The 88,569-nt window shown below is 57.1% G+C and carries 68 protein-coding genes and 1 pseudogene (1 of these 69 running past the window's edge); 33 read left to right on the top strand and 36 right to left on the bottom strand.

Annotated elements, in window-relative coordinates; translation table 11 throughout:
- The 4 genes and pseudogenes from ACRZ9U_RS15685 to ACRZ9U_RS15670 form a co-directional block, all read right to left on the bottom strand.
- Positions 1-154: pseudogene (locus tag ACRZ9U_RS15685) on the bottom strand (glutamine synthetase); the annotation flags it as partial.
- Positions 151-900 (bottom strand): N-formylglutamate amidohydrolase, encoded by a 750-nt coding sequence (locus ACRZ9U_RS15680; protein WP_170408819.1) that lies wholly within the window; start codon positions 898-900, stop codon positions 151-153. The pseudogene ACRZ9U_RS15685 and the gene ACRZ9U_RS15680, both read right to left, overlap by 4 nt.
- Positions 897-2,597: a Na/Pi cotransporter family protein gene (locus ACRZ9U_RS15675; RefSeq protein ID WP_170408818.1), complete on the bottom strand. Its 1,701-nt coding sequence runs from the start codon at positions 2,595-2,597 to the stop codon at positions 897-899. Before ACRZ9U_RS15675 ends, ACRZ9U_RS15680 begins: the two co-directional genes overlap by 4 nt.
- 4 nt (positions 2,598-2,601) lie before the next feature.
- Positions 2,602-3,405, bottom strand: coding sequence for an inositol monophosphatase family protein (locus tag ACRZ9U_RS15670; protein ID WP_170408817.1), 804 nt, complete (start codon positions 3,403-3,405; stop codon positions 2,602-2,604).
- A gap of 374 nt (positions 3,406-3,779) precedes the next feature.
- On the opposite strand from ACRZ9U_RS15670, the gene ACRZ9U_RS15665 reads away from it, so the two are divergent.
- The gene (locus ACRZ9U_RS15665) at positions 3,780-5,309 is read left to right on the top strand and encodes a sulfatase-like hydrolase/transferase (RefSeq protein ID WP_170408816.1); all 1,530 of its coding nucleotides are present in this window, start codon (positions 3,780-3,782) and stop codon (positions 5,307-5,309) included.
- A 23-nt stretch (positions 5,310-5,332) separates the two neighbouring features.
- Here the strand turns inward: ACRZ9U_RS15665 and ACRZ9U_RS15660 are convergent, their stop codons facing one another.
- The 6 genes from ACRZ9U_RS15660 to ACRZ9U_RS15635 form a co-directional block, all read right to left on the bottom strand.
- Entirely contained in the window at positions 5,333-8,692 is a 3,360-nt protein-coding gene (locus tag ACRZ9U_RS15660) for a Tc toxin subunit A-related protein (protein ID WP_170408815.1), read from the bottom strand.
- A gap of 19 nt (positions 8,693-8,711) precedes the next feature.
- Positions 8,712-15,659: a neuraminidase-like domain-containing protein gene (locus ACRZ9U_RS15655; protein ID WP_480902327.1), complete on the bottom strand. Its 6,948-nt coding sequence runs from the start codon at positions 15,657-15,659 to the stop codon at positions 8,712-8,714.
- A gap of 28 nt (positions 15,660-15,687) precedes the next feature.
- Positions 15,688-23,655 carry a SpvB/TcaC N-terminal domain-containing protein gene (locus ACRZ9U_RS15650; RefSeq protein ID WP_170408813.1) on the bottom strand — a complete coding sequence of 2,656 codons (7,968 nt, stop codon included), beginning with the start codon at positions 23,653-23,655 and terminating at the stop codon, positions 15,688-15,690.
- Between the two features lie 299 nt (positions 23,656-23,954).
- Positions 23,955-24,542 (bottom strand): Smr/MutS family protein, encoded by a 588-nt coding sequence (locus ACRZ9U_RS15645; protein ID WP_170408812.1) that lies wholly within the window; start codon positions 24,540-24,542, stop codon positions 23,955-23,957.
- Entirely contained in the window at positions 24,542-25,582 is a 1,041-nt protein-coding gene (gene mltA / locus ACRZ9U_RS15640; protein ID WP_170408811.1) for a murein transglycosylase A, read from the bottom strand. The genes ACRZ9U_RS15645 and mltA overlap by 1 nt, the downstream gene beginning before the upstream one ends.
- On the bottom strand, positions 25,579-26,238 hold the full coding sequence (locus tag ACRZ9U_RS15635; RefSeq protein WP_170399461.1) for a Tim44/TimA family putative adaptor protein: 660 nt from the start codon (positions 26,236-26,238) through the stop codon (positions 25,579-25,581). The genes mltA and ACRZ9U_RS15635 overlap by 4 nt, the downstream gene beginning before the upstream one ends.
- A gap of 108 nt (positions 26,239-26,346) precedes the next feature.
- On the opposite strand from ACRZ9U_RS15635, the gene ACRZ9U_RS15630 reads away from it, so the two are divergent.
- Together ACRZ9U_RS15630 and secB are read left to right on the top strand one after the other, a co-directional pair.
- Positions 26,347-26,847 (top strand): FxsA family protein, encoded by a 501-nt coding sequence (locus tag ACRZ9U_RS15630; RefSeq protein WP_170408810.1) that lies wholly within the window; start codon positions 26,347-26,349, stop codon positions 26,845-26,847.
- A gap of 54 nt (positions 26,848-26,901) precedes the next feature.
- Entirely contained in the window at positions 26,902-27,405 is a 504-nt protein-coding gene (gene secB / locus ACRZ9U_RS15625; RefSeq protein WP_170408809.1) for a protein-export chaperone SecB, read from the top strand.
- Between the two features lie 25 nt (positions 27,406-27,430).
- Here secB and dnaQ read toward each other — a convergent pair whose 3' ends face one another.
- From dnaQ to ACRZ9U_RS15605, 4 genes are read right to left on the bottom strand one after another with little or no spacing between them, the layout of a single operon-like run.
- Positions 27,431-28,153: a DNA polymerase III subunit epsilon gene (gene dnaQ, locus ACRZ9U_RS15620; RefSeq protein ID WP_170408808.1), complete on the bottom strand. Its 723-nt coding sequence runs from the start codon at positions 28,151-28,153 to the stop codon at positions 27,431-27,433.
- On the bottom strand, positions 28,146-28,739 hold the full coding sequence (coaE, locus tag ACRZ9U_RS15615) for a dephospho-CoA kinase (protein WP_170408807.1): 594 nt from the start codon (positions 28,737-28,739) through the stop codon (positions 28,146-28,148). The genes dnaQ and coaE overlap by 8 nt, the downstream gene beginning before the upstream one ends.
- Positions 28,736-29,569, bottom strand: coding sequence for a shikimate dehydrogenase (locus tag ACRZ9U_RS15610; RefSeq protein ID WP_480902322.1), 834 nt, complete (start codon positions 29,567-29,569; stop codon positions 28,736-28,738). Before ACRZ9U_RS15610 ends, coaE begins: the two co-directional genes overlap by 4 nt.
- Entirely contained in the window at positions 29,566-30,165 is a 600-nt protein-coding gene (locus tag ACRZ9U_RS15605; protein WP_170408806.1) for a nucleoside triphosphate pyrophosphatase, read from the bottom strand. Before ACRZ9U_RS15605 ends, ACRZ9U_RS15610 begins: the two co-directional genes overlap by 4 nt.
- Before the next feature lie 403 nt (positions 30,166-30,568).
- Here ACRZ9U_RS15605 and hemJ point away from each other — a divergent pair, with 403 nt between their 5' ends.
- The 7 genes from hemJ (at position 30,569) to ACRZ9U_RS15570 (ending at position 37,945) form a co-directional block, all read left to right on the top strand.
- Positions 30,569-31,018, top strand: coding sequence for a protoporphyrinogen oxidase HemJ (gene hemJ, locus ACRZ9U_RS15600; protein WP_170408805.1), 450 nt, complete (start codon positions 30,569-30,571; stop codon positions 31,016-31,018).
- Positions 31,019-31,144: 126 nt separating this feature from the next.
- A complete protein-coding gene (gene rho / locus ACRZ9U_RS15595; RefSeq protein WP_170399438.1) occupies positions 31,145-32,416 on the top strand; it encodes a transcription termination factor Rho in 1,272 nt (423 codons plus the stop codon).
- 31 nt (positions 32,417-32,447) lie between these two features.
- On the top strand, positions 32,448-33,734 hold the full coding sequence (gene mnmE / locus ACRZ9U_RS15590) for a tRNA uridine-5-carboxymethylaminomethyl(34) synthesis GTPase MnmE (protein ID WP_170408804.1): 1,287 nt from the start codon (positions 32,448-32,450) through the stop codon (positions 33,732-33,734).
- A gap of 12 nt (positions 33,735-33,746) precedes the next feature.
- Positions 33,747-35,615, top strand: coding sequence for a tRNA uridine-5-carboxymethylaminomethyl(34) synthesis enzyme MnmG (gene mnmG, locus ACRZ9U_RS15585; protein WP_170408803.1), 1,869 nt, complete (start codon positions 33,747-33,749; stop codon positions 35,613-35,615).
- Positions 35,612-36,235, top strand: coding sequence for a 16S rRNA (guanine(527)-N(7))-methyltransferase RsmG (rsmG, locus tag ACRZ9U_RS15580; RefSeq protein WP_170408802.1), 624 nt, complete (start codon positions 35,612-35,614; stop codon positions 36,233-36,235). The genes mnmG and rsmG overlap by 4 nt, the downstream gene beginning before the upstream one ends.
- Positions 36,228-37,031, top strand: coding sequence for an AAA family ATPase (locus tag ACRZ9U_RS15575; RefSeq protein WP_170408801.1), 804 nt, complete (start codon positions 36,228-36,230; stop codon positions 37,029-37,031). The genes rsmG and ACRZ9U_RS15575 overlap by 8 nt, the downstream gene beginning before the upstream one ends.
- Positions 37,032-37,051: 20 nt before the next feature.
- Positions 37,052-37,945 carry a ParB/RepB/Spo0J family partition protein gene (locus ACRZ9U_RS15570; RefSeq protein WP_480902317.1) on the top strand — a complete coding sequence of 298 codons (894 nt, stop codon included), beginning with the start codon at positions 37,052-37,054 and terminating at the stop codon, positions 37,943-37,945.
- Here the strand turns inward: ACRZ9U_RS15570 and ACRZ9U_RS15565 are convergent.
- Genes ACRZ9U_RS15565 through rph form a run of 4 tightly spaced genes read right to left on the bottom strand, consistent with a single transcriptional unit; the run spans position 37,935 to position 40,760 of the window.
- Positions 37,935-38,288: a YbaN family protein gene (locus tag ACRZ9U_RS15565; RefSeq protein ID WP_170408799.1), complete on the bottom strand. Its 354-nt coding sequence runs from the start codon at positions 38,286-38,288 to the stop codon at positions 37,935-37,937. The genes ACRZ9U_RS15570 and ACRZ9U_RS15565 overlap by 11 nt on opposite strands.
- Before the next feature lie 3 nt (positions 38,289-38,291).
- On the bottom strand, positions 38,292-39,446 hold the full coding sequence (gene hemW, locus ACRZ9U_RS15560) for a radical SAM family heme chaperone HemW (protein WP_170408798.1): 1,155 nt from the start codon (positions 39,444-39,446) through the stop codon (positions 38,292-38,294).
- Positions 39,436-40,050, bottom strand: coding sequence for an RdgB/HAM1 family non-canonical purine NTP pyrophosphatase (gene rdgB / locus ACRZ9U_RS15555; RefSeq protein WP_170408797.1), 615 nt, complete (start codon positions 40,048-40,050; stop codon positions 39,436-39,438). The genes hemW and rdgB overlap by 11 nt, the downstream gene beginning before the upstream one ends.
- Entirely contained in the window at positions 40,047-40,760 is a 714-nt protein-coding gene (gene rph / locus ACRZ9U_RS15550) for a ribonuclease PH (RefSeq protein WP_170408796.1), read from the bottom strand. The genes rdgB and rph overlap by 4 nt, the downstream gene beginning before the upstream one ends.
- 112 nt (positions 40,761-40,872) lie before the next feature.
- Here rph and hrcA point away from each other — a divergent pair, with 112 nt between their 5' ends.
- Positions 40,873-41,937, top strand: coding sequence for a heat-inducible transcriptional repressor HrcA (gene hrcA / locus ACRZ9U_RS15545; RefSeq protein WP_170399408.1), 1,065 nt, complete (start codon positions 40,873-40,875; stop codon positions 41,935-41,937).
- Positions 41,938-41,947: 10 nt separating this feature from the next.
- Entirely contained in the window at positions 41,948-42,511 is a 564-nt protein-coding gene (locus tag ACRZ9U_RS15540) for a nucleotide exchange factor GrpE (protein WP_170399405.1), read from the top strand.
- A 31-nt stretch (positions 42,512-42,542) separates the two neighbouring features.
- On the opposite strand, the gene mutS is transcribed toward ACRZ9U_RS15540, so the two are convergent.
- A complete protein-coding gene (gene mutS / locus ACRZ9U_RS15535) occupies positions 42,543-45,155 on the bottom strand; it encodes a DNA mismatch repair protein MutS (RefSeq protein WP_170408825.1) in 2,613 nt (870 codons plus the stop codon).
- Positions 45,156-45,316: 161 nt separating this feature from the next.
- On the opposite strand from mutS, the gene ACRZ9U_RS15530 reads away from it, so the two are divergent.
- Both ACRZ9U_RS15530 and ACRZ9U_RS15525 read left to right on the top strand, forming a co-directional pair.
- Positions 45,317-47,572: an NADP-dependent malic enzyme gene (locus ACRZ9U_RS15530; RefSeq protein ID WP_170408795.1), complete on the top strand. Its 2,256-nt coding sequence runs from the start codon at positions 45,317-45,319 to the stop codon at positions 47,570-47,572.
- A 3-nt stretch (positions 47,573-47,575) separates the two neighbouring features.
- Positions 47,576-48,448, top strand: coding sequence for a ribokinase (locus ACRZ9U_RS15525; protein ID WP_170408794.1), 873 nt, complete (start codon positions 47,576-47,578; stop codon positions 48,446-48,448).
- On the opposite strand, the gene msrA is transcribed toward ACRZ9U_RS15525, so the two are convergent.
- The 3 genes from msrA to ACRZ9U_RS15510 all read right to left on the bottom strand — a co-directional run bounded on the left by msrA (position 48,445) and on the right by ACRZ9U_RS15510 (position 50,851).
- Entirely contained in the window at positions 48,445-49,116 is a 672-nt protein-coding gene (msrA, locus tag ACRZ9U_RS15520; RefSeq protein WP_170399396.1) for a peptide-methionine (S)-S-oxide reductase MsrA, read from the bottom strand. The genes ACRZ9U_RS15525 and msrA overlap by 4 nt on opposite strands.
- A 91-nt stretch (positions 49,117-49,207) precedes the next feature.
- A complete protein-coding gene (locus ACRZ9U_RS15515) occupies positions 49,208-49,489 on the bottom strand; it encodes an SCP2 sterol-binding domain-containing protein (protein WP_170408793.1) in 282 nt (93 codons plus the stop codon).
- 135 nt (positions 49,490-49,624) lie between these two features.
- The gene (locus tag ACRZ9U_RS15510) at positions 49,625-50,851 is read right to left on the bottom strand and encodes an argininosuccinate synthase (protein ID WP_170408792.1); all 1,227 of its coding nucleotides are present in this window, start codon (positions 50,849-50,851) and stop codon (positions 49,625-49,627) included.
- Between the two features lie 139 nt (positions 50,852-50,990).
- Between ACRZ9U_RS15510 and ACRZ9U_RS15505 the strand changes: the two genes are divergently transcribed.
- The gene (locus ACRZ9U_RS15505) at positions 50,991-51,758 is read left to right on the top strand and encodes a hypothetical protein (RefSeq protein ID WP_170408791.1); all 768 of its coding nucleotides are present in this window, start codon (positions 50,991-50,993) and stop codon (positions 51,756-51,758) included.
- A gap of 57 nt (positions 51,759-51,815) precedes the next feature.
- Positions 51,816-53,042 (top strand): threonine ammonia-lyase IlvA, encoded by a 1,227-nt coding sequence (gene ilvA, locus ACRZ9U_RS15500; RefSeq protein ID WP_170408790.1) that lies wholly within the window; start codon positions 51,816-51,818, stop codon positions 53,040-53,042.
- Here ilvA and ACRZ9U_RS15495 read toward each other — a convergent pair.
- Positions 53,039-53,389: an Hpt domain-containing protein gene (locus ACRZ9U_RS15495; protein ID WP_480902311.1), complete on the bottom strand. Its 351-nt coding sequence runs from the start codon at positions 53,387-53,389 to the stop codon at positions 53,039-53,041. The genes ilvA and ACRZ9U_RS15495 overlap by 4 nt on opposite strands.
- 121 nt (positions 53,390-53,510) lie before the next feature.
- Between ACRZ9U_RS15495 and ACRZ9U_RS15490 the strand changes: the two genes are divergently transcribed.
- Entirely contained in the window at positions 53,511-54,785 is a 1,275-nt protein-coding gene (locus ACRZ9U_RS15490) for a SpoIIE family protein phosphatase (RefSeq protein WP_170399510.1), read from the top strand.
- On the opposite strand, the gene ACRZ9U_RS15485 is transcribed toward ACRZ9U_RS15490, so the two are convergent.
- Positions 54,782-55,225 carry an NUDIX hydrolase gene (locus ACRZ9U_RS15485; RefSeq protein ID WP_170399359.1) on the bottom strand — a complete coding sequence of 148 codons (444 nt, stop codon included), beginning with the start codon at positions 55,223-55,225 and terminating at the stop codon, positions 54,782-54,784. The genes ACRZ9U_RS15490 and ACRZ9U_RS15485 overlap by 4 nt on opposite strands.
- 76 nt (positions 55,226-55,301) lie before the next feature.
- Between ACRZ9U_RS15485 and hslO the strand changes: the two genes are divergently transcribed.
- The 8 genes from hslO (at position 55,302) to ACRZ9U_RS15445 (ending at position 64,542) form a co-directional block, all read left to right on the top strand.
- Positions 55,302-56,288: an Hsp33 family molecular chaperone HslO gene (hslO, locus tag ACRZ9U_RS15480; protein WP_170408789.1), complete on the top strand. Its 987-nt coding sequence runs from the start codon at positions 55,302-55,304 to the stop codon at positions 56,286-56,288.
- A complete protein-coding gene (locus ACRZ9U_RS15475; RefSeq protein WP_170408788.1) occupies positions 56,278-56,877 on the top strand; it encodes a CoA pyrophosphatase in 600 nt (199 codons plus the stop codon). The genes hslO and ACRZ9U_RS15475 overlap by 11 nt, the downstream gene beginning before the upstream one ends.
- Positions 56,874-58,028, top strand: a complete 1,155-nt coding sequence (locus ACRZ9U_RS15470) for a CCA tRNA nucleotidyltransferase (protein ID WP_170408787.1) — start codon at positions 56,874-56,876, stop codon at positions 58,026-58,028. The genes ACRZ9U_RS15475 and ACRZ9U_RS15470 overlap by 4 nt, the downstream gene beginning before the upstream one ends.
- 194 nt (positions 58,029-58,222) lie before the next feature.
- On the top strand, positions 58,223-60,061 hold the full coding sequence (locus ACRZ9U_RS15465; protein ID WP_170408786.1) for an ABC transporter ATP-binding protein: 1,839 nt from the start codon (positions 58,223-58,225) through the stop codon (positions 60,059-60,061).
- Positions 60,058-61,890, top strand: coding sequence for an ABC transporter ATP-binding protein (locus tag ACRZ9U_RS15460; protein ID WP_170408785.1), 1,833 nt, complete (start codon positions 60,058-60,060; stop codon positions 61,888-61,890). Before ACRZ9U_RS15465 ends, ACRZ9U_RS15460 begins: the two co-directional genes overlap by 4 nt.
- A 39-nt stretch (positions 61,891-61,929) precedes the next feature.
- A complete protein-coding gene (locus ACRZ9U_RS15455) occupies positions 61,930-63,153 on the top strand; it encodes a class I SAM-dependent RNA methyltransferase (protein ID WP_170408784.1) in 1,224 nt (407 codons plus the stop codon).
- 22 nt (positions 63,154-63,175) lie between these two features.
- Positions 63,176-63,961 carry an ion transporter gene (locus ACRZ9U_RS15450; protein WP_170408783.1) on the top strand — a complete coding sequence of 262 codons (786 nt, stop codon included), beginning with the start codon at positions 63,176-63,178 and terminating at the stop codon, positions 63,959-63,961.
- A 62-nt stretch (positions 63,962-64,023) separates the two neighbouring features.
- Positions 64,024-64,542, top strand: coding sequence for a L,D-transpeptidase family protein (locus ACRZ9U_RS15445; RefSeq protein ID WP_170408782.1), 519 nt, complete (start codon positions 64,024-64,026; stop codon positions 64,540-64,542).
- Positions 64,543-64,549: 7 nt separating this feature from the next.
- On the opposite strand, the gene ACRZ9U_RS15440 is transcribed toward ACRZ9U_RS15445, so the two are convergent.
- From ACRZ9U_RS15440 to cysQ, 7 genes are all read right to left on the bottom strand, one after another.
- Positions 64,550-65,983: a sulfotransferase family protein gene (locus ACRZ9U_RS15440; protein ID WP_170408781.1), complete on the bottom strand. Its 1,434-nt coding sequence runs from the start codon at positions 65,981-65,983 to the stop codon at positions 64,550-64,552.
- Positions 65,984-65,989: 6 nt separating this feature from the next.
- Entirely contained in the window at positions 65,990-67,690 is a 1,701-nt protein-coding gene (locus tag ACRZ9U_RS15435) for a DUF5927 domain-containing protein (protein WP_170408780.1), read from the bottom strand.
- Positions 67,687-68,673 (bottom strand): glycosyltransferase family 2 protein, encoded by a 987-nt coding sequence (locus tag ACRZ9U_RS15430; RefSeq protein ID WP_170408823.1) that lies wholly within the window; start codon positions 68,671-68,673, stop codon positions 67,687-67,689. Before ACRZ9U_RS15430 ends, ACRZ9U_RS15435 begins: the two co-directional genes overlap by 4 nt.
- A gap of 146 nt (positions 68,674-68,819) precedes the next feature.
- Entirely contained in the window at positions 68,820-69,866 is a 1,047-nt protein-coding gene (locus tag ACRZ9U_RS15425) for a glycosyltransferase family 2 protein (RefSeq protein WP_170408779.1), read from the bottom strand.
- Complete coding sequence (gene galE / locus ACRZ9U_RS15420) at positions 69,863-70,846, bottom strand: UDP-glucose 4-epimerase GalE (protein ID WP_170408778.1); 984 nt, start codon at positions 70,844-70,846, stop codon at positions 69,863-69,865. Before galE ends, ACRZ9U_RS15425 begins: the two co-directional genes overlap by 4 nt.
- Positions 70,843-71,643, bottom strand: a complete 801-nt coding sequence (locus tag ACRZ9U_RS15415; RefSeq protein ID WP_170408777.1) for a 3-deoxy-manno-octulosonate cytidylyltransferase family protein — start codon at positions 71,641-71,643, stop codon at positions 70,843-70,845. The genes galE and ACRZ9U_RS15415 overlap by 4 nt, the downstream gene beginning before the upstream one ends.
- Positions 71,643-72,440 carry a 3'(2'),5'-bisphosphate nucleotidase CysQ gene (gene cysQ / locus ACRZ9U_RS15410; protein WP_170408776.1) on the bottom strand — a complete coding sequence of 266 codons (798 nt, stop codon included), beginning with the start codon at positions 72,438-72,440 and terminating at the stop codon, positions 71,643-71,645. Before cysQ ends, ACRZ9U_RS15415 begins: the two co-directional genes overlap by 1 nt.
- A gap of 122 nt (positions 72,441-72,562) precedes the next feature.
- On the opposite strand from cysQ, the gene ACRZ9U_RS15405 reads away from it, so the two are divergent.
- Positions 72,563-73,390 carry an ABC-2 transporter permease gene (locus ACRZ9U_RS15405; protein ID WP_170408775.1) on the top strand — a complete coding sequence of 276 codons (828 nt, stop codon included), beginning with the start codon at positions 72,563-72,565 and terminating at the stop codon, positions 73,388-73,390.
- Between the two features lie 54 nt (positions 73,391-73,444).
- On the opposite strand, the gene ACRZ9U_RS15400 is transcribed toward ACRZ9U_RS15405, so the two are convergent.
- Positions 73,445-74,047, bottom strand: coding sequence for an alpha-ketoglutarate-dependent dioxygenase AlkB (locus ACRZ9U_RS15400; RefSeq protein WP_170408774.1), 603 nt, complete (start codon positions 74,045-74,047; stop codon positions 73,445-73,447).
- Positions 74,048-74,260: 213 nt separating this feature from the next.
- Between ACRZ9U_RS15400 and dnaK the strand changes: the two genes are divergently transcribed.
- The 3 genes from dnaK to radC all read left to right on the top strand — a co-directional run bounded on the left by dnaK (position 74,261) and on the right by radC (position 78,306).
- Complete coding sequence (gene dnaK / locus ACRZ9U_RS15395) at positions 74,261-76,168, top strand: molecular chaperone DnaK (RefSeq protein WP_170408773.1); 1,908 nt, start codon at positions 74,261-74,263, stop codon at positions 76,166-76,168.
- A gap of 74 nt (positions 76,169-76,242) precedes the next feature.
- Positions 76,243-77,394: a molecular chaperone DnaJ gene (dnaJ, locus tag ACRZ9U_RS15390; RefSeq protein ID WP_170408772.1), complete on the top strand. Its 1,152-nt coding sequence runs from the start codon at positions 76,243-76,245 to the stop codon at positions 77,392-77,394.
- A gap of 156 nt (positions 77,395-77,550) precedes the next feature.
- Positions 77,551-78,306 carry a RadC family protein gene (radC, locus tag ACRZ9U_RS15385; protein ID WP_170408771.1) on the top strand — a complete coding sequence of 252 codons (756 nt, stop codon included), beginning with the start codon at positions 77,551-77,553 and terminating at the stop codon, positions 78,304-78,306.
- A 3-nt stretch (positions 78,307-78,309) separates the two neighbouring features.
- On the opposite strand, the gene ACRZ9U_RS15380 is transcribed toward radC, so the two are convergent.
- The 3 genes from ACRZ9U_RS15380 to secA form a co-directional block, all read right to left on the bottom strand.
- Positions 78,310-79,866, bottom strand: a complete 1,557-nt coding sequence (locus tag ACRZ9U_RS15380) for a phosphate ABC transporter substrate-binding/OmpA family protein (protein WP_480902301.1) — start codon at positions 79,864-79,866, stop codon at positions 78,310-78,312.
- Positions 79,867-79,891: 25 nt separating this feature from the next.
- Entirely contained in the window at positions 79,892-80,809 is a 918-nt protein-coding gene (locus ACRZ9U_RS15375; RefSeq protein WP_480902298.1) for a hypothetical protein, read from the bottom strand.
- 100 nt (positions 80,810-80,909) lie between these two features.
- Positions 80,910-83,627 (bottom strand): preprotein translocase subunit SecA, encoded by a 2,718-nt coding sequence (secA, locus tag ACRZ9U_RS15370; protein ID WP_170408769.1) that lies wholly within the window; start codon positions 83,625-83,627, stop codon positions 80,910-80,912.
- Between the two features lie 176 nt (positions 83,628-83,803).
- On the opposite strand from secA, the gene ACRZ9U_RS15365 reads away from it, so the two are divergent.
- The 3 genes from ACRZ9U_RS15365 to mutT are packed head-to-tail and all read left to right on the top strand — an operon-like array spanning position 83,804 to position 86,278.
- A complete protein-coding gene (locus tag ACRZ9U_RS15365) occupies positions 83,804-84,652 on the top strand; it encodes a peptidylprolyl isomerase (protein WP_170399297.1) in 849 nt (282 codons plus the stop codon).
- Positions 84,653-84,656: 4 nt separating this feature from the next.
- Positions 84,657-85,883: a bifunctional glutamate N-acetyltransferase/amino-acid acetyltransferase ArgJ gene (gene argJ / locus ACRZ9U_RS15360; RefSeq protein WP_170408768.1), complete on the top strand. Its 1,227-nt coding sequence runs from the start codon at positions 84,657-84,659 to the stop codon at positions 85,881-85,883.
- A complete protein-coding gene (gene mutT, locus ACRZ9U_RS15355) occupies positions 85,880-86,278 on the top strand; it encodes an 8-oxo-dGTP diphosphatase MutT (RefSeq protein ID WP_170334201.1) in 399 nt (132 codons plus the stop codon). Before argJ ends, mutT begins: the two co-directional genes overlap by 4 nt.
- A gap of 15 nt (positions 86,279-86,293) precedes the next feature.
- Here mutT and ACRZ9U_RS15350 read toward each other — a convergent pair whose 3' ends face one another.
- Positions 86,294-86,803: an LCCL domain-containing protein gene (locus tag ACRZ9U_RS15350; RefSeq protein ID WP_170399288.1), complete on the bottom strand. Its 510-nt coding sequence runs from the start codon at positions 86,801-86,803 to the stop codon at positions 86,294-86,296.
- Positions 86,804-86,992: 189 nt separating this feature from the next.
- Here ACRZ9U_RS15350 and ACRZ9U_RS15345 point away from each other — a divergent pair, with 189 nt between their 5' ends.
- Positions 86,993-88,569, top strand: the 5' portion of a protein-coding gene (locus tag ACRZ9U_RS15345; protein ID WP_170408821.1) for an AMP-binding protein. Its footprint extends 367 nt past the window's final position; the window shows 1,577 of its 1,944 coding nt (coding positions 1-1,577); it begins with the start codon at positions 86,993-86,995; its stop codon lies off the right edge, out of view.

The raw sequence follows: 88,569 nt of genomic DNA, 5'->3' as shown, positions 1-88,569 counted from the left end.
GCGTCTCTTCCCACGCCCCCGCAACAAAATGACCCGCATGAAACCGCTTGCCCATCAAACGGCCCTGCATGTCAACCAGACAAACCAATACGGTGTCGATTTCCCCGGCAGAAATCTGCGCCTTAAGATGCTCGAATGTCAGTGTCGCGCTCACGATGCGCCCTCCCTGATCGTGATATCGTTCAGCGCCGGTTCAAGCAGCGCCAGTATGTCCCGGGACATGTTGGCAACCTGTACTTCATTGCCCAAAAGATCATTGCGTACTTCGATCATCACATTGGCCAGCCCCCGGCTCAGCGCATGAAGACGGAGCGAATGCGTTACACCGTCAGCGGGGCCATAGGGCTGATTACGTTCCGTGCGGCGATGCGGGATCTGATCCATGTGATCCAGCATGGCATCGACCAGACGACTGTCCTCGTCATGGAGAAGTCCAAGTTCAACCGCGCGCGGCTTACCAAAATAGACTGGCGTGAAGGAGTGAATAGTCACAACGACTGTATCCGGACCGCGCGCATCCAGAACCTGTGCAACAGCCTGACAGAACGGGGCATACACTGCCTGGGTACGTGCATCGCGTTGCGATTGATCGAGGCCCACATTGCCCGGCACTTCGATCAGTTCTGATTTCTCGGGCATTGCGCTTGCCGCCTCGGGCGGACGGTTGCAATCATAGACCAATCGCGAGACGGTCGAGGCCACGACCGGAGCATCAAGCGCTGTCGACAGCGCCCGTGTCAGCGCCATTGCGCCCGGATCCCAAGCGGCATGGCTGACGCGCGCGGATGCGGACAATCCCAAATCATCAAACTCTGCCGGAATGCGGTTGCTTGCATGTTCACACAGCAGAACCACACGCCCAATGCCCGTCTCGTTCAGGATTTCGACTGATCCCGTCACCCTTTGACCTCAGTATCAGCGTCCTGCTCCATCTGTGGGAATTCTTCGATCAGGCGGGTTTCAAGCAACTGCCCGTTGCGATATAGGATCGGATAGGCGACGGCCGCGATGTGACTGTTGAATTCGCGAAAGGCGCGCAGCGTTTCGAGGTGGATGTCGCTGGTTTCAAAGCTTTCTGCGCTGCCATGTTGCAAGCGTTTAAGGTGGCGTTTGCGACTGTCACGCTCGGCCCGCTTGATTTCGGTTTTTTCCAGGCTCAGCAGACGCGCGCTTTCCAGATCGTCCGAGATCAGCACGTTCGAGGCCAGTTTCAGGTTGGCCACAATCCCCTCGTGCATTTCGACCAGCTCTGACCAACCTTCTTTCGAGAACGCGGCCCCCTTTTTGCGCATGTCATCCGCCAATGCCGTCAGGCGTTTGGCCACCACGTCGCCCGCGGTTTCCAGGCGAATGGCATATTCCATTAGGTCCCGCGCAATCTTGGCATTTTCCTTGCCGAACGCATCAGCGGGGATAGCCGCCACATATTGCCGGATACCAGAAAGGCAATCGTTCACATCAGTATCCATGTCCCGAATGGCCCGGATCTGCTCCTTGTCGCCGCTGCGATAAAGCTCCAGCGCAGGCCGGAACATCGAGCCAACCATGTCGCTCATCCGCAGAAGCTCGCGTTTGAGGTTAGACAGGGCCTGATTGGGTCTGCTGAGGGAGTCGAGATCAAGTGCGCTGATCGGTTGCCCGGGCTGCGCGCTGCTTTCAGGACTTTTCGGATCGGGCAGCAGTTTTTCGAATGGCGCGCGCAGCATGCCGCAGAACGGCAGGGCCAGAACCAGAAGCGAGGCGTTGAAAATCAGATGTGCATTCACCAGCATCTGCCCGCCTTGCAGATCGCCCAATACTCCGGTTCGCAGCGCCAGGTTGGCAGCAAACAGCGAGACAATTGACCAACTGCCCCGCAGCGCCAGATTAGCGAAGGGAATGCGCCTTGCAGACAGGGCCATGCCGCGTGTCAGCCAAACCGGGATGAAGGCGGACCCGAAATTAGCACCCAACACCAGCGAGAGCCCGGCGGCAAACGGGATCGCCCCGATTTGCACCAGGGTCACACACATCAAGATCGCAGCGACCGAAGAATGCATGACAAAGGCCAGCGCTCCACCGACCAGGAACGCTGTGATGTAATCACGCGCAAGATACTCGGCGATGGCGGGTAGAAAGGCGCTGTCACGGATCGGGTCCATCGCCTCGCGCAGAAAACGCAGTGAGATCAGGATGAATGCGACACCCATCAGAATACGGCCCAACTGGCGCGGTTTCTTGGCCTCTGTCTTGACGAACAGATAGCCGCCGACCGCAAGCAGTAGCGGCACCAACCAATCCAGTTTGAAGGACAGAACCTGAATGATCAGCGCCGAGCCGAGATCGCCACCCAGAACCATCGCGAGCCCGGTCGGAAAGGCCAACATCCCGCCCGCCGCAAATCCGGAGGTCAGCAATGCAACCGCGGCCGAGCTTTGCAAGACGACGGCCATTGTAAGCCCTACCATCGAGGCCTGCGCATAGCTGCGCTGCCCCGTCATCACCCGCTGAAACGATGCACCATAGCTACGCTCGATGCCCGTGCGCACCATGCGCACAGCGTAGAGCAGCAGCATCGTTGCACCAGCCAGACTTATGAGGAAACTGACAATCGCCATTCCGTTATCCGTTCACCAGATCAAGCAGCTCGGAATGCAGTTGCGGCGTGGCCGCCGATATGACTCGGCCGTCGGAGTTCAGACCTAGCGGCTTACCCTCCCAATCGCTCATGATCCCGCCCGCAGCTTCAACTACGGCGGAAACCGGCAGATAGTCATAAGGCTGCAGATCATAATCGATGACCGCATCAACATGGCCCATCGCAAGCAGTGCATGCGGGTAGCAGTCATAGGCAAAGCGTCGGGTCTGTCCCGAATTCATCAACCGATCAAACAGGGCCGGATGATCCCGGTAAATCTTGTCGCCTTCGTTGACGAAAAAAACTGCGTCGCTCAATTGGCGTGTAACGCTGACCGAGACAGGCTTGCCATTCAGTGTGGCCCCTTGACCTTTCATGCCGATCAGAAATTCGTTCAGGGCAGGCATGCCGATGACCCCCAATCGGGGAACACCATTCGTGAGATATCCCAACAGGAACCCAAACAACGGATGCCCCGACAGGAATGACCGGGTGCCGTCAATGGGATCTACAATCCAGACATTCTGCCGATCCTGACCTTCGAACCCCTGCTCTTCGCCAAAGATACCGTCATCTGGAAAGTTCTCAGCCAAATATTGTCGCACAACGGCCTCGACACCCTTGTCCGCCTGTGTGACCGGGCTTTCGTCCGCCTTGAACTCAACCCCCAAACGTCCCCGAAAGTACCCGCGCGCAGCCTGCGCGGCGATATTGGCGATTTCGGCGGCGTGAATCGCGATATCTGACGTACCTTCGGGCGTTGCAACGGTATTTGGTGGGGTTAGCATCTGTTTTTGTCCCTCATTGCAATGCCTTAAGCAGTATTCAGAGACGCCGTCATGGTACAGGTAAACTGGATGACTAACGGATCGCCATTGCACATGGGTGTTCCGGTTGTATCGTCACTCTGCGATGCTGCATTACGCAACATCTTTTAAGCATCAACGTCACAAAACCCCACACAGCACAGCAACATTAACCCACAAAAAACAACTTATTCAACCAAATTATTCCGTTTTTGGTTGATTAGCGGTTTCGTTTGTGGATTTTGAGCGGTGGGTATCGCCATTCCGAGGCAAAGCAGGCAATACCGCCGCGTAGTTTTGGCAGGAATACACGCGCAGGGCCAAGGATTCGGTTCAGCGATCAGGAGCACCGGGATATGACAGACAAACACAACGTCCTGTTTATCATTACCGACCAGATGCGGGCGGATTGTTTGTTTGGGGCATTGGAGGCCCATGTTGACCTGCCTCACATGCGCGCGTTGATGGAGGACAGTGTTTCTTTCACGCGGCACTTTTCCGTTACCAACCCCTGCGGGCCATCGCGCGCCTCATTGCTGACCGGGCAATACGCGATGAACCACCGGTCGGTACGAAACGGCACGCCCCTGCGCCACGATGCACCGACCATCGCCAGCGAGATGCGCAAGGCAGGGTATCTGCCGATGCTGTTTGGATATACCGACACATCACAGGACCCGCGCGTGTTTGATGCAAAAGACCCGGCGCTCAGGTCATATGAATTCCACATGGCCGGTTTTCAGGAAATGCTGGAAATGCGGTTGGAGATGTCATTCCCATGGCGTTCTCATCTGAAAAACCGTGGATATGAGTTCGAAAACTATATTGACGTGTTCAAACCGGTCGCACCCGATGGCGGCCAGCCTGCACTGAATGACCCGGCCTTCTACGCAGCCGAGGATAGCGATACCGCCTTTCTAACCGATCGGTTTCTGGAAACCATGCCGGCGTATGCGGATGATGACAGGGGATGGTTTGCACATCTGACCTACATTCGCCCGCATCCACCGCTGGTAGCCCCGGCACCATATAACCGAATGTATGACCCTGCCTCGCTACCATTGCCATCGCGACTGCTAACCGCCGAGGCCGAAGAGGCGTTGCATCCGTTTTTCGCTCCGGCACGGGCCAACAGCACGGTTGCCGGGTTTGTTGAAGGTTTCCCGGACCTTGAACCGACGGACGAGGTAGTGCAGACGCTGCGTTCGATCTATCTGGGTCTTGCCACGGAGGTAGATCATCATATCGGCCGCGTGGTTTCGTTTTTGAAAGAAACCGGGCAGTACGACAACACAATGCTGGTGGTCACCGCAGATCATGGCGAGATGCTGGGGGATCGGCACAGTTGGGGTAAGATGTCGGTTTATGATGCGGCCTATCATACACCCTTGATCGTGCGCATGCCCGATGGAGCCCGTGGTAAACGGGTCGAGGCACCCACGGAATCGATTGATATCGTTCCGACGATTCTCGAATGGATCGGGCAGACAATACCGGATTCCATGAATGGGCATTCGCTGTTGCCCTTCCTTCAGAGTGAATCCTCAACCCCGGCTGACTGGCGCCGCTATTCATTCTCGGAGTTGGACTTCGCTGATCCGCTGAACCCAACCCGCTGGCAACGCGAACTGGAAACGGGGTTAGAGGACAGCTGCCTGAGCATCCTACGCGACAACCGGTTTACATTGGTTGAGTTTGCGGCTGATCTTCCGCCCATGCTGTTTGACGGTGAAGGGCAGGGTGAGATGGAGAACGTGGCAGAACATCCTGAACACGCCGCCACATTGGCACGCATGACACGCGACATGTTGCGTCACCGGATGCGGAAAATGGACAAGACCCTGTCAAACTGGATGATCACCCCGGATGGTCCGCGCCATCCGTGACATTCCTATATGGCTGAGGATCGTCAACCACCCCAGGTTACAGTCATCAGCATATCCTCGAACTCTGCGGTGTCGAAAAACAGCACGATCTCACCCGTTGGGCCTGCGGGCAACGGAACCGTCGCCAACTGACCAACCGCCAGATCGCCCAGTTCCGGACGGCGGGTCAATGTGTCCTGAACCACACCTCCGTCGCTTGTATCAGAACGATCAGACACCGTGATTGTTGCCGGAGCAGCATCCAGACTGCTTTCAGCAAAAAGATCGCACCGTTTGAGCGTCGTGAGGCGACCAGCCGACCAATAGGGATAGTGCTCGGGTCGGAGTGTCAGCCGCAGCTCGTGACGCCCACCCGCAGGTGGTGTTTCGCGGCGGAAGCGTGCCCATTCTGTCGGGAACTCGTGCCGCAGTGAGAATAGCCGCACATTGCCCACAGTCCCGTCTGCCGCGATATCGGCTTTCAGATGATCAACCGCCGCATTGCGCACAGGTCCACCGCCATCCCGCGCAGTGTAGCGCAGGTGCAAGACGACGTCCGAGATCGTGTCATAGTCGAACTGTTGCGGATCGCCCTGCGTTGGGTCCGCCGGCAGCTCTAGCCGCCATTCGCTGACTGCGCCCACATTCTCGAATGGTAAATAGCGATCATCAGGCATGCCCTCGAACTGACCGGTTTCCATTTGCGCCGCACTGAACACATTGCTTTCGGCGCTGTGAATATCGGCGAAACGGTCGTCTTCGGGGCCCGTGCGAACATAGCCATCCCCGATATCCGGTCGTTGCCGGATGCTGCTCTTGAGATGCACAAGTTTCGCATGGGTTCCTATATAGGGCCCGGAAACACAGGGCAGGCTGAGCGCAACACTCTTGATCCGGCGGAAGTAATGGCCCGGCCCATCCAGATCGAACTGGGCCTCGGGGATTTTAAAGGTACACCGACCTGTTCTTCGCAGATTGACCAGGGCCAGCGGATCGATTTGTAGCAGGCTGACATGTTTGGTCAGCTCGTATTCGTTGCGATTGTGCTCGTGATACGCAAGCTCCATCCGCTTGACGTCCAGCAGCAGCGCCTCGCCTGAAAGAAGCCCCTTGCGACCGCCATCCCAATAGTTGAACTGCACCAGAGTTTTCTGATCCAGCTCGGGCCGCATCAGTTCGGCTTTCATGGTCTGCTCGGCGCGTCGCGCGGTATCGAAGGCAAAGCGGTAGTACTCGTAATACAGCTTTGACAACTCGCCTTGCAGCCAGCCATAGAGCTCTTCGTTGGTGTACTTGTCCTGCAAGAAATCGCGGGTTTGCTCTGATAGACGGATTGCCTTCTTCAAGTTCAGGTATTCGCGATGCTGCGCCTGTTCCGCGATCAACGATGTCAGAATCTGACGCCCGATCTGCATCACATCATGGGCCGCCAGATTGTGCTGCAATATCCATTCATCGGCGCGACGTTCATAGGCGGCAGTGCGGGCCGCCATCCCGGCCTGATCACGGTTCCAGTCCGCGATCATCCCGGAAACATCCCCCGCGATCCGCATGACCGAGGACAGCACGGTTCCCACCTTAAAATCGATGGTGCCGCCGAGACCCCAATAGTGCAGATCAAGTTTCGGGTCGGGGATCGGGGTAAGGGTTGCTGAAATCGAGTGGAATACCGATTTGGCCAGCGTTGTGTCACGGGCTATTGGCAGCAGAGTATTAAGCTCTTCATCCTCTTTCTTAGACAGGTGAAGGTCTCCGCCCCCGGTCTGACCCGACGTTTGTGCGCCGTCGCCATCGCCCGGGCGCTCAAGATCGGGAAACTCGAGCCGCTGAACCGGGACGTCATATTGCGCAACAAGCGCCTCATATGCTTCATCAAAATTGGCCTTTGTCAGGTTTTGACGGGTCAACTCAAGGGTTTCAGGCGCATTTGGATCAGCCTCCTGACCCAGCAGGCGCTTGTAGTAGTTCAATCGCTCAAGCGCCGCGCCGCGACTGCCGATCAGAGCTTGCGTCGCTGCCTCGGTGTTTTTCCATTGAAGGTAACGAAGATCGACCTGCAGTTTCTGCAAGCTGACTTCGTGACCTTGCCGCAACAGGGCAAGTGCCTCGGCGTCGCGTTTTTCCAAGGCGGTCAGCAAGGCCGACCCGATATTGCGGACCTCTCCGGCCAATTCCGCCGCCTTCTCGATCAACACGCGCGAGCGGACGGGGCTGACCGGTTGATTCAAACCCGAAACGACAGAGCCGATATCCAGCCCAGCCGCCGCCGCCTTGACCAGCATTCCCGGATCGATCGGCGGGTCGAACAGGGCAAGCGGACGAACCTGCCCTTCGATATCCATACAGTTGCGGATTTTGAACAGCCGGTCGGCAACCGTATCCCAATAACCCAGCAGCTTTTCATTATGCGGGATGCAGAAATACAACGTGCGGGCCATACCGAATAACGGCGCAGCGCTGTCGCTGGTGCCCGCACCTGTTGGCGTTGTGAAATTGAAGGGGAACGCGCCTTCAAGCTCGACCAATGCATTGCCCATCGGATCAAGCCCTTGCGCCCGAAGCTGCGCAAAGGTGCGTGGCGTGGTTGTTCCACCCGCAGGTGAACGCTGCGGCTTGTCGCCCAGCAAGTTCGAGGCGAGCACATAGATCTGCAGCGCTTCCATGATGGCTTCGCGCGTGAATTGCTGGAACAGGTTGTCACCCCAGGCAATCAGATTGTCGAGGTACTTCATCACCACGTGCATCATGAATGAAATCGTCCGTGTGCGCGCGACTGCAAAGGGCTGAAACGGGGTGTTTCGCACCGCTTCATACCCATTTAGGATCGCTTCTTTCTCGGCCAGCTCCGCGTCGGTGCATTCGTCGTTTGGTTTGCTGAGCAGGGTCAACAACGTATCGATGGATTGGGCTTCGCCCTCGCGAAAGGCAAGGAAACGCCAATAGCGTGTGGGCACCGGTACATCGGAGTCATTCTCGGTCGGATCGAAAATCAGATGGAACCAGCGTTGCGCTTCGGCGAAACGTTGGGTCTTGGACAAGTGCACCGCAATGGTCAGCGGCACATGGAACATCAGTTCCCAATTGTAGTTGGCATAAGGCCCACCCATCCGCGTGTCGATTTCCTTCGGGAACGAATGGATGTCGATCTTGTCGGTTTCCTGCGGGGAATAGAGGGAATTGAAGAATGACTTGCGCAAGCTTTTGTGAAACTCCGGGGACAACATCCCGGGCACACCCTGTATGTTCAGACGCTCGATCAACTCCGACACGAAGGGGTGGAAGAAGTTTTCAAACGTGTAGTCCCAGTGTTTTTCATAGCTTATAAGCTTCATCTTCTGGGGGCCGAAAATGTCCTGATCAAGCAGGTGATGATAGCCATAAGTGCTGATCTTGCTGGTATCCATGATCAAAGTCCTTTCCGGATCAAGTGCGACGCATGCGGACGGTGCTGCCCATCGGGCCGATGTCGCGGTCGCCAAAGCGGACCGTGCCACCGGTGCCCAGCGCTGTATGGACAAAGGCGTCTTCGGTCACGAATGCACGAAGAGTGCTCAGGTCGGCGCTGCCAAAGCCGGGGATTGCAGTCACCCGTTCAATCCGGTCGGGCTGCTCGGCAAGCGGCTCGAATGCCAGCACCATGGTATCGATTGTCGGGTCAACTTCGGCCACGCGGCCAAAATCAAGCCAGGTCACAACTTCGACGATCCGCTGCTTCGTGGACACGTAGAACACATGTCGCGGGTCGGCATAGAAGAACGGCGACTCCCAGGCTTCTCCATTGGTCGGGTGATGCGGCTGTGTGGCCTGATCGGGCGCCTTATTGGACAGCAACCGATGCGTGATCCCGTCATTGGAATAGATCGCTGTAAGGCGGTTTGACCCGGTCGACGTAATACGTTTCGGCAAGAAATGCGGCGCCTTCTTGGGTGAGCGCGTATCGGGTGTGCTAAACGTGTTGTACATAAAGAACGAAACGCCCAGCCAATCCTTGTACGAGATCGATATCCGCATCCCGTTGGTCCATGGGAATGAAGACAGGCGGATGCCTTTGCGGAAATTGCGCATCTCTCGGGCTGGCACGTTTTCGCGCAGCAACAGGGGCTCATCAGGATCCGAACTGCGCGGCGGTTGCCACACGCCATCCACCCGTTCAGTCCAGTTCAGCATGACCTTGACGTCAAAGGTGGGTTCATCAACATCCATCAACGATGACGCCTCAACCTCGGCCAGCGGGCCTGATCCCGCATTGGGTGTTCCTTGTGCCGTGTTTTCCGGCATCATCTTGATCCAAAACAGGAACAGACGATTGTTCCAGACCAGCGGCATGACCGGATTATCCTCGATATCCAGCGGGATTTTCTCCCACGCGCTCCACGAGCCATAGGCACGGGTCCGGTGGTAATAACTGCGTTTGGCCCCGGCGGTGCGCCCGATAACATGCAACACGTCGTCTGCAGCACCGGGATCGCCTTCGATCTGGTAGAGACCGCATACTTCCAGCTTGGCGACCTCTTCCAGTTTCTGCAGATACCCGATCAGCGAGGTGGCTGCGCGTTCCTCGGTGATGTCACCCTGCAGCAATTCACTCATCGCTTCGCGGAAGAAGGGTGACTGGTCGTCGCGCAATTCCGGCTCCATCCAGTTTTCAGGGTACAGGAAGATTTTCCGGTTTGCCTCCCACACGCGGTAACGCTTCATCCACTCCCAATGCTTGGACCGAAGGCTGGATGCAGCCACACGGGGTTCAAGGTTCATCAGGCAGCGCTCGGTAAAGATCTGGACCGAGGACAATGCGTGACGAACCCGCGAAGTGAGCATGCACGGCTCCATCTGCACATCCATCAGGAAGTATTCGAACAACTTTTCGGGCGTGTTGATATGCGCCGCATCCGGACGCCCGCGCAGATCGTGCAGGATATGCGCCACCAATGCATCACGCTGGCGCTTGCGCAGGCGGTCATTGATCGGTTGCAGGATTTTGAGCCAGTCATCCGGGCTGTAGCGCGCGCGAAGGGCGGCGCGGAAATTCCGCACAATGGGTCCGGTTGGGGCGGGTGTTGCGGCAGCGATAAGCGCTGTCGCCGGAATCCCAAGTGCCGTCAGCCATTCGGCGATGTCATGAAGCCGCTCCAGAACGGCCAGATCGCTAATATCGGCTGAGGTGAGTCCGAAATGTACCAACAGGGCGGCGATATCCACGGGATCCCAGCGCGTGACTTGGAACAACTCAGCCTCGGCGTCGGCTATGGCGAATGCTGGATTCTCGGCTATCGAGACCAGCCGGGCATTTTCAGGGGCATAAGCCGCCTTTAATCGCGCCATGCGCAGGTGGGCCGTTAGCACCCCCATCAGCGCGGCAGAGGTCGGATCATCGGGTGTGCCGGTGACGGGCAGGCTGTTTGGCCAGGCCGCACCCGCAATCTGCAAATCGCCATGTGTCGTCAGGTGCAAGATCTCAGCGACGTCAAGTTTCAGCGTTTCGGACAACCGTGCAATGCGGCGCGTGCGCAGGTAGGCCGCGCCCAGATGCGATACCGGATCAGCCGGGTAGAGATGCGAAGCGCCGATGACCTCAGTTCCTCGGCCCGGTGCACTCCAACGCAACGCCAGACGGTCGGTCACATTGGCCACGCCCAGCGCGATTTCGACCAAAGTGCCTGCGCGAAGCTCGATCGCGTTGGTGTTTGACCATATGCCGCCCGCCTCGGTTAGAAGAACAGGTTCGCCTGCGATGCTGAGTGTCACGGTCGCGCCCGCATCAGCTTCGACATCAATGTTGAAGAATCCGTTTTCAGGCGCTTCCAGATATCCCCGTAACCGGATCGAAATCGAAGAACCTGGTGTGGTTTGATTGTCTGGCAGCACTGTTCCAGTGGAGGCAAAATCAATCGCGCCAGATAAGGTTTCGACCCGCGCAGGCGGTGCAGTGTGGGCCGGGCCATCGCTGATTTCAGCACTCAGACCCCCGGATTCGAGCATCAGGGCATCCTCAAGCGCGGAGCTGGCCGGATCAGTCGCCGCATGCAGAACCTCGGCCTTTTCGAACAGGGTGGTCGCCATGTCAGCCTCAACTTCGATCGCAGTTCCCAAAAGCTGCAGCGCTACCTGACGTTTCCGTCTTGAGATCAGCTGCGGCAGGATGCCTTCCAGCAGGGCGCGATAGGCCTCGGCCTTTGGAGCGACTGAACTGCGATAGGCGTCGTGCAGCGGCAGCAGCTCTGGGAAGCGGGTGAAAAATGGCTGCGATTGTGCCTCGCTGGCGTTGAACAAGGCGTCAATAGCTGGCGCGAAGGCGGCAGGGGTCCCGGCAACGGCCTGCAGGGCATCCCTGACCGTGGTCGACATGAGCCCGCTGAAAACCAGAACCTTGCGGAAATCATCATAAGCGATTTGATCGGGTGCCTCGGCCAGAATTGCAGGCTCCAACACGGGTGCGGAATGGTCATAGGCAACCTCGGTCGAGGATGTGGCCTCAAGATATCCAAAATATTGCTCGGTCGCTTCGGCCCCGTAGACCAGAGACATATGGGACCGGGCAATGCCGCCATCGGGATCATCCACCAGCACAAAGTCATTGGTGATAGCCGCAAACCCTGCACGCAGATCGCGTGCCAGGGTCGTGATGTTTTCTGCGGGCGGTGTCGTCTGGCCACTTGGGTCATGGTTCAACAGCAGCGCCAGCGCTGTTTCCAGCGACAGGCCTAGCTCGGACAGGCGATGCACCAGATCGATAACCGTCAGCAGAGCGGGTGCAGTGGCGTCTTGCGGGCCATAGGGGTCAAGACCGGTGGCTTGAAGCAAACGCTCCAATCCCGGCACGCTTTGCTCAAGCGCGCGCGTCAACCAGCCGCGACGGTAGATTGCGCTGACCGTCTCGATGGTCAGGGGTGTCGTGTCATCGAACCCCAAAACAGCGACGATCCGGTTAAATTCCGGACCCGTCAATGAAAAGGCCGCGCGCAAGGTTTCAACCTCGGGCAGCAACAGGGCCGCAGGGTCTGTAAGCACACCGCCAAAACCATCTTCGGCAAAGGCGGGGTTTTCGCGAGCAGGTCGCTGGAACATTTCACGGAATAGCGCGGCGGTTCCATTGGTGCTGATTGGTCCAAAGAGGGCCAGGATCGGGCGCAGCGCGTCCTCGGGCCTTAGCTCCAGCGCATCAAGGGCCGACATGGCGATGCCCAACTGTGGCAGGAGCTCGGCAAAGCCGGCGTCCATGCGAGCCAGGTCCACCTGCGCGTCGGCGCCGCCCGGCATCTGGTTCGTCGGATAAAGCGCCGAGATGATAGCATCCGTGTCGGCAATGCTAAGTTCCAGAACACGCCACATACGGACGAACCGGTTAATCCGGATAAAGTCATTCCATTCAAGGCGGTTGGACAGCGGATCAGGGTCTGGGTGACGCAGTTCAAGCGCGCTTAGGTCGCACATATCCGACGGGTCTTGCGGATTTGTAAGCACGATCAGACCCATGATCCGGTCGAAAGTAGTGTCATCAAGCAACCATGCCTCGATATCACCGCCATAGCGTTCAGGCTCGACCCCTGCCGCCATCCGGCTTTGTAGTTCTGCGGAGTTGATCGCGCCGTCCCGGAAGGCCCGGATATCGTCGAAGCCCAGGCCAAGATGCTCAAGCTTCGGGATCAGCGCGGCTCCGGGGTTCACGAACTCGGTCTTTAGGATGTTCACGAGATCAACCGGCGTGATCTCGGTGCGGCGGCATAGGTCGCGCACGCTTTCCAAACCATCACGCACTTCGGCTGCGCTGACACCCGCATCAAAACCATAAAGCGAACGCACTGTCAGATCGGGTCGCGCTGACCCGGCAACCGCCACGCTTTCGGTCAGGACGGCGTTGAGACCGCGCGAGATGTTCAAGCGCTGCAGCCAGATGTCGCGCCATCCGTACGGTGTATCGTCCAGCGCGTCTGACGAACGCAAGTCGGCCATAACCCGATGTAAAGGCGCGTCGAAACGATTGAAAAGGGCCTTCAGTGCCTCCAACGAACGGTCAAACGGCAGGGGGGCAGGGAATTGGGCGGTGGCCAGCGTGGCATAGGCGGCATCGCGTACAAATTGAGGGCTGGCCAGCAACTCTTCAGGCGGTGTTTGACCATCGGTCGAATGACCCTGATATCCACCCAAAGACATGCCGTTGACAACGAAATGCTCCAGCACCTCGTTCACCAAGTCGATGTATGGCACAGGCGTCAGAGTGTTTTCGCAAGTCAGAGGCAGGTGTTGAATATCAGGCCGCCGATCAAGCAACACATCAAGTGGATTGGTGAAGCCGTTCGGAATCTCGGTCGCGGGGCGATCGAGAAACAGCAGAAGATCGACAAGATAGGCTGCGGGGCTGAGGACCGAACGGCAATGCTCGCACCCGCAATAATCCATCGAACCAAATAGCTCTTCTAATGTGGAGTATGCGATCACATCGCCAAAATTGTCCGACCCGCCCGGGGTAGGGTTCAAAAACCCGTCAGCAGCACCCACGCTGGGGCCGATCGCTGGCATCATCCGGTGAGTCATATAAGCGGTGGCCAGATTCAGAACCGCTCCATGGACCTGTTCGGCCTTGCGGTAGATCTGCATCGCGACGGCCTCGTTCAGAACGGCCTTGTGGGCGCGCAGGAACTCATCTTGTGGCAGCGCCACGACCGCATAGGCCGAATCCAACCCTGCAGCCAGCATGGCATTCATACTGCTGTCGTCGGGCGAGATCTGATAGACTCGCTGAATGCGTGAGATTTCGCGCACCACTTCTGGCGGTTCGTCCAGCGCATTTTTTGCAATAAAGCGCGCTACGGGCTGCTGACCTATCTGGAAGGTATCGGCATGTTTTGCGAGGAATTCATGAACGTTGTTCGACAACCCGGTATCGACCAATGGCGTCTCCTGCGCCCGGACCATTTCCGCAACAACCGCAGTCGGGAAAGACAGCCGCACCTGAGCGGCCATGAATTCTGCATAGTTGGCGCGTCTTTCGGCGGCATCCCGGCCCTGAACTGCCTCTGGCACGGGGTCGGTATCATCCATGATCGCGGCCCAGGCGTCGGCTTTATGAAAACCCGCCTTCACTAGGCCTCCCAACGTACCGTCCGCATCGCCATCGGTGTCACGATGCAAGCGTTCGACCAGCTTGGAGTTGTTGAGCGTCAGATAGGCAAGCTTGCCATCGGTCTGCAAACGGGCGGCTTTGTCCTGACCCAACTTACCCTCTACCTCGGTCCAGAATGTATCGAGATCATCACCATGCGCCGCATGGAGCGCGGCAAAAGTTTCACGCTCGTCATCCCGCGTCAGCGAAAGTGCAAGCAAAGGCTGCATTCCGGCCAAAGTCCCGGGAGGGGGCGTATCCAGCCGCACGCGCGCGGAGACTTCGGTAAATCGGGCAAGGGAGGCATCTGTCTGATCCGCCAGTTTGGCGTCGATCAATCCTTCATCCAGCGCGGATTTCCAGATTTGCGCCACTTTAGCAGGGGGCGTGCGGAAAACCGCGGTGTCATCGGCGGGAACACCTGCACGTAAAAGCGCATAGAACAGGCCAGAGTCGATGCGTTGACCACGCCGTCCAGCGGTCTTGTCAGACAACTGCTGGGATAGCGACGCCAGTGCCACGGCGCGCGCGTCCCAACCTGTTTTATTGGCCAGATATGTGATGTCCTGACGGGTGTCGCTTTCTTCAAGTTTCGACAAGGCACCGTTGAACTGACCAGAGAGCGCCTTGGTCAGTGTGGCGTGTTCTGACGACAGTTTTGCGGCACTTTCAGCAGGCAGAACCACGGAAAGCTCGGAATCCGGTCCGGCGTCATATTCCACCGCCGAAGCGGCAACCACATCGTCATTCAAACGCACCTGCACCTGAAGGTCTGGCGCATCCTTGCCGCGCTTGGTGATCTGATCTCCGGCAAACACAATCTCGAAGGCACCGCGTTTACCGGTTGTAGCCTTCCCCAGTTCAACGTCGCCGCCGACACCTTTGTCGACAACAACAACAGCAAGGCCATCAACAGCCGCACTTTGCGCACTTATGACGCGACCGCTGACACGGTAGGTGCCAAAATCCGTCGGTGTGTCCAGTCGAGCGACCAGATCGTTAATCACAGCCGCCGTCCTTTTATCGACACTGCCGGTCGGGGACAGATCGGCCTCTTTCTGAACCAGGCGAACGGCTTCAGTGGTGCCTTTTCCGTAGGTCGGTGTGCGGCCATCCTTTTCGCGCGACACGATATCGGCCAGCGCTCGGCGCGCGCTGATATCATTGGCCAGCAGCAAGCCTTCACGCAGCAGTGCCAGCAAAGCGGATTGCAGATCGCCCACCGTAGCGCGGCGCATTCTGGGCTTTAGCGGATGCGTAACTTTGGTCATGAGGAGGTACCCTTTCTGACAACTGCGTTCACCATTTCAAATGGCCTTTGATGCCCTGGCCTTGCAGGATCGACATCGTGCCTGCCGCGCCCAGGCCAAGGTAACCAGCGGACCGTCGGAAGAAGCCGCCAACGCCGCCCTGACGATGGCCTGCATCGATTTCGTCCACCCAATAATCGGCCGCTTCGCGCGCGGCGGTTTTTTCGCCTTTGATTGCGGAGCGAGCTTCGGTTCCGGCCAGTGCAATTGAGCCGAAAGCTGCGAGCCCGGCGGCAAGGACCGATCCGGCACCACCACCCGTGACGAGCTTGCCCGACACCGAGACCACGTTGAGAGTGCCCGAGGCCGTGCCCTCGACCACATTTGCAGTGCCAACGCCGGTCTCGCCTTCGGCGATTTGAGTGATCCCTGTGCCAACCTGAATGCCGCTGGCCGCCATACCGATCACCATGAGCCCACGGCCCATGACCCCTAGGATGGCGCGGCCCCCGGACAGGGTCTGCGACACTGCCTTGCTACCCCGCATTGCTTTGGCGAGCTTGGAGATTGAGGTGATTTTGCCTTGCTTGTTCACCATGTTCATGGTGTCGACTTTTTGCACCATCGACGCAGTGTCAGGCGCAGCGCCCGGGCGGTAGACTTGCACGGTGCCCTTTATCATGCCGGTATTGGTGTCGAATGAGGTCAACATTCCGTTTCCCTGTTTCGGGATCTCGATCAGCGTCCAATTGCCGTTGCCATGCGCCACCAGGTGAGACCTGACTCCGGCGACCTTCACACCCTGGGCATGGGTGGTGTTGACGTCTGCAAAGGAAACCATGGCAGTGGGCGGGTGCGTGTGTGCGATAGCCGTCGTTCCCTTTGGAATCGAGACCTCGGGCTTGGTGGCCGTGCCCTTCAATATCTTGAACGTGTTGTTCTCTTTGATAAGGGCGAACTCCTGCACGCTGCCTTCGGTGTTCCTGACCTGAGTCGCCAGCGCATCAAGCGTCTCAAGACCCTTCTGCAACGATGCAACTTCAAGGCCTCCGTTGGGCACAGTGGGCGGCGCAGTGCCCTCGGGATCGTTGAGCGTTACCGGGTTGTTATAGGCATAGGCATAAAGGTTCAGCCCGCCTTCAATTCCGATGGGATCGGCGCTGATCCATCGGCCGAGCCAAGGGGCGGCATAGCGGGCACCATGATGGTTAAGCCCGGTTTCGGCATCCCGCTCCATCGCGGTATATCGAAAACGTTTCGGACCTAGGCCAGCGGTGGCAACGCCTTGATAGGTGGTACTGCCAAAGGGGCTGTATTCCTCGTAAGACAGAACATTGCCGTTCTCGTCCAGTTCGATCCCCACACTGCCCACATGGTTACTGTGCTGATAACGAATGACGCGGCTGACCGCACCACCGGCGATCGTCGTCTCAACCAATGCAATACGGCCAGCTTCGTCCCCCACATGCAGGGTCTCTCGGGTCCGCGGGTTTGCACCCGGTTCGCGGATAATGTCGAACCCGCCCAGCGAGATCGTCTCGCGACGGATGGCTCCTGCAACGGTTTCTGTCACTTTTCGGATGCGGGTCCCGTCAGATGCGTAAACAAAGAATGTGCGGTCCCCCTGATGGGCAAGGCCGTCCGTATCACCCGGTCCAACTGCCTGACGGCGACACATACGCAGCTGGTTGTCGTGATCCCATTCAATCTGATCGAGGTGGGAAAGCCGCAACATGTTACCCATCGCGTCATAGCCATCGCCGCCCTGACTGATGATATCATTCAAGGCACCGACCGATGTTTGACTTAAGCGGTTCGAGGATACCCCCGCGGCCAGATCGCTGTCCTCGCCATAGGTGTAGGTCCGCGTCCAACCGGGCGCCACGGGATCAGAGCCCCGGTGGCGCATCTCAATCAAGTTGCCCGCAATGTCATAGTGAAAACGCTCAAGATAACGGCCAAGGGCGAAACCATCACTGCGGTGTGGCAGCCGGGTTCGCGCGGCATCGTTATAGCTGTGGGCACCGGGTGCGCCGCCTTGCTGGCCCAGATGTTCGCGGCCCGTCGCCTCGATCAAACGATGCAGGGCATCAAACGTATAGTCGTTAGAAGCATCAACACGGCGATTGCGGAAAAAGATCTGCTGTTGCGCGCTGTCGCGGATGTGGGTCACGTGGCCAGACACATCGTAGATCATGTGCTGCGCCTGCAAGTGGCATCCTGGCCAGCCTGCAACTGGCGGTGTCGGACAGTCCGAGCCAAATCCGATTGCATCGCGCCGGGTGATGATGCGTTCGGTGAGACGGGTCAACGGATCATGTAGGATTTCTGTTTCAACCGCGTTGCCATAGGTGATGCGTTCGCGGTCGCCCCAAGGGTTGTATGCAATGCCTGTGACCACGGCATGATCCGCAGTGGCGGGATCCAATAAAGTGTCAGGTGCCGCGGGTCGTGCGTGCCAGGTGTCCACCCGATCAAGCCGCGAGGACGGGTTATAGCGGTACTGCACAACCTGGATGCGCGCGCCCGGCCCTTGCGGTTGCAGCGGCACCAGTTGAACCGGACGGTCCAGCGCGTCATAGCGGGTTTGCCCTGCGAAAATCTCGGGCTCAGTCGCCACGGGTGCGGCCCAATCGAGCGTGGTGCGAAACTCCTGCGCCAGTTGCCGCTGGCTGCGGATTGGGTTGCCTTTGAAATCATGGGCCAGAATTTCCATCGTGCCGGATTGGTCGCGGCTGATCGCGATGCGTTTGCGGCGGTTCAGGGCTTCGGGTGTCGGCAGCGATTCTCCGTAGACCGTTTCATCGATCCGCAGCTCAGGAACCGCATTGATGCTTAGATGAGTGGCGATGGGTCGGCGCAATACATCGAATTCGTGGCGCAGCCGGTGGTCGCGCGCATCCCACGTAAACGCCGTTTCGCCATTTACATCCGATAGCCGCCAACGGGTACCGCCCTCCATACTGTCGGTCCGAATGGCGGTGCTGAGCATGTCGAAAGCGGTACGCTGAACCTCGCGCCCAAGCTCATCCCAGGTTCGGCGCGTATTGCCTTCGATATCGATTTCGGTCGCAACGCGGTGGAATGTCTCGGTCGGTAGGGTGCCCGGGGCCGTGTTGCTGTAGAGCGTGCGGTTCGTGGTGAGGCGCGCGATCAGCGCACCACGGGTATCTGCCAAAGCCCGCATCGGTGTGTCATCATAAAGCGCCGATTTCGATGCAGCCTCAGTGGCGCGCTCCCGGTCTTCGGGATCGGGGAAACGGGTCGCCAACGCCTGCGCTTGCGCCGGATCAGTGCGCAGCGCGTGCCAAGTGGGTAAATAGGCAGCCTGCGGCAACCTGCGGAAATGGTCGCCAAGATCGGGGTCTTGGGCGGGATCCGAAATCAGTACAGTATCGCCCGGGTCCCATGTCGTCTGGTCCCAAACAGAAAACCGGTGTTTGCTCCATGTATGATCGGGATTCAAAATCCCGATCTCTCTGCCCAATGCGTCGTAGAAGAAAATTGGGCTTACACCGATGCGGATGTCGGACTCATAGGTCGGGCGATCTGTGAAGAACGGTTCGAACTGTCGAACAATATTGCCTTTGTTGTTGCGCACTTGCCAGCCGGTACCGACCCAGCGTTGTGACTGCGATGCGGACATAACCGGCCGACCATCAGGTCCCAGCAGGATGCTCCCCGAGCCATCACGCGTTGGGACCGGACCGTCTTCGGCCTGAATCTTGCGTTGAATTTCCTGCCCCATCCCATCTGTAAAGGTAATTTCGGCCAGGAACGGGGTGGCTTGACCCGGCAAAAGATCACTGTCGTGAACCTCTCGATGCAGGGAAAGACCGATGACGGGTGATGGGACAGGATCCCCACGAGAGTGATAATAGGCCCAGGGATCATAAACATAACGCATTGTCGCGCGTCCAAGTGCTGCCAGAGCTTCAGGTCCACGCGGATCGTTCAGCACTTGGGTGCGTGCTGCAGGCACCAGTGTCGGATCAAAGCCATCCAGCCTGTCACCTTCGTCGGGCCCATCGACCTTGCCCATTCGGGCCATGCCGGTCACGCGGCCATAGGCGTCAAAGACCACCTCGCTGCGATTGCCGTTCTCATCGGTCAATACCGAGGCTTGCAAAACGCGATAATCCTGTCGGCGTTCGGTGATTGCGCCAGCTGGACCGGTCGAGCGTACCCCTGCCGACATGCGATTGCCCAATGCGTCCTGCGTTTCCTCGATCAGCAGGTCGAAAGCGTCATAGCGGGCTGTTGTTTCCGTATGTGTCGCAGGCTGATGGAACGGGTCCCGCAGGCGATGTGGTCGAAAAAAATGCTGACGTGCACATGCCAGCTCTTGCGCGGGCGTATCACCGCTTGAGGGCGACAAAAGCTGACGGTCCGATGGGCGCCACCACTGGCCGTCGCCGTCAATCTCGGTGTATCCCGCCTGCGCCATCTCGGCCGCACCAACGCGGCCTCCATAAACCTGCGTGACAAGACCCGGCGTGAAGGCCAGTTGGAAGCTTTGATGGAGAAGCCCCAAACTGCCCATCTGGCCAAGCGGCAGTGGGCCGGTCAGCGTATCATCCCGGAAATACTGACGGCGGTGTTCGATCAGACGACGCTGCACCTGACCCGCGGTTGGGGTCGTTTCATAAGCAAGATCGGCTGCAGCGTTCGCCTCTGTCTCGATCTCATCAAAGGACAAACGCGTACCCGGCGCTGGGCTTAGGCCGGTAAGCTCAAAGCTTTGTTCTTCACATGACACCGGGGCGCGGTAGGTTTGATCTGTCGCGATCAGGTCCGTGACGCGCCGCGTGTGTAATACCGCATATAACAGCGTCTGACGCGCCTGATCTTCAGGCGTCAGCGTCGGATCAGGTGTTTGCCGGCCATACATGACATCGACGCGGCGCAGTTCAGTCCCAAACGGGTCAACCTCCAGTATGACCTGATGCTGAAGGCGCGGGTCATCGGGGATCCGCTCATAATGCGCGGTTAGACTTTCCCGGGCATGGGTCAGAAACACGGCATGACGGTTGAGTCCACGGGACTGCAGCAAATGCACAGTCTGCGTTTGCTCGACCACCTGATAGGGGTGACCATTGGGATAGCCGGGCTCCGCCCTGCCATCGAGCGCATAGGTTTCACGCCGCAGCACCGTGCCGCGAAGCGCGCGCGCAGCCTCGCGGGTTTCTCCGGTTGTCAATCCGGGTGGCAACACCGTGTCTGGCAAAAGCCGCCGTCGCGCTTCAACATCGTCGTCACGCCAAGCGGGTGCGCGCCAGTATTCCCCACGATCCTGCCCATCAAGCAGACCAGCCAAGACATCGGGCAGACTACCTTGGTCGAGATACACGCCGGTATGAAACCATGTTCTGGTCAGTACGGGCGGAACATGAGATGCCGGGTCTTCGTTTGATGCCAGTGGCCCCAGCGCATCTGACGAGAGCGTCGCAAATTCCTCGGTGTCCCATTGTTCGACCATGCCGAACCCGCGAAACTCGCGCTCGACCCCGTCGAAATGACCATGGTGAAAGGCAAAGCGAGATACGAACCTGGTTTGCGCCACACGATCATGTGTGACGATGCGATCAACCACCTGCACCGGGAACGGCAGGCGCGTGGCCCAAGGACGTCCTTCATAAAGGTCTTGCAGGTAAAACCGCGACGACGAGGCATAGCGCAATTCGGTCTCGCCACCGAAATTGTTGACATATCGGGTCATGAGGTGCGGTTTTTGTCCGCCCATCAGATCGACGTAACGCAGAGGCTGACCTGCGTCGCGGGACAAAGTAGAGGACCACACAAGACAGGCGGTGCCCGTTCCAAATAGATCGAGCAGATCAACCGAAGTTTCGGTATCAAGCGGCGGCACATTCCCTAGGCGTCGACGCGGTGCAAGCCGGTTGCCAGACATGTTGAAATAGAGGTCGATACCTTCTGCACCCAGATAGACAATGTCGGTGGTGCCCGAGCCGTCGATATCCGTCAGGCGCAGGCGGCTGCGGTCGAACATTTCGGGGCGATCAAATTGTGGCGCGTCGTCCATCGCCACTTTGGTGCCGAAACGCCCATATCCGCAATTGGGCCAATAGGCGACTTCACCACAGCGGATACGAACCAGATCAGACAATCCGTCGCCGGACATATCCGCCAGAAAAATTGCAGCCTCCGGATCGGAAAACACAAGTCGGGGTCCGTCAGTGTCGTTCCATGGCTGCGCTTGCCTGCGCGCGGGGCCAAACCCGGCCTCGCCTTCAGAGGGGTGCCAGACAAAAGCGGTGTCCTCGGTCAGAAGAATGTCAGCAAGGCCATCGCCAGTCAGGTCAACCATCTTCATGCTGTCATTGGACGCATCTATATGTGGCCAATATTCAAACGCGCGGAAGTCGGACCAACCTGATTGCGCGTCGCGCTCATGGAACCCCGGGGTTGTCCGGTCCATTACCACCAGATCCGGGCGACCATCCCCAGCAAGGTCCATCCATTGACCTGACTCAGCAAATGCAGGCCGCTCGGCAACCAGCACGGGGGCAGCAAAGCGCGCCGTGCCGTTCATTGGCCCAAGGTTGCGAGTGTAATGCCAGGCACCCGGGGTCGAGGTCAGAATTCCACCAACACCGTCACCGTCCAAATCAACCCAGTTTGCCGGATCGGTTAGTCCGGCCGGAGCACCTTCGGTCTGCTCGCGGTCAAGGCTGCGTACAATATCGTTCACCTCGGCCCGGCTATAGGTGAATTCCACCGGTGGAATTGCCTGTCGTCTGTAGGCGAGGAACGTGGCTCCGTTCACATCGCGCGGTGAAACCGTATCGTCCGGAGCGAAGCCCGACTGCGCGACCGCCATGAGGAATGAGCCATAGCGCGTACTGCCGGGGTGCTGACGCTCGTCATCAGTGTCAGCACCGGGAGGGGTGAAATCGTCATAGGAAAACTCAGTTGCCTTCACGAGACCGCGATAGCCCGGTTCGCCCGTCGGCAGGTCGGGGATATCGTGAAATGTCAGAATTCTATGGCAGCGACGATAGCGCCGAACCTCAAAGCCCGCGCGGTAGCTTGATGTGGGGTCCGGGCGCACTTGCCAATTTCGGCCGGGATCAGCGGATGCATGGACAAGCTCATGCTGAGCATCCGCCGCCACGTTGGGATCAGGTGCGATTGGCAACAGGTGGTCTTCGCCATAATCGAATACGACCGTGAACAGCCATCCACCTGCATTCACATCCGGATCAACCAGACGAGAGACCCGATTACCATAGCGGATGCGTTTCAGGTACCGCTCGGCTGTGCGGGACCGATTGGCTTCGTGCGCCTGCGCCTGATCGATGCCAACTGCGTCTTCGGCGACATGCTCGTATCGGATGGCGTTGCCTTTGTCGTCGATGGTCTCGGACAACAACCAGCGAAATACACGGGCGGGGTCGTCCGGGTCTGCCACCCTTGATAGGCCTGACGCGCCATAGATCGAAGTGACGTTTTCGCGCGACGTGACACGCCAATGCGCGATACCCGTCGCCTCGTCTGTCCACCGCTCAATGCGGGCAAAGGTGCTTTCGATCCGGGGGCGGAACCTGTGGATGGTCACACCTGGAAACCGCGCGCGATCTTCCCATTGTGCCCCCTGAGAATCGAGCAGCGGCACCAAATCTTCAGACCCAGAAATCAGGAAGACATCCGATCCGGCGGCATCGTCGTATTGGGGCAGGCCTTTTTCCGTTTTGCGCGTGATCTCGGGCAGCGAAAGTGACCATCCAAAGCCGAAGATGCCGCTGCTGGTACCCGCCTCATAGGTCAATTGCAGCTCTGGTGTGAAACCACCACGCCCGGGACTGACAGGAACCGGAATCGTCAAGGACGCAGATCCGGTCACCGGGTTCGAGCTGATCTTTTCGCCTATACCAGAGATTGCACCACCGCCTTTCGGCAGATTGAGCGACAGCACGTCTTTGCCAGCGCCATTGTCACCTGAAATGGCGGAAGCTTCCGACCTTTGGGGTCGGGAAATGGGAGTGGAGCCTAACATTCGGCCACCATAAATTCGTCATAAAAATATCAGCGCCACAGGGGTGCTTTACGTAGGGTAAGCAATCGGAAACCGCTGGGTCAATGCAATCAGATGGGATCGGCGATTGTCTGCCGTACCGTTCTGGTTGTGTTGTTAAGCACAACCTCGCAAGCCTTGGACAAGGCTACGAAGTTTCATTGCGCCGGCAGCTTATCACCGGGGTTGCGGGACCTGTAGAAACAATAAATCAGTAGGGGTAAGGGCAGGGTTCGCGTGCGAATCCGGTTCATGCGGACCAGCTAGAATCAGCGATCCGACTAACGGACGCGCCTGAGGTAAACGTAATAGGCGCCATCGCCGCCATGGCTGATATGTGCGGGTGTTACCTGCAGCACCGCTTGTGCAAGTGGCGGAATAGACAACCAGTGGGGCACCTGATTGCGCAAGACCCCACGCGGCGTTGGAATGGGTCCCGGTTCGTCCCGGTCCTTGCCCTTGCCGGTTATGACCAACACCAGACGTTTGCGCTGTGCCTGTGCGGTCAGGATGAACCGAACCAATGCGGGATGGGCAGCGCTCATGCGCATCCCGTGCAGGTCCAGCTTGTCTTCGGGCTTGAGCTTGCCGCGTTTCATGCGACCAAAAGACTTGGTGTCCATCTGCACCGGATTTGCCCGCAAACCTTCGGTGATCGATGGCTTCAGGTTATTCCGTGACGGTTTGGTTGGCGCAGTCTGACCCAGTTCAAAGGCTTCGATCCGCGCCTTGGGCGTTTTGGTCGGTTTGGGCTTGGGCAAGGTAGTGGGGTGCACAGTCTGAGGCAGTTCGGGGTGCAAACGCTCAGCCTGTTTGGCGACCTTGCGCCACAAATCGATCTCATCCGCAGTCAGTTTGCGCCGGGTCATCAGAACTCATCCGGTAACAGGGCGTAGGCCCTCTGGATCGGCAACAGCACAACCATACGGCCGGGATCCTTCAAGCGACCGGCGGCCTGCCCGGCATCATCCCCTGTGCCAAAGAAAATGTCGGCACGTTGCGCACCCTTGATCGCCGATCCGGTGTCTTGTGCGATCATCAATCGGCGCAGCGGGTTTTTGCCATCCTTTTCTACCCAAACTGGCGCGCCCAAAGGTGTATAAGCCGGATCTGCCGCGATACTGCGCATCGTGGTCACTGAGCGGTTCATGGCGCCTAACGGCCCGAACTCGGGCGCGACACGCGTCACTTCACGGAAGAAAACATACGAAGGGTTGTGTAGTAACAGCTCAGCCCCGGCTTCAGGGTTTTTGCGTACCCAGGTCCGGATCATCTGCGCGCTGACCTGGTGCGCGCCCAGCGCACCCCGTCGGACCAGTTCCGCGCCGATCGAGCGATAGGGATGCCCATTCGCACCGCCATATCCAACCCGCAATGCACCGCCATCGGGCAGACGTATCCGGCCCGAGCCTTGAATTTGCAGAAAGAACAGCTCAACAGGGTCATCGACCCACGCTATCTCAAGGCCCCGACCTGTCAGGGCGTCACCGGTCAGCAGGTCACGGCGACTGAGCCACTTGCCCGCCTCTCGCGCCTCGGGCGGCATCCGGTAGAGTGGATAGCGGTATTTGTCAGTTGGGGTTTTCGACCCATCCAGTTCAGGTTCAAAATATCCGGTGAACAGGGCGTCATCGCCGTCTTCGACCAGAACAGGACGAAAGAACAGCTCGAAAAAAGCCCGCGCCGCGCCAGGTTCATAACTCTGAGCCACGCCACACAGCGCCTGCCAATCAGGATCGTCCAGATCACCACAGGTGTTCAGAAAAACCGAAAGGGCCGCCCCGTGATCGTCGGCGGCCCAGCCATCGAGGTCATCGAATGACAGGATGGATCGCGTCGCCTCGGCTCCGGCGGCGCTGGCAGTGGTCATGACGACCCCCAGAAATAGCGACCGGAGCGCTGCAATCATGCGTCCGTGGCAACAAGCAGCCAGTTCGGATCGTCCGCGCCCATGACACGGGCAAAGGTCCAGCTGTCCTTTTGGCGTTTGACGGTGTTCGGGTTGCCTTCGACAATATCCCCGCCGCGATCGCGCACGACCGACGTCAGCTCACCGATAAAGCGCATGGTGATCTCGGCCTGATTGGTATCCTTATCGAAGGTCGCATCGACCAGAGTGGTTTCACGCACCCCGATGAATTCGGCTTCGATGGTCAGACCTTTGTCTTCGCGATCCGCAACAACCGATACAAAACTGTCGAATACTTCTTCGGACAGGAACGGCTGGATTTCGTCCAGATTGCCCTTTTCAAAGCCCATCACGATCATCTCATAGGCGCCGCGCGCGCCCTGTACAAATTCGCTGACAGAAAAACTGGGTTCGACCCGCTTCATTGCGGCCAATGTTTGCGCCTGTTCACTGTCTTCGGCCACATGGTCGGTGATGTCGTGATCTGGCCCGCCTTCAATCACTTCGAAATCACGGCGCGCGCCATTGGTATCAGGCTGTTGCTGAAGGGGCGGTTTCTCAAAACCTTCGCGTGTACCCAACACGCTTTTCAAGCGCAGGATCAGGAAAATGGCAATTCCGGCCAGCACCAGAAGCTGGATCAGGGGTGAGTTCATTTCGTCCTCTTTTCAGAACCCGGGCTTTGTATACGCTGCCCTCTGCCACTATGTAGGTGACAGTCGGGGCCAAGTCCACAGCCCGGACCATGCTAAAGGATACCGCAAATGTACTTGTTCTTGGCTTTTTTATTGGTTCCGATCATCGAGATCGCCTTGTTTATACAGGTTGGCGGTCTGATCGGGCTTTGGCCGACGCTTGCAATCGTGGTTCTGACCGCCGTTCTGGGCACGATTCTGGTGCGGACACAAGGTCGCATGGCGCTGGCCAATTTGCAGCGATCCTTTGCCGAATTGGACGACCCAACCGAACCGCTGGCCCATGGGGCGATGATCTTGCTGTCTGGTGTTTTGCTGCTGACACCAGGGTTTTTCACCGATGCCATTGGTTTTGCGCTGCTTGTTCCCGGCATCCGGGTCGCAGTGTTCCGCTATCTCAAGTCCAAGGCGACCATCACGCATTTTCAAATGGGCACCGGCGCACAATTCAGGTCGGGGCCAAACCCGTTTGATCAGGACGATGTGATAGATGGCGAATTCACCGAGATTCGCCCTCGCCAGAACTCCGGAAAGCCGTCGAAGTGGGTGGAAGGCCCGCACCAGCATTGAGCTATCTGGCCCAAATTGCTAAGCAGTGCCGAATTTCAATTCCGGAGAAGTTTCATGGCTGACGAAAGCCCTGCAGAAAACACCGCCGCACAGGCAGCCCCTCAGATCCAGATGCGCGTTCTGGGACAGTTCATTCGCGACATGTCCTTTGAAAACGTCATGGCGCAAAAAGGCGTCTCAGGCGACGTACAGCCCGAGATTTCAGTTCAGGTCAATCTGGACGCAAAGAAACGCACGACCGAGCACCAGTATGAAGTCTCGATCAAGCTAAGACTGACATCCAAGGCCAAGGGCCTGGAAGACGTCCTGTTCCTGTGCGAAATCGACTATTGCGGCCTGTTCCACGTGGAAGGTGTGCCCGAAGATCAAATGCATCCGTTCCTGATGATCGAATGCCCGCGCATGCTGTTTCCGTTCCTGCGCCGCATCGTCAGCGACATAACCCGCGACGGTGGCTACCCGCCGGTCAACCTGGATAACATTGATTTCGTGGCGCTCTATCGCAACGAACTGGCGCGCCGTCAGGCGGCCGCACAAGAGCAAAAAACCGACGCCTAAGGTTTTGGTCCGCGTCTGGTTCGGGTCAGGCGCGGGTCCACAGGGCGTTCTCGCCCAGCTTTTCAACAAATTTCTGATGTGCTTCGCGCTCATCCTCGGTGATCCGGGATGGCAGGGCATCGGGTCGCGCTGTCGGGCGCCATTCCTCACCACCGCCAGACGCTGCACTTGCCGACGTTGACAATCCAAAGTCGGGCTGACGGCCTCCGATCAGCTCCAGATACACTTCGGCCAGAATTTCCGAGTCAAGCAGCGCGCCGTGCAGCACCCTGTTCGAATTGTCGATGCCAAACCGGCGGCACAATGCATCCAACGAAGCGGGTGATCCCGGAAACCGTTTGCGGGCAATGGCCAGCGTGTCGATTGCCTGATCCATCGGGATCAGCGACACCCCCATCCAGCCCAGTTCGGCGTTCAGAAACTTCATGTCGAACGAGGCGTTGTGGATCACCAGCTTGGCGTCACCCACGAATTCACGAAACCCTTGCCCAACCTTGGCAAAGACAGGTTTGTCCTTCAGCGTCACTTCGCCCTTTTCCGGCGGGCGCGGGTTTTCCAGCAGGTCGGGACCGATGCCATGCACACCAAATGCCTCTTCCGGCATAGAACGCTCGGGGTTGATGTATACGTGATAAGTTTCTCCTGTGGCCACGTGGTTCCACAGCTCAACCGCGCCGATCTCGACGATCCGGTCGCCGCTTTCGGGATCAAACCCTGTGGTCTCGGTATCGAGTACAATCTCACGCATCTGCCAACCCTGCCCGTATCTGCCTGACGATATCCTGCACCTGCGCGCGAGCATGGTCCAGAGTATCCGTGACAATCACGAAATCCGACCGCCCGCATTTCTCTTCGTTTGGCATTTGCTTGGAGCGAATCTGCTCAAACTGCGCCTCATTCATCGTGCCGCGCGCCATGACCCGTCTTTTTTGTTCTTCAGCAGAGATTGAAACACAAGCAACAGCATCCATCGCCGCATCACCACCGGTTTCAAACAACAGCGGAATGTCGAATACCAAGATATCGGCGGACGACGAAGATCGAAATGAGGCGCGATCCGCCGCTACCAGAGGGTGTACGATTTTTTCAATTGTTTTTAGCGCGTTAGGATCATTCGCAATGATTTGCTTCAACGCATCCCGGCTGACCGCATCCTCGGCAATGGCGGTAGGAAACGTAATCCGCATGGGCTCAACCGCAGCGCCGCCCTTTGCATAGAGCCGATGCACCGCAGCATCCGCATCCCAAAGCGCACAGCCTTCATCTGCAAACATCTGAGCGGTCGTACTCTTGCCCATACCGATTGATCCGGTGAGCCCCAGCGCAAAACTCATGCCAAGGCCGCCGCGCGGGTTTCAGCGTCCACTTCGGGGCGAACACCGAACCAGCGTTCAAACCCGGGAACAGCTTGATGCAGCAACATTCCCAGCCCGTCGACCGTTGTACATCCAACCTCTTCCGCCTGTTGTAACAGATGCGTTTGAAGCGGCGCGTATACCAGATCGGTGACAACAGCGCCGGGTTGCAATCCATCCAGTGGAACGCGTAACTCTGGCTGCCCTTGCATACCCAAAGACGTAGTATTCACGACCAGTTCTGCATCTTCGATCACGTTGCCCGCCTGCACCCAGTCGACGACCGTAATCCGTTGGCCGAACTCTTCTTTCAAATGATCCGAACGGGTGCGGGTGCGATTGGTCAGCAGGATTTCAGGCACTCCGGCTTCTGCCAGCGCTTGAAGCACCGCCCGCGCAGCACCGCCCGCACCAAATACTACCGCAGGCCCATCTTGCGGGTTCCAATCAGGCGCACCGCTGCGAAGATTGGCCATGAACCCGTAGCCATCCGTATTATCCGCGTGAATTGAACCATCCTCGCGGAATACAAGCGTATTTGCCGCCCCGATGACTGAGGCTCGGTCCGAGACATGATCCGCTAACCGCAAAGCAGCCTCTTTATGCGGTACGGTCACGTTGGCCCCAACAAACCCAGCCTTGGGTAGTGTCCGCAGAACGGTTTCCAGATCGGCCGGGGCGACATCCATTGGGATGTAGTGCCCCACCAATCCATAGGTTTTCAGCCAATGCCCGTGCAGTTTTGGCGAGCGGGAATGCGCAATGGGTTGCCCAATCACGCCGGCCAGAGGAACGCGATGCTCCGTCATTGATCGATCACTCCCTTCACGGCCAGAAAATTGAGCAGCTCTAACAGGGGCATACCCAAGACGTTAAAGTAGTCGCCGTCAATGGTGGCAAACAGGCGCACGCCTTCTTCTTCCAGTTTATAAGCCCCCACTGCGTGCCGAATACTGTCCCAGTTCCGCGCCACGTAATCACGTAAATAAGCATCCGAACTGGCCCGCATCCGCAAACGCACCTGACCTACATGCCGCCAGATGGGCTCACCATCCTGATAGATCACCGCCGCCGACAGCAACATATGTCGCTTGCCGCGCATTGCTTTAAGCTGCGCCAGTGCTTCTTCCGGCGTTTCCGGCTTCGACAGCATCTGACCTTCGAAATCCAGAACCTGATCGCAACCCAGAACCATAGTGCCGGGCACTTTGTCACTGATCTTACGTGCTTTCATTTCGGCAAGCGCATCGGCAACATCACGGGGCGGAGCTCCCTCAGCCATCAGGGCGCGTTTGGCTGTGTCTTCATCCACCCGCGCGATCTGAACCGAAAACGGGACGCCTGCGTTTCTGAGCAACTGCGCGCGGATCACGGACCCTGAGGCAAGGACTATGGGGACAGTCATGTGGAAAACCCCGTGTGCAAATCAATGAGTAGTCTCGAATGGTTTGTATGGCTTTCCGGTTGACACGCAACCCCGGGAATTTGGCGCAAGACTTCCCCGAGTCGCCCGGATCCTGTCCAGACGGGACAAGGATAAGTTGGAATACTCGGATAAGCATCCCGTCCCGGATTGTTCCAATGGTTATCCACAATTCAGCCCGAGCTTTTATCTCATAATTTATTGTTATTAATCATTTTTTTTCTTGATCAACAGATTCTGCGCCGATGTGCTTCACTTTTTCCACCTGGGGAAAAAGGCAGGACAAAAAAGTAATCCACCGAATTTGACCTCCCTACAAAACCATCATCCTTTTTCTTTCTAATTTTTTTTATTAGGAGGGTTTCAGGTAAGCCCGGAATACCCAATGACCGATATTCTTTTCGCAATATACCCTTGGGTGAAATCGCTGCACATCATGGCCGTGATTTCATGGATGGCTGGTTTGTTCTATCTGCCCAGATTGTTCGTGTATCACGTTGAAAAGGCGCAAGCCGTAGAGGGTGCGCAACAGATTTTCTTTGAAATGGAAGAAAAGCTGCTGCGTGTGATCATGCGCCCCGCAATGGTCGTGGCCTGGATTTGCGGGCTGATCATGGTTTTCACGCCTGGTATTGTCGGATGGGACTGGAGCTGGCCCTGGGTCAAAGGCGCAGCAGTGATCGGCATGACATGGTTTCACCATTGGCTTATGGCTCGGCGCAAGGACTTTGCTGAGGGGCGAAATAAGCTGACTGGGCGGCAGTACCGCATGATGAATGAGGTTCCGACCGTTTTAATGGTTGTTATCGTTCTAGCGGTCGTTGTGAAGTTCTGAGGGCCTGTTTGACTCTTCTTAGATAAGCGCTTATCTAACGCGTAACGCGCCCGTCCGGGCGAGGTATCTTCCGTTCTGAAATTCCACTCTGGTGCCGCGATCCAAGCGGCCGAGGTTCGTATCATCATGACAACTGAATCCCTGAATCTGGCCGATCTGAAGGCCAAAAGCCCCAAAGACCTTCTGGCCATGGCCGAGGAGCTTGAGGTCGAAAACGCCTCAACCATGCGCAAGGGCGAGATGATGTTTCAGATTCTGCGCGAACGTGCGGATGAGGGCTGGACTATCGGTGGCGACGGCGTGCTGGAGGTTTTGCAAGACGGGTTCGGGTTTCTGCGCTCGCCCGAGGCGAACTATCTACCCGGACCGGATGACATTTATGTTTCGCCTGACATGATCCGCAAGCACTCGCTGCGCACTGGAGATACGGTTGAAGGTGAGATCAAAGCGCCTGACGAGAATGAACGTTACTTTGCGCTGACAAATGTCACCAAGATCAACTTTGAAAATCCGGACAAGGCCAAACACAAGATTCTGTTCGACAACCTGACGCCTCTGTATCCGGATGAGCGTCTGAAGATGGAAATCGAAGATCCGACCATCAAGGACAAGTCTGCTCGCGTGATCGATTTGGTTTCGCCGATTGGTAAAGGTCAGCGATCGCTGATCGTGGCGCCTCCGCGGACTGGTAAGACGGTGATCCTGCAGAACATCGCGCATTCCATCGAGCAGAACCACCCGGAATGTTATCTGATCGTCCTGCTGATCGACGAACGCCCGGAAGAGGTGACCGACATGCAACGCTCGGTGAAGGGTGAGGTTGTGTCTTCGACCTTTGATGAACCCGCGACTCGCCACGTGGCCGTGTCGGAAATGGTCATCGAAAAGGCCAAGCGCCTGGTCGAGCATAAACGAGATGTTGTTATTCTACTCGATTCGATAACAAGACTTGGTAGGGCATTCAACACTGTGGTGCCATCTTCGGGTAAAGTTCTGACCGGTGGTGTGGATGCAAATGCTCTGCAACGGCCCAAGCGCTTCTTTGGTGCTGCGCGGAACATCGAAGAAGGTGGATCGCTGACCATCATCGCCACCGCCCTGATCGACACCGGCAGCCGGATGGACGAAGTGATCTTCGAAGAATTCAAAGGCACCGGTAACTCGGAAATCGTTCTGGATCGTAAGATCGCAGACAAACGCGTGTTCCCGGCAATCGACATCCTCAAATCCGGCACCCGGAAAGAGGATCTGCTGGTCGACAAGGGTGATCTGGCCAAGACATTCGTTCTGCGCCGCATCCTCAATCCGATGGGCACAACAGATGCAATCGAGTTCCTGTTGTCGAAGTTGAAACAAACCAAGACGAACGGCGAGTTCTTCGATTCAATGAACACCTGACAAGGTTCTGGCACTGACGCGGGGGCTATCAATGGATACGATATTCGCCCTGGCCAGCGCCCAGGGCAAAGCAGGCGTGGCTGTGATCAGGCTTTCTGGTCCGCAGGCATATGCCTCCGCCAATGAGTTGTCTGGCGGGGGCCTGCCAAGGCGTGGAATGACAGTACGAACACTCAGCGCGTCGGATGGATCGCGGTTGGATGAGGGCTTGGTTCTGACGTTTCAGGCCCCGTCCAGCTTTACCGGCGAAGACGTGGCCGAGCTTCAGATTCACGGAAGTATGGCGTCAGTCAACGCTGTGCTGACCTCTCTTTCGGATATGGACGATCTTCGGCTGGCCGAACCTGGTGAGTTCACGCGTCGTGCATTGGAAAACGGCAAGATGGATCTGGCGCAGGTCGAAGGCCTTGCTGATCTGATTGATGCAGAAACCGAAGCACAACGGAAACAAGCGCAGACGATTTTGGCTGGTGCTTTGGGCACATTAGCAGAAGGTTGGCGGCGTGATCTGATCCGCGCGGCCTCCTTGTTGGAAGCCGTGATTGATTTTGCTGATGAAGAGGTGCCGACAGATGTATCACCTGAGGTTCGGACGTTGATCTCTGGTGTGATGGCCGAATTGACCCAAGAAGCCAAAGGTGTTCGGATCGCCGAGCGCATTCGCACCGGCTTTGAGGTCGCCATAGTTGGTCTTCCGAACGCAGGAAAATCGACCTTGCTGAATGCGTTGGCAGGGCGGGAAGCCGCAATCACCTCAGAATATGCCGGGACAACCCGCGATGTAATCGAAGTTCGCATGGATTTGGACGGACTGCCTGTCACGCTGTTGGATACGGCTGGTTTGAGACAGACCGAAGATCACGTTGAAAACCTTGGAATTGAACTGGCGCGCAAGCGGGCAGAGGCCGCTGATTTGCGGGTGTTTCTGACGGATGACCCTGATCACTTAGGTGTACCGAGGCAGACGGAAGACATTCATGTTCTGCCAAAATCTGACCTACGTGGGCCTTCTGCCGGCGGCATATCAGGAAAAACCGGGCAGGGGATTGACCAGCTGATAGACAACATATCGCGTGTATTGATAGCCCAAACTGCTAGTCATGGTATTGCAACGCGGGAACGCCATCGCGTTGCGATGACAAAAGCAGCTGACTCTCTTGCCGCTGCGCAAGCTGTTCTGGAATCAGGCCCAGATATGTATGATATAGCTGCTGAAGAACTAAGGACGGCCATTCGGTCGCTTGAGTCTCTGGTTGGCAGGATTGATGTCGAGACCCTTTTGGATGAAATCTTCGCAAGTTTCTGTCTGGGAAAATAGGGAGTGTTTCACGTGAAACATTCGAAATTTGATGTTGTCGTCATCGGTGCCGGACATGCAGGTGCAGAAGCCGCACATGCTGCAGCACGGATGGGTGCGAACACAGCACTAGTCACTCTTTCCGAACGGGACATCGGTGTCATGTCTTGCAATCCAGCAATAGGTGGGTTGGGCAAAGGGCATCTAGTCCGCGAGATCGATGCACTAGATGGCGTAATGGGGCGCGTGGCGGACCGTGCCGGTATTCAGTTTCGTCTATTGAATCGGCGTAAAGGACCGGCCGTTCAAGGGCCGAGGGCGCAGGCGGATCGAGCCCTTTATCGGGCAGCAATGGCGGGGGAAACGCAAAAACAAGACAATCTGTCGGTGATTACCGGGGAAGTGGTTGATTTCCTAATGGATGGCGACCGCGTCACCGGTGTTAAACTGGCAGATGATTCCGAGGTCCCCGCGCAGACAGTTATCCTGACGTCGGGTACATTTCTGCGCGGCGTGATCCACATAGGGGACGTTTCAAAACCAGGTGGCCGCATGGGGGATCGCCCATCGATCAGGCTGGCTGAACGCCTTGATGCCTTTGATTTGCCTACGGCACGACTAAAAACAGGTACGCCACCGAGGTTGGACGGACGAACCATAAATTGGGATATACTTGAACGACAGGATGGCGATGCAGAGCCAACACTGTTTTCATTCATGTCCCAAGCGGTGACGGCGCCGCAAATTGCCTGTGGAATAACTCATACCAATGCTCAGACGCACGGAATAATCGAGAAAAATCTATCGCGATCAGCAATGTATGGAGGTCATATTGATGGTGTTGGTCCTAGATATTGCCCTTCAATCGAAGACAAAATCGTCCGATTTGCGGAAAAAGAGTCACACCAGATATTTCTGGAACCAGAAGGCGTGCGGGATCATACGGTGTACCCAAACGGGATTTCAACGTCTTTGCCCGAAGATGTACAAGTCGAATATGTCCAATCCATCATAGGATTGGAAAACGCGGTAATCCTACAACCCGGATACGCGATTGAATACGACTACGTTGACCCGCGCGTTCTATCTGCGTCTTTGTCTGTGCCCGATGTTCCTGGTCTATATCTTGCAGGACAGATCAATGGGACCACAGGATATGAGGAAGCGGCCGCGCAAGGCCTCGTTGCGGGTTTGAATGCAGCTCTGGAAACACAGGGGCGTGCGCCAATACATTTTACACGCTCAGACAGCTATATTGGCGTAATGATAGACGATTTGACAACTCGAGGCGTTGCCGAGCCTTATCGGATGTTCACATCCCGTGCAGAGTTTCGCCTATCACTTCGCGCTGACAACGCAGATCAAAGACTGACCCCGATTGGCGAACAGCTGGGCTGTGTGGGTGAGCACCGCCGCAAGGTTTTTGCTGAGAAATCAGAAAAGCTTGTAAAAGCAAAGAATAAACTGACAGAGACCACATATACGCCAAAGAAAATTCGCGAAGCTGGTATCAGCATAAATCAGGACGGAAACCGGCGCGATGGAATGGCGGTTCTTGCTTTTCCAGAAGTATCGTTTGAAGACATGGTTTTACTCGAACCCGATCTACAGAATACAGACGATGAAATTCGCCGTCAGGTCGAGCGCGATGCTTTGTATGCAAACTATATTGCGCGCCAACAACGGGATGTCGAAGCAATGAGGCGCGATGAGGCGCATGAAATTCCTCGGGATTTCAATTATTTTGCGCTTGATGGTCTGTCGAATGAAATGAAGCAAAAGCTATCGCAGGCGAAGCCTGCGAATATTGCGCAGGCGAGTCGGGTTGAAGGTGTCACGCCTGCAGCTTTAACCCTCGTCCTGGCGAAGCTCAGGCGCGATGTGAAAGCCAGAAAAGCATGAGTTATCAGAACGCCGTTTCTGCGGAGGCTCTGGATGTTTCACGTGAAACATTCGAACGCCTGGTGATCTATGTATCTCTGCTTGAAAAATGGAATCCAAAAATCAATCTGGTTTCAAGAAATAGTCTTGAAGAGATTTGGATCCGCCATATCAAGGATTCCATTCAAGTTTTTCAGAACGCAGATCGCGTAGATCATTGGGTGGATTTAGGCAGCGGAGGCGGCTTTCCAGGCATGGTTTGCGCCATCATGGCAATTGAATCTGCGCCTGAAACGCGTTTCACATTGGTCGAAAGCGACCAACGTAAATCCGCATTTCTTCGAAGTGTGACCAGAGAGAGTGGCGCCAATTGTTCCGTGATCTCTCGTCGAATTGAAGCCATTGATCCCTTGCATGCGGACGTGCTTTCAGCTCGGGCTCTGGCTGATCTGACCACTCTAATGTCATTTTGTGACAGGCATTTAAGTAAAAACGGTACAGCGTTGTTGCCAAAAGGCGCAACCTGGAAAAAAGAGCTGGAAGATGCGCGCAAAGAATGGAAATTCGAGGCTGAACCCATTAAGAGTTCAACAGAACCCCAAGCCGTTATCCTGAAAATCAAAGGAGTTGCACGTGGTTGATCTGTCTCGTCCTGCTGGGCCTCGGATTATCGCGGTTGCCAATCAAAAGGGCGGGGTCGGGAAAACCACTACAGCGATCAATCTGGCAGCCGGATTGGCCGAGGCCGGATGCAAGGTTCTTGTGGTCGATCTCGATCCTCAGGGAAATGCCTCTACGGGTCTAGGGGTCGAAGATCGCGACTGGACGACATATGATCTTCTTCTCGACGATGCACCATTGGAAGCTGTGGTGCAGGAGACCGAGATCGGTAATCTTTTTGTGGTTCCAGCGACCGTAGATCTCAGCTCGGCAGATATTGAGCTGATCTCGAATGAAAAGCGCAGTTATTTGCTGCATGACGCGCTTCGACAGACTGCAATTGATGCTTTCGATCTGGACTTTGTGCTGATTGATTGTCCGCCGTCCTTGAACCTGCTCACCGTAAACGCAATGGTAGCAGCGCATTCCGTCCTTGTACCATTGCAAAGTGAGTTCTTTGCGCTGGAAGGCCTGTCACAATTGATGTTGACCATTCGCGAGGTTCGTCAGACCGCCAATCCTGACCTCAGAATCGAAGGTGTTGTGTTAACGATGTATGACAACCGCAACAACTTGTCCCGTCAGGTCGAAAAGGATGCGCGTGACAATCTGGGTGAGATGGTATTTAAAACCAAGATACCCAGAAATGTGCGGGTCAGCGAAGCACCATCTTACGCGCTTCCTGTGCTGCAATATGATTCGGGTTCGCTCGGGGCGATGGCGTACCGGTATCTCGCCCGAGAGGTTATGCACAAGAACAACAAGGTAGCCATTTAAGTGGCCGTGAGGAGGGCAACATGAATGTCAGGAAAGGAAAACCCCGAGGATTAGGTCGCGGGCTATCTGCGTTGATGGCTGATGTCGCACCAGAAGCTGACGGTCGGATTGTATCTGAACCCCGCCGTCCGGATCTCACGGTACCGATCGAAAAACTGCAGGCGAACCCAGATCAGCCGCGCCGCCGTTTCGCGCAAGAGCAATTGGATGAGCTTGCGGCCTCGGTCAAGGAAAAGGGTATTATCCAGCCGCTGATTGTCCGCAGCATCGATGGTGGCCAATACGAAATCGTTGCGGGTGAACGGCGCTGGCGTGCTGCGCAGATGGCGCAACTGCATGATATCCCAGTTATTGTTCGCGAATTTGATGACACCGAAGTGCTTGAGGTCGCGATTATCGAGAACATTCAGCGCGCAGATCTGAACGCGGTGGAAGAGGCGGCAGGCTTTAAGCAATTGATGGATCGCTTTGGTCACACGCAAGAAAAGCTGGCCGAAGCGCTTGGTAAAAGCAGAAGCCATATCGCTAATCTGCTGCGTCTTTTGTCACTCCCATTGGATGTACAATCCCTTGTAATAGAAGGAAAATTATCCGCCGGTCATGCAAGGGCATTGATCACGGCAGAAAACCCATCGGAGCTGGCGAAACAGGTGGTTCGTGAGGGCCTTTCGGTGCGTGCGACCGAGGCATTAGTGAAAAAGCAGCAAGGTGGAGCGGATAAGCCGGCTCCGAAATCCAGAAACCTGAATGCTGGGAAGGACGCAGACACCCGAGCGCTTGAAAAGGATTTGTCTGCGATTCTGGCGATGAAGGTGACGATCAACCATAAGGCCGGATCTGAATCCGGGCAGGTTGTGTTGGCTTATGAGAACCTGGATCAGTTGGATGATCTGTGCGCGAAGCTCAGCCGTTAGGTCGGGTCCAGATAAAGAGCATCACAGCGCTGAGCACAATGGCCTGAATGATCAGGACGTGAGAAGGAACCGACAGTAGAACCGATAAACCAAATACGGCGGCAACCGAAAGGGTGGCCGCCTTTTTTGCGCCGGGTCTGATCGCGCCAGAGCTTTGCCAATCGACGATCATAGGGCCAAAGGTTCGATGGCTCAGCAACCAGTTATGCAGCCGTGACGATGAGCGGGCAAAAAAGAACGCGGCCAACAGAAGAAATGGTACCGTCGGCAGCAGCGGCAGAGCGACTCCGATCATGGCAAGCGCAACGCATAGTAACCCCAATCCTGCCCAGAGAAATTGCATCTGTTACTCCAACAGCTCTCGGATTACCGCGTTGAGCACGGCGCGCCCGTTTGAAGTGGCGCGCAATTGATTGCGATCAAGGGTTAGCATGCCCAGATCGATCAGCGAATCAAGTTTGTCATGCGAAAGTTCTTCACCTGCAAGCAGAGTGTATCTGTCTATATTAAGGCCCTCGACCAAACGCAGACACATCATAAGGTATTCTGAGGCTTGTTCACGTTGGCTAAGCTCGAACCGATTGCTTTCGCCGTGCCCATTGGAGGCAGCCGTCAGCCATTTGTTTGGTGAAAGATGAGTTTCCGTCGCGAATTTCCGGCGATCCAGGGTGATCCGACCATGTGCGCCGGGTCCAATACCGATGTAATCACCATAGCGCCAATAGATGAGGTTATGCCGTGATTCCGCTCCGGGCCGGGCGTGGTTTGAAATCTCATAGGCAGGCAGCCCATGCGCTTCGCAGATTTCCTGCGTCGCCAGATACATATCCGCGGCGTTGTCATCCTCGGGCAGACCGCGCAGCTTGCCCAGGGCATAGCGATCACCAAAGGCTGTGCCTTCCTCAATGGTCAGTTGGTATAACGACAGGTGATCAACTGCCATCGATAGGGCTTCGGTCAGCTCAGCACGCCAGGCGTCCAGAGTTTGATGCTGGCGGGCATAGATCAGATCAAAGCTCACACGGTCAAAGCAAGAGCGCGCGATATCGAAGGCAGCGCGAGCCTCGGCAACCGTGTGAATGCGCCCCAGACGACGCAGGTCATCGTCGTTCAAGGCCTGAACACCCATCGAGATGCGGTTCACGCCCGCATCATGATAGGCCGCGAACCGCCCGGCCTCGACCGAGCCTGGATTGGCCTCAAGCGTGATTTCCATATCGTTGGCCGATCGCCAAAGGGCGCGGGTCTTGTCGATGATGGTGGCGACGGTCTCGGGGGCCATCAGTGATGGAGTTCCGCCGCCAAAGAAGATTGTGTTCAAAACCCGGTCAGGAGTTTCGATGGCCGAGCGGCTCAGTTCACTAAGATAACACTCAAGCCATTGTTTTTGATTAATATTCTTGGAAACGTGGCTGTTGAAATCGCAATAGGGGCACTTGGCCTCGCAAAAGGGCCAATGCACATAAAGGCCAAAGCCCCCGTTTCGCCAATCATCCGCCAAAGCAGCCTTTCACGAACATCTCCACCGCGCGCCCGCGATGGCTGATCTTGTTCTTTTCCCAGCGATCCATTTCGGCAAAGGTAATGTCGTGCCCCTCAGGGACAAACATCGGGTCATAGCCGAACCCGTCCTTGCCACGGATCGGCCAAGTCAGGTGACCGGGCACGACGCCCTCGAACACTTCGTCATGCCCGTCGGGCCAGGCCAGAACCAGAGTGCAGCGAAACTGGGCCATACGCGGGTGGGGGGCGTTTTTCGCCTCTAGCTCATTATGGGCGCGAGTCATCGCCATCAGGAAATCGCGGCCACTGCCGGTTTCGGCCCAATCGGCGGTGTAAACACCAGGTGCGCCATCCAATGCATCGATGGTGATCCCGGAATCGTCCGACAAGGCAGGTAGGCCGGTCGCCTTTGCAGCTGCGTGGGCTTTGATCCGGGCGTTACCGACGAAAGTGTCCTCGGTCTCTTTCGGTTCGGGCAGGTTCATTTCGCCCGCGCCGACAACCGTTACGCTAAAGGGCTCAAGCAGATGCGCCATCTCCTCGAGCTTGCCTTTGTTGTGGGTGGCGACCAGCAGTCGATCACCTTCGAACCTGCGAGTCATGCGGTTGCAGCTTTCTGGGCAGCAGCAAGTTCGCTCACGCCTTTCTCGGCAAGGTCCATCAGCTGATCCATCTGTGTACGGCTAAAGACTGATCCTTCGGCGCTCATCTGCACCTCGATCAGCTTGCCCGAGCCGGTCATGATGAAATTGCCGTCAACGCCAGCTTCGCTATCTTCGGGATAGTCCAAATCTAGCACGGGCTGACCGGCATAAATTCCGCATGAAACGGCGGCAACAGGGTCTAATAAAGGGTCAGAGATCACATCGCCTGTTTTCATCAGCTTGTTCACAGCCAGACGCAGCGCCACCCAACCGCCAGTGATCGAGGCACAGCGGGTGCCGCCGTCGGCTTGAATGACATCGCAGTCAATAGTGATCTGCCGTTCTCCCAAGGCAACCCGGTCTACACCGGCGCGCAAGGCGCGGCCGATAAGGCGCTGGATTTCCACGGTGCGTCCGCCTTGCTTGCCGCTGGCAGCCTCGCGCCGCATCCGCGTATTGGTCGCGCGGGGCAGCATGCCATATTCAGCGGTGACCCAGCCCAGGCCCGAGCCCTTTATAAAAGGCGGCACGCGATCCTCAATCGTGGCGGTGCACAGCACATGCGTGTCGCCCATCTTGATCAGGCAAGAGCCTTCGGCATGTTTGGTGAACCCCGTTTCAATTGAAACGGCGCGCATTTCGTTTAGATCACGTCCTGAGGGTCGCATGAGAAATCCTTTATCTGCTGGGTTGGGGATACCGTCCTGCGGCGTTACGATGCAAGCCCGATTGACCTTTCATTTGCCTGCGATTTAATGACGATCCAGCAGAGGGCCGCCGATGAGCGAAGCAAGCAAAATTCTGGACGAGATGAATGACCGGTCGCGCGAGGTGTTCCGGTTGATTGTCGAAAGCTATCTGGAAAGCGGTGAACCCGTGGGCAGCCGGACTCTGACGCGCACATTGTCCGAAAAAGTCAGTGCTGCGACCGTACGCAATGTGATGCAGGATCTTGAATTTCTGGGTTTGCTCGACAGTCCGCATGTCAGCGCTGGTCGAATTCCAACACAGCAGGGGCTGCGCATGTTCGTGGACGGATTGCTGGAAATGGGCGATCTGGGTGCGGATGATCGGCAAAAGCTGGACGAAACACTAGGCTCTAACGCAGGCGATGTGGGTGGTATGCTCGATCGCGTCGGCGCGGCGCTATCACACGTGACACAAGGGGCTTCGCTGGTTCTGACGCCAAAGCATGAGGCCGAGATCAAGCATATCGAGTTCGTCTCGCTTGGGCATGACCGGGCCTTGGTGGTTTTGGTGTTTTCGGACGGGCAGGTGGAAAACCGGCTGTTTACACCTCCGCCTGGCCAAACACCCAGTTCGATGCGCGAGGCAGCCAATTTTCTGAATGCACTGATCGAAGGTCGAACGCTTGGCGAAGTGCGGCGGCAGATGCTGTCACAGATCGACGCGCGGAAACAGGAAATCGATGTTCTGGCGCGTGAGATGGTCGAGAGCGGCATTGCCGCTTGGGACGGGGACGGCGGCGACTCGGCCCGGCTGATCGTGCGCGGGCGGGCGAATCTGTTAAATGAGCCGGGTCAGGCAGAAGAACTTGATCGAATCCGCACCCTGTTTGACGACCTTGAACGCAAACGCGATATCGCCGAATTCCTTGAATTGACCGAAGAAGGCGAAGGTGTGCGCATTTTTATTGGCTCTGAGAACAAACTTTTCTCACTTTCGGGTTCCTCTTTGGTGGTGTCTCCATATATGAACGCTGATCGTAAGATAATCGGTGCGGTTGGGGTCATTGGACCCACACGTCTGAATTACGGGCGAATCGTACCAATCGTGGATTATACGGCGCAACTGGTCGGCAAGCTGATTTCCGACCGGAGCTAGAGGGTAAGAGATGGCAGAGCCCAAGAACGAAGATTTTCTGGACGACATCATGTCCGCCGAGGCGGAAGAGTTTGCCGAAGATTTTGCTGAGATCAGCGATGAGGCGCTTGAGGTCGATCAACTGCGTGCTGAGCGCGATGATTACAAAGACAAGTTCATGCGTGCGCTGGCCGATGCCGAAAATGCGCGCAAGCGTGGCGACAAGGCGCGTCGGGATGCGGAACAGTATGGCGGTTCAAAACTGGCCCGCGACATGCTTCCGGTTTACGACAATATGAAACGCGCGCTTGAGGCCGCAACGGATGAGCAGAAAGAGGTTGCCGCCGGTTTGCTGGAAGGTGTCGAGTTGACCATGCGCGCGCTGAAGGATGTGTTCCAGAAGCATGGGATTGAGGTGATTACGCCTCAGGTCGGGGACAGGTTCGACCCGAATGTGCATGAGGCGATGTTCGAGGCCCCGGTGCCCGGAACCAAGGCCGGCGACATCATTCAGGTGTCGGCAGAAGGCTTCATGCTGCACGACAGGTTGTTGCGACCGGCGCAGGTTGGGGTGTCGTCAACGCCCGCAAGCTGAACAGTTCCTGGGTCAACCGGGTTCGAGGCGGTCAGGATCTGGCCGCCTCTTTCAGTTTGTAGATCAAGTCCAAGGCTTCGCGGGGGCTGAGTTCATCTGGAAGGATGGTTTCCAGCATATCAGCAACGGGCGAGGTTTTTGGCGCAGGGGGAGGCGGCGGCGCAGCTGAAAACAGGGGCAGATCGTCGATCAGTGCTTTCTGCTTACCGCCTTCACGTTCGGTTTTTTCTAATTGATCCAACACGATACGGGCGCGGTCCACGACCGAGGCGGGCAAGCCAGCCAATTGTGCAACCTGGACGCCGTAAGACCGATCGGCAGCGCCTTTATGTACTTCATGCAGAAAGATGACTTCACCCTCCCATTCTTTGACTGCAACGGTCGCGTTTTCTACTCCGTTCAGACTTCCAGCGAGTGCAGTTAATTCGTGGTAGTGGGTGGCGAACAATGCGCGGCATTGGTTTGCCGCGTGTAGGTGTTCCAGTGTGGCCCAGGCAATGGAAAGGCCGTCGTAGGTCGCGGTGCCTCGGCCGATCTCATCAAGGATTACGAGCGCGCGGTCGTCGGCCTGATTCAGAATAGCTGCGGTTTCGACCATTTCGACCATAAAGGTCGAGCGGCCGCGCGCCAGATCGTCTGACGCTCCGACGCGGCTGAACAATTGACTGACTAATCCGATTTGCGCCTGTTCCGCCGGAACATAGCTGCCCATCTGCGCCAGTAGGGCGATCAGCGCATTCTGACGCAGGAAGGTTGATTTACCGGCCATGTTGGGACCGGTGAGCAACCAAATTGCAGCGCCTGCATCGGCGCTCAGATCGCAGTCGTTGGCGATGAAAGCATCGCCGCTTTGCTGCCTCAGGGCATGCTCGACCACCGGGTGACGGCCTCCTTTGATGTCGAATGCGCGTGACCCGTCGACCTTTGGACGGCACCAGCTTTCGCCGCGAGCCAGATCGGCGAGTGCAGTGGTTAAATCCAGCTCAGCCAGTCCGCGCGCAGCCTGATTTAGCCGTGCGGCAATATCCAGAATAGCCCCAGAAAGCCTTTGATAGAGCCGTTTTTCGATCTCTAACGCAAGATTTCCGGCATTCAGAATCCTTGTTTCGATCTCGGACAGCTCCACCGTGGTGAAGCGCACCTGATTGGCGGTGGTTTGGCGGTGGATATAAGTCTCGCTAAATGGCGGGTTCAACATTTTCTCGGCATGGGTTGCCGTGGTCTCGATGAAGAAGCCAAGCACATTGTTGTGTTTGATCTTCAGTGACGTGATGCTGGTATGCTCGGCGTATTTCTGTTGGAAACCTGCGATGACCGAACGGCCTTCGTCACGCAAGGTGCGCGCTTCGTCCAATTCGGTATCAAACCCGGGGGCGATAAAGCCGCCATCGCGGGCCAGCAAGGGTGGATCGGCAACCAATGCTTCGTCCAGCAAAGCCAACAGATCGTCAAATCCGACAAGGTTCTGGACGGCAGTGGCCAGCAGAACAGGCAGATCCTGTGAGGCACAGGTTTCGGCGATTGTTGCGGCTTGTTCCAATCCATTGCGGATAGCGGCCAGATCACGCGGGCCGCCTCGATCCAGCGAAAGACGAGACAGAGCGCGATCCAGATCGGGTGTTTTGCGTAAAGCTTCGCGCAGATCTGAGGCGATCAGGTTATCTTCGACCGCTAAAGATACTGCGTCCAGTCGGGCGTGGATCACATCCAGATTACGCGAGGGGCTGGACAGTCGCTGTTCCAGAAGTCTTGCGCCACCTGGCGTTACTGTTCGGTCGACCACGGACAGCAGCGACCCGGCGCGCCCACCAGACAGCGACCGGGTCAGTTCCAGATTGCGTCGCGTTGCGGCGTCGATCTGAACCACGCGATCCTCGGATTCCTTTAAGGGCGTTTGCAGCAGGGGCAGTTTGCCCTTTTGCGTGATCTCCAGATAATCGATCAGCGCGCCCATGGCCGAAACCTCGGCGCGCCCGAAGTTCCCAAATGCATCCAGAGCGCCCACGTGAAACAACCCGCAGATGCGTTTCTCGGCTGCAGCGCTGTCAAAACTGGCGCGTCCGACAGGCGTAAGCGATATGCCAAGGTCCATGACGGTTTCATGCAGCTTTTCCTCGGACCCATCGGCTACGATCAGCTCAGATGGGGCCAGCCGAGCGAGTTCAGGGCTCAACCGGATTGACGTCAGCGGCATCACGTGAAACGCACCGGTTGAGATATCGGCCCAGGCCAGCGCAGCTTCGTCCCGAACCTCGGCATAGGCGGCCAGAAAGTTGTGCCGCCGCGCCTCTAGCAGGGCATCTTCGGTCAGTGTGCCGGGCGTCACCAGACGCACAACACCGCGCTTTACCACCGATTTAGAGCCTCTTTTCTTGGCTTCCGCCGGGCTTTCCATCTGCTCGCAGACCGCGACGCGGAATCCTTTGCGGATCAAGGTCAGCAAGTAGCCCTCGGCAGAATGCACCGGCACGCCGCACATCGGGATATCGTCGCCATTGTGTTTGCCGCGCTTGGTCAGCGCGATATCCAACGCCTCAGCCGCGTTCACCGCATCCTCGAAGAACATCTCGTAGAAGTCACCCATGCGATAAAACAGCAGGGCATCTGCATGAGCCTCTTTGATCTCAAGGTACTGCGCCATCATCGGCGTGACTGTGGACAAATTCGGCCCCCTTCTGGCGTGTTCCGGGCGCGACCTTACAAATCCCGCATCTTCAGTAAAAGGTGAAAACTCATTCTCGTTGAGGCGCGGCCCCGCCTGCGTTATGAGGCAAAAGCCCCAAAGTCATGGAAACGACCTGTAAGATGCCCAAAGCGAAGATCACCAAAGAAGAGGCGCTGGCCTTTCACCTAGACCCGACCCCCGGCAAGTGGGAGGTGCAGGCCACCGTACCCATGACCACGCAGCGCGATCTTTCGCTGGCCTATAGCCCTGGCGTTGCGGTTCCCTGTGAAGCCATCGCTGAAGCACCAGAGACGGCGTATGACTATACAAACAAAGGCAATCTGGTTGCCGTGATCTCGAACGGTACCGCCGTTCTAGGCCTTGGAAATCTGGGTGCGCTGGGCTCAAAACCGGTGATGGAAGGCAAATCGGTCCTGTTCAAGAGGTTCGCTGATGTGAACTCGATCGATATCGAGCTGGATACCGAAGACCCGGACGAGTTCTGTCGCGCTGTGCGCCTGATGGGTCCGACCTTTGGCGGTATCAATCTGGAAGATATCAAAGCACCTGAATGTTTCATCATCGAACAACGCCTGAAGGAAGAGATGGATATCCCGGTCTTCCACGATGACCAGCATGGCACGGCAGTGATTTGTGCGGCGGGCCTGCTTAACGCGTTGCATATCTCGGGCAAAAAGATCGAAGATGTAAAAATCGTCCTGAACGGGGCAGGCGCTGCAGGAATTGCCTGTATCGAACTGCTCAAGGCCATGGGTGCACGGCACGAGAATTGCATCGTCTGCGACACCAAAGGCGTGATTTATCAGGGCCGGACCGAGGGCATGAACCAGTGGAAGTCGGCCCATGCCATCACGACTGATCTTCGCACTTTGGAAGAGGCCATGAAGGATGCGGATGTATTTCTGGGCGTTTCGGTCAAAGGGGCGGTGACACAAGACATGGTCGCCAGCATGGCTGACAATCCGGTGATTTTCGCCATGGCGAACCCTGACCCGGAAATCACCCCGGAAGAGGCGCACGAGGTGCGCGTTGATGCGATCGTCGCGACGGGCCGTAGCGATTATCCGAATCAGGTGAATAACGTTCTGGGTTTTCCTTACCTGTTCCGCGGTGCGCTGGATATTCATGCCCGTGCGATCAATGACGAGATGAAAATCGCCTGCGCCCATGCTCTGGCGCGATTGGCACGTGAAGATGTTCCGGATGAGGTTGCCATGGCCTATGGCAAGTCGCTGACTTTTGGGCGCGACTACATCATTCCAACGCCTTTTGATCCGCGCCTGATCCACCGTATCCCGCCTGCGGTTGCCAAGGCTGGTATGGATACCGGCGCGGCGCGACGTCCGATCATCGATATGGACGCTTATGAGCTGAGCCTGAAATCCCGCATGGACCCGACGGCCAGCATCCTGCGCGGCTTGAACGCGCGGGCGCGTCAGGCGCAAAGCCGGATGATCTTTGCCGAGGGTGACGATCCGCGCGTATTGCGCGCGGCCGTTATGTATCAACGCTCGGGCTTTGGTAAGGCTCTGGTTGTGGGCCGGCCAGACGACGTAAAGGAAAAGCTCGAATCCGCAGGCCTTGGGGACGCGGTGCGTGAGATCGAAGTGGTGAACGCCGCCAATACCTCGCATCTGGAGACCTACAAGAATTTTCTGTATCAGCGCCTGCAACGGAAGGGCTTCGATCACAAAGACATTCACCGCCTCGCTGCACGGGATCGGCATGTGTTTTCGTCTTTAATGCTGGCGCATGGTCATGCGGATGGTCTGGTGACAGGGGCCACTCGTAAGTCGGCGCATGTGCTGGACCGCATCAACCATGTGTTCGATGCGGATGCCGCCCATGGTGCGGCGGGGGTTACCGCATTGCTGCACAAAGGACGGATCGTTCTGATTGGCGACACGCTGGTGCATGAATGGCCGGACGAGAATGATCTGGCCAACATCGCAGAACGTGCCGCTGCCGTGGCACGCCATATGGGGCTGGAGCCTCGGGCGGCGTTTGTGAGTTTCTCGACCTTTGGTTATCCGGTCTCCGAGCGCGCGGAAAAAATGCACCGTGCTCCGGCAGTGCTGGACGAGCGCGGCGTCGATTTCGAATACGAAGGCGAGATGACGGTTGATGTGGCCCTGAACGTGGACCAGCAAGAGGCCTATCCATTCCAACGCCTGACAGGTCCGGCCAATATCCTGATTGTTCCAGCACGGCACTCGGCATCGATCTCGACTAAGCTGATGCAGGAGATGGGCGGAGCTACCGTAATCGGACCGATCCTGTCTGGGATCGATAAGCAGATCCAGATCTGTTCGACGGTCTCAACCGCGAATGACATTCTGAACATGGCCATCCTAGCCTCTTGCGATATCGGGTAAATCATGACGATCTGGAACCTCGGCTCTATCAACGCGGATATGGTTTATGCCCTGCCGCATTTGCCTGAAGCGGGTGAAACCCTTGCGGCCAGCGGGTTGCAGAGGTTTCTGGGCGGCAAAGGCGCCAATATGTCGGTGGCGGCAGCCCGGGCAGGTTCCCGGGTATCGCATATCGGTGCTGTGGGTTCAGATGGTCTTTGGGCGCGGGACAGGCTGACCGAATATGGCGTGGACACGCGGCATATTGCCGAGGTGGATGTGCCAACGGGTCACGCGATCATCGCGGTGGACGCGCAGGGTGAAAACCTGATCGTTCTGTATCAAGGCGCCAACCATGCCATCTCGAACGACCAACTTGGGCAGGCGTTGTCCTCGGCGGTATCAGGTGATCTTCTGGTGATGCAGAACGAAACCAATGCGCAGATTGAGGCCGCTAAACTAGGTTGCGAAATGGGGCTGACTGTCTGCTACGCCGCCGCCCCATTTCAGGCAGACGCAGTTCAAGCGGTTCTACCGTATTTGGATTTTCTGATCCTCAACGAAGTCGAGGCCGAGCAATTGCAGGATGCAACGGGTCTCGCCCCTTCAGACCTGCCGGTCGAACATGTGATCGTCACCTTTGGCTCAAAAGGTGCGCGCTACTATCAGCAAGATCATCAACCCCAAGCGTTTCAGGCCCATAAGGTCAACGCTGTGGATACCACCGGGGCAGGTGACACATTCACCGGCTATGTGTTGGCTGGAATGGACCGGGGTATGCCGATGGCGCAGGCGATTGCCCAAGCAAACCGTGCCGCGGCCCTGATGGTCACGCGGCACGGCACTGCAGATGTCATTCCTGATCTGAAAGAGGTGCGCGAAGCGCTGTTTGACTAGGACCCTGCAAAGGGCGCTTCGTTGCCCCACAATTGTTTGACCCGCGCATCGCGACCGCAGGCTTCGCGGTAGGCCTTATAGGCGTTCTTTTGGCGCTTGGGGCCAAAGCGGGTCAGTACCAGCTTGCTACCCTTGTAATAATCCTGGTGATACGCCTCGGCTGGATAAAACGTTCCGGCTTGCAGAATCGGCGTGACCACAGTCTGCCCTAGCGCGTTTTGTGCGCTGGTCTTGGCTTGCTGAGCCTGCGCCTTTTCCCCTTTGTTAGAGACGAAAATTGCTGTGCGATAGCTGTCGCCGCGATCGCAGAACTGGCCGCCCGCATCCGTGGGATCGACTGAGCGGAAGAACATGTTCAGCAAGGTTGCACGGGAAACGCGGGCGGGATCGAAGGTGATCTGGACCGCCTCGTAATGCCCTGTTCCGCCTTTCGAGACCTGATCATAGGTGGGACTATCCGTCTTGCCGCCGGTATAGCCCGAGACCGCGCCGATCACGCCGGGCACGGACTCGAAATCGGATTCCACACACCAGAAACAGCCACCGGCGACTGTTAGCGTCTCAGTGCCAGCGGCCGGAGCAGGTAAGGCGCGCAGCATTGCTGCCAACAAGATCAGCACAAACAGAAGTGAAGGTTTCAGGCAATCAAGGTAAGTGATCCGGGTCATGGCAGGTCTCCTTCCGAAACCAAGCTGCCCGCAGATTTTTGCGCTTGCAATGCGCTGACATGATTTGTCACGCGCTGGTGAGACGAGTTTATCAGCCCAGCAGTTGCCCCAGCTTCATCGCAACACCCATGTTGCCCGAGATTTTTAGCTTGCCCAGCGCAACCCCGGTCATTGGGTTCAGCTTACCGGTCAGCAACTTAGAGAGGTTCTCGCGCGAGATGCGGATGGTGCAGTCTGTGTCCCGATCCTGGGTTGAGGCAGTATTCTCCGCCAGAACGATCACACCCTCATCACCACAATCGAACTTAAGCGATCCGTCAAAGCTTTTGCCGTTCAAACCCTTTTGAATTCCGTCGGCGATGTCTTGCAGCATTATCCGTCCTTCCCTGGTTGACGTATGCGTAAAGACAATTTCCTGATCCGGGCAAGCCCGACCCGACGGAAACCCGGCAAAGAAAAACCCCGGTGCCTGATCAGACACCGGGGCCAGATCTAAAATTCTGAACGCTTACTTGCTCAGCCGTTTGTCACGCGCGGCCAGAAGCTTCAGGCGCAGTGCGTTCAACTGGATGAAGCCTGCCGCATCTTTCTGGTCATATGCACCAGCGTCTTCCTCAAAGGTCACGTGCGCCTCGGAGTACAGCGAATGATCCGACCAGCGGCCCACGGTTGAGGCAAGACCTTTGTACAGTTTCACGCGAACGGTGCCGGTGACATGCTCTTGCGACTTGTCGATGGCTGCCTGCAGCATCTCCCGCTCGGGCGAGTACCAGAAGCCGTTATAGATCAGCTCGGCATATTGCGGCATCAATTGGTCTTTCAGGTGCATCGCGCCCCGGTCCATGGTGATGGACTCGATCCCACGATGCGCTTCCAGCAGGATGGTGCCGCCGGGGGTTTCGTAAATACCGCGCGATTTCATTCCAACGAAGCGGCCTTCGACCAGATCGAGACGGCCAATGCCGTGCTTGCCGCCATATTCGTTCAGCTTGGTCAGGATGGTCGCGGGGCTCATCGCCTCGCCATTGATGCTGACCGCGTCGCCTTTTTCAAAACCGATCTCGATAAATTCCGGCTCGTTCGGCGCCTCCTCGGGGTGGACAGTGCGCTGATAGACATAGTCGGGTGCCATATCGGCGGGGTCTTCCAGAACCTTACCCTCGGACGAGGTGTGCAGCAGGTTGGCGTCAACCGAGAAGGGCGCTTCGCCGCGCTTGTCCTTGGCAATCGGGATCTGGTTTGCTTCGGCAAATTCCAGCAGACGGGTCCGGCTGGTCAGATCCCACTCACGCCACGGAGCAATGACCTTGATGTCGGGGTTCAGCGCGTAAGCGGCCAGTTCGAACCGCACCTGATCGTTGCCCTTGCCTGTTGCGCCATGGGCGACAGCGTCAGCACCGGTCGCTTCGGCGATCTCGACCAGACGTTTCGAGATCAGAGGCCGTGCGATCGAGGTGCCCAGCAGGTACAGCCCTTCGTACTGTGCATTGGCGCGGAACATCGGGAAGACGAAATCGCGGACGAATTCCTCGCGGATGTCTTCGATATAGATGTTCTCGGGTTTGATCCCCAGCAGCTCGGCTTTCTTGCGGGCGGGCTCCAGCTCCTCGCCCTGACCCAGATCGGCGGTGAAGGTCACGACCTCACAACCATACTCGGTCTGCAGCCATTTCAGAATGATCGAGGTATCAAGGCCACCGGAATAGGCCAGAACAACTTTCTTGGGCGCGGACATCTGACTTCCCTTTATGCGTAGAACGACTGGCCCCTAACGGGTTTTGGGCGTGGGGGCAAGCTGTGTGGATTGACGCAGCCCGGGAATTGGGGTGAAACGGGCGGATAGAGAACAAGGATTGGTTGAGAGGGCGGTATTTATGCTGGGATTAGAGATTTTCGTGCATTCGGTGAGGATGGTTCTTAGGAACCTGACGCAGGCGCTACAGATTTCAGTCGTACCGGCGCTCATTGGCGGCTTTTTAGCCATCGGCCTGTTCTTCCTGTTTGGCATCCCTTTCGAAGAATTCAACAGTGAAACCAATGGCTTCCCTGAAGGCGTAACGGCCGCGTCCTTCACCGGTTTTCTGCTCTGCCTTATGGCCGTTGTCTTTGGGGTCATGCTGTGGATTGTCGTGTCGTGGCACCGTTTTGTTCTACTTGAGGAATATCCAAGCGGTTTGGTTCCGCCTTTCAGGTTCGACCGTGTGCTCGCCTATTTCGGACGCCTTCTGATGCTCGGCCTAATCGCTCTTATCATCATGATACCGGGAGCGCTGATCATGGGCATGATGGCGCAATCCTCTGTGGCGCTGGGAATTCTGGTTTGGCTGGGTTTGATCATCATTCTCACGATCGGATTCTATCGGGCCTCCCCGATTTTACCCGGCGCAGCGATCGGAAAACCAATAAAGCTGTCTGAAGCGTGGCAAGCAACCTCGGGCGCAAGCGGAGCCATCGCACTTCTGGTCGTCTTATCCATCCTCTTCCAAATATTGCTTCAGCTACTGGCGTCTTTGCTGCTTTTCGTCCCGATCATCGGTGTCTTGATTGTCTTGTTTGCGAGCATGCTGATCGTCCCACTGATCAATGTCAGTATCCTGACGACGATCTATGGTGTGTTCATCGAAAAACGCGAGCTGGCCTAAGCCCGTACACATATGTATTCCTTGCCCTTTCGACGATGATGGGGCAGGGAATCCAACATGACTGATTTCACGACCCGCGCCCGCGCTGCCGAAAAGGCAATGCGCTCAGTGTTTCCGGCAACTCCGTTGCAGCGGAACGCCCATCTGTCCGACCGTTACGGCGCGGATATCTGGCTCAAGCGCGAAGACCTCAGCCCGGTGCGGTCGTATAAAATCCGTGGTGCGTTCAATGCGATGCGCAAGCAGCAGGGGCAGGGCCTTTTCGTTTGCGCCAGCGCTGGCAACCATGCGCAGGGCGTGGCCTATATGTGTAAGCATCTGGGTGTGCGGGGTGTGATCTTCATGCCGGTGACCACGCCGCAGCAGAAGATCCAGAAGACGCGCATTTTCGGCGGCGACAATATCGAGGTTCACCTGATCGGTGACTATTTCGATGACACGCTGGCTGCGGCGCAAAGCTGGTGCGCAGAACAGGGCGGATATTTCCTGTCTCCGTTCGATGATGCGGATGTGATCGAGGGGCAGGCCTCATTGGCGGTTGAGATCGAAGAGCAATTGGGCCGAGTGCCTGATCATGTAATTCTGCCGGTTGGCGGCGGCGGTATGTCTTCGGGGGTGGCGACCTGGTTCGGGGACCGGGCGCATTGCCTGTTCGTGGAACCGGCCGGCGGGGCGTGTTTGCGCGCGGCGCTTGCAGCGGGGCACCCGGTGGCTCTGGATCATGTGGATACCTTTGTCGATGGCGCAGCAGTAGGCCGGATTGGTGAGAAACCGTTTGAATTGCTGAAATCGCGGCATCTGTCGGACGTGCTGACTTTGTCCGAAGACCGCATCTGCACCACCATGATCGAAATGCTGAATGTCGAGGGCATCGTTCTGGAACCTGCCGGTGCATTGGCGGTTGAGGCCGTGGGTGACGTGCAAAGCTTTGTGCGTGGCAAGACGGTGGTCTGTGTGACATCGGGTGGCAACTTCGATTTCGAACGCTTGCCTGAGGTCAAAGAGCGCGCGCAGCGTTATTCCGGGGTCAAGAAATACTTCATCTTACGCCTGCCGCAGCGTCCTGGCGCTTTGAAAGAATTTCTGGGTATTCTGGGGCCCGAAGACGATATCGCACGGTTCGAATACATGAAGAAATCGGCGCGCAATTTTGGTTCGGTGCTAATCGGGATCGAAACCCGCAAGCCCGAGAACTTCATGCGCCTGTTTGCGCATCTGGATGAAGCCGGGTTTACTTATACGGATATCACCGAAGACGAGACGCTGGCACAGTTTGTGATCTAGCGCAGGTTTTCGGCCAGACCGGCCTGAAACAGTATTTTCGACTCGTCGTAGGCCGCGATAATCGCCAGCAAATCAACGGCGGCGCTTTCACCTGCGGCTGCGCGTCGCTCACCGTCCTGGCACAGTTTCGAGAAACTATCAAAGCCAAGACTCAGCGCGCTGCCCTTCAGGAAATGTAGGTTCTGTTCGATCTCGGAGCGGGTAGTGTCATCGCGTAGCTTAGTGATAACTTCCTGAACCTCGTCCAAAAAGATTTCGACAACCTCGGTGAACTCGTCTGCGCCGACTTCATCACGTAATTGTCTGACTCTGGACCACTGAATCATGCCATCCTCTTGCGGTTGCATATTGTTAGACCGTCACGGGTAAAGATGGGGTTAAATCGCGGCCATTTGGTTTTTCATAGGATGTTAAGCTGAGAGGCATAGCGTTGCGACAACTGGAGAGTTGAGCAAGTACAGGGACTTCATGGTGCCGGATGCCAGTCAAGTAGAGGCCCGGGTCGAGCTGGATTTTGGCGCGATCCGCAAGGTTCTTGTTGTGGACGACAGCCGTCTGCAGCGGCGCATTCTGGTGGCCTCGCTAAAAAAGTGGGGATTCGAGGTTCTTGAAGCCGACAGTGGTGAAGCCGCGATAGAGCTTTGCACCTCGGACCCGCCTGATCTTGTTCTAAGCGACTGGGTCATGCCAGGTATGGGCGGGCTTGAGTTCTGTCGCGCCTTCCGAGAGCTGGACAGTGAGCAATATAGCTATTTCATTCTTCTGACCTCAAAAAGCGAAAAGCAGGAGGTCGCGCGCGGTCTGGATGCTGGGGCAGACGATTTTCTGATCAAACCGCTTGAGGCTGATGAGCTGCGTGCGCGCATATCGGCCGGGGCGCGTATTCTTGACATGCAACGCGAATTGTCCCGAAAAAACCAGTTGATCGAAACAGCGCTGAACGAACTGAAGCTTGCCCATGATGCGATCGATAAAGATCTGATGCAGGCCCGAAAGATTCAGGACTCGCTGGTGCCCGAATTGAAGGGAACCTTTGGCAACTCACAGGTCAGCCTGCTTCTGAAACCTTGCGGTCATATCGGCGGTGATCTGGTGGGGATGTTCTCGCCCGGTGTCAATCGGCTGGGGTTTTACAGCATCGATGTCTCCGGCCACGGGATCACCTCTGCGATGATGACGGCACGGCTGGGCGGGTATCTGTCCAGCACGCATTTCGATCAGAACATTGCGATGGAGCGTCGTTTCAATAAATTCTACGCCCTTCTGCCACCCGAAGAGGTCGCTTCGCTGCTCAACTCGCGTCTGATCGCCGATGCCGGGATCGAAGAGTATTTCACCATGGTCTATGCCATCATCGATCTGCGCAACGGACATCTGAAAATGGTGCAGGCCGGACACCCGCATCCGCTGTTGTTGCGCCGTGATGGTAAAACCGAGTTTCTGGGCGAAGGCGGGTTGCCCATTGGCCTGCTGCCTGAGGCGCAGTTTCAGCAGACGGAAACCTATATGCAACCGGGCGACAAGCTGCTCTTGCATTCGGACGGGTTCACCGAATGCCAGCTCGCCGACGGCAGTTTGCTGGATGATGACGGGTTAAAGGCGATGGCTGTTGAATGCGCCGCCGATCACGGTGGACCGGAATTCCTGGATGACATGTTCTGGCGTCTTACACAGGTGATGTCACCGGACAGCGGAATTGCGGATGATGTCTCTGCAGTGTTTTTTGAATATAACGGACCTTAAAGCCCATGCAGGTGGCGCTGGGCGAAATGGGCGTCGCCCTCGTTGCCCAACAGATGAACGGCATCTGCGGTCTCCATCCAAATGGCCTCGTGAAGGTCTTCGGTCGGAGGGCCTAGGCGTCTGACCGGGTGGGCGCGGTAAATCAGGCAGACCTTCTCGGCCCACAGATCGTATTCCGGCATGTAGGTATATCGACGAAACGCACCCACTCTCCGGGGCGCGGCGATCAGCCAGCCGGTTTCTTCGTAAACCTCACGGTGAAGCGCTGTAATGGGTGATTCCCCCGGATCGATGCCGCCGCCCGGCAGCTGCAGATCGGGTCCGGGTTCCAGCTGACAGGTCAGCAGCAATCGGTTGCCTTGTGGCAATAGGGCATAAACGCCGACCCGCCGGGTGTATTTTCGCTCTGCCTCGGGGCTTTCACCGAACCGTCTGATCATGTAAGGCCCCTTTCAACCCAAACTGTTCAACCTATATGGTGGCGGTATGCCAACCTGTGGCGCTTAAGGAAACCCCATGTCTCTTGGAACCAAAATCGCGTGGGACGATACCGTCCTGCCCTTTCAACTCGATATACCCGACATGCGAGGCCGCGTGGCCCGGCTGGACGGCGTGTTGGGCGGCATCTTGAAACAGCACGACTACCCGGAGGTGGTCGAGGCGCTGGTGGCCGAGATGGCCCTGCTGACTGCATTGATAGGGCAAACGGTATCGCTGCGCTGGAAGCTGTCTCTGCAGGTGCAATCCAAGGGCGCGGTGCGGATGATCGCAACCGATTATTATGCGCCACAGGTCGAGGGTGAACCCGCGCAGATCCGCGCATATGCGAGCTTTGACCGCGACCGGCTGACCGATGCAGCCCCTTTCGATCAGGTGGGTGACGGGTACTTCGCCATCATGATCGACCAAGGTGAAGGTACACAGCCTTATCAGGGCATCACTCCACTGGCGGGGGGATCACTGAGCGCGTGTGCGGAAGCCTATTTCGCGCAGTCCGAACAGCTGCCGACCCGATTTTCGTTGAGCTTCGGCAAATCGACCGAACCCGGTGTCGGTGAACACTGGCGCGCTGGCGGGATCATGCTGCAGCACATGCCCAAAGCCTCGCCCTTTGCCGCTTCCGGGGAGGGCAGCGGAGAGATCCTGTCTGCCTCGGATTTGGTGGATGGTGAAGAGGGCGAGAACTGGGATCGCGTCAACATCCTGCTCGACACCGTGGATGATCTGGAGATGATCGGGCCATCCGTTGCGCCAACCGACCTTCTGGTGCGTCTGTTTCACGAGGAACAGCCTCGCGTCTATGATGCACAGCAGGTAAAATTCGGTTGCACTTGTTCCGAAGATCGCGTGCGCCAAAGCCTGTCGATCTATTCGGCGCAGGATATTGCGACAATGACCACGGACGAAGGCACCGTCACAGCAGACTGCCAATTCTGCGGTGCGCACTATGTGCTGGACCCTGCGACCGTCGGGTTCGAGGCCGAAGGCCCGGATGGCGCGTGATCTGATCACAGACCTGACCGAGGCGCTGAGCCGTGACGGGTCCGGGTCCAGTGACTTTGATCTGAACCCGGAAACGGTGCTGCCGGCGGGACGCAAACTGCGCCCTGCAGGCGTGTTAGTGCCTGTTTCCGTGACGGGAGACGCACCCAGATTGATCCTGACCAAACGCTCTTCGGCGTTGAAACACCATCCGGGCCAGATCGCCTTTCCGGGTGGAAAACAGGATGAGGGCGACATCGACGTTACTGCGACAGCTTTGCGCGAAGCACAGGAAGAAATTGGTCTTCCGCCAGAACTACCCAGTATTCTGGGTCATCTGCCGACTCATGAAACCGTGACGTCCTTTTCGGTCACGCCGGTTGTTGCGATCCTTGAAGCCAGTTTTGAACCAGTCGCCGAACCGGGCGAGGTGGATGAGATCTTCTTCGTTCCGCTTGCGCATGTCCTGAACCAAGAGAATTATGTCGTCGAGTCGCGCCGTTGGCGTGGCCAAAGACGGTATTACTATGCTGTGCCCTATGGCCCCTATTATATCTGGGGTGCGACGGCACGGATGCTGCGGGGATTGGCTGCGCGGATGAGTGAATGAAGCGGATCACAGAAGATTGGTTAACCGACCAAGCCACGCAGGATGTATGCACCGCCCTGACCAATGGCGGGGCGCAGGCGCTATTCGTCGGTGGTTGTGTGCGCAATGCTCTGCTGCAGGCGCCGGTTTCTGACATTGATATCGCCACAGACGCTGGGCCGGAACACGTCGTGGAACTGGCGCAGAAAGCTGGGCTGAAGCCGATACCAACAGGGATAGACCATGGCACCGTAACGATTGTCAGCAAAGGTATCCCGCACGAGGTCACGACGTTTCGCCGTGACGTCGAAACGGATGGTCGGCGTGCTGTCGTCGCTTTTTCCGACAAGGTCGAAGAAGACGCCGCGCGTCGTGATTTCACCATGAACGCGCTTTATGCCAAACCTGACGGCACAATCCTTGATCCGCTGAACGGTTTGCCGGATCTACAGGCGCGTCGCGTACGGTTCATCGGGGAGGCCAGTGATCGCATCCAAGAAGACTACCTGAGATCGCTCAGATATTTCAGGTTTCATGCTTGGTACGGGGATGCGGACGGTGGCTTTGACCCCGCTGCACTGGATGCAATAGCTGCAAATTTGGACGGGTTAGAGACACTTTCGCGCGAACGGGTCGGGGCCGAGATGCTTAAACTGCTCGCTGCGCCTGACCCCGCGCCGTCGGTGGCCGCCATGCGCATCACTGGCGTTTTGGCGCAGCTTTTGCCCGGGGCTGATGACCGGGCGCTGGCGATCCTGATTCAGCTGGAACAAGACGCCCATGCAGCGCCCGAAGCGATTCGTCGTTTGGCCGCGATTGCATCGCCCGAAGTGGCCAAAACCCTGCGTCTTAGCCGCGCGCAACTGCAGCGTCTGGCTCGGATGCGCGACGAAGCGATGGCGACGACCAGTGTCGCAGAATTGGGTTATCGCTATGGGTCGGAAGGCGGATTGCACGAGACACTTTTGCGTCATGCATTTCTTGAACAGCCTTGGTCCGAAGACCTGAACCGAGCTTTGCAAAAAGGGTCCGCGGCCAGTTTCCCGATCAAGGCGGCGGATTTGATCCCCGCCTTCTCGGGCCCCGCGCTGGGCGCAAAACTGGCCGAGCTTGAGGCGCGTTGGATCGCGTCGGATTTCGCGCTTAGCCGCGAAGAATTGCTGGCCGACTGATTTGAAGTCTCAAAAAGGGATGACAAACCCGATTTGATTTGGCAGGGTGCGCCTGACTCATATGGAGGGAGGAATGCGAATGTATTACGGGATCTGGTTCGGCTAAAGCCCGGAACACTTTGACCCGTAGGGGTGGTGTTCTGGCGCCATCTTTCTTCGCATGACCTATTTTCTGCTCAATCGGAGCACTCTCCATGTTTCGCTACTTCGAAAATCTCATTGACCCTTTTGTTGCCTATGAACAGGTTGACAAGCCACCGACGCGGCTGTGGCCTTTCATGCTGGGATACTCGCAGCCTTTCAAACGCGTTTTTGTATTGGCCGCGCTGATGTCCGTGGTCGTTGCTGCTGTCGAGGTTGGGCTGATCTTTTATATGGGTCGCGTTGTGGACCTGTTGGGCAGTTCTCCTGCTGAATTCTGGCAGGCGCACGGGACTGAATTGATCGTGGTTGCCGCCTTGATCCTGTTTATTCGTCCCATCCTTCAGCTTGTTGACGTCTTGCTGCTCAACAACACAATCCTGCCGAACTTTGGCACTCTGATCCGTTGGCGGGCGCATAAACATGTTCTGCGTCAATCGGTTGGCTGGTTCGAGAATGACTTTGCCGGGCGCATCGCAAACCGGGTCGTGCAGACCCCACCCGCCGCGGGCGAGGTGGTCTTTCAGGTCTTTGACGCGATCTCGTTCTCGATCGCCTACATGATCGGTGCGGCCATTCTGCTGATGGCGGCTGATCCGCGCCTGTTGTTGCCGTTGCTGATCTGGCTGGTGTTTTACGGCGCGCTTGTGCGATGGACCGTTAAGCGGGTCGGCCCGGCATCTCAGGCGGCGTCGGATGCACGCTCGACCGTGACGGGCCGGGTGGTGGACAGCTATACCAACATCCACTCGATCAAGATGTTTGCCCATGACACTCAGGAACAGGACTATGCGCGCGAGGCGATTGCGGAAACCCGCCGCACTTTCCAGATCGAGATGCGGATTTTCACCATTATGGATGCCGCGCTTGTTGCGTTGAACGGTGTGCTGATCGTGGGTGTCGTTGGTTGGGCGATCTTGCTTTGGACGCAAGGTAGCGCAACGGTCGGTGTGGTGGCCGCCGCCACAGCCTTGACGCTGCGGCTGAATGCCATGACCGGTTGGATCATGTGGGCGCTGACCAGCTTCTTTCGCGAATTGGGTATCGTTGCCGAGGGTATGCAGACCATCGCGCAGCCCATCGATCTGTTGGACGAACCTGATGCGAAACCTTTGCGGCTGGGTAATGGCCAGATCGAAATACGCGATCTGTCTCATCACTATGGACGGGAAGCCGGTGGTTTGGATCACGTCAACTTGACTATCCGGCCAGGCGAAAAGATCGGCCTGATCGGTCGGTCAGGTGCGGGAAAATCGACCCTAGTAAAGCTGCTTTTGCGGTTTTACGACGTCGAGAAGGGTGCGGTCCTGATCGATGGTCAGGATATCTCGAAGGTCACGCAGGACAGTTTGCGCAGCCATATTGGCATGGTTCAGCAGGACAGTGCTCTGTTACACCGCTCGGTTCGGGCCAACATCCTCTATGGTCGGCCTGATGCGACCGAAGAACAGATGATTGCCGCTGCGAAACAGGCCGAAGCGCATGAGTTCATCCTCGATCTGCAAGACCCGGAGGGCCGCACTGGCTATGATGCGCATGTGGGCGAGCGGGGCGTGAAACTGTCGGGCGGTCAGCGGCAGCGTGTAACGCTGGCGCGGGTGATCCTGAAAGACGCGCCGATTTTGCTATTGGACGAGGCGACATCTGCCCTAGATTCCGAAGTCGAAGCCTCGATACAGGAAACACTCTACGGCATGATGCAAGGCAAGACCGTGATCGCCATCGCGCACCGGCTCAGCACGATTGCTCAGATGGATCGCATCCTTGTGATGGATGGCGGCCGGATCGTTGAACAAGGTGGTCATTCCGATCTGTTGGCGCAAGGAGGGCTTTACGCTCAGTTCTGGGCGCGGCAATCTGGAGGCTTCCTGAACCCGGAGGCCGCTGAATGAGGATTGCCGACCTCATCCAACCGTTCAAAGACACAGAAACGCCCCCGCCGCAAACGCTGGGGGCGTTCATCCGTTGGAGCTTGTCCGGCGCCTGGCCGATGCTGTTCGTCGCAGCCGCCTTCTCGGCGATCGCGGGTGCGATGGAAGCTGGCACCGCCTGGGTCCTGGGCCGCGTCATTGATCTGACCACCAACAGCAGTCCCGAGGCGTTTCTGACCGGCGGCAATCTCGCGATCATTTTGGGTGCTGTCGCATTCTTCATGCTTCTACGCCCCGCACTGTTCGGACTGTCATCGGTGGCAAACAACTACATCGTCATGCCCAACATCACGCCGTTGGTTTTGGCAAAACTGAACCGCTGGACGCTGGGCCAGTCGGTGACCTATTTCGATGACGATTTCGCCGGACGTATCGCCCAAAAACAGATGCAGACATCGAACGCCATGACGCAAGTGGTGTCCGAAACAATCAGCGCTATTGTCTTCGCTATTGCCTCTCTTGCAGGCTCATTGCTTTTATTAGGGTCTATTCACCCGCTTGTGATGCTGCCATTTGTTGCCTGGCTTGTTGTCTATTTCCTGCTGGTGCGCTGGTATCTTCCACGCATCCGCGTACGCTCTGCCGCGCGGGCGGGGGCGCGGGCGATGGTATCGGGGCAGGTGGTCGATACGATCACCAACATCAAAACCGTCAAGCTGTTTGCCCATTCCGAGTTCGAAGATCATACCGCCCGAAATTCCATGGTCGACCTGCGTGAACGGTCGCTGGAATTCGGCAAGCTATCGGCTAGTTTCCGGTTCATCCTAATGACTCTGGCGGGGGTGCTGCCGGTCCTGTTGATCGGCGCGACACTGTGGTTGTGGCAGGCGGGCATCGCGACGGCCGGAGACATCGTGGCGGCCGGGGCCGTGGCGATACGCATCTCGCAAATGACCGGCTGGGTCAGTTTCACACTGATGGGTCTTTACGCAAATGTCGGTGAGATTGAAAACGGTATGCATACTCTGACCAAGCGCGTTCGCGTCGAGGATGCTCCGAATGCATCGACACTTGTGGTCTCAGAGGGCGAGATTGCCTTTGACAACGTCAGCTTTGCCTATGGCCGCGATATCGGTGGTGTTGCTAATCTTAATTTCACCGCCGCACCGGGTGAAAAGTTGGGCATAGTCGGGGCCTCAGGTGCTGGGAAATCCACTTTGGTTTCACTTTTGCTAAGGCTCTATGACGGGGAACATGGCGTTATTGCCATCGACGGGCAGGATGTCTCTCGCGTGACACAAGACAGCCTGCGGCAACAGATTGGGATGGTCACGCAGGAAACCGCGATGTTCAATCGTTCGGCGCGCGAGAACATCCTCTATGGTCGTCCTGACGCGACTGAAGATGAGCTGATAGAGGCCGCGACCAAAGCCGAGGCGCATGAATTCATACTCGGTCTAGAGGATGCGCAAGGACGCAAGGGCTATGACGCGCATCTGGGCGAACGCGGCGTGAAGCTGAGCGGCGGGCAACGACAGCGGATCGCTCTGGCTCGCGCTATCCTGAAAGACGCACCGATATTGGTTCTGGACGAGGCGACGTCGGCATTGGATTCCGAGGTCGAGGCAGCGATTCAGACGGCACTGCACCGGGTGATGCAGGGCAAGACCGTGCTGGCTATTGCCCACCGCCTGTCCACGCTTAGCGAGATGGATCGGATTATTGTTCTGGACCACGGTCATATCGTTGAAAGCGGCACACATGAGGCTCTGCTGGAGCGTGGCGGGTTGTACGCCCGGTTCTGGCATCGCCAATCGGGCGGCTTCATTCAGGCCGAGGCTGCAGAATAAAGGGTTTTGTTGCGCTCAAACCCCAGTTATCAGGCCTCCATGACGCAGCAATACACAATAAACCGCCTTGGACATCAGGGCGACGGAATCGCCGATGGTCCGATCTATGCGCCACGCACTCTGCCGGGTGAAGTGGTCAGCGGTACGTTGCTGGGTCAGTTTCTGAACGATATTCGCGTCGAAACACCCTCGGATCAGCGGGTCAAGGCACCCTGCCGTCATTACAAGGCCTGCGGCGGCTGCCAGTTGCAACATGTGACCGATAATTTTGTCGCCGAGTGGAAAATTGAGGTGGTGCGCAACGCGTTGGCCGCGCAGGGGCTCGATGCCCCGATGCGGCCCATTCACACTTCGCCTGATCGATCCCGCCGTCGGGCCACCATCGCCGTGCGGCGCACCAAGAAGGGTACGCTGGCCGGGTTTCATGGTCGCGCTTCTGACACGATTACCGAAATCCCGGATTGCCATTTGCTGCACCCAACCTTGATTGCTGCCATCCCGGTGGCCGAAGCCTTGGCGTTGTTGGGTGGCAGTCGGAAAGGTGTGTTGGCCGTAACGCTGACCCTGTCCGAAGGCGGTTTGGATGTTGCGGTCAAGGGCGGCAAACCGCTGGATGGACCGTTGGAGCTGGCGCTCGCGCAAGCGACCGAGCATCACGGTCTTGCCCGGCTTAGTTGGGATGATGAAGTTATCGCCATGCGTGAGCCTCCGATCCAACGCTTTGGAACCGCTGGCGTCACCCCACCGCCCGGAGCGTTTTTACAAGCCACAAAAGACGGAGAACAGGCTCTATTACAGGCTGTTTCCGACGCTACGTCGGGGGCAAAGCGGATTGTCGATCTGTTCGCCGGATGCGGGACATTCTCGCTGCCGCTGGCACAGACTGCTGAAGTTCATGCAGTCGAAGGTGAGGCCGAGATGACGAAGGCCCTGGATCAGGGCTGGCGCAAGGCGCAAGGCCTGAAACAGGTCACGACCGAGGCCCGAGACCTGTTCCGCCGCCCGCTCATGCCCGATGAACTCAAGAAATCCGACGCCGTTGTGCTTGACCCGCCGCGTGCTGGGGCCGAGGCGCAGGTGGCCGAGTTGGCGCAGGCCATGCGCCCGGTGGTTGCTTATGTCTCGTGCAACCCGATCACCTTTGCCCGTGACGCAAAAATGCTGGTTAACGCCGGATATGCCCTTGAATGGGTACAGGTGGTTGACCAATTTCGATGGTCGTCACACACCGAACTTGCCGCTCGGTTCATTTTGAACAAATAACCCTGAGATAAGGACCGCCCGCATGGTGATCGCCCAACGACTGCTGCCCATCATCGAAGCACCGGCTTTCGGGAAATTCATCACCGGTGTGATCCTGTTCAACGCGGTACTGCTGGGGATGGAGACATCGCCTACGCTGATGGACGCAGCGGGCCCGCTGATCGTGACGCTGGACAAGCTGTGCCTTTCCATATTCGTCATCGAAATCGTCATGAAACTGATCGCCACAGGGCGCCGGTTCTTCACCAGCGGCTGGAATGTGTTTGATTTCGTGATCGTGGGCGTGGCCCTAGTTCCCAGTGCAGGGGCGCTTTCAGTTCTGCGGGCACTGCGTATCCTGCGGGTCCTGCGCGTTATCTCGGTCGCGCCGCGCCTGCGCCGAGTGGTCGAAGGCTTCATCTCAGCCTTGCCGGGCATGGCCAGCGTGTTCCTGCTGATGGCGATCCTGTTTTACATCGGCGCTGTGATCTCAACCAAACTTTTCTCGGGCACATTCCCCGATTGGTTCGGCGATCTGGGTCTGTCGGCCTATACGCTGTTCCAAATCATGACGCTGGAAAGCTGGTCCATGGGCATCGTCCGCCCTGTGATGGAGGTGTATCCCTACGCCTGGCTTTTCTTTGTTCCTTTCATCATGGTGACCACCTTTGCGGTGGTGAACTTGCTGGTCGGTCTCATCGTGAACTCGATGCAGGACGCGCACCATGCCGAGGATGAGGTCAAGACCGATGCCTATCGTGATGAGGTTCTTGAAAGGCTGGAATCGATCGAACGCCGCCTGACGGAACAGTCGAACAGCAAAAAGTGATTTAAGTTTCGCGAAAATCTGACATAATAATTGACAAAAAAGAGCATCAGGCAGTGAAAATAATGGATCGTCGAGCATTCGGAATGGGCGCAATGGCAACGCTGAGCCTTTCAGCATGTGCCTCAGCCAAACCCAGATTTCTTTCTTATCGCGGGCCCGAGGTGACCTCGATGGTCATCAACAAAGGTGCACGCAAGCTGTATTTGCTCCATAACGAGCAGATTTTGCGGGAGTACGATATAGATCTAGGATTTGCGCCCAACGGCACGAAAAACAAAAAAGGCGATGGTCGTACGCCCGAGGGTACCTATCTGATCGACCGCCGCAATCCGCGCAGCAGGTATCATCTATCGTTGGGTATATCGTATCCGAATTCGGAAGACTTGGCTAAAGCCAAGGCCGCAGGTGTTGATCCGGGCGGCGATATCTTCATTCACGGACAACCCAATCTACGATCCGAGTTCAAGCGGGCGAAGAAGACCCCGGATTGGACGGCAGGTTGTATTGCGGTCAAGAATGATGAGATCGAAGAGATCTACGCCATGGTGAATGAAGGAACCGTGATTACCCTGCGCCCCTAAGCAAGGTTCAAAGCGGTTTCCAGTCACCAAATCCAAATATTGTATAGTCGCGCTGGTATGCTTCCTTCGCCAGCGCTTCAAGCTGTGCGTCGTAAATCTGATCAAGTGCAAACGGCGCGTCCGGCTTGGCCCTGTTTGGGGTTGGCGGGGCTGTATGCCCAACTTTGTAGGCAAGGTCGGGCAAGGCGGTTTCCATCTCATCCTCGCGCAGGATCAGGTCGGGCATGGTGAAACCGGCCATGCCTTCCAGCGTCTGCGCCTGTCCGCACCATTCCCCATCCACACGGATCGGGGTTTGACCCGCCAGAATACTGCGCAGCATGCCCAGAAAGGCCGCGAACGCCTCGGAATGCTGATCGCGGGAATAATTGCTGAGATCACCCTTGGCAGGCAGCGGCACCTTGTACCGTCGGCTCAGCATATTGCGAATGCTGACATATGCGCCGGGGCCTGTGTGCAGAATACGGTCGCAGAACACAGCGTGCGCGCGCGCCAGCGGATGGCGCAGCACCGTGAATTTGCGGTGACCGGGATGATCCTGCATCCATTGACGGGTCTGTTTTTGATTGCGGCCGGTGATCAGGTCGGCTTGAGACACCCCGTCCAGATCGGCAATCCACTGCACCACTTCAGCCTCGGGGCCGCCGCGCACCGGAAGGTACATCAGCGAAGTTTGCGCAGCACCCACATAGCGCGAAACAGCCGGCCCGCGGTGCGGCTCGTAACTTGGGATATGGTGTAGCTTGAAGCGGTCACGTTGCGACAGGGCCAGCTCCATATCATCCGGATTGGTCACTTTCGACAGGGCAGGCGCCGGGTTTTGGCGTTTGAGATGCTGGTTCAGCTCCTTAAGACGTGCGCTGACGCCAAGCCACGCGGCAAGGCCGTTCAGAACGTCCAAATCTGTTAGATCGTTATAGTCGATGTAAAACGGTGTTTGCCCGGTGGTCTGCAGATGTTTGAGCACTGTTTGTTGAAATGCTTGCCGCTGGTCGAGCTGTTCGGCGAATTCTTCGGCATCGAAGGTGATCTGAGCCTCCCGCCGTTGCTTGATGTTCACTAACCGCCACTGCTTTGTTTCCAAGGCGATTTTCCACGATATGTAGCTATCCAGAGGGTTGCGCATCAGAATGATTTTGGCGCAGCGCGGATCATCCAGCGCCGGTGGCAGCGCCCGCGCATCGTGGTCGCTGAAAAAGCGAAAGCCGTTCATCTCGCCCGGCGCGTTTCGGATGGCGTCGATCAGCGCCATCGGGTCGCGTTCACGATCTTCCAGGGTAAAGCCCAGAACGCTGTCCAGTTTTGGCAGGCCGACGAAATAGGGGTTAAACGCTTCTCCGTGACACGTGACGCCATCCAGCGTGTTCAGCTGTAATTCAAGCAGGTTCGAACCTGTGCGCATATCGGCCAGAACGATGAAATAATCGAAGCGGCGGGTCATTTTGTGTTACTGCACCAAATAAGGCTTCTTGAACGATTTGGACTGTGCGCCAAACACGTCATTCACAGGGAAATCCCCCATCAGATAGGGATGCATCCCCTGGTTCTTGAGGTTTTGCAGGAACTTTCCGAACCCGGTCAGATCCACCATCGTCGGTGCCTCGGTCAGATGGGTGGGTTTGGGCGCGCCCATGTCTTCCAGAACGGTCTGCAGTTGCTCCATAGGGGATTCCACAAACTCTGCCATCGTCCATATTCGAATGCGCGTCTTTGCGCGGGCGGCATCCAGCAGCTTGAGCTGTTTGCTTTCGATCTGTTGTAGGCGGGCAGCTTCGCACCGGATATCGGCAAAATTCAGGTTCGAACGGAACAATGGAACCGCCCACGCCCCCGAGATGACCGCAATATGTGCATTCTGGTCTTGTGTCAGGAATTCATTGATTTTCTGAATATCCGTTGGCCCGAATTGAAAGCACTGACGCTCGCCTCGTGTGTTCCAGATGAGGTTCGACAGAAAGGCCGAGGGGTTATAATCGCGTAGCGTTGCGCAATCGCTGAGCGCACCGTTGATGATCGTCTCATCTTCGGCAAATTGCGCCCGTTCGGGACCGAACAGATGCCCATGCACCCGCCCGCCGATGGCGTTTGTCAGCCAAGGTTCGAAATCCTCGAACAACTCGGTAAAGCCTTGAAACACCGAATAGTGAAAGGCTGTCAAGCTGCGTTCCGTAGCCGCGCGGGGGAAGCGGCTTTGCATATAAAGACCATCCCGTCCGCGAACGCGCCGCTCGACCGCTTTGGAAAACACCCGGTCGATCTTGCCGGGGTTGGGCTCGGCCGGGGTCAGTGCGCTGTCCTGGTCGGTCAGGAAGGTCTGATACAACCGGCTAGCGCTGTGCCAGACTTTGCGCGCCACGAAACAGTCGGACCGGCGCAGCAATTGTAGGTGATCGTCGTAGAACATGTGCGGCCGACCTTGATAGTCGAACTTCGACAGAGTCAGCGATCGGCTTTCGATATGGGTGGAATAGAGCCGTGCCAGTGTCTGAAAATAGCTTTCATCGGGAATCCAGACCTGGCGGAAATAGCGATCATATTCGGCGCGCTTAGGATCCTGAAGAATGGCCGACAAGGTTTGGCGGGTCAGACACCACCACTGGCTGCCCATATGGGGCACCAGACCGTCTGGAATTCTGCGGCGCAGACCGAGGGCGCGTTGCAATCGCACGTAATTGTCAAACAGTTTTCGTTGCCTGCGCCATGAGAAGGGGAACCTCAGGGTGAAACGTTCCAGATCCAACCCGCCAATCGTCCAGCTGACGTCGCGCGTGGTTGCGCTTTCGATGAAATCGACACGGGGCCGGTCGGCCAGATAGTCGATCAGATCAGCGACCGGACGCAGCGGCAGACACGCGCCTGAAGACAGATATACATGCCGGACATCTGGAAACCTCTCCAACATCAGCGATGCGGCAGATTGTGATGCGGCGACAATACCCCAGCCGCCCCATTCACAGACATGGCGTTTTGAAAACAGGATCAGTGGTTCATCCGAACAAGCGGCGACAAAATCGGAATAAGCCGGATCGCCGACTTTCTGATCTACATGAATGACCACAGGACAGCCCGAGGCGGCCCAATGGCGTGCCACCTGCTCAACCCGATCCAGCGCGGTGTGCACCAGCATTACGATGCCCAAGCTGCTCATGCCCAGTTCCCCTTGGACATCAGGCCGAGGATCTCAATCTGTCGCCAGTTGATGTATTTCTCGGACCATTTGTTCCAGAAAACCGGATTATCCTCTAACTGCTTGGCATAAGCCTTGTACTCGCCCGACGCAGCATAGTGCTGTCCGCGCAGCAACTCTTCTTTAGCTTTTTCCCCAAGCGTATTGATCAGCTTTGCATGCAGCAGCGCTCCGCTGGTTTTTTCACCGCCCTGCTCTTCATAGACCTGATTGAGCCCGCGCGGCAGCAAGGCGTGGGTTGAGCTGACATAGGCGTAGCGCCGGTGCCATTTCACAAGAGGTATCTTGTTCAGGGCCGGAGCCTTCAGGGGATTGTTCTGAAAGAAAACCCGTGCGCGTGCACCGCCTTGAATCCACAGATTCCCATAGGTCGGGTTGCGGGTAATCATGAAGTTGCCTGAATCGAACCAAGGCGCGACTTCAAAAGGGTTCTGGCCCTCATGATAGGGCGCATCCATGATTCCGGTTTCGGGATACATGTCGATCAGCATGGTGCCGAAACTGCGCACACCAGTATCGTCCAGCCAGTCGGTCAGGGCGCGGATCGGGCGGGTATCGCAAAAAGGATAGATAAAGAATTCATCCGGATCGACCGTCAGAACCCAGTGCTTATGCGCATAGCGGCGCAGCAGGTAGTTGGACCAATCCAGACCAAAGGTCGCATTCTTGTAACCTACATCCGTCCACCACAGCGAAACGTCCGGCTGGCTGCTCAGGTATTCGTGGGTGCCGTCATCGCTGTTGTTGTCCACGCACAGGAAGTGATTGATGCCAAGCTTTCGATAGTAGTCTAAGAAATAGGGAAGGCGGATCTTTTCGTTCCGCATTACGCTCATCAACAAGATGTCGTTTTCTTTGATCTTGTTGGTGTTATCTTGCACCGCTTTCAGATCCCGACGCCGACGTAGGCAACGCAGCAGGCGGCGCTTGCGCCGCAATCTCATGCGATAGGAATCCAAAAGGCTCACGCGGCTGCCCAACCTTTTTTGATACGCGCGTCTGCCCGGGGCCGCCTGAGGCCTGAGTGGTGCCGGACATTAACGTTTTATGACATCTCTGCACCTTGTGAGGCAACGGGTTTAAATCCGGTTTACTTCCCCCCTGTGGCAGGAAATCCGCCCGCGTTCATGAGCCCAAGGTCTTGTAACTGTTGCCAATCACCTAGTTTGACCGAGTCAGAAGTCCAAAGATCAGGCCCGCTGATGATCCCGTCATAATAGGCGGCGAACCGATCGGGGTCGTGAAAATGTTGCCGCCTCTGTTTTTCGATCCGCGATTTGTCGACAACCTCAGGCAGGAATTTCGTATGGAGCAACACGCCCGAGGCGGTCTGCCCACCCGGACCGTCATATTCAAAATTCAAGAACCGGGGCAGCGCGGAATGGCACGAATTCACATAGGCCGTATGTCGTGACCACCGGGTCAGAGGGATCTTGTTCAGCGTCGGTGATTTTTGGGGCTGATCTGCAAAAAACACCCGCTCGCGTACGCCTCCCTGAACCCAAAGGTTGCCCATCGGCCTTTGGCGCTGGGCACGATAGGGGCCGGGGTCAAACCAGTTCAGGCAATCGGTTGGATCGGAATGCGGATCATAACTTTGCTTGCCCAACCGACCTTTGGGATAGAGGTCCAGCATCATCGCCCCAAACGTGGTTTGACCGCGCGCGTCCAGCCATGCAGCTAAATCGCGCATCGTATGGGTGTTGTGATGGGCGTAGATCAGCAACTCATCGGCGTCGACCATCAACGTCCAGTGGTCGTGCCCAAATTTCCACTGCAGCCAAGTCAGCCAATCCAACCCGAACCGAGACGCGCGATAGCTTGCCGTAGTCCGCCACAGCGACACATCCGGCTGTTTAAGCAAATACGGGACGGAGCCGTCATCGCTGCCATTATCCACCATCAGAAAATGATCAATGCCCAGCGTGCGATAATGGTGAAAGAACCACGGCAGGCGGGTGATCTCATTCCGCAGCGTGGTAAAGGCCAGAATGGCGCCGGGTGTGATCTTTTGCGTGTTGTCAGTCAACGACTTCAGTTGATGGCGGCTGCGAAAGGATCGCCACAACAGCCGCTTGCGTTTCAGGCGCAGCTTGTAGCGCTGCACCCAGCTTAGCGGCTGATCCTCAAGCCTCACTTGGTGTAGCCGCCATTCTGATGCCAACGCCAGGCATCCGTGATCATCGTCTCTAACGTTGATCTTTTTGGTGTCCAGCCCAGCTCTTCCTTGGCTCGGACCGAGCCTGAAACTAGACGCGTACAATCCCCGGCCCGGCGCGGGCCGATGCTATACGGCACGGCACGGTTGGTGACGGCTTTGGAATGCTCGATGACTTCCATCACCGAAAACCCCGACCCGGTGCCCAGATTGAACACGCGGCTTTCTTTGCCCTGTTCTAGCCACTTTAGCCCCAGTACATGTGCATCGACCAGATCACAGACGTGTACATAATCGCGGATGCAGGTGCCGTCGGGTGTGTCGTAATCGGTGCCGAATACAGTCAATCCACCCCGCTTGCCATCGATGGCGTCCAGCATCAGCGGCACCAGATGGGTTTCTGGTTGGTGAAACTCTCCAACTTCGGCATCCGGGTCGGCCCCGGCCACGTTGAAATAGCGGAAGATCACGTGCTTCAGGCCATATGCGGCTTGGAAATCACGTAAGATGTCCTCGATCGCTCGTTTCGAAGCACCATAGGCATTCAATGGCTGCTGCTGAGTGCTCTCGTCCAGCACAACGTTGTCATGTTCGCCATAGGTGGCGCAGGTCGACGAGAACACAAAGTTCAAACATCCCGCATCCACAGCCGCTTGTATCAGTGTCAGCGAACCGGTGACATTGTTCGACCAATACGTTCCGGGCTCAGCCATCGCTTCGCCGACCTGACTGAGGGCGGCGAAATGTATCACGGCGGCGGGTTGGTATTTGGCGAACACTTCGTCCAGCCGGGCGCGGTCCAGCAGGTCGCCCTGCTCGAAAGGGCCGAATTTCACCGCGTCCTGCCATCCGGTGACAAGATTGTCATAGGTTACGGGCGTATACCCCGCACTTGCCAGTGCCTTGCAGGCATGAGAGCCGATATAACCTGCACCACCTGTAACCAGAATATTTGTCATTCAAGCCCCATAGCGGCCATCATTTCTTCGATCTTGGCCACGTCCTGCGGGTTGTTCAGCTCCCAGAACTGACGACCTTTGGCTTCAACTTCGACACACAGAACCTTGCGGCCGTTTTCCATGAAGCGCAGCTGTTCCAACCCTTCCAGTGTCTCCAGCGGACCGCTAGTCCAGCCCGGATAAGCAGTCAGAGCGTCAGGCCGATAGGCGTAAACTCCGACGTGGTGGAATACCGGTGTCGGGTCACTGCTGGCATAGGTCTCGGCTGTGAAAGGGATCACTTCTTTCGAGAAGTAAAGCGCGCTGTGGTCATTGCCGAACACCGCTGTAGTGCCCCCGACCCGGCCTTGCTTGCGATCGTTCAGTAATCCGTTCAGTGCGTCCCCGTCACAGCGCAGCACGGGGGTGGCCACACCCGCATCTGGCGCGTTGCGCAGACCCGAGATCAGGTCTTCAACAAACCAATGCGGGGTCAAAGGCGCATCCCCTTGCAGGTTGACGACGATGTCATAACCGCCACCCAGAGCCGAGTGCGCCTCGGCGCAGCGTTCGGTACCGTTGCGGCAGGTGTCTGAAGTCATCACCACCTCGGCACCAAATCCCTCTGAGACTTCGCGGATACGGTCATCGTCGGTTGCCACAACCACGCGATCTACGCCTGACACGGAAATCGCGGCGCGCCAGGATCGTTCGATCAGAGTCATGCTGGTTCCGTTTGCCCCGGTCAGCGGAACCAGAGGTTTGCCTGGATAGCGGGTCGAAGCGTAGCGCGCGGGAATGGCAATCAATACTGACATCAGGCTTCCTTCAGCTCAACGCCCGGAGCATAGGCGATGAAAAATGGATTGGCATAGCCGTCTTTGCCATAGGTCAGCGGCGAATGGTCGTCAAAGCGCACCACATGTCCGCCCGCACCGGCCAGAACCGCGTGGCCCGCAGCGGTGTCCCACTCCATGGTGCGGCCAACACGGGGGTAGAGGTCGGCCTCTCCCGTCGCCACCAGACAGAACTTCAGCGACGACCCGGCACTTTTGCTGTCGCGCACCTGATATTTGTTGATGTAATCCTCGGTCGCCTGATCCCGATGCGACTTGGATGCAACGATCATCAGCGCCGAATTGTTTGGTTTAGAGACTGATATTGGCGTCAACACACCCGGCTGATCTTTGTCCAGTGCGCCGGTTTCCTCGACAGCTTGCCCATCGGCTTGCGTATAGAACATCCGCCCCCGCGCCGGTGCGTAGACCACGCCACGCGTCGGTACGCCGTTTTCGACCAAAGCGATATTTACGGTAAAATCGCCGCGCCGATTTATGAATTCCTTGGTGCCGTCAAGTGGATCAACAATCAGAAAGGTCTCGCCCTTTTCGGAATGCGAAGCCGCCTGTTCCTCGGTCACCAGCAGGATATCTGGAAAAGCCTCGCGCAATCCGGCCGAGATCAAAGCATCCGCCGCCTCGTCCGCCTCGGTTACCGGGCTTGAGTCTGACTTGACCTTGACGTCGAAATCATCTGCTTCATAGATCTGCATGATCTTGTCGCCTGCCTGCAAGGCCAGCCGCCGGATGACGGGAATAAGCGCGTCATAAGTCACAAAAAAGCTCCGTTCCTGTGGTTTGTTGATCAGGGCATCTCACGGACTTATGATGCGATGGATACGGAACAGCAAGAATTTCGTGCCAATTTGCGGCTGACACAGCAGGAAAGAGTATTCGAGTGTTTCACTACAAGCGAAATCAGTCGTTGCTGGGCGGGGTTTTCACCACCGCCGAGCTTATATTCCATGCGGTGGTCCGCAATATCCGCTCGCAGCATTCAAATGCGGTGATCGCAATCCTGATAAACATTGTTCAGGTCGTTCTTCTGGTGACGGCGTTTTATATACTTATGACGCTAATTGGTCGAATGACCGGCATGGCCAAAATCCGGGGCGAGATGGTTTTGTTCCTGCTCTCCGGAGTTTTTCTGTTCCTGACGCATATCAAGTCTGTCGCTGCTATCGCCGGGGTTGGATCCGGCAACAATCCGATGACACTGCATTCGCCGATGACCATGATGGTGATGTTGTCAGCATCTGCCTTCGGTATTCTGTACACGCAGCTTGTCTCGATCCTGGTCATCCTGTTCGTCTACAGCGTAGCCGTCTCGCCCCTTGTAATTCAGGAGCCCGGCGGTGCTTTTGGGATGCTTTTGCTGGCATGGTTTGTAGGATGCTCGGTCGGTCTTGTGTTTCTGGCGCTAAAGCCCTGGTTTCCAAATACAGTAAGCATCCTGACAAGTATGTACCGTCGTCTGAACATGATATTTTCTGGCAAGATGTTCGTCGGCAACGCATTGGGTGGGTTCATGCTGACTATGTTTGCGTGGAACCCGCTGTTTCACATCATAGATCAATGCCGTGGTTTTGTGTTCCGAAACTACTTTCCCCGCAACTCCAGTTGGGAATACGCGCTTTGGGTCGGGATAATCCTGACGATGATCGGCCTGCTGGGCGAGTTCTATACCCGTAAGCAGGTCTCGAAAAGCTGGGATGCGCGACGCTGATCTTGGCGGTGCACACTTTATCCTGAAAAGCTGATCCCGAATTTGGATTGTGTTTCACGTTGCGACTCTCAAAGTCAGGTTGATGCGTCCGCCCTTTGGCAAAAGTTTGGATGATCCAAACCGGATGCGATCAACCCCGTGATAGGTCAAGCGTGCCGGGCCGCCCATGATCACCACATCGCCCGAGCTCAGCCAGATCGACTCGGTCTTGCCGCCCCGCGTGGTGTTACCGATACGGAACAGCGCGTCATCGCCCAATGAAATCGACAGCACGGGCCACGAAAAATCGGCCTCATCCTTGTCCTGATGCAGGCCCATCTTGGTGCCTTCACCGTAATAGTTGATCAGACAGCAATCGGGCTGGCGATCTGCGCAGGTCAGGTCCTGCCAGATGGTCAAAATCTCATCTGGAATCGCGGGCCATGTCATGCCTTTTGGGTGCGTGTCCTGATACCGATAGCCCGCCCGGTCAGTGACCCATCCCAGTGCCCCGGCCGAGGTCATCCGCACTGACATTTCCTTGCCCGAAGGTGTCACGGGCCGATAAAGCGGTGCCACTTTCAGAATCGGCCTAAGCAGGTCAACTAGATGCGACTGCGCCGCCGCATCCAAATAGCCTTTCCGAATATCAAATCCGCGCAATAACAGCCGCGCCATTCCAGAATCCCCAAACCTTGCCAAAACCTTGCCAAAAAAGGCCACAGATTCCCGAAAACCTGCGTTTCTGAACGCTTGCAGGCCCCTGTTCTCGCCCTTATATACGCCTCGACGCGCGATGGTGTAGTGCTGTCGCGCACATCAATCGGGGGCAGGATGCCGCAACGGGTCCAACCCTCGGGACATCGCCTTGAATGGAAAGGGATTGAAAATATGGGAAAAGTAATCGGGATTGACCTCGGTACCACCAACTCGTGTGTGGCCATCATGGACGGCTCGCAGCCGAAGGTCATCGAAAACGCCGAAGGGGCGCGGACCACGCCCTCGATCGTCGCTTTTACAGAAGATGAGCGTCTGGTCGGTCAGCCTGCAAAACGTCAGGCGGTCACCAACCCCGACAACACGATCTTTGGCGTCAAGCGTCTGATCGGTCGTCGTGTGGATGATGCAGAAGTCGAAAAAGACAAGAAAATGGTGCCCTACGCCATCGTTGATGGCGGCAATGGCGACGCGTGGGTTGAAGCCCGCGGTGAAAAGTACTCCCCAAGCCAGATCTCGGCCTTCACTCTGGGCAAGATGAAGGAAACCGCAGAAAGCTATCTGGGTGAGGAAGTCACGCAGGCGGTTATTACCGTTCCGGCATACTTCAACGACGCTCAGCGTCAGGCCACCAAAGACGCCGGTAAAATTGCCGGTCTGGAAGTGCTGCGGATCATCAACGAGCCGACAGCAGCTGCGCTGGCCTATGGTCTGGACAAAGAAGAAACCCAAACCATCGCGGTTTATGACCTTGGTGGTGGTACTTTCGACGTAACCATTCTGGAAATCGACGACGGCCTGTTCGAGGTGAAGTCGACCAACGGTGACACCTTCCTGGGTGGTGAAGACTTTGACATGCGCATCGTCAACTACCTGGCGGATGAGTTCAAAAAGGAACACGGTGTCGACCTGTCTGCCGACAAGATGGCCCTGCAGCGTCTGAAAGAAGCTGCTGAAAAAGCCAAGATCGAGCTGTCCTCGACCTCGCAGACCGAGATTAACCAGCCGTTCATCTCGATGGGTTCGAACGGTCAGCCGCTGCACATGGTCATGAAACTGACCCGTGCCAAGCTGGAATCGCTGGTTGGCGACCTGATCAAGAAGTCGATGAAGCCTTGCCAGGCTGCCCTGAAAGACGCGGGCCTGTCGGCTGGCGACGTGGATGAGGTTGTTCTGGTCGGTGGTATGACCCGGATGCCGAAAGTGATCGAAGAGGTCACCAAGTTCTTCGGTAAGGAGCCGCACAAGGGTGTGAACCCGGACGAAGTTGTTGCTATGGGCGCCGCCATTCAGGCCGGTGTTCTGCAGGGCGACGTCAAAGACGTGGTTCTGCTGGACGTGACCCCGCTCAGCTTGGGCATCGAGACGCTGGGTGGCGTATTCACCCGACTGATCGACCGCAACACGACCATTCCGACGAAAAAGTCCCAGGTCTTCTCGACCGCCGAGGACAACCAGAACGCCGTGACCATCCGCTGTTTCCAGGGTGAGCGCGAAATGGCTGCGGACAACAAGATCCTCGGTCAGTTCAATCTGGAAGAGATCCCGCCCGCACCGCGCGGCATGCCTCAGATCGAGGTGACTTTTGACATCGACGCCAACGGCATTGTCTCGGTTTCGGCCAAGGACAAAGGCACCGGCAAAGAGCAGAAGATCACCATTCAGGCCTCGGGCGGTCTGTCGGACGAAGATATCGACAAGATGGTCAAGGATGCCGAGGAAAACGCCGAGGCAGACAAGGCGCGCAAAGAGCTTGTCGAAGCCAAGAACCAGGCCGAAAGCCTTGTTCACGCGACCGAGAAATCGATCGAGGAACATGGCGACAAGGTCGACCCGTCGACCGTCGAAGCGATCGAACTGGCCGTTGCTGCGCTCAAGGATGAGCTGGAAACGGACAATGCCGACAAGATCAAGTCGGGCATCCAGAACGTGACCGAAGCGGCCATGAAACTGGGTGAGGCGATCTATAAGGCACAGACGGAAGAGGGCGAAGATGAGCCCGCAGCCGCAGATGCCGCGCCGGGTGACGATGACATTGTCGACGCCGAGTTTGAAGATCTGGACGACGACAAGCGTAACTAACGGGTAACCGGGCCAATTTGGGCCGGTCCGGTTGCCGGGCCGGCCCGATTACGTTGAGGCAGAAGGAAATACTGATGTCCAAACGCGACTATTACGAAGTGCTCGGCGTGTCCAAGGGCGCTTCTGCGGATGAGATCAAGAAAGGCTTTCGCTCGAAAGCCAAACAGCTGCATCCCGATCGCAACAAGGACAACCCCGATGCCGAAGCGCAGTTCAAAGAGGCCAACGAGGCTTACGATGTTCTGCGCGATGCTGAAAAGAAAGCCGCTTATGACCGCTTTGGTCACGCCGCGTTTGAAAACGGCATGGGCGGTGGCGGCGGCCGTCCCGGTGGCGGCTTCGGTCAGGGCGATTTCTCCAGCGCGTTCTCTGACGTGTTCGACGATCTGTTCGGCGACTTTATGGGTGGCCAGCGTGGGGCAGGCGGGGGCCGTCGCGCCGCACGCGGTTCAGACCTGCGCTATAACCTGCGGGTCACGCTGGAAGAGGCTTATGCAGGCCTGCAGAAAACCATAAACGTTCCTACGGCTGTGGCCTGTTCCTCTTGCGAGGGAACTGGTGCCGAAGGTGGAGTTGAACCTACTGCATGTCCGACTTGTTCCGGCATGGGCAAGGTTCGCGCGCAACAGGGCTTTTTCACGGTTGAGCGCACCTGCCCGACCTGCTCTGGTTTGGGTCAGATCATCAAGAACCCTTGTAAGTCGTGCCAAGGTGCGGGGCGCGTTGAAAAAGATCGCGCATTGTCCGTGAACATCCCTGCCGGTGTCGAGACCGGCACTCGGATTCGTCTGGCCGGTGAGGGCGAGGCCGGAATGCGTGGTGGTCCTCCCGGTGACCTCTATATTTTTGTGGAAGTTTCCGAGCACAAGCTGTTCGAACGTGACAGCGTGAACCTCTATTGCCGTGTGCCAGTCAGCATGGCCAAGGCAGCACTTGGCGGTTCGATCGAGGTTCCGACCATCGACGGTGGTCGCGGTCGTGTTCAGATTCCTGCCGGCAGCCAGTCGGGCCGCCAGATGCGCCTGCGTAGCAAAGGCATGCCCGCCCTGCGCGGCGGAGGCATCGGGGATATGTTCATCGAACTTGCCGTGGAAACTCCGGTCAATCTGACCAGTCGTCAGAAAGAACTTCTGCGTGAGTTTGACGATTTGGGTGAAGATAATCACCCGGAATCTAAAAGCTTTTTCTCTTCTGTAAAGTCCTTCTGGGATGGCATGAAGGGTTAAACGGTTAAGCAGGGGCTCTGCCCCCATCGCCCTTTGGGCGACTCCCCCGAGATATTTATGGCCAGATGAAACAGGGGATCCGTCTGTTGCCGATCCGGCGGGCAGGGATAGGGCGCGTTAACTTTTCGGAAACCGATTCTGCGTCAGAGTGGTGTTATGACCCAAGACGCCTTTGCCGAAGCCCCCATGCTGTTCGATACGGATGAAGCACCGGCGCAGCCGCTGCCCGTTGGTCGGTTACCCTCCTACATCAAAGACCATCGCAAGCGGCTGCGCGAAAGGTTCATGTCTGGCGGATCAGCAGCGATGCCTGATTATGAACTGCTGGAACTTGCTCTGTTCCGATCCATCCCGCGTCAGGATGTGAAACCGCTGGCTCGGGCACTGATGGATGCGTTTGGTGATTTCAATCGTGTGTTGACGGCACCCGAGGAACGGCTGCGTCAGATCAAAGGCGTTGGGGACACGGTGATTACCGATCTGAAAATCCTTGAGGCCTGTGCCCATCGCATGGCGCGTGCCCGGGTGATGCAACGGCATGTGATCTCGGGGTGGGATGCGCTTCTGGACTATTGTCACACCACGATGGCGCACCGCGAGATCGAACAGTTTCGTGTGTTTTATCTAGATCGCAAGAATGTGCTGATTGCGGATGAAGAGCAGGCCAAAGGCACAGTGGATCATGTGCCGGTCTATCCGCGAGAGGTCGCGAAGCGGGCGTTGGAACTCAATGCCTCGGCTCTGATCCTGGTCCACAATCATCCATCCGGTGATCCGACGCCGTCGCAGTCGGATATCGATATGACCAACCGGATTCAGGATGCGTGTTCCGCCCTTGGTCTGACTTTGCATGATCACCTGATCATCGGGAAATCGACCGAACTGAGTTTCCGCTCGCAAGGCTATTTGTAAGGGTTATCGGATCCAAACTTCGACCCGACGATTCACCTTACGGCCCCATTCGGTGTCGTCGCAGGCCATCGGCATGGCCTCGCCAAAGCCCTCGACACTGATTTCGATACTGTCGGGGAGGCTGGTTTCGACCGATGCCAGCACTGCGTTTCGGACGGTTTTGGCACGCTGCAGGGCAATACGTGAATTGGCGACCGCCGCGCCCTCGCCGTCACTAAACCCAACAAAGATCAATTGACGCGCCTCCAACGTTCCGCTTTCCAAAGCTTGCGCAAGGTTCAAGATGTTTGACCGGGACTGAGCATCGGGCCGCGAAGACCCCGGTTCGAACCGAAAGGACAAAGATAGCCGCGAAAGTGGATGGAGGGTTTCGATCATGCGCTGCAACTCTTCCAACCCGACCTCAGCTCCACCGGTGCTGATCGCATTGGCCAGCCGATCGCCTTGCAGCCCAACCTGGATTGTTTCAAGGGATTGATCGACAAATCCGGCTTGCCGGATGACCATCTGTGCGGCGCTGCTTTGGGTATAGGCCAGAAACTGTCGCGCGACTTTGGGCAATCGTCGTTGCGGCAAATAGAAAAACATGGGTGAGGTCAGCGGATAGTCTTCGGTCTTGACCGACTGCCGCGTTGCCGGCAGGGCATGTCCGCATCCACCGGTCAGAGGCAGGGCGCGTGCAGTCCCGGCTTCGGCAAGGCTGGCGATGCCGATCGCGAATGGGTCGTTCGAGACTGCGCGCACCAAATCGCTGTTGCGGGTATGGCGTATGATCTTTGTGGTCATTGGTGCGTTCGTCGGCGACAACAGCAAATTCTCGACCGCCTGATCCAGCCCGGAACCGACCTGTGGCAGGTGCAGAGAGATCGGCGCATCAGGCCCACCGAGATCGCCCCAATTTGCGACCTCGGCGGTGAAAACCTTCACCAGATCAGCAAGCGATATCTGGCGCACGGGATTGTCGGCCGACACGATTGGCACGATTGCATCCAGAGCCAAGACGCGCGACCGGCGGGTTTGCGTCAGATCTCCGAGCCCAGCGGCTTTGGTCAACTCCAGTTCGTCCGATCGAATTTCCCGCTGCGCCAACACGACATCTGCGGTGTTCTCAACCAGATCGATAAAGCCGTCAGCCGTATCCGTTGCACGAAATATGAACCTCGCCAAAGGCGCCTGCCGATCAGGGTGATTCAGAGCGTAGACCCGCAGGTCTCCGGTACCCTCGGGCTGTGACAGTGTTAACCCTTCCTCGATGGCAAAGCCCTGTGCAAGCGCGGGCAGCAGTGTCTCGGCGATCACTGATGAGCCAGAGAAACGAACTTCGGCCACAAAATCCGTCAGGTTGGGGCAGGCTGGGCCGTCGCAGGTGACCCCTGATCCATCGACCGTCAGCTCTCCGAATTGCGTATCGACACGGTAGAATTCACCGTCGTAACCAAGAAGGGTGCCGATCACTTCTACCTTGCCGTCATGCGAGGTCAAAGTGATGTCCTGCGCGAATACGCTTTGTGCCAAGGATAAGGCAAAAAGCGCGGCGAACGCCGCACGAAGAATGCTCATTGGAAACCGTAGATCTGCCTGCTGCTTATTTGGCAGCGATTGTCAGGTCTGAGAACAGATTATTCAACACCAGAAAATCGCCAGCTGCCTCACAACCGGGCATATCCAGCGACAGGTCGCGTGAGCGTAGCCGTTCCGCGCGCCATTCCAATGATTGCACGCTTAGGGGCTTGCCGCAATTTGCTTCAGTGACCTCAGTTTCAACCGACAGAGTGATACTTCCGGCCTCGGTTGCGGTCTCAATGGGGTATGAATAAACCTCGATGTTGCGCGCGACGTCCGAACCGCCCTGACCCAGATGGATCACCGAGCCCGCGCCGCCGGTCTGGGACCCGGACCACACGTGGCCTTCTTCCCCGTAACCTGCGCCGAATTCCAGCGCATGAAGCTGCAGATCGGTTTCGCCCTGCCACTGCAAGGCAACCCGGTTGAAGCTGTTGATCTCGGGCACATGCGTCGTCGCAACGGTGCCTTTCTCATCCGGCAGCGAGATCAGGAAAATAGCGTATTCCGACAGCGCCGGGATGGTCAGGTTCAAGCCGCCAAGCGCATCGGTCTCGGTGCTGAAAACCAGCCCGTTGTGATGAACCTCAATGGTCTCATTGGCGTGGCAGGGGGCCTTGACCCGCAGCCGTACGTTGGCGCCGGGCACAGCCATGGCGCGCGCGCTCATATCGCAATTCGAAGGCAAACGGCTGGTTTCTGGCGCTGAGCGTATGGATTGAGATAGATCCTTGGGACGCGATTCTGTCGGGGAAGAAGAGGTCAGGACAACGCTTTCCAGTCCGGTCAGGTCCGAGTCCTGTTCCGAGATCGAAGCGACGCGTTCACCGCTCGGCTCAGCATTGGGTTGCTGCGCCGATCCGCTTTGCATCAAATATCCAATGGCCAGAGCGCAGGCAACGGTTCCGCCCGTGGTCACGTAGTTCTTAATGACAAACAAGACACCCTCCCCAGTTGAAGGAGCGAGTCGCAATTTGCTTCCCAATCAAGGCCAATATGTGGCCGTGAGGCGGACTCATTGTGGTGGAAAGCAGGTGACGTTAAGTCAACCTGCCGTGGCAATGTTTGAATTTTTTCCCCGAGCCACAGGGGCAAGGATCATTGCGTGACGGGTTACCCCAAGTCGAAGGATCATCCTCGACAAAACCCGGACGACTGTCACCAGACGCTTCGGCTTCGGCGATCGCCTCAGCATTCCCGGCAGCTTGATCCACAGCTTTCTGCGCCTGTGCCTGTTGCGCCGCCATCTGTGCGAGCATTTCCTTCTGTTCTTCTTCGCTCAGCGGGCGCACGCGCGACAATTGCTGAGTGACGGTTTCGCGCAAGGAATCTAGCATCCCTTCGAAAAGCTGGAAGCTTTCGTTCTTGTACTCGTTCAGCGGATCGCGCTGTGCATAGCCACGGAAACCCACGACCGAGCGCAGATGTTCCAGCGTCAAAAGATGTTCGCGCCATTTGCCATCGATAGTCTGCAGCAGAACCTGCTTTTCGATGTTTCGCATGTTTTCCGGGCCAAAGGCCACGGCCTTCTGCGCCATCATTTCATCGGCGGCCTTGATCAGACGTTCGCGGATTTGCTCGTCATCTACGCCTTCCTCGGCGGCCCAGTCCTGAACCGGCGCATCGATGGTCAGCTTGTCTTTGACCGCTTCGTGCAGACCTTCTGTATCCCATTGATCTGCATATGATTTTGGCGGCATGAATTCGTCGATCATATCGTCGATCACCTGCTCACGCATATCGGACACAACATCCGACAGATCATCCGCTGACATGATTTCACGCCGCTGGCTGAACACGACTTTCCGCTGATCGTTCATCACGTCGTCGAATTTCAGAACGTTTTTGCGCATGTCAAAATTGCGACCTTCGACCTTGGATTGCGCCCGTTCCAGCGATTTGTTCACCCAGGGGTGAATGATTGCCTCGCCCTCTTTCATACCCAGCGTGGTCAGGACCTTGTCCAGACGTTCCGAACCGAAGATGCGCATCAGGTCATCTTCCAGGCTCAGGTAGAACACGGTGCGGCCCGGGTCACCTTGGCGTCCCGAACGCCCGCGCAGCTGGTTGTCGATCCGGCGGCTTTCATGACGTTCGGACGCCATTACGTAAAGACCACCGGCCTGCAGCACCTTTTCCTTTTCTTCCGCGTGCTTGGCTTCTTCTGCCGCACGCAACTCGGCCGGGTCAGCCTCGGGGTTTTCCGCCAGCGCCTGCAGCACCTTCATCTCAACGTTACCGCCCAGCTGGATGTCAGTACCGCGACCCGCCATGTTGGTGGCGATGGTCACCGCACCCAGACGGCCGGCATCTGCCACGATCTGGGCTTCCTGTTCGTGCTGACGGGCGTTCAGAACATTGTGCTCGATACCCTCCTTAGTCAGCATCTGGCTGATCACTTCGGACTTTTCGATCGACGTGGTACCGACAAGAACCGGCTGACCTTTTTCACCGGCCTTTTTGACCTGTTCAATAATGGCACCGTATTTTTCGGCTGTCGTGCGATAGACCTGGTCGTCTTTGTCCTCACGCGCGATTGGTTTGTTGGTCGGAACCTCGACCACACCCAAACCATAGATTTCCTGAAATTCTTCCGCCTCGGTCAGCGCAGTGCCGGTCATGCCGGACAGCTTGTCATAGAGGCGGAAATAGTTCTGGAATGTCACGCTGGCCAGAGTCACATTCTCGGGCTGAATCTGTACGCCTTCCTTGGCTTCGATGGCTTGGTGCAGACCCTCCGACAAGCGGCGGCCCGGCATCATCCGACCGGTGAATTCGTCGATTAGCACCACATTGCCATCCCGAACGATATAGTCCTTGTCACGTTGGAACAGTTTATGCGCGCGCAGGCCCTGATTGACGTGATGCACTACAGTGGTGCTTTCGGGGTCGTACAGCGAATGCCCCTCGGGCAGCAGACCCGCTGAAAGCAGTTGCTGCTCCAAAAACTCGTTGCCTTCATCGGTGAACGTCACGCTGCGGCTTTTTTCATCGAGCGAGTAATGATCGTCCTGCAGCGTCGGGATCACGGTATCGATGGCAGTATAAAGGTCCGATCGGTCTTGTGCCGGCCCCGAGATGATCAGCGGCGTCCGCGCCTCATCAATCAGGATCGAGTCGACTTCGTCGACGATCGCGAAATTGTGGTGCTTCTGATAGACCTGTTCCAGATCGGCCTTCATGTTGTCGCGCAGATAGTCAAAACCCAACTCATTATTTGTGGCATAGGTGATGTCACACTTGTACGCCGCCATCTTCTCGGCATCCGGTTGGCCCGACCAGATCACACCGGTCGTCATGCCAACGGACGCAAACACCTTGCCCATCCATTCCGAGTCGCGCTTGGCCAGGTATTCGTTCACCGTGACCACATGTACGCCCTTGCCGGTCAGTGCATTCAGATAGGCGGGGAAGGTGGCGACCAGGGTTTTGCCTTCACCCGTTTTCATTTCCGAGATATTGCCCTGGTGCAGGAACAAACCACCCATCAACTGCACGTCAAAGGCCCGAAGACCTAGGGCGCGCTTGGCCCCTTCGCGGACATTGGCAAATGCTTCCGGCAGCAAGTCATCCAGCTTTTCACCGTCCAGCGCTCGTTTGCGCAGCTCAGCGGTTTTCTCGATCAGGCCATCGTCGGTCAGGATCTCGAACTCCGGCTCCAGCGCATTGATCTTTTCGACCAGCGGGCGGGCCGCCTTGATCTTGCGGTCGTTCGGTGTTCCGAACACCTTTTTGGCGAGCGTTCCGAGTCCCAGCATGTTCACTCCAGCGGATCTGTTTTTTTCTTGGTTGCGACAGGCTTGCCCACCTTGCGCGCAGCCCCTAGATACGGGGGGTGAAAGGCGGCCCTGTCCAAGGCTTCAAAGCGATGTAAGGGGCAGGTTCCACAGTGTCAACGCTGCGCCCTGTCGCGGCAAAGAAATAGGATAATTCCATGCCCAAAGGCCTCACTTTTCTGCCATCGCTTGCGCTTGCTGCCGTGATGGCGTTGCCGCTGGCCGCCCAGGACGCACCGGATGCCAACACCGTGGTTGCCCGCGTGAACGGCGACGAGATCACATTGGGTCACGTCATCGCCACCGCCTCGGCGCTGCCGGCGCAGTATCAGCAGCTTGAAGATGAGGTGCTATATGATTTCATCCTCGAGCAACTTGTCCAGCAGCACCTTCTGAGCCTTGAACAGGAAGAGCTGAATACACTCAACGCCCTTCGACTGGAAAACGAAACCCGGTCCCTGCGCGCCGTGCAAACCGTCGAAGCGCTGACAGCCGCCAGTGTCACCGATGAGGCCATACAGGCCGCCTATGACACGCAATTCGCCGAGTTTCAGGGCGAAGACGAGTTCAATGCCAGCCACATTCTGGTCGAATCCGAGGACGAAGCCAAAGCTGTCAAAGCCCAACTGGAAGAAGGTGCAGATTTCGCTGAGCTAGCGAAAGAAAAATCCACAGGACCCTCTGGCCCCAATGGCGGTGCGCTGGGCTGGTTCGGCAAAGGCCAGATGGTGCCCGAGTTTGAAGGTGCCGTGCTTGGCCTTGAAAAGGGTCAGGTCTCGGATCCGGTGCAAACCCAGTTCGGTTGGCACGTGGTCACGCTGAACGACAAGCGCAAGACCGAGGCCCCCGAATTGGCGGTCGTGCGCGATGAATTGGCTCAGACCATTCGGCAAGAAGCAATTCAGGCCAAGATTGACGAGTTGACGCAGCAAGCGCAGATCGAGCGTCCCGCGCTCGAGGGCGCCGGCCCCGAGGTCATGCGCCAGCTGGAGCTGCTGCAGGAGTAACCCCGTGGCCACGATAACCAAGGTTTCACCGCTGGCCCCGGCGGCCTTCCCCGAATTGCCCGCGATCGACGGTGTGCGCTTCGCCACTGTCGAGGCTGGTGTCCGATATCAAGGCCGCACCGATGTGATGCTGGCCGTTCTTGATCCGGGCACTTCGGTGGCGGGGGTGTTCACCCGCTCGGCCACCCGTGCGGCCCCCGTTCTGGATTGTCAGGACAAGATCGGCGGGCCCGGCGACGGGCCTGCAGCGATCCTTGTGAATTCGGGCAACGCCAATGCGTTTACCGGCCATTACGGGCAGACCTCAGTGGCCGAGGTGACACAAGCCGTTTCCAAAGCTACCGGAGTCGCGGTAGATCGGGTTTTTACCTCGTCGACCGGTGTCATCGGCGAGCAGCTGCCCCATGACCGCATCGTTGCACAGCTTGAGGCGTTGAAGGCGGGCCTCAGCCGTCACGCGATCGAGGACGCGGCGCGCGCGATCATGACCACCGACACCTTCCCGAAGGGGTCGTCGGCGCAGGTCGATATTGGCGGCCAAACAGTCTCTATTGCGGGGATAGCGAAGGGTTCCGGCATGATCGCGCCCGATATGGCGACGATGCTGGTTTATATCTTCACCGACGCTCAGATCGAGCAGACAGCGCTGCAGGCGATGCTGGGCGCGCAGACCGACCGGACCTTCAACTGCATCACTGTGGATAGCGATACCTCGACATCCGACAGCCTCTTGCTTTGCGCCACCGGGGCATCGGGCGTCGATGCCACCGGCAATGCCGCTTTCGCGCAAGCGCTGGAAACAGTGATGTTGGACCTTGCGCAGCAAGTGGTCCGCGACGGCGAAGGGGCCACGAAATTCGTCGAAATTCGTGTGACCGGCGCCGCCACGGATGCTGATGCCAAAACCCACGGGCTGGCTATCGCCAACTCCCCGCTGGTCAAAACCGCCATCGCGGGCGAGGACCCGAATTGGGGCCGCATCGTCATGGCCATCGGCAAATCCGGTGCTGCTGCAGACCGCGACCTTTTGAGCATATCGTTCGGAGACATCCTTGTGGCTGAAAAAGGCTGGGTCAGCCCCGACTACCGCGAGGAAGACGCTGCGGCCTATATGAAAGGTCAGGATTTGGTGATCGCAGTCGATCTGGGACTGGGTCAGGGCGCTTCCACCGTCTGGACCTGCGATCTGACCCACGGATATATCGAGATCAACGCGGATTATCGCTCGTGAAGACAGTATTGGTGTCTGCTGTCGCTCTGATCGACATCGAGGGCCGCGTCCTACTGGCCCAACGCCCCGAAGGCAAATCCATGGCCGGTCTCTGGGAATTCCCCGGCGGCAAGATCGAACCCGGAGAAACCCCCGAGGCCGCCCTGATCCGCGAATTGCACGAGGAACTGGGCATCGACACCTGGGCCTCATGCCTCGCGCCGCTGACCTTTGCCAGCCACAGCTATGACGATTTCCACCTGCTGATGCCGCTGTTTGCCTGCCGCAAATGGGAGGGGATACCGCAATCGAAAGAAGGACAGGCGCTGAAATGGGTGCGGGCGAATGATCTGAGGAACTACCCGATGCCTGCGGCAGATGTGCCGTTGATCCCGATTTTGCGGGATTGGCTATAAGCCCTTAAAAAGACTCTAATCTGACTCAACTGGCAAAACGACAAAGCTTGGCAAATCACTGTGGTGCATGTCATTGCTGAACATATCGTTACGAAGGCAACCGACGTATTCTGCTTGAGGTTCCCTTTGTTCGATCCGGACTGGCCCGCCCTCACGCGTAGCAATTCCCGCATGCACCGCGGCCATACAAATGTTGCTCCACCAAGCGTACACTTCGCATCCTTGTACATTGAACGGCCGTATCCGTTGCGCCTCTTTTGTGCACATGCACTCAATGGGTAAGTCAAGTTCACCAATATGGCCGGGGCAATCCTTTAGCTCATCGGCTGAAATCGGTCCACTCCCGCTACCAGCGATCACAAAAACCGCGATGGCCACAAATATGATCTGCTGAGCTCTATGCATTATCAATTCTATCACGAACTCACGCGTTGCCCAAAAAAATGCGGCGGTTGTATTCGCTTTTGGCAGCGCTGGTTTATCCAGTTCAACGATTTTTACATCTTGTACAACTCGGAACTTCATTCCTCAGCCCCTGTTACAATTCGTAAGAATTGAGAAAACATCAGGCAAAACTTGACGCTGATCGTTACGACGTCCCTTATCGGGGCATTGGCGTTCGGGCACCATCCCGAACCCGCCATTTTCGGCCCGGGGAGGGGTCGGATGGGGAGGAGAGAAAGATTGGCTCAGACGCAGTCGGGCGCTGAAGGGATGGACTCTCTTCCGGCGCTATTACACCGCAATGTGACCCAGTTCGGGGATGCCCCGGCCTATCGGGAAAAGGAATTCGGGATCTGGCAATGCTGGACCTGGGCGGAAGCCGCCAAAGAAATCCGTGCCATCGCGCTTGGGTTTCTAGAACTTGGCGTTGAAAAGGGTGACCATATTGCTGTGATTGGTCGGAACCGTCCCGCCCATTACTGGTCGATGGTTGCCGCTCAGATGGTAGGCGCGGTGCCGGTGCCTCTGTATCAGGATTCGGTCGCCGAAGAGATGGCCTATGTGCTGGAGCATTGCGGCGCGAAATATGTCGTCTGCGGTGATCAGGAGCAGGTCGACAAAGTCATCGAGATTCAGGAAAACCTGCATCAAGTCAAACACATACTCTATACCGACAAGCGCGGGATGCGGAAGTATGACCACTCGCAGATGAACGCGCTTGAGGACATCATGGCCGAGGGCAGTGCGGGGCACGCGCGGTTTGATGCGGAACTGGACAAGCGCATTGCGGCGATCACTTACGATGATACCTGCGTGATGCTTTATACCTCGGGCACCACGGGCAAGCCCAAGGGCGTGGTGCTGTCGAACCGCAATGTTATCGAAAGCGCTAAGAACTCGGCGGAATTCGATCATCTGACCCGGAACGAAGACATCCTGTCTTACCTGCCGATGGCTTGGGTTGGCGATTTCATATTCTCGATTGGTCAGGCTTATTGGTGCGGCTTCTGCGTGAACTGCCCCGAAAGCGCCGACACGATGATGACCGACCTGCGCGAGATCGGGCCGACCTATTTCTTTGCCCCGCCGCGGGTGTTCGAAACCCAGCTGACCAACGTGATGATCCGGATGGAGGATGCGGGCAAGCTGAAGCAGCGCATGTTCCATTATTTCATGGCCCATGCCAAGAAGGTGGGTGGCCTGTTGCTGGACGGCAAGCCGGTGGGCTTTGGCGACAAGCTGAAATACATGCTGGGCAATTTGCTGGTCTATGGCCCGCTGAAAGATACGCTTGGCTATGGCCGGTTCCGTGTGGGCTATACGGCGGGTGAAGCGATCGGGCCGGAAATCTTTGATTTCTACCGCTCTTTGGGCATCAACCTGAAGCAGCTTTACGGTCAGACCGAAGCGACCGTGTTCATCACCGTGCAGCCGGATGGCGAGGTTCGGGCGGATACGGTTGGTGTTCCGGCGCCGGATGTCGAGCTGAAGATCGATGATAAGGGCGAGATTCATTACCGCTCACCCGGCGTGTTCGTCGAGTATTACAACAACCCGGATTCGACGGCTTCGACCAAGGATGCCGAAGGTTGGGTGGCGACGGGGGATGCCGGGTTCATCGAGGAGAATTCAGGCCATCTGCGGATCATTGATCGTGCCAAAGACGTGGGCAAGATGGCTGATGGTTCGATGTTTGCGCCGAAATATGTCGAGAACAAGCTGAAATTCTATCCCGATATTCTTGAAGTCGTGCTGTTCGGGAATGGCAAGGATCGATGCGTCGCTTTCATCAATATCGACCTGACGGCGGTCGGAAACTGGGCGGAACGCAACAACGTGGCCTACGC

The organism is Ruegeria sp. D7 (assembly GCF_056534355.1).
Note: the sequence above shows the minus strand (reverse complement) of the source record. Positions and strands in the feature narration are given on the sequence as shown.

What these genes read in the sequence shown, in the direction of transcription:
- ACRZ9U_RS15610 (WP_480902322.1), bottom strand. Translation starts at nt 29,569, where the DNA reads ATGACGGAGCATCGCGTTCCTCTGGCCGGCGTGATTGGGCAACCCATT.
- coaE (WP_170408807.1), bottom strand. Translation starts at nt 28,739, where the DNA reads ATGAGTTTTGCGCTGGGGCTCACCGGATCAATCGGTATGGGCAAGAGT.
- secB (WP_170408809.1), top strand. Translation starts at nt 26,902, where the DNA reads ATGGCTGACGAAAGCCCTGCAGAAAACACCGCCGCACAGGCAGCCCCT.
- galE (WP_170408778.1), bottom strand. Translation starts at nt 70,846, where the DNA reads ATGACAAATATTCTGGTTACAGGTGGTGCAGGTTATATCGGCTCTCAT.
- ilvA (WP_170408790.1), top strand. Translation starts at nt 51,816, where the DNA reads ATGACTGATTTCACGACCCGCGCCCGCGCTGCCGAAAAGGCAATGCGC.
- ACRZ9U_RS15515 (WP_170408793.1), bottom strand. Translation starts at nt 49,489, where the DNA reads ATGCTGCAAGACATCGCCGACGGAATTCAAAAGGGTTTGAACGGCAAA.
- ACRZ9U_RS15510 (WP_170408792.1), bottom strand. Translation starts at nt 50,851, where the DNA reads ATGTCCGCGCCCAAGAAAGTTGTTCTGGCCTATTCCGGTGGCCTTGAT.
- ACRZ9U_RS15470 (WP_170408787.1), top strand. Translation starts at nt 56,874, where the DNA reads ATGAAGCGGATCACAGAAGATTGGTTAACCGACCAAGCCACGCAGGAT.
- mnmE (WP_170408804.1), top strand. Translation starts at nt 32,448, where the DNA reads ATGGATACGATATTCGCCCTGGCCAGCGCCCAGGGCAAAGCAGGCGTG.
- msrA (WP_170399396.1), bottom strand. Translation starts at nt 49,116, where the DNA reads ATGACCCGGATCACTTACCTTGATTGCCTGAAACCTTCACTTCTGTTT.
- hrcA (WP_170399408.1), top strand. Translation starts at nt 40,873, where the DNA reads ATGAGCGAAGCAAGCAAAATTCTGGACGAGATGAATGACCGGTCGCGC.
- secA (WP_170408769.1), bottom strand. Translation starts at nt 83,627, where the DNA reads ATGCTGGGACTCGGAACGCTCGCCAAAAAGGTGTTCGGAACACCGAAC.
- ACRZ9U_RS15650 (WP_170408813.1), bottom strand. Translation starts at nt 23,655, where the DNA reads ATGTTAGGCTCCACTCCCATTTCCCGACCCCAAAGGTCGGAAGCTTCC.
- ACRZ9U_RS15435 (WP_170408780.1), bottom strand. Translation starts at nt 67,690, where the DNA reads ATGAGCAGCTTGGGCATCGTAATGCTGGTGCACACCGCGCTGGATCGG.
- ACRZ9U_RS15570 (WP_480902317.1), top strand. Translation starts at nt 37,052, where the DNA reads ATGAATGTCAGGAAAGGAAAACCCCGAGGATTAGGTCGCGGGCTATCT.
- ACRZ9U_RS15465 (WP_170408786.1), top strand. Translation starts at nt 58,223, where the DNA reads ATGTTTCGCTACTTCGAAAATCTCATTGACCCTTTTGTTGCCTATGAA.
- ACRZ9U_RS15415 (WP_170408777.1), bottom strand. Translation starts at nt 71,643, where the DNA reads ATGTCAGTATTGATTGCCATTCCCGCGCGCTACGCTTCGACCCGCTAT.
- mltA (WP_170408811.1), bottom strand. Translation starts at nt 25,582, where the DNA reads ATGATTGCAGCGCTCCGGTCGCTATTTCTGGGGGTCGTCATGACCACT.
- ACRZ9U_RS15505 (WP_170408791.1), top strand. Translation starts at nt 50,991, where the DNA reads ATGCTGGGATTAGAGATTTTCGTGCATTCGGTGAGGATGGTTCTTAGG.
- ACRZ9U_RS15455 (WP_170408784.1), top strand. Translation starts at nt 61,930, where the DNA reads ATGACGCAGCAATACACAATAAACCGCCTTGGACATCAGGGCGACGGA.
- ACRZ9U_RS15605 (WP_170408806.1), bottom strand. Translation starts at nt 30,165, where the DNA reads ATGACTGTCCCCATAGTCCTTGCCTCAGGGTCCGTGATCCGCGCGCAG.
- rho (WP_170399438.1), top strand. Translation starts at nt 31,145, where the DNA reads ATGACAACTGAATCCCTGAATCTGGCCGATCTGAAGGCCAAAAGCCCC.
- rdgB (WP_170408797.1), bottom strand. Translation starts at nt 40,050, where the DNA reads ATGACTCGCAGGTTCGAAGGTGATCGACTGCTGGTCGCCACCCACAAC.
- ACRZ9U_RS15670 (WP_170408817.1), bottom strand. Translation starts at nt 3,405, where the DNA reads ATGCTAACCCCACCAAATACCGTTGCAACGCCCGAAGGTACGTCAGAT.
- ACRZ9U_RS15660 (WP_170408815.1), bottom strand. Translation starts at nt 8,692, where the DNA reads ATGGATACCAGCAAGATCAGCACTTATGGCTATCATCACCTGCTTGAT.
- dnaJ (WP_170408772.1), top strand. Translation starts at nt 76,243, where the DNA reads ATGTCCAAACGCGACTATTACGAAGTGCTCGGCGTGTCCAAGGGCGCT.
- ACRZ9U_RS15485 (WP_170399359.1), bottom strand. Translation starts at nt 55,225, where the DNA reads ATGATCAGACGGTTCGGTGAAAGCCCCGAGGCAGAGCGAAAATACACC.
- ACRZ9U_RS15450 (WP_170408783.1), top strand. Translation starts at nt 63,176, where the DNA reads ATGGTGATCGCCCAACGACTGCTGCCCATCATCGAAGCACCGGCTTTC.
- ACRZ9U_RS15440 (WP_170408781.1), bottom strand. Translation starts at nt 65,983, where the DNA reads ATGACCCGCCGCTTCGATTATTTCATCGTTCTGGCCGATATGCGCACA.
- ACRZ9U_RS15645 (WP_170408812.1), bottom strand. Translation starts at nt 24,542, where the DNA reads ATGACCCGGCGCAAACTGACTGCGGATGAGATCGATTTGTGGCGCAAG.
- ACRZ9U_RS15665 (WP_170408816.1), top strand. Translation starts at nt 3,780, where the DNA reads ATGACAGACAAACACAACGTCCTGTTTATCATTACCGACCAGATGCGG.
- ACRZ9U_RS15630 (WP_170408810.1), top strand. Translation starts at nt 26,347, where the DNA reads ATGTACTTGTTCTTGGCTTTTTTATTGGTTCCGATCATCGAGATCGCC.
- mutS (WP_170408825.1), bottom strand. Translation starts at nt 45,155, where the DNA reads ATGATGGCGCAGTACCTTGAGATCAAAGAGGCTCATGCAGATGCCCTG.
- ACRZ9U_RS15565 (WP_170408799.1), bottom strand. Translation starts at nt 38,288, where the DNA reads ATGCAATTTCTCTGGGCAGGATTGGGGTTACTATGCGTTGCGCTTGCC.
- ACRZ9U_RS15540 (WP_170399405.1), top strand. Translation starts at nt 41,948, where the DNA reads ATGGCAGAGCCCAAGAACGAAGATTTTCTGGACGACATCATGTCCGCC.
- ACRZ9U_RS15675 (WP_170408818.1), bottom strand. Translation starts at nt 2,597, where the DNA reads ATGGCGATTGTCAGTTTCCTCATAAGTCTGGCTGGTGCAACGATGCTG.
- ACRZ9U_RS15655 (WP_480902327.1), bottom strand. Translation starts at nt 15,659, where the DNA reads ATGACCAAAGTTACGCATCCGCTAAAGCCCAGAATGCGCCGCGCTACG.
- ACRZ9U_RS15490 (WP_170399510.1), top strand. Translation starts at nt 53,511, where the DNA reads ATGGTGCCGGATGCCAGTCAAGTAGAGGCCCGGGTCGAGCTGGATTTT.
- ACRZ9U_RS15475 (WP_170408788.1), top strand. Translation starts at nt 56,278, where the DNA reads ATGGCGCGTGATCTGATCACAGACCTGACCGAGGCGCTGAGCCGTGAC.
- ACRZ9U_RS15635 (WP_170399461.1), bottom strand. Translation starts at nt 26,238, where the DNA reads ATGAACTCACCCCTGATCCAGCTTCTGGTGCTGGCCGGAATTGCCATT.
- ACRZ9U_RS15380 (WP_480902301.1), bottom strand. Translation starts at nt 79,866, where the DNA reads ATGAGCATTCTTCGTGCGGCGTTCGCCGCGCTTTTTGCCTTATCCTTG.
- ACRZ9U_RS15445 (WP_170408782.1), top strand. Translation starts at nt 64,024, where the DNA reads ATGGATCGTCGAGCATTCGGAATGGGCGCAATGGCAACGCTGAGCCTT.
- ACRZ9U_RS15460 (WP_170408785.1), top strand. Translation starts at nt 60,058, where the DNA reads ATGAGGATTGCCGACCTCATCCAACCGTTCAAAGACACAGAAACGCCC.
- ACRZ9U_RS15365 (WP_170399297.1), top strand. Translation starts at nt 83,804, where the DNA reads ATGCCCAAAGGCCTCACTTTTCTGCCATCGCTTGCGCTTGCTGCCGTG.
- ACRZ9U_RS15525 (WP_170408794.1), top strand. Translation starts at nt 47,576, where the DNA reads ATGACGATCTGGAACCTCGGCTCTATCAACGCGGATATGGTTTATGCC.
- dnaQ (WP_170408808.1), bottom strand. Translation starts at nt 28,153, where the DNA reads ATGCGTGAGATTGTACTCGATACCGAGACCACAGGGTTTGATCCCGAA.
- rph (WP_170408796.1), bottom strand. Translation starts at nt 40,760, where the DNA reads ATGCGACCCTCAGGACGTGATCTAAACGAAATGCGCGCCGTTTCAATT.
- hslO (WP_170408789.1), top strand. Translation starts at nt 55,302, where the DNA reads ATGTCTCTTGGAACCAAAATCGCGTGGGACGATACCGTCCTGCCCTTT.
- hemJ (WP_170408805.1), top strand. Translation starts at nt 30,569, where the DNA reads ATGACCGATATTCTTTTCGCAATATACCCTTGGGTGAAATCGCTGCAC.
- ACRZ9U_RS15350 (WP_170399288.1), bottom strand. Translation starts at nt 86,803, where the DNA reads ATGAAGTTCCGAGTTGTACAAGATGTAAAAATCGTTGAACTGGATAAA.
- ACRZ9U_RS15495 (WP_480902311.1), bottom strand. Translation starts at nt 53,389, where the DNA reads ATGCAACCGCAAGAGGATGGCATGATTCAGTGGTCCAGAGTCAGACAA.
- ACRZ9U_RS15430 (WP_170408823.1), bottom strand. Translation starts at nt 68,673, where the DNA reads ATGAGATTGCGGCGCAAGCGCCGCCTGCTGCGTTGCCTACGTCGGCGT.
- ACRZ9U_RS15530 (WP_170408795.1), top strand. Translation starts at nt 45,317, where the DNA reads ATGCCCAAAGCGAAGATCACCAAAGAAGAGGCGCTGGCCTTTCACCTA.
- dnaK (WP_170408773.1), top strand. Translation starts at nt 74,261, where the DNA reads ATGGGAAAAGTAATCGGGATTGACCTCGGTACCACCAACTCGTGTGTG.
- rsmG (WP_170408802.1), top strand. Translation starts at nt 35,612, where the DNA reads ATGAGTTATCAGAACGCCGTTTCTGCGGAGGCTCTGGATGTTTCACGT.
- radC (WP_170408771.1), top strand. Translation starts at nt 77,551, where the DNA reads ATGACCCAAGACGCCTTTGCCGAAGCCCCCATGCTGTTCGATACGGAT.
- ACRZ9U_RS15400 (WP_170408774.1), bottom strand. Translation starts at nt 74,047, where the DNA reads ATGGCGCGGCTGTTATTGCGCGGATTTGATATTCGGAAAGGCTATTTG.